Annotated in this window: 89 protein-coding genes and 1 tRNA gene (1 of these 90 cut by a window edge); 42 read left to right on the top strand and 48 right to left on the bottom strand. The window is 40.9% G+C overall.

What is annotated here, in order from left to right; all coding sequences use genetic code 11:
* The 3 genes from tolA to pal all read left to right on the top strand — a co-directional run.
* Positions 1–590 (top strand): cell envelope integrity protein TolA (gene tolA, locus ACU0NF_RS04975; protein ID WP_445660329.1); only part of this gene is annotated, 590 nt, incomplete at its 5' end.
* A 207-nt stretch (positions 591–797) separates the two neighbouring features.
* Complete coding sequence (gene tolB, locus ACU0NF_RS04970) at positions 798–2,081, top strand: Tol-Pal system beta propeller repeat protein TolB (protein ID WP_445660333.1); 1,284 nt, start codon at positions 798–800, stop codon at positions 2,079–2,081.
* Between the two features lie 38 nt (positions 2,082–2,119).
* Positions 2,120–2,689 carry a peptidoglycan-associated lipoprotein Pal gene (gene pal, locus ACU0NF_RS04965; RefSeq protein WP_171535367.1) on the top strand — a complete coding sequence of 190 codons (570 nt, stop codon included), beginning with the start codon at positions 2,120–2,122 and terminating at the stop codon, positions 2,687–2,689.
* A 51-nt stretch (positions 2,690–2,740) separates the two neighbouring features.
* Here the strand turns inward: pal and ACU0NF_RS04960 are convergent, their stop codons facing one another.
* On the bottom strand, positions 2,741–2,935 hold the full coding sequence (locus tag ACU0NF_RS04960) for an NF038105 family protein (RefSeq protein ID WP_445660328.1): 195 nt from the start codon (positions 2,933–2,935) through the stop codon (positions 2,741–2,743).
* 186 nt (positions 2,936–3,121) lie between these two features.
* Here ACU0NF_RS04960 and ACU0NF_RS04955 point away from each other — a divergent pair, with 186 nt between their 5' ends.
* From ACU0NF_RS04955 to ACU0NF_RS04935, 5 genes are all read left to right on the top strand, one after another.
* Positions 3,122–4,096: a class 1 fructose-bisphosphatase gene (locus tag ACU0NF_RS04955; RefSeq protein WP_445660327.1), complete on the top strand. Its 975-nt coding sequence runs from the start codon at positions 3,122–3,124 to the stop codon at positions 4,094–4,096.
* A gap of 54 nt (positions 4,097–4,150) precedes the next feature.
* A complete protein-coding gene (locus tag ACU0NF_RS04950; protein ID WP_131382931.1) occupies positions 4,151–4,927 on the top strand; it encodes a TrmH family RNA methyltransferase in 777 nt (258 codons plus the stop codon).
* A gap of 169 nt (positions 4,928–5,096) precedes the next feature.
* The gene (locus ACU0NF_RS04945) at positions 5,097–5,711 is read left to right on the top strand and encodes an RNA polymerase sigma factor (protein WP_370983540.1); all 615 of its coding nucleotides are present in this window, start codon (positions 5,097–5,099) and stop codon (positions 5,709–5,711) included.
* Positions 5,708–6,028, top strand: coding sequence for a hypothetical protein (locus ACU0NF_RS04940; RefSeq protein WP_131268036.1), 321 nt, complete (start codon positions 5,708–5,710; stop codon positions 6,026–6,028). The genes ACU0NF_RS04945 and ACU0NF_RS04940 overlap by 4 nt, the downstream gene beginning before the upstream one ends.
* The gene (locus ACU0NF_RS04935) at positions 6,018–6,425 is read left to right on the top strand and encodes a DUF3106 domain-containing protein (RefSeq protein ID WP_370983528.1); all 408 of its coding nucleotides are present in this window, start codon (positions 6,018–6,020) and stop codon (positions 6,423–6,425) included. The genes ACU0NF_RS04940 and ACU0NF_RS04935 overlap by 11 nt, the downstream gene beginning before the upstream one ends.
* A 56-nt stretch (positions 6,426–6,481) precedes the next feature.
* On the opposite strand, the gene ACU0NF_RS04930 is transcribed toward ACU0NF_RS04935, so the two are convergent.
* The 4 genes from ACU0NF_RS04930 to cxpE all read right to left on the bottom strand — a co-directional run bounded on the left by ACU0NF_RS04930 (position 6,482) and on the right by cxpE (position 12,784).
* Positions 6,482–8,914, bottom strand: coding sequence for a CSLREA domain-containing protein (locus ACU0NF_RS04930; protein WP_445660326.1), 2,433 nt, complete (start codon positions 8,912–8,914; stop codon positions 6,482–6,484).
* Between the two features lie 15 nt (positions 8,915–8,929).
* Positions 8,930–10,726, bottom strand: a complete 1,797-nt coding sequence (gene rbtA / locus ACU0NF_RS04925; RefSeq protein ID WP_445660325.1) for a rhombotarget A — start codon at positions 10,724–10,726, stop codon at positions 8,930–8,932.
* Positions 10,727–10,843: 117 nt separating this feature from the next.
* Positions 10,844–11,548: a DnaA regulatory inactivator Hda gene (hda, locus tag ACU0NF_RS04920; protein WP_131268040.1), complete on the bottom strand. Its 705-nt coding sequence runs from the start codon at positions 11,546–11,548 to the stop codon at positions 10,844–10,846.
* 15 nt (positions 11,549–11,563) lie between these two features.
* Entirely contained in the window at positions 11,564–12,784 is a 1,221-nt protein-coding gene (cxpE, locus tag ACU0NF_RS04915; RefSeq protein WP_445660324.1) for a chloramphenicol efflux transporter CxpE, read from the bottom strand.
* Between the two features lie 134 nt (positions 12,785–12,918).
* Between cxpE and purM the strand changes: the two genes are divergently transcribed.
* A complete protein-coding gene (gene purM / locus ACU0NF_RS04910; protein ID WP_445660323.1) occupies positions 12,919–13,986 on the top strand; it encodes a phosphoribosylformylglycinamidine cyclo-ligase in 1,068 nt (355 codons plus the stop codon).
* A 10-nt stretch (positions 13,987–13,996) separates the two neighbouring features.
* Positions 13,997–14,626: a phosphoribosylglycinamide formyltransferase gene (gene purN, locus ACU0NF_RS04905; protein ID WP_445660322.1), complete on the top strand. Its 630-nt coding sequence runs from the start codon at positions 13,997–13,999 to the stop codon at positions 14,624–14,626.
* 63 nt (positions 14,627–14,689) lie between these two features.
* On the opposite strand, the gene ACU0NF_RS04900 is transcribed toward purN, so the two are convergent.
* A complete protein-coding gene (locus ACU0NF_RS04900; protein WP_445660321.1) occupies positions 14,690–15,490 on the bottom strand; it encodes an alpha/beta fold hydrolase in 801 nt (266 codons plus the stop codon).
* Positions 15,487–16,512: a signal peptide peptidase SppA gene (gene sppA, locus ACU0NF_RS04895; protein WP_284067033.1), complete on the bottom strand. Its 1,026-nt coding sequence runs from the start codon at positions 16,510–16,512 to the stop codon at positions 15,487–15,489. The genes ACU0NF_RS04900 and sppA overlap by 4 nt, the downstream gene beginning before the upstream one ends.
* A gap of 130 nt (positions 16,513–16,642) precedes the next feature.
* On the opposite strand from sppA, the gene ACU0NF_RS04890 reads away from it, so the two are divergent.
* Positions 16,643–17,599: a lysophospholipid acyltransferase family protein gene (locus ACU0NF_RS04890; RefSeq protein ID WP_445660320.1), complete on the top strand. Its 957-nt coding sequence runs from the start codon at positions 16,643–16,645 to the stop codon at positions 17,597–17,599.
* Here the strand turns inward: ACU0NF_RS04890 and ACU0NF_RS04885 are convergent.
* The 3 genes from ACU0NF_RS04885 to ACU0NF_RS04875 form a co-directional block, all read right to left on the bottom strand.
* Positions 17,596–20,019 carry a DNA internalization-related competence protein ComEC/Rec2 gene (locus ACU0NF_RS04885; RefSeq protein WP_445660319.1) on the bottom strand — a complete coding sequence of 808 codons (2,424 nt, stop codon included), beginning with the start codon at positions 20,017–20,019 and terminating at the stop codon, positions 17,596–17,598. The genes ACU0NF_RS04890 and ACU0NF_RS04885 overlap by 4 nt on opposite strands.
* An 85-nt stretch (positions 20,020–20,104) precedes the next feature.
* Entirely contained in the window at positions 20,105–20,788 is a 684-nt protein-coding gene (gene lolD, locus ACU0NF_RS04880) for a lipoprotein-releasing ABC transporter ATP-binding protein LolD (protein WP_131382942.1), read from the bottom strand.
* On the bottom strand, positions 20,781–22,016 hold the full coding sequence (locus tag ACU0NF_RS04875; RefSeq protein WP_131268048.1) for a lipoprotein-releasing ABC transporter permease subunit: 1,236 nt from the start codon (positions 22,014–22,016) through the stop codon (positions 20,781–20,783). Before ACU0NF_RS04875 ends, lolD begins: the two co-directional genes overlap by 8 nt.
* Before the next feature lie 23 nt (positions 22,017–22,039).
* Here ACU0NF_RS04875 and ACU0NF_RS04870 point away from each other — a divergent pair, with 23 nt between their 5' ends.
* Positions 22,040–22,609: a PilZ domain-containing protein gene (locus ACU0NF_RS04870; protein WP_445660318.1), complete on the top strand. Its 570-nt coding sequence runs from the start codon at positions 22,040–22,042 to the stop codon at positions 22,607–22,609.
* Between the two features lie 4 nt (positions 22,610–22,613).
* Here the strand turns inward: ACU0NF_RS04870 and ACU0NF_RS04865 are convergent, their stop codons facing one another.
* Together ACU0NF_RS04865 and ACU0NF_RS04860 are read right to left on the bottom strand one after the other, a co-directional pair.
* Positions 22,614–23,525, bottom strand: a complete 912-nt coding sequence (locus ACU0NF_RS04865) for a DMT family transporter (RefSeq protein WP_131382944.1) — start codon at positions 23,523–23,525, stop codon at positions 22,614–22,616.
* Between the two features lie 12 nt (positions 23,526–23,537).
* On the bottom strand, positions 23,538–24,008 hold the full coding sequence (locus tag ACU0NF_RS04860; RefSeq protein WP_131268051.1) for a YaiI/YqxD family protein: 471 nt from the start codon (positions 24,006–24,008) through the stop codon (positions 23,538–23,540).
* A 267-nt stretch (positions 24,009–24,275) separates the two neighbouring features.
* On the opposite strand from ACU0NF_RS04860, the gene ACU0NF_RS04855 reads away from it, so the two are divergent.
* Both ACU0NF_RS04855 and ACU0NF_RS04850 read left to right on the top strand, forming a co-directional pair.
* On the top strand, positions 24,276–25,208 hold the full coding sequence (locus ACU0NF_RS04855; protein ID WP_445660317.1) for a hypothetical protein: 933 nt from the start codon (positions 24,276–24,278) through the stop codon (positions 25,206–25,208).
* Positions 25,209–25,618: 410 nt separating this feature from the next.
* Entirely contained in the window at positions 25,619–25,759 is a 141-nt protein-coding gene (locus ACU0NF_RS04850; RefSeq protein WP_165494424.1) for a hypothetical protein, read from the top strand.
* A gap of 114 nt (positions 25,760–25,873) precedes the next feature.
* On the opposite strand, the gene serC is transcribed toward ACU0NF_RS04850, so the two are convergent.
* Positions 25,874–26,953, bottom strand: coding sequence for a 3-phosphoserine/phosphohydroxythreonine transaminase (gene serC, locus ACU0NF_RS04845; RefSeq protein ID WP_131268053.1), 1,080 nt, complete (start codon positions 26,951–26,953; stop codon positions 25,874–25,876).
* A gap of 681 nt (positions 26,954–27,634) precedes the next feature.
* Here serC and ACU0NF_RS04840 point away from each other — a divergent pair.
* The 6 genes from ACU0NF_RS04840 (at position 27,635) to ACU0NF_RS04815 (ending at position 35,415) form a co-directional block, all read left to right on the top strand.
* Positions 27,635–29,053 carry a TolC family protein gene (locus ACU0NF_RS04840; protein ID WP_235943609.1) on the top strand — a complete coding sequence of 473 codons (1,419 nt, stop codon included), beginning with the start codon at positions 27,635–27,637 and terminating at the stop codon, positions 29,051–29,053.
* Between the two features lie 18 nt (positions 29,054–29,071).
* A complete protein-coding gene (locus ACU0NF_RS04835) occupies positions 29,072–30,259 on the top strand; it encodes an HlyD family secretion protein (protein ID WP_445660316.1) in 1,188 nt (395 codons plus the stop codon).
* Positions 30,259–31,389: an ABC transporter permease gene (locus ACU0NF_RS04830; RefSeq protein WP_445660315.1), complete on the top strand. Its 1,131-nt coding sequence runs from the start codon at positions 30,259–30,261 to the stop codon at positions 31,387–31,389. The genes ACU0NF_RS04835 and ACU0NF_RS04830 overlap by 1 nt, the downstream gene beginning before the upstream one ends.
* Positions 31,386–32,495: an ABC transporter permease gene (locus ACU0NF_RS04825; RefSeq protein WP_445660314.1), complete on the top strand. Its 1,110-nt coding sequence runs from the start codon at positions 31,386–31,388 to the stop codon at positions 32,493–32,495. Before ACU0NF_RS04830 ends, ACU0NF_RS04825 begins: the two co-directional genes overlap by 4 nt.
* A 270-nt stretch (positions 32,496–32,765) precedes the next feature.
* On the top strand, positions 32,766–34,061 hold the full coding sequence (gene gltP, locus ACU0NF_RS04820) for a glutamate/aspartate:proton symporter GltP (protein WP_445660313.1): 1,296 nt from the start codon (positions 32,766–32,768) through the stop codon (positions 34,059–34,061).
* A 187-nt stretch (positions 34,062–34,248) separates the two neighbouring features.
* The gene (locus ACU0NF_RS04815) at positions 34,249–35,415 is read left to right on the top strand and encodes a type I restriction endonuclease (RefSeq protein ID WP_131382951.1); all 1,167 of its coding nucleotides are present in this window, start codon (positions 34,249–34,251) and stop codon (positions 35,413–35,415) included.
* 86 nt (positions 35,416–35,501) lie between these two features.
* Here the strand turns inward: ACU0NF_RS04815 and gyrA are convergent, their stop codons facing one another.
* The 4 genes from gyrA to ACU0NF_RS04795 all read right to left on the bottom strand — a co-directional run bounded on the left by gyrA (position 35,502) and on the right by ACU0NF_RS04795 (position 41,883).
* Positions 35,502–38,510 carry a DNA gyrase subunit A gene (gene gyrA / locus ACU0NF_RS04810; RefSeq protein ID WP_445660312.1) on the bottom strand — a complete coding sequence of 1,003 codons (3,009 nt, stop codon included), beginning with the start codon at positions 38,508–38,510 and terminating at the stop codon, positions 35,502–35,504.
* A 568-nt stretch (positions 38,511–39,078) separates the two neighbouring features.
* Entirely contained in the window at positions 39,079–40,011 is a 933-nt protein-coding gene (locus tag ACU0NF_RS04805) for an FAD-binding protein (RefSeq protein WP_131382953.1), read from the bottom strand.
* Between the two features lie 17 nt (positions 40,012–40,028).
* Complete coding sequence (locus ACU0NF_RS04800; protein ID WP_445660311.1) at positions 40,029–40,778, bottom strand: electron transfer flavoprotein subunit beta/FixA family protein; 750 nt, start codon at positions 40,776–40,778, stop codon at positions 40,029–40,031.
* Between the two features lie 499 nt (positions 40,779–41,277).
* Positions 41,278–41,883: a LysE family translocator gene (locus ACU0NF_RS04795; RefSeq protein WP_370984072.1), complete on the bottom strand. Its 606-nt coding sequence runs from the start codon at positions 41,881–41,883 to the stop codon at positions 41,278–41,280.
* A 115-nt stretch (positions 41,884–41,998) separates the two neighbouring features.
* On the opposite strand from ACU0NF_RS04795, the gene ACU0NF_RS04790 reads away from it, so the two are divergent.
* A complete protein-coding gene (locus ACU0NF_RS04790) occupies positions 41,999–42,493 on the top strand; it encodes an Lrp/AsnC family transcriptional regulator (RefSeq protein ID WP_445660310.1) in 495 nt (164 codons plus the stop codon).
* 9 nt (positions 42,494–42,502) lie between these two features.
* The gene (locus ACU0NF_RS04785; protein WP_370984073.1) at positions 42,503–43,063 is read left to right on the top strand and encodes a GNAT family N-acetyltransferase; all 561 of its coding nucleotides are present in this window, start codon (positions 42,503–42,505) and stop codon (positions 43,061–43,063) included.
* Here ACU0NF_RS04785 and ACU0NF_RS04780 read toward each other — a convergent pair.
* The 6 genes from ACU0NF_RS04780 to ACU0NF_RS04755 all read right to left on the bottom strand — a co-directional run bounded on the left by ACU0NF_RS04780 (position 43,060) and on the right by ACU0NF_RS04755 (position 48,746).
* Positions 43,060–43,446: a hypothetical protein gene (locus ACU0NF_RS04780; RefSeq protein ID WP_445660309.1), complete on the bottom strand. Its 387-nt coding sequence runs from the start codon at positions 43,444–43,446 to the stop codon at positions 43,060–43,062. The genes ACU0NF_RS04785 and ACU0NF_RS04780 overlap by 4 nt on opposite strands.
* Positions 43,447–43,697: 251 nt before the next feature.
* Positions 43,698–44,594 carry a tyrosine recombinase XerC gene (locus ACU0NF_RS04775; protein ID WP_445660332.1) on the bottom strand — a complete coding sequence of 299 codons (897 nt, stop codon included), beginning with the start codon at positions 44,592–44,594 and terminating at the stop codon, positions 43,698–43,700.
* Positions 44,595–44,848: 254 nt separating this feature from the next.
* On the bottom strand, positions 44,849–45,694 hold the full coding sequence (gene dapF, locus ACU0NF_RS04770) for a diaminopimelate epimerase (RefSeq protein ID WP_445660308.1): 846 nt from the start codon (positions 45,692–45,694) through the stop codon (positions 44,849–44,851).
* 13 nt (positions 45,695–45,707) lie between these two features.
* Complete coding sequence (gene lysA, locus ACU0NF_RS04765; RefSeq protein ID WP_445660307.1) at positions 45,708–46,952, bottom strand: diaminopimelate decarboxylase; 1,245 nt, start codon at positions 46,950–46,952, stop codon at positions 45,708–45,710.
* Between the two features lie 38 nt (positions 46,953–46,990).
* A complete protein-coding gene (lptM, locus tag ACU0NF_RS04760) occupies positions 46,991–47,209 on the bottom strand; it encodes an LPS translocon maturation chaperone LptM (RefSeq protein WP_445660306.1) in 219 nt (72 codons plus the stop codon).
* A gap of 133 nt (positions 47,210–47,342) precedes the next feature.
* Positions 47,343–48,746, bottom strand: coding sequence for an amino acid permease (locus tag ACU0NF_RS04755; RefSeq protein ID WP_445660305.1), 1,404 nt, complete (start codon positions 48,744–48,746; stop codon positions 47,343–47,345).
* A 411-nt stretch (positions 48,747–49,157) separates the two neighbouring features.
* Between ACU0NF_RS04755 and ACU0NF_RS04750 the strand changes: the two genes are divergently transcribed.
* From ACU0NF_RS04750 to ACU0NF_RS04735, 4 genes are all read left to right on the top strand, one after another.
* The gene (locus ACU0NF_RS04750; RefSeq protein WP_445660304.1) at positions 49,158–50,513 is read left to right on the top strand and encodes an alanine/glycine:cation symporter family protein; all 1,356 of its coding nucleotides are present in this window, start codon (positions 49,158–49,160) and stop codon (positions 50,511–50,513) included.
* 112 nt (positions 50,514–50,625) lie between these two features.
* Positions 50,626–52,017, top strand: coding sequence for a DNA repair protein RadA (gene radA, locus ACU0NF_RS04745; protein WP_131268067.1), 1,392 nt, complete (start codon positions 50,626–50,628; stop codon positions 52,015–52,017).
* 115 nt (positions 52,018–52,132) lie between these two features.
* Positions 52,133–53,104: a Tim44 domain-containing protein gene (locus ACU0NF_RS04740; RefSeq protein WP_131382964.1), complete on the top strand. Its 972-nt coding sequence runs from the start codon at positions 52,133–52,135 to the stop codon at positions 53,102–53,104.
* 349 nt (positions 53,105–53,453) lie between these two features.
* Positions 53,454–53,966: a tetratricopeptide repeat protein gene (locus ACU0NF_RS04735; protein ID WP_445660303.1), complete on the top strand. Its 513-nt coding sequence runs from the start codon at positions 53,454–53,456 to the stop codon at positions 53,964–53,966.
* Between the two features lie 75 nt (positions 53,967–54,041).
* Here ACU0NF_RS04735 and ACU0NF_RS04730 read toward each other — a convergent pair whose 3' ends face one another.
* Complete coding sequence (locus ACU0NF_RS04730) at positions 54,042–54,566, bottom strand: cysteine peptidase family C39 domain-containing protein (protein WP_445660302.1); 525 nt, start codon at positions 54,564–54,566, stop codon at positions 54,042–54,044.
* A gap of 235 nt (positions 54,567–54,801) precedes the next feature.
* Between ACU0NF_RS04730 and ahcY the strand changes: the two genes are divergently transcribed.
* From ahcY to ACU0NF_RS04700, 6 genes are all read left to right on the top strand, one after another.
* Entirely contained in the window at positions 54,802–56,184 is a 1,383-nt protein-coding gene (gene ahcY, locus ACU0NF_RS04725) for an adenosylhomocysteinase (RefSeq protein WP_445660301.1), read from the top strand.
* Between the two features lie 184 nt (positions 56,185–56,368).
* Complete coding sequence (gene metF / locus ACU0NF_RS04720; RefSeq protein ID WP_131268072.1) at positions 56,369–57,205, top strand: methylenetetrahydrofolate reductase [NAD(P)H]; 837 nt, start codon at positions 56,369–56,371, stop codon at positions 57,203–57,205.
* A gap of 29 nt (positions 57,206–57,234) precedes the next feature.
* Entirely contained in the window at positions 57,235–57,951 is a 717-nt protein-coding gene (locus tag ACU0NF_RS04715) for a 16S rRNA (uracil(1498)-N(3))-methyltransferase (RefSeq protein WP_370984077.1), read from the top strand.
* Between the two features lie 174 nt (positions 57,952–58,125).
* A complete protein-coding gene (locus ACU0NF_RS04710; protein ID WP_445660300.1) occupies positions 58,126–60,987 on the top strand; it encodes a bifunctional diguanylate cyclase/phosphodiesterase in 2,862 nt (953 codons plus the stop codon).
* A gap of 146 nt (positions 60,988–61,133) precedes the next feature.
* Positions 61,134–63,407, top strand: a complete 2,274-nt coding sequence (locus ACU0NF_RS04705) for an NADP-dependent malic enzyme (protein WP_445660299.1) — start codon at positions 61,134–61,136, stop codon at positions 63,405–63,407.
* Between the two features lie 87 nt (positions 63,408–63,494).
* Positions 63,495–64,730, top strand: coding sequence for a multifunctional CCA addition/repair protein (locus ACU0NF_RS04700; RefSeq protein ID WP_445660298.1), 1,236 nt, complete (start codon positions 63,495–63,497; stop codon positions 64,728–64,730).
* A gap of 152 nt (positions 64,731–64,882) precedes the next feature.
* Here ACU0NF_RS04700 and epmA read toward each other — a convergent pair whose 3' ends face one another.
* The 5 genes from epmA to ACU0NF_RS04675 form a co-directional block, all read right to left on the bottom strand.
* Positions 64,883–65,869, bottom strand: a complete 987-nt coding sequence (gene epmA, locus ACU0NF_RS04695) for an EF-P lysine aminoacylase EpmA (protein ID WP_445660331.1) — start codon at positions 65,867–65,869, stop codon at positions 64,883–64,885.
* Positions 65,870–65,871: 2 nt separating this feature from the next.
* Complete coding sequence (locus tag ACU0NF_RS04690) at positions 65,872–66,939, bottom strand: 4-phosphoerythronate dehydrogenase (protein WP_445660297.1); 1,068 nt, start codon at positions 66,937–66,939, stop codon at positions 65,872–65,874.
* Positions 66,940–67,172: 233 nt separating this feature from the next.
* Positions 67,173–68,402, bottom strand: a complete 1,230-nt coding sequence (locus tag ACU0NF_RS04685; RefSeq protein WP_445660296.1) for a CaiB/BaiF CoA transferase family protein — start codon at positions 68,400–68,402, stop codon at positions 67,173–67,175.
* 44 nt (positions 68,403–68,446) lie between these two features.
* Entirely contained in the window at positions 68,447–69,853 is a 1,407-nt protein-coding gene (locus ACU0NF_RS04680) for an MFS transporter (protein ID WP_445660295.1), read from the bottom strand.
* A gap of 234 nt (positions 69,854–70,087) precedes the next feature.
* Positions 70,088–71,311 (bottom strand): acyl-CoA dehydrogenase, encoded by a 1,224-nt coding sequence (locus ACU0NF_RS04675; protein WP_445660294.1) that lies wholly within the window; start codon positions 71,309–71,311, stop codon positions 70,088–70,090.
* A 248-nt stretch (positions 71,312–71,559) separates the two neighbouring features.
* Between ACU0NF_RS04675 and ACU0NF_RS04670 the strand changes: the two genes are divergently transcribed.
* Positions 71,560–72,516 (top strand): LysR substrate-binding domain-containing protein, encoded by a 957-nt coding sequence (locus ACU0NF_RS04670; protein WP_445660293.1) that lies wholly within the window; start codon positions 71,560–71,562, stop codon positions 72,514–72,516.
* A gap of 205 nt (positions 72,517–72,721) precedes the next feature.
* A complete protein-coding gene (locus ACU0NF_RS04665) occupies positions 72,722–73,930 on the top strand; it encodes a multidrug effflux MFS transporter (protein WP_445660292.1) in 1,209 nt (402 codons plus the stop codon).
* 602 nt (positions 73,931–74,532) lie between these two features.
* Here the strand turns inward: ACU0NF_RS04665 and ACU0NF_RS04660 are convergent.
* From ACU0NF_RS04660 to ACU0NF_RS04650, 3 genes are all read right to left on the bottom strand, one after another.
* Entirely contained in the window at positions 74,533–75,900 is a 1,368-nt protein-coding gene (locus tag ACU0NF_RS04660; protein ID WP_445660291.1) for an MFS transporter, read from the bottom strand.
* 134 nt (positions 75,901–76,034) lie between these two features.
* Complete coding sequence (locus ACU0NF_RS04655; RefSeq protein WP_445660290.1) at positions 76,035–77,207, bottom strand: CaiB/BaiF CoA transferase family protein; 1,173 nt, start codon at positions 77,205–77,207, stop codon at positions 76,035–76,037.
* Positions 77,207–78,400, bottom strand: a complete 1,194-nt coding sequence (locus ACU0NF_RS04650; protein WP_445660289.1) for a mandelate racemase/muconate lactonizing enzyme family protein — start codon at positions 78,398–78,400, stop codon at positions 77,207–77,209. Before ACU0NF_RS04650 ends, ACU0NF_RS04655 begins: the two co-directional genes overlap by 1 nt.
* A gap of 434 nt (positions 78,401–78,834) precedes the next feature.
* Between ACU0NF_RS04650 and ACU0NF_RS04645 the strand changes: the two genes are divergently transcribed.
* The gene (locus ACU0NF_RS04645; protein WP_445660288.1) at positions 78,835–79,992 is read left to right on the top strand and encodes an acyl-CoA dehydrogenase family protein; all 1,158 of its coding nucleotides are present in this window, start codon (positions 78,835–78,837) and stop codon (positions 79,990–79,992) included.
* A 357-nt stretch (positions 79,993–80,349) separates the two neighbouring features.
* Here ACU0NF_RS04645 and ACU0NF_RS04640 read toward each other — a convergent pair whose 3' ends face one another.
* From ACU0NF_RS04640 to greB, 10 genes are all read right to left on the bottom strand, one after another.
* The gene (locus tag ACU0NF_RS04640) at positions 80,350–81,024 is read right to left on the bottom strand and encodes a TetR/AcrR family transcriptional regulator (protein ID WP_445660287.1); all 675 of its coding nucleotides are present in this window, start codon (positions 81,022–81,024) and stop codon (positions 80,350–80,352) included.
* A 300-nt stretch (positions 81,025–81,324) separates the two neighbouring features.
* Positions 81,325–82,554 (bottom strand): CaiB/BaiF CoA transferase family protein, encoded by a 1,230-nt coding sequence (locus tag ACU0NF_RS04635; RefSeq protein WP_445660286.1) that lies wholly within the window; start codon positions 82,552–82,554, stop codon positions 81,325–81,327.
* A 184-nt stretch (positions 82,555–82,738) separates the two neighbouring features.
* A complete protein-coding gene (locus ACU0NF_RS04630) occupies positions 82,739–84,205 on the bottom strand; it encodes an aldehyde dehydrogenase family protein (protein ID WP_445660285.1) in 1,467 nt (488 codons plus the stop codon).
* 133 nt (positions 84,206–84,338) lie between these two features.
* Positions 84,339–85,577: an OprD family outer membrane porin gene (locus ACU0NF_RS04625; RefSeq protein WP_445660284.1), complete on the bottom strand. Its 1,239-nt coding sequence runs from the start codon at positions 85,575–85,577 to the stop codon at positions 84,339–84,341.
* Positions 85,578–85,824: 247 nt separating this feature from the next.
* Entirely contained in the window at positions 85,825–86,529 is a 705-nt protein-coding gene (locus ACU0NF_RS04620; RefSeq protein ID WP_445660283.1) for a fumarylacetoacetate hydrolase family protein, read from the bottom strand.
* A 36-nt stretch (positions 86,530–86,565) separates the two neighbouring features.
* Complete coding sequence (gene maiA, locus ACU0NF_RS04615) at positions 86,566–87,204, bottom strand: maleylacetoacetate isomerase (protein ID WP_445660282.1); 639 nt, start codon at positions 87,202–87,204, stop codon at positions 86,566–86,568.
* Complete coding sequence (locus ACU0NF_RS04610; RefSeq protein WP_445660281.1) at positions 87,201–88,421, bottom strand: 3-hydroxybenzoate 6-monooxygenase; 1,221 nt, start codon at positions 88,419–88,421, stop codon at positions 87,201–87,203. The genes maiA and ACU0NF_RS04610 overlap by 4 nt, the downstream gene beginning before the upstream one ends.
* Before the next feature lie 24 nt (positions 88,422–88,445).
* Positions 88,446–89,480, bottom strand: coding sequence for a cupin domain-containing protein (locus ACU0NF_RS04605; protein ID WP_445660280.1), 1,035 nt, complete (start codon positions 89,478–89,480; stop codon positions 88,446–88,448).
* Positions 89,481–90,358: 878 nt separating this feature from the next.
* Positions 90,359–90,448, bottom strand: a tRNA-Ser gene (locus ACU0NF_RS04600).
* A 90-nt stretch (positions 90,449–90,538) separates the two neighbouring features.
* Entirely contained in the window at positions 90,539–91,033 is a 495-nt protein-coding gene (gene greB, locus ACU0NF_RS04595) for a transcription elongation factor GreB (RefSeq protein WP_445660279.1), read from the bottom strand.
* A 364-nt stretch (positions 91,034–91,397) separates the two neighbouring features.
* Between greB and ACU0NF_RS04590 the strand changes: the two genes are divergently transcribed.
* Entirely contained in the window at positions 91,398–92,507 is a 1,110-nt protein-coding gene (locus tag ACU0NF_RS04590) for a transglycosylase SLT domain-containing protein (protein WP_445660278.1), read from the top strand.
* A 72-nt stretch (positions 92,508–92,579) separates the two neighbouring features.
* On the opposite strand, the gene ACU0NF_RS04585 is transcribed toward ACU0NF_RS04590, so the two are convergent.
* Together ACU0NF_RS04585 and ttcA are read right to left on the bottom strand one after the other, a co-directional pair.
* Positions 92,580–92,963, bottom strand: coding sequence for an SCP2 sterol-binding domain-containing protein (locus ACU0NF_RS04585; RefSeq protein WP_131268084.1), 384 nt, complete (start codon positions 92,961–92,963; stop codon positions 92,580–92,582).
* 216 nt (positions 92,964–93,179) lie between these two features.
* Positions 93,180–94,100, bottom strand: a complete 921-nt coding sequence (gene ttcA, locus ACU0NF_RS04580) for a tRNA 2-thiocytidine(32) synthetase TtcA (RefSeq protein ID WP_370984086.1) — start codon at positions 94,098–94,100, stop codon at positions 93,180–93,182.
* 499 nt (positions 94,101–94,599) lie between these two features.
* On the opposite strand from ttcA, the gene ACU0NF_RS04575 reads away from it, so the two are divergent.
* On the top strand, positions 94,600–95,463 hold the full coding sequence (locus ACU0NF_RS04575; RefSeq protein ID WP_445660277.1) for a lytic transglycosylase domain-containing protein: 864 nt from the start codon (positions 94,600–94,602) through the stop codon (positions 95,461–95,463).
* A gap of 143 nt (positions 95,464–95,606) precedes the next feature.
* The gene (gene htpX, locus ACU0NF_RS04570) at positions 95,607–96,512 is read left to right on the top strand and encodes a protease HtpX (protein WP_131315812.1); all 906 of its coding nucleotides are present in this window, start codon (positions 95,607–95,609) and stop codon (positions 96,510–96,512) included.
* Between the two features lie 561 nt (positions 96,513–97,073).
* On the opposite strand, the gene ACU0NF_RS04565 is transcribed toward htpX, so the two are convergent.
* The 3 genes from ACU0NF_RS04565 to ACU0NF_RS04555 form a co-directional block, all read right to left on the bottom strand.
* Complete coding sequence (locus tag ACU0NF_RS04565) at positions 97,074–97,667, bottom strand: DUF4112 domain-containing protein (RefSeq protein ID WP_445660276.1); 594 nt, start codon at positions 97,665–97,667, stop codon at positions 97,074–97,076.
* A gap of 143 nt (positions 97,668–97,810) precedes the next feature.
* Positions 97,811–99,148 carry a magnesium transporter gene (gene mgtE, locus ACU0NF_RS04560; protein ID WP_067763366.1) on the bottom strand — a complete coding sequence of 446 codons (1,338 nt, stop codon included), beginning with the start codon at positions 99,146–99,148 and terminating at the stop codon, positions 97,811–97,813.
* Between the two features lie 230 nt (positions 99,149–99,378).
* Positions 99,379–102,489 (bottom strand): multidrug efflux RND transporter permease subunit, encoded by a 3,111-nt coding sequence (locus ACU0NF_RS04555; RefSeq protein ID WP_445660275.1) that lies wholly within the window; start codon positions 102,487–102,489, stop codon positions 99,379–99,381.
* A gap of 509 nt (positions 102,490–102,998) precedes the next feature.
* Here ACU0NF_RS04555 and ACU0NF_RS04550 point away from each other — a divergent pair.
* A complete protein-coding gene (locus ACU0NF_RS04550) occupies positions 102,999–103,373 on the top strand; it encodes a diacylglycerol kinase (RefSeq protein ID WP_445660274.1) in 375 nt (124 codons plus the stop codon).
* Positions 103,374–103,508: 135 nt separating this feature from the next.
* Here ACU0NF_RS04550 and ACU0NF_RS04545 read toward each other — a convergent pair whose 3' ends face one another.
* Positions 103,509–105,110 carry an isocitrate lyase gene (locus ACU0NF_RS04545; protein WP_131382983.1) on the bottom strand — a complete coding sequence of 534 codons (1,602 nt, stop codon included), beginning with the start codon at positions 105,108–105,110 and terminating at the stop codon, positions 103,509–103,511.
* Between the two features lie 805 nt (positions 105,111–105,915).
* On the opposite strand from ACU0NF_RS04545, the gene ACU0NF_RS04540 reads away from it, so the two are divergent.
* The 3 genes from ACU0NF_RS04540 to ACU0NF_RS04530 form a co-directional block, all read left to right on the top strand.
* Positions 105,916–106,905, top strand: a complete 990-nt coding sequence (locus ACU0NF_RS04540; protein ID WP_067724250.1) for a LysR family transcriptional regulator — start codon at positions 105,916–105,918, stop codon at positions 106,903–106,905.
* A 128-nt stretch (positions 106,906–107,033) separates the two neighbouring features.
* Entirely contained in the window at positions 107,034–108,365 is a 1,332-nt protein-coding gene (locus ACU0NF_RS04535) for a hemolysin family protein (RefSeq protein WP_131382984.1), read from the top strand.
* A 453-nt stretch (positions 108,366–108,818) separates the two neighbouring features.
* Positions 108,819–109,017, top strand: the 5' end (the start) of a protein-coding gene (locus ACU0NF_RS04530) for a CitMHS family transporter (RefSeq protein ID WP_445660273.1). It continues 1,142 nt past the right edge of the window; the window shows 199 of its 1,341 coding nt (coding positions 1–199); it begins with the start codon at positions 108,819–108,821; its stop codon lies off the right edge, out of view.

The raw sequence follows: 109,017 nt of genomic DNA, 5'->3' as shown, positions 1-109,017 counted from the left end.
CCAAAGCCGACGCTGCCAATAAAGCCAAAGCCGACGCTGCCAATAAAGCCAAAGCCGACGCTGCCAATAAAGCCAAAGCCGACGCTGCCAATAAAGCCAAAGCCGACGCTGCCAATAAAGCCAAAGCTGATGCAGCAAATAAAGCTAAAGCCGATGCCGATGCAAAAGCCAAGGCAGATACAGCGAATAAAGCCAAAGCTGACGCAGCTGCAAAAGCCAAGGCAGATGCAGAAGCCCGTGAACGTGCGGCTGAAGAAGCCAAAGCGTCCGCTGCAAAACAAGCCGCTGAGGAAGCTGCGACCAAAAAAGCGGAAGCAAAGAAAATTGCCTCCACTGCAAAACGTGATTTTGAAAATAAAGTTAAACGTGCGTGGGATATTCCGAGCGGTTCATCCGGTCAGAAAGCCACTGCCCGTGTGACCTTAAGTGACAGTGGTGCAGTGCAATCGGTTATCGTCAGTTCAAGTGATCCGGACATGAAAGCAAGTGTAGAAGCTGCGGTACGTGCAGCAGCGCCTTATCCTATGCCTTCCGATCCAGATGCACGACGTGAAGCAAGAACATTTACTTCAAGCTTTACTGCGAAATAAAATAAAAAGCCACATCAAATTTAATTGATGTGGCTTTTTTGACGAATAAACTCAAATTTTGCTAAAAACAGATAATATTTTATTCACTTTTCACAGTCTTATAACAGTTTAGTCATCATGATCTACTTCCAATAAAGCAAAATCATGCCATTATGTGACACAACCGAATTCACAATAATTTACATTTTTTAGAGTACCTAGCGGATGATGGAAATGACGCGTAAACATTTACTTTGCCTAGCCGTTTTGACAGCTTTAAGTCCCGTTTTAGCGACACAGTCTTATGCACAACTGCATTTAGAAATTGCCAAAGCACCCGAAGAAGCACCGAAGATTGCCATTATTCCGTTTAATAATGACCAAAATATTTATCCGATTGTCGAAAATGACTTAAACCGTTCAGGCAAATTTTCAAGTGCTTCAAAAAACCTGCCTGCAACAGCAAGTATGAATATGCCTAATGCAGAGGCATGGAAATCTGCAGGTGTTCCCTACGTAGTCACAGGTACGGTAAAAACGACTGAAAATGGCGCATATGAAGTTCATTATCAACTCTATGATGTCGAAAAACAGCAATATTTATTAAATGAATTACTGACAGTTCCTGCTTCACGTATTCGCCAAGCGGGTCACACTATCAGTGATGCAATTTATCAGGCATTGACCGGTATTGCAGGTGACTTTAGCGGACGCATTGCTTATGTACTGCGCAACCCGGCTACGCCTGAACAGCGTTATACCTTACAAATTGCCGACACCGATGGCGAACAGCCAAAAACCATTCTGACCTCTCGTGATCCAATTTTGTCTCCTGCCTGGACACCGGACGCGAAAAAAATTGCCTATGTTTCATTTGAAACCAAACGTCCTGCAATTTATGTACAAGACTTGGCCACAGGTCAGCGTGAAAAACTGGCGAGCTTCCGCGGTCTAAACGGTGCACCAAGCTTCTCGCCAGATGGTAAAAGCATGCTGTTTACTGCATCTCTGCATGGCAACCCTGAAATTTATCAAATGAATCTGGAAACACGTCAGTTGCAACGTATGACCAATGAGAGTGCCATTGATACAGAAGCACGTTATGCCCCAGACGGTAAATCATTTATTTTCACCTCTGACCGAGGCGGTTCACCGCAAATTTATACCTATAACTTTGCAAATAGTACAAGTAAACGCCTGACGTTCCGTGGTGCATTTAATGCACGTGGCACATTAAGTGCTGATGGTAAAAAAGTGGCTTTAGTCCATCGCCCAAGTGGCAGTAATTACAAAGTGGCTATTCAGGACATCAATACCGGTATTACCAATATTCTGACCCCAACCAGTCTGGATGAATCACCAAGTTTCTCGCCAAATGGGCAAATGGTGGTCTATGCAACACGTGAAGGGAACCGTGGTTTATTGTCCATCATGTCATTGGATGGCCGTTTCCGCATGAATTTACCAAGTGAACAAGGCGAGGTTCGTGAACCTGCTTGGGCACCAAAATAACAATTTAATTTAAAGCAATGATAATCATGGAGATAAAGATGAAAGCAGTTAAATTATTGGTCCTTCCTGTTCTTGCAACAGCCTTAGTGATGACGGGTTGTGCCAGCCGTAAACCTGCAGCTGAAATTCAGGCAGGTCAAAATCCATCTGAAGCAGCTACAGTAAGTACTGAAGGTTTAAGTGAGGATGCAGCTCTAAATGCGCAAAACCTGGCAGGTGCTTCTTCTAAAGGTGTGACTGCGGCAAATAAAGCCTTCTTGGCAAAACGCGTTGTTCACTTTGACTATGACAGCAGCGATCTTTCTAACGAAGACTATCAAACCCTTCAAGCACATGCACAATTCCTTGTGGCCAATGCAAATTCGAAAGTGGCTTTAACCGGTCATACCGATGAACGCGGCACACGTGAATACAACATGGCTTTGGGTGAACGTCGTGCTAAAGCGGTAGAAAGCTTCCTGATTACCAATGGCGTTGCTGCAACACAATTAGAAGCAGTAAGTTATGGTAAAGAAATGCCGATTAATGCAGGTCATGATGAAAATGCATGGAAAGAAAACCGCCGCGTAGAACTTAACTACGAAGCTGTTCCACCATTATTAAAATAATGGCTTGAATAAAAAAGCGCTCAACTTAGTGGTTGGGCGCTTTTTTATGTTTTAAGCTTTTTCAGATTCATTCGCTTCATCTTTCGAGCTTTGCATGGATTCGATCAGATCATGCTTGTTGAATTTTTTATATTCCGGTTTTGCTTCGTAAGCTTTCCAAGCTTCCTTCACTTTTTCCTCGGAAATATCATTTAAATTCATAGCTTCATTTGGCGTTGGAGTCGCATCAAACTTTTGCGTTGTCATAACTGTGCTCCTATCACTATTTTAATATCTTCTGTGTTTCAACATAGCATTTTCCAAGAAACTTACAAGAGTAAAATCACGACAAATAGTCGAGTTTAATTGTTCTTTTGCTGCGTTCTCATCTAAAATGATCCCCCATATTCTTTTGATAATTTTTTATCATTTTCTAATTGGAGTTTTCCTGTCATGTCATACCTCACCCTTTCCCAATTTCTAGAACAAAAAACAGGGAACCTAACGCCTGAACTTGCTCAAGTAATTGAAACAATTGGTAATACATGTAAAGCCATTGATCAGTTATTACAAAAAGGAGCCTTGGCGGGTGTATTGGGTAGTGCGCAACACGAAAACGTACAAGGCGAAGAACAAAAGAAACTTGATGTTATTTCCAATGATTATCTGATTGATGCTTTAAAAGTTCATCCACATGTCGGTGGTTTGGCTTCCGAAGAACTCGATGAATTTACCCCTGCACAAGAAAATGGTGAATTCCTTGTATTGTTCGATCCACTGGATGGTTCAAGCAATATCGACATCAATATGTGTGTCGGCACAATTTTCTCTATTTTGCCTGCTCAAAATGCAGTGACCAAAGCTGAAGACTTTATGCAACCCGGTACCAATCAGGCTGCTGCGGGTTATGTATTGTATGGTCCATCGACCATGATGGCACTTACCGTCGGTGCGGGCGTTGTATTCTTCACTTTCGACCCTGAAACTCAAGAATTCCTTTTAACGTCGGAAAATATTCAGGTTGCTGCGGATACCAAAGAATATGCGATTAATGCTTCAAATCAGCGTCACTGGGAAGAACCGGTAAAACGCTATATTGGTGAGTTGCAAGACGGTAAAACTTCAGTACGTGGCAAAGACTTCAACATGCGTTGGGTCGCATGTATGGTGGGTGATATTCACCGTATTCTTTGCCGCAGCGGTATTTTCTTATATCCATACGACACCAAAGATCCAAAAAAAGCCGGTCGTCTTCGTTTAATGTATGAAGCAAATCCAATGAGTATGTTGATGGAACAAGCTGGTGGTGCATCTACGACTGGTCGTGTACGTATTCTTGAGATTCAACCAACTGAACTGCATCAACGTGTTCCTGTTGTCATTGGTTCTAAAAACGAAGTTGACTTAGTTACTCACTACCATAATTAATTTTTTATAGCGGAAGTAAGTGCTTACTGCTTACTTCCGTGGATTTAATCTCCCATGCCTACTATTTTTCTTGAATCAAAAGATAATCCTAAAATTAAGCACTTACGTGGCTTAATTGATCAAAACTCGTATCGTAAAAAGCAAGGTCAAACTGTACTTGAAGGCACGCATTTATGTCTTTCATGGCTGGCAGAAGATCGAAAAATTAAATCTATTTTCACTACTGAACATGCTTTAACGCATCCTGATTTCGATCTGATTGCTGAACAATATCAAGGTGCGGTATTTGTCATTAGTGAATCTTTATATAAAGATTTAAGCACATTAGGTACAACCCTTGCTTGTCTTGCAATTGTTGATTTACCAAGTTCAAGCCATGCCTTAGACTTCACGGCAGATACCTTGATTTTGGAAAATATCCAGGATCCAGGCAATGTCGGCACTTTAATCCGCTCTGCAGCTGCAGCCGGGATTCAACAAATTGTGTGCACCAAAGGTTCAGCTTCACTTTGGTCACCACGCGTATTACGCGCAGGTATGGGTGCACATTTTTCATTGCATACCTATGAAAATATTGCCCTTGAAGATCTTTTAGATAAATTTAAGATTCCGGTATATGTCACCAGTTCACATGAATCAGAAAGTTTATATTCAAAAGACTTAAAGAAAGCCTGTGTATGGATTTTAGGTAACGAAGGTCAAGGCGTTTCTGATTATGCACTTGCACATGCAGAAGCAGTTTCTATTCCTCAGCCAGGTGGACAAGAATCCTTAAATGTTGCAATTGCCGGTTCTGTCTGCTTCTTTGAGATGGTGCGTCAGCGTTTATAATCCTTTCTCTTTCGTTACTTTATTTTAAACATCAGCTGCTGATGCTTAAAAATAGACTACACTAGAAAAATAATAAGTTTTTTGTCAACCAAACCATTATTTCCAGCGTTATATAATGTATGAAAATGGGAATAATGGTGGGTGTCCAATGACAGGATTTTCCATCTCTATGGATTCAGCACCGAAACAGTCTCAAGCGGAAAATTTGAGTATTCTGAAGAGTACGGCTGAACAGCGCCTGAAAATTTTCATGCAGGATGTAACGGGGCGAGCCTTAGTGATGATGGAGAGTGCGACTCAAGGTCAACAAGGCATTGCGATGGATTTAGTGCAAGAAGCATTTATTTCCTTGCATAAAACATATGCTGAAAAGCCGACTGATGAATGGTACCCCCTGTTTTACACCATTTTGAACCATAAACTACAGGACTGGCGCAGAAAAGAAGTCCGTCGGGCACAACCTTTTTCATTTTTTAAAAAGGTTAACCTAGATGACGATGATATTGAACTCAATGATATTGTCGATGAAAACACCCCCAGTCCATTCGATTTTCTTGATCAAGCCGTGACTGCCGAAGAAATACAGGAAGCCATTTCTCAGCTCCCCGTTCGACAGCAACAAGCTTTTATGCTGCGTGCTTGGGAAGGTTTTGATACACACACGACTGCACAAATCATGGAATGCAGTGAAGGTAGTGTAAAAACGCATTATCACCGTGCCATTCAAGGTCTTCGGAACTCGTTGGCACATTTGAATCCATATTCTGGAGGGTCATCCGAATGAAACAAGATGATTTCTTAAAACAAGTTACTTCCAAACTCGATGGACTCGCACAACATCATAAAGACAAACCTGTTGTGATGAATCATGTCATTGAAGAAATTCAGGACCGAGAAACTGCCCGTTATGGACTTTGGAAAATGTCAGGATTTGCACTTGCTGCTGCAATTGCAGGTTTTGTGGTCTTCCCAAATTCTATTGAAATGGCTGCAAAGCCTCAGAATCAAGTTGTGGTTACTCCAAAATTATCACCCCAAATGGTTGAAGATTTGGAGATGTTAATGGTTTTAGGTGAGGACAAAGTTCCACATGGCAGCTAAAAAATTAGCATTTGCTTTTTGTGCACTCGGATTTCTACAAACCAGTTTCGCTGGTTTTGAACGTTTCTGGATTTTTTCTAAGGATGCGGACACTCAATTGGCAGAAACATGGGAAACTCTGTCAGATGCTGAACAGCGTGCACTTATTCAGCGTTATCAATCGCTAAAAGAATTGCCTGAAGCACAAGGTACCGCTTTGCATCAGCGTATGGATTGGTTTACCCAACTTCCCGAGCAAGAAAAGCAAAAAATGCGAGAAACCTGGCAAAAAATGAGTAGTCAAGAGCGTAAAGATTTAGGCACACGCATGCAAAAGGCAACACCTGAAGAAAGACCCGCTATCCGTGATGAATACATCAGTAAATATTTGCAGCAGCCTAATATTATCAATCACTAATATTTAAAATATTGAATAACAGTAATAAAAAAGCCTCTTTCGAGGCTTTTTTATGCTTATTTCATTCTATAACGTCGATATAGCCCCAATCCAGCAAGTGCCAATAGACCATAAATACCGAATGATCCACCACCGCCACTGCTTGAGTTAGTGTCTTTTGCTGTATTTTTCAAGGATAATGTTGCCTCATTAGAAATTCCACCATCTGCATCAAAAATTGCATATTGAATTGGATAATCAAACTGGCTAAAACTATTTTTCACCGTAAATTGAATCTTGCCACCGTAGCATTTATCACGGATATAAGCCTCTGGACACGAACCTTCGTGTTCAGCTTTCATGATTAAACCTGCTGGCAATGCAGCAAATCGAATCGGAATATCTTGACCTGCATCATTCTTATGATAAATCGCCTTCGGTTTCGTAATCGTCGATATCGGACCATCACCATCATCGCTGTCATTTTCTAACGGATTTACATTCACGCTTAGATTCTGACTCGCATCCAAAATATAATGATCATCTGTTGCAATAGGCGCAATATTGGTAAAGCTAGTTTGTAAAATGCCTGATGATTGTTGAGATTTTCCGCCTTTTTCTTTAATGGTATATTTACAATATGCACTATTGCCATTTTCTAACAGTGCACCGCTGGTGCGATAAATCATGATGCGTTTGAGATCTGCTTTCCATTCACACTTTAAGTCATCCATTGAACCATTCAGTACCGGCTGACCATCTTTAATGTTGAGTACTCCAATACCAATAACTTTTGTTTCAACATCATAATTTTGCACATTAAATGCTTTAATACGATATTCTTCTTGATTACTGTCCGGCACACGCTCTTCACCTGCTACTGCAAGTTCGAATGGATCAAGATAAATTGCACGATACTTTTGATATTGTTTGGTGTACTTAAGTAGATTTTCAAAATTGGCTAACTCGTCTTTGAAGTCTTCAATATTGTCTTGATCGGTTGTTTCGTCAGCAATAATTTCTTTCAGTTGATCAATATTGGTTTGGTAATAATCCAATTGCGTCACTAAAGATGAATTTTTAAGGTCTGCAATATCCACAGCTGCCAAATTCATTTGTTCAACTGAGCCAATTTCACAAGTATTTTCGAACTCAGGGTTCAATTGCAGTGACAGTTCTTTATTGCGGTTCAGTAGGCGTTGATCGTAATCACTACAACCACTGCTGTTGACATCGACCAAATCTGTTGCAGTTTGATTATTACGCGGATAATACAACGGTAAAAAGTTATTATACGGCGAAGCTGCTGCCAGATTCGACAAGAGTGTCAAAAAACTGCTGGTCGATACATCAATATTTTTCGAGTCATTCGCCGTTGCGTCGAGGCTGCTTTTTGGCAAGCTACACTGATCTGCACCATTACCTAAATTCAGTGCATTTCGACCTAAAACAAACATAATGTTTTCTTTTGGTACACCAGTGTCTGAGAAGTAGCGACATGAGTTTCCGCCTCGGTTAAATGCCAAGACGTTAAACGACATGTATTTGCTACCGCTATCGTCGTATAACAATGTGCTATGTGCTTGGTTTTCAACAATGGTATTACTGGTCAGCTGTATACTGGCATAGGGGCTCAAGCGATCTAGACCATCACTGACCATACGCAAAATGCTGCCACTGTTGGTATTGGCGGTATTCCGCGCGATGGTATTGGTTAAAATTTCAGCTTTTACAGCACCACAAAAATCAAAGGTACTGTTGCTATTTGTAGAACCATTATTGATCACACTGTTGCCATCGAATAATACATATGGCTTGGTATCATCCAAATTTCCGTAGCAGTCCATCGCAATCACACTACCTTTTGGTGCGGTGTTACCCTGAATTAAACTGCCATTAAGCGATATTTTCTTTTCAGTATTCAATGCAACATTGTAAATCGCCCCCCCTGCAACCTCGGCTTTAGAATTGACAATCGCACCATTATTGAAGATTAAATCTCCACCAATTAGTACCGCACCACCCCGACCATTTTGCCCAGCTTGAGTTCCAGCATAACCATTCTCAAGCTGAATATCCTGGAGGGTGAAGCTAATTTCCGTTTTACTTGTGTTAAAGATTCGTGTACGCCCCTCACCACTAATCATGGTTTTAATCCCCTCCAATGCTGGATAGGTCTGGGTTAATTTATTCTTCTCTTTATAGTTTTTACGCGATGCGCCGCTAATTATTACGTTCGATTCAGGCACTAACTCCGAATCTAATTTATATGTACCGGCTTTAAGTTGAATATAGTCTTTTTGACCAAACACCGTATTACCCGGGGTACAGCCACCATAAGCTGCATTTTTTTTCGCCGTGATAATCGCTTCACGAAGTGAACATCCATTGGCATTTTCACCATCTTCGTCTAAGAATGTGGTGACATAAATGGTTCTATCTTCTGCTGCCATCAGTGACATAGCAGACAAAACCATGGCACAGAGCAATCCTTTTTTATAAGTGTGCATCACTTTTCCTTTTTCTTATTTTTTAAAGCGGCGTATACCCACCAGTCCCAATACTGCAAATAAGCCGAACAATCCCAATGCCCCACCCGAGGTTTTTACAGATTTATCTTCAAATTCATTGTTTGGTTCTTGCACCATGTAGGCTTCTAGCACTATATATTTTTTATTTTCATTGAAATGCGTCGATGACGTGACAATCTGCAGGTTAAAAATATCCGCACCATGCCAATTACCATTTGGGGTATAGACCAAGTTACCCTCAATATCCAAAGTCACTATTCCTTTCGACTTTGTCAGCGTTTGATCGATATAAGCACAGCCGTCTTGCCAATCACCACCTGCTGGGTTTTTCATTTTAAGCAAGCTTTCGCATTTTTCTTTTGGATATAAATCACTGTCACCCAAGTATTCTAAAATATTTAGCTTAGCAACTTCGCCCACCTTTAAATCTTGTCCAATACGAGATTTAGAGCTCGGTACAACAATCTCAATCGCGCCGCGGTCACACCAGCTGTTATCAAGCGTACGGTTTAGACCACGCTGATCCATGGATTCACAAAATACTTGGCTGCTATCGATAGCAGTATCTAAACGCCCTTTGTTTAAAATTAAAGTATCAAACATATTTTTTGCACTAAGCAAGATACGTGGACGAATATAACCCAAGAACTGATTTTTAGGCGTGCTGTAAGGACACAGCAATGCATCCGGATCTTCGGTTAAAGATTTACACGTCCCTTCACTGCTGTTGCCTGCAAAGAGCTTATTACCCGACCAAAATTCGTTTGGATATTTGGCATCGCCACTCTTGCATTCTGTGCCAACCAAATTGTTTTGTACTAAGGTTTTATCACCTACGTTAAATTGGCAATTCGTACCGCTACCATTTCCCACCACAATACTGTTGGCAAGATAACCGTAACCTTCTTTTGAATCGAATTGTATCCCTGCCTTATTGCCTACAATCGTCACATTATTTACAGCAATACCATCACGGATATTAATGATATAGCCACTATTATTTAAAAATGTACTATTACTGAGTTTATTTATATTCTTATCGTTTAACAGAGTGACATCAGCAATGGCTTTTTCACTAAAAATATTAGCAGCACCTGAAGTTGTATTGTTGTTTTTAAATACTACACTACTCAATGTAAATGCCGGTCGTTGACTATATAAAACTGCACCTGTAACAGCTGTATTGTTTTCTACAATACTATCAGTGATAGACACTTCGCTAATATAGTTTTGTGTCGCACTACTCTCACCGACATTATAAATTGCACCACCTAAACGTGCATTACCACCCGACAATTTGACATATTGCAAGACTAAACGTTCATTGTTATAAAAAATTCCGCCTTTATCAGCACAAACACTCTTGTTACAGCCTTCAAAACTCACTTCCTTGATGTTAATCAGAGCTAGGTCTTTCGGATCATGGTCAATATTAAAAATTTGATCTTTGCCCGTCATTTTGATGATGGCATTATTCAAACCCGGAACTGCATCTTCAGTCACGGTAGTGTCATAATATGTTTTTAAGGCCAGACTGGCTTTTACATCAACTTTAGCATTGAGAGTATAGGTTTTTTGTTTGTCTAATAGAATCGTTGACAAAGCGTTCTTGCCGCCACAGCCCATATAGCCTGCTTCAGGCATGCCTTTATTGACGTATTCAATGGCTTCTCGCAATGAACATTCACTATCATCTTTGGTGATATCATCTGTAATGGTGACGGTGATTTCTGCACTATAAGCATGTCCTGCTAGACACAGCATCCCTATGCCTATGCTCCGTTTGAGCATACCTTTCTCCTTATATTCTTTTATCTTTTTATTCTGAAATTGCATGTTCCCTGCAATTGCGAATTATTTTGCTGTACTTTGTCACAGCTAGAGTAATTACTCAAGATTTTTTATTGTTTACCGATATTCATCAATTAATGCATAAATTTGTCTTAAATTTGCATGGCTGATTTTTGTTTTTTCACCTTTTAACAGCTGGATTAATTGTTCTAAAGTTTGTAATAAAATAGAGGTTTGATGAGGCCCATGAAGCAACAAATAATCGATAATTTGTTGATCGATGTGAATTCCTCGACGTGTTAATACGGATGTGACTAGTGCATAACGATCTGCATATAAACTCCCTGTCGGCACTTTAACGCTCACCGCTTGAGTCAAACGTGACTGTAAATCCGGAAGTTCAAGCTTCAATTCAATGGGGGCAACACGAGAAGAGAAAACTAACTGCCCTCCACCTTCATTATTATAATTAATTAAATGAAATACTGCTTTTTGCCAATGTGGAACACCACTAATAGCTTCGATATCATCCAATGCCACAAGGTCATATTGATCTAATGAGGTAATGGCTTCAGTTGGCGCATCAAGCAATTCCAGCAAAGAGACTTGAATTGCAGACTTGCCGACCTCTAAATAAGAATCGCAAATAGCAGAAAGCAAGTGGCTCTTACCAGAACCTGCACCACCATACACATAAAAACGGTTTATTAGACCGGCATGAAGCTGTCGGACTGCATCAATTACATGGCCCCAACTTGGACCCGAAAAATCACTAATTCGGGCATCCAGTTGAGGTTCTATATCTAATTGCAGTTGACGCATATATGTGTTTTGACCTTAGGGTTCTTTATTGTCTATCAATTCAATCTTACTCGATTTTTCAGCATCTTGCAGACTTTTTGATTCTTGATTTCTCAACTCAATATCAACATCTACTTGATCCGCCTTAAACGAAATTGATCCTGCTCCCGCCTCTTGTATGACTACAGGAGATTGCCCATATATACGGCTCTTTTCATAACAGTCACGTGCGTGGCGTAACAGCACGACAATAATCGCGGCAACTGGTAAAGCAATCAACATCCCTAAGAAACCAGCAAGTTGTGCACCTGCCAATACCGCAAAGACCACGGCCACTGGAGACAAACCAATTTTATCACCGAGTAAGAAAGGTTGCAGAACATAGCCTTCAACTGCCTGGCCAACCATAAACACCACACCTACCAAAACCAGTTGCATCCAATCAATACCAAACTGGAATAGTGTTGCAATTACAGCGGCTATCATCCCAACAGCAAATCCCAAATAGGGAATAATACTGGCCAATCCCGCAACCATCCCAATAATTAGTCCTACTTCAAGACCAATGATTTGTAAGCCAACTGCATACACCGTACCGAGCAAGAACATCACCAAAAACTGACCTTTCACGAAGGCGCCTAATACGCTGTGACATTCACCTACAATATGTAAAGTACTTTTTTCATAAGGACGAGGAATTAAACGACGCATATTGTCGAGCATACGATCCCAATCTAACAGGAAATAGAATGCAATAATGGGGATCAGAACAACCGTTCCGCCAATCTGGATAAAATTCAGCCCCGATTGCGCAACTTTTAACAGCATTGCCTGAATACTATCTGCGCTATAATTGGTCTGAATATATTCCATGACCACAGTCGACATTTGCTGCGTATCGATTTCCATCGGCTCGACACTAAAAGTTTGCGAGACCCAAGGCAAGAAGGTGTAATTCAACCAGTGAATTCCTGCTGGAATACTGTCTCGCGCATACATCAGCTGTTGCCAAACCAGTGGCACCAGATACCACATGGCCAAGGTCAGAACCACGCCAATACCAACAAAGACAATACTAATGGACAACCAACGTGGCAAACCGATCTTATGAAGTTTATCCACTAACGGGCTAAATAAATAAGCCACCAAAAATGCAGCGACAAAAGGCAATACCACGGGTTTAAGCAAATACAAAACCCAAAGAATTAATGCAATTCCTGAGAGTATAAAAATGCGACGTAAGGTACGATCCACCATGCAAATTCGCCTTTTTTTGGTTTATTCGTTATAGAAAGTAAAATATTTGAATAAAGATAGCATTTTAGCGCATAAATAACATAAGAGTTTCGTATATTCGGGTATAATCGCCGCGCGAATGCGGAGACTTCATTATGAGCAACTCAACTTCCCCAAACACTGGTTTAAGCTATAAAGATGCGGGTGTCGACATTGAAGCGGGCGACGCACTTGTCGATCGAATCAAATCTGTCGCTAAGCGTACCTCACGTCCTGAAGTTATGGGCGGATTAGGCGGCTTCGGCGCTCTTTGTAAAATCCCTAAAGGTTATGAAGAACCTGTTCTCGTATCTGGCACAGACGGTGTTGGTACAAAATTACGTTTAGCCCTCAATTTGAACCGTCATGACACAATTGGTCAAGACTTGGTTGCAATGTGTGTAAACGATCTTCTTGTATGTGGTGCTGAACCATTATTCTTCCTCGACTACTATGCAACTGGTCACTTAAATGTAGATGTTGCTGCAAATGTCGTGACAGGTATTGGTGCAGGTTGTGAGCTTGCAGGCTGTGCATTGGTTGGCGGTGAAACTGCTGAAATGCCGGGCATGTATGAAGGTGAAGATTACGACCTTGCAGGTTTCTGCGTGGGTGTAGTTGAGCAAAGCAAAATTATTGATGGAACCAAAGTTAAAGCTGGTGACGTATTGATTGGTGTGGCGTCTTCAGGTGCACATTCAAACGGCTACTCTTTACTTCGTAAAATTCTAGACGTGAAAAACGTTGATTTAACACAAATCGTGGATGGTCGCCCACTTGCCGATGTTGCAATGGAACCTACACGCATTTATGTAAAACCATTGCTCCAGCTTTGCAAGGAAGTTGATGTCCACGCTATGGCGCACATCACGGGTGGCGGTTTACCGGGGAACTTGCCTCGCGTACTTCCAAACGGTGCTCAGGCTGTCGTGAATGAAGCATCTTGGGAATGGCCAGAGTTGTTCAAACTTCTTCAACGTGAAGGTGGTGTTGAACAACATGAAATGTACCGTACATTTAACTGTGGCGTAGGCATGGTAATTGTTGTTGATGCGCAAGATGCTGACAAAACTGTTGAATTGTTAACAAGCCTTGGCGAAAAAGCATGGACAATGGGTCATATCCAGGACAATGCTGAATCTGTTGCCGGCGCTGATGAAAAGATTCGCGTAATTTTTGCATAAAGAACTGCACATGATCAAAATTGCTGTCCTTGTTTCAGGCAGTGGAAGTAACTTGCAAGCCCTGATTGATGCCAATCTGTCAGGTCAAATTGTTGGGGTCATTTCCAATAAGCCTGAAGCTTATGCGTTAGAACGTGCGAATAAAGCAGGTATTCAAACTGCTGTTATTGAACACAAGCAATATCCAAACCGTGAAGCTTTTGACGATGTGATGCATCAGCAATTGCTGGACTGGAATGTGGATTTGGTGGTTCTTGCAGGCTTTATGCGCATTTTAAGTGCCAAGTTTGTCAAAGCATGGGAAGGGAAAATGCTCAACATCCACCCTTCTCTGTTGCCAAATTACAAAGGCATGCATACCCATCAACGTGTACTTAACACAGGTGACGTTTTGCATGGCTGTACAGTTCACTATGTGACTGCTGAGCTGGATGCCGGTCAGGCGCTTGCTCAAGGGGTGCTAAAAGTAAATATGCATGATGATGTAAATACTTTAGCCAATCGCGTGCATGTACTTGAACATGTCATCTACCCACAAGTGGTGGAATGGATTTGTTCAGAAACTATTCAACATACTGAACAAGGTGTGTTGTACCGTGGTCAAGCAATGCAGGAACCAGTTCAATTTTGTAAGTTTTAAAACCGAATTTCACAAATAAAAAACGCATCCCAGGATGCGTTTTTTATTTGTGAAATATAGTGATTAATCTGGTGCTTGAATCAGCTGTTTAACCAAGTTAACCACTTCAACCGGATGCTCCAGCGGGAACATATGCCCCCCTTTAAATACCTCAAAAGGAATATCAAATTTCTTCTGAACTTGCTGTGGAAACTTGCGTTCCAGAAAAGGTCCCTTCTCAGCTACCACCAAATGTACAGGTACCTGTGGCTTAACTTGAGGCAACCACCAGAGCGATGGATTGGTTCTAAAGATATCAACTTCATCCATTTTAGCAATGGTCAGCTCTACGCCACCACGCAATGAATCATCCTTCAAGGCATGATCGATATAGGCCTGAAAACAGTCTGCTTCAAAGTGTTGATAAAAACCTTTTGGTCTTAATAGTTCTGCAGCCTGTTCACGAGATTGCCAATGATCGCGACGGCGCTTGGACAAACCTGCTGGAGACATTTTGTCCAATGCTTTGAGCTTAAACAGCTTCGCCACATGTAAGGCAAAAGCCTCCTTACCCATGATCATTGGTGGGTCAAGCATGATCACCTGACTAAACAGCTCAGGGCGTTTTAAGGCCGCCTGAAAGGTCAGCACAGAACCCAGTGAATGCCCAAGTCCGATCACCGGCCGACCGTGGGCTTGACGTACAATACTATCAATGACTTGATTGGTCAGGCTGTGCCAATGGTTATCTATGGGATAGCGCTTATCCGGCCCAAGCAGTGGCACATAAATAACGTCGTATTCATCTTTCAGTAAATCAAATAGCTTTTGATAGACTTTTGAAGGCACGCCATTGGCGTGCGCAAAATGGATCAGTGGCTTCATTGTAATTTGGTCGTTTGTTCAGATTGGACTTGTTGTGAAAGTGAAGTTGCAAAACCTTGACCAATCGCACTTCCCATACGACCAAGTACAGAATCAAAAGGACTATATTCAATGGTGTAATTAACTGCTTTTTCCAGTTTTAGTTCGCGCTTCAGCGTATTTAAGCTACCGGTACGATCTGCAATACCCAATTTCACTGCCTGATCGCCGGTCCAGAATAAACCAGAGAATATTGCCGGATCTTGAGATTTCAGCTTCTTGCCACGACCCTGTTTTACCGCATTGATAAAATGGTCATGTACATTATCAAGCACGCCTTGCACATGTGCTTTTTGTCCAGCATCAACCGGTTGAGTCATGGAAAGTAGGGCTTTGTTTTCACCTGAAGTCATGGTGCGATCTTCTACACCAAGCTTTTGCATTAAGCCATTCACACCGTAGTTCGGCATAATCACACCAATAGACCCAACCAGGCTTGATGGATTAACAATAATTTCATCGGCAGCAGAAGCGATGTAATACGCACCTGAGGCACCCGTATCACCAATCACTGCATAGAGTTTTTTACCGGTATGTTCTTTTTTCAAATATTGAATTTCTTGCCAGATTTCATCGGACTGAACCGGTGAGCCCCCTGGTGAGTTAATATTTAAAACGACAGCTTTACTTTGTTTGTTTTCAAAGGCTTTCTTTAATGCCTTGACTGTAGCAGTGCTATTGACACTTTGCTTGTCTGCGGCAATGGTGCCAATAATATCTACCACAGCAATATGCGAGCTGGTCGTTGCCGTTGCATCTGTGGATGAGGTACTGCAACTTTTCCCCAATACCACTAAAATAAACAGGATATAAGCAAAAGTTAGAAATTTAAAAAAGATTCCCCAACGACGTGCCCGGCGCTGCTCTTCTACAGAAGCTAAAACGGCTTTTTCTAAAATATGCCATTCTTTGCCCGTGATGTTTTGTGAGTTATGTGGTGTATTCTGAACTTCATTTTCTGGTTTTGGCGGCCAATCGGACATGCAAAATAATCCAAGGATGAGTTAAATTGGACTCATTATATACACTGAATCATAGAAATCTGCCTAAACAATCTATTTTCGCCTATAATATTTGCACTTTTTGACTCTTTATATACATTGACGATAGGCAATGACTGACAATACTCCAACGGATAGTACATACCGCTTATTGAAATTCATAAGCCGGCAACCGATTCAAATTTCTAGATTCGTCGCTCGAATGTTAGCTGGGCTGGTCAATTTTCTAAAAATGTCAAAAACCTCAAATACGATTCGTCTTAATCTTCAGATTGCTTTGCCAGAATTAAGCGCTGAACAACATGAGAAGATTATTCCAAAGGCAATTCATAACGAGCTAACCTCATATTTCGAATTTTTTAGTATCTGGGGTGCAGATAATACTAAAAATATTGCACGGATCCATTCAATTAGCGGTGAACAGCTACTTCATGAGGCACTCAAGGCACCTGAAGGCCTGGTACTGATTGTCCCGCATTTTGGCACATGGGAAATTATGAATGCCTATTTGGCCCAATTCACCCAAATGACCATTCTGTATAAACCGGTCAAAAATGAATCTGCCGATCAATTTGTACGGGCAGCCCGCAGTCGTGAACAGGCCCATTTGGTTCCGACCGATGAATCCGGGGTAAGACAAATTTTTAAGGCCTTAAAACAAGGCGGTACCACCGTAATTTTGCCAGACCATACCCCGAATATGGGTGGAGAAATGATTCCTTATTTCGGGATTCCGCTGGCCAGCAGTAATTTAAGCGCCAAACTGATTCAGAAAACCAAGGCCAAAACTTTATTTTTATATGCACTGCGGAATGACAATCAGGGTTTTGATATGCACATTGAGGCAATCGATGAGCGTATTTATCAAGGCAATGCCAATCAGGGTACCGGTGTCATTTTAGCAGCCATCGAAAATTTAATCCGTCGTTATCCAGAGCATTATCACTGGAGTTATAAGCGCTTTAAAGCCAACCCTGAACTAGATCGGGTTTATCATTTAAATACAGAAGAAGCGCTAAAACGGGTTGCCGAAGTTCGCGCGAAAGCAATTCAGCCCGAGATCGCTTAAGGCTTTAACCATTGCCGTGAATCACGTTCAAATTCAATCGCCATGATGTTTTTGTGTTTGGAAAATCGAATACTGCCCTGTTTTAGCGTGGTAAGTAACGGAATGTTTAATTCTTTTAATCGTGATTCAACCACGACGCTTGGATGTCCATACCGATTGTTAAAGCCTGCTGATGCCACGGCCAGTTTGGGATTTAACTGCTTTAGAAAATGATAGGCAGAACTATGTCGACTGCCATGATGTCCCAACACCAACACATCGACTTTTAAGTCTGGATAATCCTGTAAAATCTGATATTCGGTTGGCCAGCCAGCATCTCCCATCAATAAAAAATTTTGATAAGGCTGCGCATTTTTGACCTGCAAATAAACCACACAGGACATTTCATTTTTTTCATCTTTGGCATTTGCCAGCTGCTCAGCTTTGGGTGATAAGACTGTAAAATCGACTCGATCGCTCCATTGCCACTTTTGACCTTGATGACAATAATCAAACTGGCTGGAACCAGCGACCTCAACCTGTTCATTTGAATATATCTTTTTAATGGGTAAATCATGTTTGACCGACTCATAAGCGCCTTTATGATCCTGATCCAGATGGGTCAAAATCAGTTGATTCAATTCACTGACACCCTTCACCGATAAAAATGGCAAGATGATTTGCTTGCCCACGCTAAATTTAGCTTCATCATAATTTCCACCGGTATCAATCATCAATGTCTGTTCTTGATCACGGACAAAAATGGCTTGACCTTGTCCCACATCCAGTACCGTTAACTCAAATTCATTTTTAGTGGAATCGATCATTATTAAAGGAACAAAGCATAATACCGACCAGGTTTTTGGTAGCACGCCACGCGGTAAAAATAGAATGATTAACCCCAAACATAAACTGAGCAACATCCAGAAGTTCATGGCAACCGGTTGTAGTGCAGGTGAAAAAAGCTGATCTAAAAGCTGCATAAAAATAAGCAAGACTGAAAGGCACCCATCATTGATTTGAAAAATCAGACTTCCCAAAGGCTCAAAAATGAAATAACACAACGCTGCAATCACATCCAAGGGAACAATCACCATACCAATCCAGGGAATGGCAAATAAATTGCTCAAAGGCGTAATCCATGCCACCTGTTTAAAGAAAATCAGCATGAGTGGAAACAGCGCCAAAAATATTTTCCATTGCGATTCGATTAAAATTTTAACTTGAATCTTGATTGCTTGAGTCCTGGTCTTGATTTCTTCAGCATGGCTTTGCTGCACAGTTTGATATATGCGTAACAGCACAAAGCACGCGCCATAAGACAGCCAGAATGCAGCTGATAAAATACTAAACGGATCGAATATCAGTAAAATAGACGCACTTAACAGCAAAATATTTAAGGCTTGAACCTTTTGTTTTAACAGTACCAATGCACTGATCAACAGGCATGTAAGCAAAGTTCTAAGCGCGGGAATTTCAAAGCCCACAAAAGCACAATACAACATTACACAAATACAAAAAGGCACAATCAGCAGATACTGTTTTGGCCACTTTAAATACGCTTGCGGACAATAGCGGCAAATCAGTTGATGTAAGCTCCAGCATAGCAATAATGCAAAAATCAGCACATGCGGTCCTGATATTGCCAGCAAATGGCTCATGCCAAAGCGTTGAAAGAACTGTTCTGTTTCAGGTTTGAGTAAGCTTTTATCCCCCGTTAATAAAGCCAAAAGTAAGCCTTTATGCTTGACGGGCTGCTGATCAATAAAATTGCGTAGCGCTAAGCGTTGCTGTTCCATCCACAGCTGGATCCGATTAGAAAATGAATGCTGCTGTCTGACATACCGGCCATAACCCAAAGCAGAAATGTCCTGTTCAGGCAGTTTGTGTAACGATGTTACTTTAAAACCCGACATGATATTTTGCTGGAGATACCATTGCTCTTGATCAAAGACACCTTGCGTTGCATAGCTATGCGCCGGTAGAAGCTTCCCCTGCAAGCGGTAATATTGACCCAGTTCAAGTACAGGCTGATGATGAGCATCTATTTCATGTTTTAAAAATGCCTGCCATTGCACAACTTGAGCATGTCGATTTAGCACCTGTATTTTTTGTTGTATGGATGACTCACCCAATTCATTGAGGTTTTTAACATAGGCAACCACTTCAACGTGCTCAGCCTGCTTTTCCCGAAACTGTAAACGGTCATTCAGTTGATGCTCAGCATAGTTATAGCCAAGGCTAATACCCAGACTGAACCCAATACAGAACTGTAAAAATTTGAACCACAAAGAATGAACGGGTTTTAAAACAGTCAGCTTTAAAAGCCAAGACAGGATGAAAAGAGCAATACAAGGCAGCATTAAGGACTGCAAGATCAGGAAAGTTTTTCCCATACAGGCAATGCCGATGACCCAGCCTAAACACATTAATTGAATCATAATTTTTATAATATTTTTTATTTTGCGCAATATTAAAGCCCACCGCAGTGAGCTTCAATCAATTTTTCAATTTAGCGATCAGTGTCTAAGCATCAATCCAGACCCCATCTTGCATATGCAAAATGGAATCGCCGGCTTGAGCCAATTGTTCATCATGCGTCACAATCAGCATCGCCATATTAAACTCACTGCGTAATTCGCTCAGCAGTTCAAAAATTTTCACTGCAGTTTTGCGGTCCAGATTACCCGTCGGTTCATCCGCCAGCATCAGTTCAGGTTTCGCCACCAAAGCCCGGGCCAAAGCCACACGCTGACGTTCACCACCAGACAGCTCGCCCGGTTTATGGGTCATACGGTGCGACAATCCAACACGATTCAGCAAGTATTCTGCCTGCTCCTTGGATTGCTTATAGGTCGTACCGGCGCGCAGCATCAGCGGCATTGCAACATTTTCCAAGGCAGTAAATTCGGGCAATAGATGATGGAACTGGTACACAAAACCCAAATGCTGATTACGCAAATAACCACGCTCAGCTTCACCCAAAGTATCAAAGCGCTTATCGTTTAAAAAGACTTGTCCTGCTGTCGGGCAATCGAGACCACCCAACACATGCAACAAGGTACTTTTACCCGAACCGCTTGAACCGACAATCGAAATAAACTCGCCTGCTTTGACTTGTAAAGACAAATCTTTAATCACTTCTACAGTGGTTTTTCCATCGGTAAAACTTTTCGAGATATTCTTCGCTTCGAGGACAATATTACTCATAACGCAAGGCCTCTGCAGGTTGAGTTTTTGCAGCACGGAAAGCTGGATAAATCGTGGCAAGGAAACTTAGAAGTAATGATAAACAAACAATCACCACTACATCTTGCCAGCGCAAATAAGACGGCAAGTAATTAATAAAGTAGGCATCAAACAGGTTCAAACCAAATGTGGTATTGAGCCAGCCAATCACACTACTAATACTTGAGGCAAAAATAATCCCGAGAATGGCACCAGAAACCGTACCAATCACCCCAATGATGGTTCCCTGTACCATAAAAATTCGGGTGATAGTTGCAGGTGAAGCACCAAGGGTTCGTAGAATCGCAATGTCAGATTTCTTGTCGGTGACCACCATGACCAGTGATGACACGATATTAAATGCAGCCACCAAAACAATCAGGAATAGCAGCAAGCTGACCATGGCTTTTTCCATCTGAATGGCACTGAACAAATTACCATGGGTAAAGGTCCAGTTCGATGCATAGAAATTGCTTGGCAAGTCTTTGACAATGTCATCCGCCACTTCAGGTGCAAGGAAGATATCATCCAGTTTTAAACGGACACCTTGGGCACCATCAGGCAAGCGCAACAAGGTCGAAGCATCATTCAAGGCAATATAGCCCATCATTGAATCAACTTCTGCACCAATACTAAAGATCCCGACAATTTTAAAACGCTTGAAGCGCGGTACTACACCGGCCGGTGAAGGCGTCGCTTCAGGCAGTACCAAGGTAATATTGTCATTTAAGCCCAAGCCCAGTGAATCAGTCATTTGTTTACCTAAAACAATGCCAAATTCACCTTTTTTCAGGCTATCAATACTACCTTCAACCATGTGGTTTTGAATGATCGAAACTTTCTTTTCGTATGAAGGTTCGATCCCTGTCACCATGATTCCGGCCACTTGTCCTTGCGCTGTAAGCATCCCCTGTAATTGGGTAAATGGTGCTACGCCTTTGACATGCTCATGTTGTTCAACTTTTTTTGCAAGTTCAGGCCAATTTGTTAAAATTTGTGTTGAAGAAACAGTCGCTTGAGGTATCATTCCTAAGACGCGGTTTTTCAGTTCTCGGTCAAAGCCATTCATCACAGATAAGACTGTAATAAGTACGGCTACACCTAATGTGAGACCGATCATAGAAACCAGAGCAATAAAAGAAATAAAGTGGTTACTACGCCGTGCGCGAGTATATCTCAACCCTATGTACAGCGAGATTGGTTTAAACATACCATTTAGTCCGAGGAATAATTATGGAAAATTCACAGCATCAAAGCGGCAACATGGAACGTCGCGTTATGTCGCGTATAGATGCTGCCTTGCGAATTAATTATCAGATTATTTCTGATGATGTCGCTTTTAATGACCCTTATGATCCTAACTTTGTGCTGCCACGCTATTTTCTACTACTCGCAGAATTAGATCAATTTGATCACGCAATAAACTACGAATTAGAACAATTATCTGAAAGAGATCAACAAATTGCTCGAATCTTATCCTTATTCAATCAAAAATTAAACCTTATTACCGGTTCTTTGTACGATGCAATTGTACAATCCATGTTACCTATCCCGGAAAATGTCAATTTCTCAGAAACCGGATTCAGTTTCTTTAATGAGCATCCAATTCAGGAAGGAACCTATGTTCATGTGACCTTAAGCCACCCTGAAAACTTCTTTCATATCGCGGCAACTGCACAAGTGGTGTATAGCCGAGCTGAAGACAATGGTAAATTCCGCACAGGTGCTTATTTCATTACCTTACATCCACAAGACCGGGTGAAATTGAGCGAATGTATTACCGTGAGCAAGACCAAGGATTAAAAATTTAAGGCTTGGATTTAATCTTGTGGGCGAGCTTACGACTCGCCTGAAGGTCACGGTAAAAATAGACAAATAAACCAAACAATAAAATAAATGCACCGACAAAAACCATTGCAGACAATGATTCGTTATTCAGTACCGCGCCAATAAATAAGGCAATCATGGGGGTCATCACCGTGGTTAATGACAAGGTCGTGGCTTGAATATTTTGCACCAGTTTGAAATAGCAGAACATCGCAATTAATGATGCCATTACTACTGCATAAAGCAGTGCGAATAATGACTTGGCATTTGGAATATGAGTAGGTGCATATTGCCAGATAAAAGGCACAATACAGATTGCAGCCACCGTGGAAACAAATATGGAACCGGTTGCCTGTGCCACCGGATCAACATCTGCATTGACCTTCTTCACCCAAAAAATCGATAAGGCATAAGTAAATACACTGAGCAACATGAGGCCTATACCGATCGGGTTGACATGCTGATTTTCACCGCCAAAACAGATAATGGCCAAGCCTGCAACTGCAATGAACATGCCCAGCCACTGTAAGCGGCTTAGGCTCTGTTTAAAGCCAAAGCGTCCAATCAAACCTGCCATAATGGGTGCCAGACCAAACATCAGCGCAATAATGCCTGAGCTTAGATAGCTTGTCGCAATATAAGTAAAAATCTGCGATCCCATTAAACTAAATGACCCGGCCAAATAGCTATGCCATGAATTTTGATCTGTGGGAAATTTGACCTTTAAAATGAGCATTAACGCGATTGCGAGTGGCAAGGCAATAAAGAACCGCAGCACCAATGCCCACATTAAATGCAGGTCAGAGACACTCCACACAATCGCCAATGGCGTGGTGGCCCAAATAAATACCAATAAGGCATAAGTTGAAACAATATTGGCTTTAGAAGGCATACGGGGCTCGGCTTAAGGTGCAGTTTTGCGTTTCTGTTTCTGGATGGTTTGATCGAGTGAACTGGAAAATTCACGTTTATCACGTTCAGAAATTGGCGGTGGCCCACCAGTGTTGACCCCTGCTCCGCGTAATGAGTCCATAAAATCACGTAAATGCAGACGGGCTTTGACATTCGCCGTGGTATACACCTCACCGCGCGGATGAATCGCAATCCCACCCTTTTCAATCACCAAAGCCGCAAGCGGAATATCTTGCGTCATCACGATATCATGCTCTTTCATGCGATCTATAATTTCTTTATCAGCCGCATCCGCCCCACTCATGACCTGAATGGAATTGATTCGAACTGAAGGCGTGATGCCTACATTTTGATTGGCGACAAAAGTGACTTCTAACTGATAACGGTCTGAAGCACGAATAATGACTTCACGTAGAATTTTAGGCAATGCATCGGCATCGACCCAAAGTTTAAATGGCAGCACACAGCATCCATAGCAAGAAAATATTAACACCTAGTTTAGCAAATTCATGTGACAAGAGGATGGATAAATCCATTGAGTCAATTTCCTGCTTTGAATTTGAATGAGATGACCCTGGTTCTTATACACAAATGAATCATTCATGTTTCGCTTAAACTGGCTATTTAGCCCATTTCTCATACTTTGATGGTTAAATTTAGCCCGATGACTTGAAATTTTGAAATAACCCTCGATTTAATAGATAAATACAACCCAACATCAATTGTGAATATGAAAAATCAAAATAGTCCAGAAATTATCACCATTGAAGATCAGAACTTTGGCAGCCATGTTGAACACTGGAACTTACTCACAGACAATCCAACGACAGACGTGCCAAAGTGGCTTGGTTTAGCGCTGAATTCACCGGTTATGCCCATGGGTCTATGTCCTCAAGAATGTGACATGGATGAAAGCACATGGCTAATTCAAGGACCCAAGAAAGCAGCGGTGCAAATCAATCAAGTGATTGCGGTTGAAAACAACAAGCCACAAGCTGTGAAAACCGCATTTCCAAGTTTCGAAGGCCCCTATAAAGTCGCGGCTAAAGTTGAGCGAATTATTAGCTGTAAATCAAATACCCAGGCTGTTTTACGCTTGAACCTCGGTGCAAATACCATTGTTTATGCCTTTGATGCCCTGTATAGCGTTAATCACGGGCACTATGAAAAAGGTCAAACCTATCTTGCCCAGTTAAATGCATGGGCTTATGAACTGGAAGCGGTTTCAGACCATGAGCAACTGGTGGTTGATGATCCTGCCTCAATCAAACATCACCGGGCTTTAAACGATATCTTGGCGGCCAATGACGGCGTTGCCCCTGCCAATTTACAAGAGCAAATTGATGCCTGGGAGCCGAAGTCGGAAGATGACAAAGAACCTGTCACTGTCGATTTCTCAAAAATGGTGGCCTATCTGTACGGCGAAAATATGGGCCAAGAAGATGAAGCCTGGTTCCAGGGCAATATTGTCGGTAAAACGTCCATGTCGTTTATGGATCAAGACTACACGCTTTATGACGTTGCCTTAATTCATGATGAAAATCAGGAAGCGACGCTGATCCGCATTGCGACCAAGAATGAAGCCAATCAAGACTTTCAGATTGGGCAATTTATTCGAGGCAATCTGTGGATTCAAGTCAATATTCATTCTAAACAACAGTAAGCTATAAACAGCAGCTGAATATGAGGATCATCAATTCTCCAATTGAGCTGCTGTTTTATTTCCATTTTTTATTATCTCGTTTCAACTTGCATTTTAAATTTATCCACAGCTCAACATTATATTTAACGTTTTTAAATTCAAAATAAAATGCACTTATCCACAATTTAAATTCAAAACTTTATATTTTTAAAATATATTCGTGATTATATTGAAGTGGTTACTTTTTAATCGTTTTATGCAGTTCAAGCCTTGATGGATAAGAAGCCTAGAATAAATGCGATATTTATTTCAATAAAATAAATATTTTAATTACATATTTTTATTTAGTACTTTATTTAATCAATTTTTTATGATAAAAATGCGAATTAGAAATAGGAATTAACGATAAATAAATCGGAATCGAGCTTTCCATGAAAATCGTGCAAGAAGAAAATATACAGCAAGTTGAACATCAACTTGGAAAACGCTTCCAGTTAGATAACATTTCATGCTTATTTTTTGTATTAGGTATGTTTATGTCTGCCTATATTTTGCATCAGTTTATTCTTTAATCTTATTTTAATAGCTTATTTTCAACAGACCGGTTTAAACAAAACTAATTTAACTCATAAAAATTTTACTCAATAAAAAGCCCATCATGTGATGGGCTTTTTTAGCTTTAAGGCTTAACCGTTGCGTTTGGCAAAGTCATCCATAAAGTTAACTAAAGCTTGTACGCCCTCTAAAGGCACGGCGTTATAAATACTTGCACGCATACCACCCACTGAACGGTGACCTGCCAAATTAACAAGATGATTTTGCTCAGCTTCTTTCAGGAATAATTTATCTAGATCTGCATTTGCCAAAGTAAACGGCACGTTCATGATTGAACGGTTTTGTTCCGCAATTGGATTTGCGTAGAAATCACTCGCATCGATATAACCATAAAGCAATTTGGCTTTTTCAAGGTTTACTTTGTGAATGGCTTCAACACCACCATTTTCAAGTAACCATTCAAATACCAAGCCAGACAGGTACCAAGCATAAGTTGATGGTGTATTCACCATTGAATCATTCTTCGCTTGCGCAGAATATTTCAAAATACTTGGAATTTCAGGTTTCGCCTGATCAAGCAAATCTTCACGGATAATCACTAAAGTCAGGCCGGCAGGACCAATATTCTTTTGCGCGCCTGCATAGATTAGACCAAACTTAGACACATCAATCGGTGCTGAAAGGATGCTTGAAGATAAATCAGAAACCAATGGCGCATTCACGTCCGGAATGCCTGCAAACTGAATACCGCCGATGGTTTCGTTATCTGCATAATGCACATAAGCCGCATCATTGGATAAGTTCCATTGGCTTTGATCAGTAATAGCTAATTTACCGTTAATGCTGGTGCCCGCTTCCACAACATTAATGTCGCCATAGCGTTGTGCTTCTTTAAGCGCTTTTTCAGACCAGATTCCGGTATGAATATAATCTGCTTTATTATTTTTGCCTAAAAGGTTTAAAGGAATTGCAGAGAATTGAAGTGAAGCACCACCCTGCAAGAACAACACTTTGTAGTTCTCTGGGATGTTCATCAATTTGCGTAAATCTGCTTCTGCTTTTTCTGCCACAGCAACATAGTCACTACTACGGTGACTCATTTCCATGATCGAAAGACCTTTGCCATGCCAATCGAGCATTTCAGCTTGGGCTTTTTCTAAAACGGCAGTCGGTAATGCAGCAGGGCCAGCACAGAAATTGTACGCGCGCATGATTTTTCCTTTCAAAGTGAAACACAATAAAATAACGGCATTTAACCACAGATAGCCTGTGCTTGCAGTAAATTATCCTGAAAATATTTCAATGCTGTCGGACGTTTAAAGTCAAAACTTCAATAAAGGTCTATCGTTATTTTCCATTTGATGAGGTCATTAAACCGGTTTATCCACGATTAAATAACTGACTGTACGAGCAATTAAATGAAAAATCGTACTAAAAATCACAATAATGGTATGAATAAAAACACCCCAAAATAGATAAAGAGTAACTCGTTCCTGCGTAGCCAAGACAAATCCATTTGGGCTTCATACTCATTTTTTGTGGTTTTAAATTGGCAATTGCAAAGTGACTCTGCGTATCCATCCAATTTCAGATTTCCGCATTCTCTAAATTAGAATTGGCTCAACCACGTCACTATGCCGAACTTTATTCGTATTCGCTCACCGTATTTTCATCGCATGATTGAGTGAGGCCATTCTCGTTTTAATTTTAAATAGCCCTTAATATACAATTGCATATTAAACAATACAGTTACTAACTATAAAGACATCTTATTTTCAAGCGATGTATAATTTGTTACAACGATGTTGAGAGCCAAATCTATGTTACTGAATTTGACATGGGCACAAGAAAATATAGACCAGACCATCAGAACGATAATCAAGATTGCCCTAATGTCTAGCGCTGCCTTTTATGCAACAACAACATTGGCTCAAAGCATCAGTTATGCACAAGCAGAACAATCGGTTTTAAAGGATTCTTACAGTACCCAGGCCAATCAGGCCTTACAGCAAGCGGCAAAACTAGAAGCAGAAGCAGCAAAAGGTTTAGGTCTGCCCCGTGTGGACTTAAATGTCCGCGCTTATGCCTTTCATAATGAGGTGGATATTCCGCTCGATTCTTTTAAAAATAATCTGGAACAAACCCTTGCTCAAGGCATCAATGATCGTGTGAATCAACAAAACCTGCCTTCTGGAATAGCTGATCCTTTAAAGGAAGGACTGAATCAGACCATTCATAGTGGTGTCGGTTTATTTCCAGATTCAGCCAATGTGATTCTGGAAGATCAAGTGATTCGTCCTACAGTTTCAGTATTGATGCCGCTTTATACTGGTGGACTGACGTCAAGTGCCAAAGAAGTTGCGATTATTAAAGCGCAGCGCAGTCAGCTCAACACCCAGCAACAAAAAGATATCCAGCGCTTTGAACTGATTCAGGCTTATTTCAATGCCCAACTGCAAAAACAATTACTCGATTCAAGCCGTTCCAATTTTAACGCCATGCAAAGCCACTATAACAATGCGCTAAAACTGGAACAACAGGGTTTTATTAGCAAAGGTCAGCGGATGCAGTTTGAAGTGGCTAAAAATAATGCGCAGCGAACTTATCAAAATGCGGAAGCCAGTCGTAGATCGAGTCTTTTTCAACTGAATAATCTTTTACAAAGCAGTCAAATTACTGACTTAAGTACCCCGTTATTTGTAAATTCCGCGCAAAGCCAGTCTTTAAATAGCTTGCTGAAAACCTATCAGGATCAATCTTCCCTGATTCGTAAAATGCAAATGGATACCCAACTGGCCACTGCCAATGTCAAAGCGCAAAGTGCTGCGAAAAAGCCTAATCTTTTTGCTTTTGGGGAATACAGTCTGGATGAAAAACAAAACTGGATTGTTGGTGTCGTGGCACGCTATAACCTGTTTTCAGGGATCGATAAAAACAAGAATATTCAAGCGGCAGAATTACAACGCTATGCTTCGGAACTGATGACCGAGCGCAGCAAACAGGAAATTGAAAATATTATTTATAAGTCATACAGCGAAGTGACCACTGCACAGCAAAGTCATCAACTATTACAGCAAAATATGAAAGCTGCTCAAGAAAACCTGCGTATTGAGACTTTATCTTTTAAGGAAGATATGGGCACAGCCAGCCAAGTGATTGATGCGCAAAACACCCTAAGCGGTTTAAAAAGTGAAATGGCTTTAAATGCTTATAAATATGTGATGTCTCTGGCGACTTTATTGCAAAGTCATGGCTCGATCAGTGAATTTCAAAGCTATGTCAATCAAGCTCAAACTTACTATATCCGTTAATTTTTGATGGGGAAAAACATGACTCAAGATCAAAACAAGCCTGATCAAGATGTAGAGCAGACCTCATCAGAAGGCAGCGCTACAGATACATCAGCCCAAAGCAGCAAAGTAGATGCTCATGCGACCGCTGAACAGCAAAGCACTACCAATAACGATACCGAATTTTTCAGTTATTCAGAACACGTTCAGACGGCTGAAACTGCCGAGTCAAATCCCCAAAATTCAGCTGTTATTAAAGTAGTCGGCATCATCGTTTTAATTTTGCTATTGGGTTTAATTGCTTTTGGCCTATGGAAAAGCTATCAACCGCAACAAGTTGAACTACAAGGTCGGGTTGAAGCTGAAACCATTCATATCAGTACCAAAGTACCGAGCCGTATTGAAGAAGTCTATGTCCATGATGGTGACAAAGTTGCAAAAGGCCAAGAGTTAGTACGATTATTCAGTCCTGAAATCGATGCTAAAAAACAGCAGGCTTTGGCTTCTTTACAATCTGCTTTAGCACTGCAATCCACTGCTGATCGCGGTTCGCAACAGGAAAATATCGAGAGTCTGTATGCCAACTGGCAAAGCTTTAAAGCCCAGGAGGCTTTAGCGAAAACCACCTATCAACGTGGTGCCAACCTGTTTAAAGAAGGTGTGATTTCCAGACAACGGCGGGATGAAATGCAAGCCGCAGCAGTTTCAGCCAGTCAAATGACCGAATCTGCCTATCAGCAATATAAACGCGCCCAGCGTGGCAGCACACCAGAACAGAAATCTTCCGCCAATGCTCAGGTGGATATTGCCAAAGCAGCCGTTAACGAGGCAAATGCCTTGGAAGCTGAAACCAGATTGCTTTCCCCGATTGATGGAACCGTGTCTAAAACCTACGGTAAAGCCTCTGAACTGGTCGCGATGGGTGTACCTGTCGTGAGCATTATTCAGGATGATGATTTATGGGTCAGCATCAATGTCCGTGAAGACATCTATGCGCAAATTTATAAAACTAAGACCATCGAAGGTTTTATTCCAGCCTTAAATCAAACCGCCACTTTTAAAATTAAAAACATTGATGCTGAAGGTGAATTTGCCACCATTAAAACCACGCGCCAAACTGGTGGTTATGACATTCGCAGCTTTAAAATCCATTTGGCTCCGCTACAACCGATCGCAGATTTAAAAGTGGGCATGAGTGTGCTATTTAAAATCGCAGAGCCGAAATAATGTGGTCTGGCATGCTGCGGGAACTGCGCTATTTACTGACTCATAAATGGGACTTGTGCCTGGTCACACTCGCGCCTTTATGTATGATCGTGTTATTCAGCAGCATGTTTTATCAGGGCAAACCTGAACATTTACCCATTGCAATCATTGACCAAGACCAAAGTGAACTGAGCCGAAATATTGAAAAATATGTCAGCCACAATGCCATGCTAGACATCGTGGCTGTTTCACAAAGCCCGGATGACGTCGAAAAGCTGCTTAATCAAACCAGAATCTGGGGCTATATTTCTATTCCTGCCGGTGCGGAACAGCGACTGGTTCAAGCCAAAGATGCCGAAATTAGTATTGCCTTTAATCAAAGCTATTTTAGCGTCGGGAATTCTATTTCCTCTGCGATGCTGCTCAGTACCGTAGAGGCTATGGCGGATTTTACTGGGCAAAATTACCTGCAAAATAAAATTCCTTATGTCGATGCTCCCACTCCAAATGTCAAAATATCGCCTTTATATAATCCGGGTTTAAGTTACGAGTTCTACCTGGAACCGTTTATGATTCCTGCGATCTTGCATTTACTGCTCTGCTGTTGTGTGGCTTTTGCAGTTGGACAAGAACTGAAATTTAACACCACGGAAAAATGGCTCAATCAACGTACTATTTTCAGCGCATTACTCGCCAAAAATTTAACTTATGTGCTGATCTTTACGGCCTGGACTTGGGCGTGGATGTTCTGGCTGATTGAAATCCGTGGCTGGTTCGTCGCAGGTCAGTTATGGATCATTCTACTTGGTCAGTTTTTATTTTATAGCGCTTATGCTTTTATGAGTAGCACGGTGGTTCTAGCGACCCGAAACTTAGCCAAATCTTTCGGCCTGATTGCCGTGTATGGTGGTTCCTCTTTAAGTTTTGCAGGCGTGACTTTACCCTTAAATAATGCTCCGCTATTTACCCAATTTTGGGCCAATATTATTCCGTATACTCCCTATGCGAAATTGCAAACTGAACAATGGGTCATTGGCAGCCCAGTCTCCATTTCCCTATTACCGCTTGCTGTCTTAGCTATTTATTGTCTGCTCTATTTTGGCACTGCCTATTTCTTCCTGAATCAATATTTAAAGGGAGTTAAAGCATGAAAAATAGCCTTAAAGACTTCCTGCATTTTTATTTCAAAACCTTTAAAGATATTGTCACAAATAGCTCCATCCTAACCACTTTGGTAATTTCGGTATTTGTATATAGCTTCTTCTACCCGACTGCTTATCAAGCCGAACATGCAGAATCTTTACCGATTGTGATTGTAGATGAGGAACAGAGCCTGATCACCTCGACCATTATTGGTGAAGTCTCGAAAAGCCCGAACGTGAAAATCACGGCGGTTACCGGTAATTTTGCTGAAGCGGAAATGATGGTCAAAACCCAGCAAGCCGATGGTATTTTGTTATTGCCTGAAAATTTATCCAGCAGTATCCGCCGGGGTGAAGTCGGTGGCGTAGGCTTATATTTAAGTGCCGCCTATTTTTTAAAGACCAAACAGATTGGTTTGGGTTTAGCCACGTCGGTTGAGCATGCCATTGCGGAACAAGCGCAGAAATTTGGCGATATTTCGCATTTTTCCCCTGCACTTTCCATTCATCAAATTCCATTATTCAATACCATGTCCGGTTATGGCAGTTATATTTTTCCCGCCATTGCCCCTTTAATTATTCATCAAACTATCGTTTTGGGTTTAAGCATGCTGATTGCAGGCTATCGGCTGCAAAACTGGCGACCCGGCAAAACTGAATTTTTTGCGATCTTTAGTGCCATTTTAACCATTGGCTGTTTGGGCTGTTTCTATTTATTTGGCTTTACTTTCTGGCTTTATGATTATCCGCACGGTGGAAATTTCTGGGGTATGCTGATTGGCGTACCGATTTTTATCAGTTGCGTGATTGGCCTGACCCTGGTGATTGCTTCATTTTTCGATATGCCTGAACGTGCAGGACATGTGATTGTCTTTACATCCATTCCGCTATTTTTACTGTCAGGCACAGCTTGGCCACATGCTGCTATGCCCGAATGGATGCAATGGCTGGGAAATGTTTTGCCTTCGACTCAAGGCATCCAAATGTTTATTCAGCTCAATCAAATGGGGGTGCCTTTGAATATCGTGATTCCAAAAATGATTTATCTGGCAACGCTAGGTGCTGCGTTACTGGTTTGGGGATATTTCCGATTAACCAAGCATGATCAAAAATAAGAGTTTTATATCCTGCCTCACAAGTTTATTAAATAAACCTTCACAATCTGATTAAGTTTCCAAATAAAACTGAATTTTTTTTATCCTATCGCATCAATTGTGAAGAAAAAAGTTAGATTGAATATCTTAATGGATGCAAAATAGCTTTTGTCCATATTCATGAATATTTTTTATATTATTCATTCCCATGCTCCCATTAACATGTCTTTATGATGTCGACAGCGTTATTACAGCATTTTTTCACTAAATATCTGATTTTAAGGGCTTAGCATGAAGAAGATTAAGATTAGTCTTGCTTGGCAAATCGTAATTGCGCTCATTTTAGGTGTGCTTGTAGGCTCTTTTCTACATTATTCTCCCGAATATCGTGAAACTCTGATTAATAATTTGCTCAGCCCTTTGGGTTCAATCTTTATTAATTTGATTAAGATGATTGTGATTCCACTTGTGGTTTCAATGCTGATTTTAGGTATTGCAAATGCAAGTCAGGGTCAAAATGTCGGTAAGCTCGGTTTTAAAACCATTGTCTATTTTGAAATTATTACCACAATTGCGATTATTGTGGGTTTAGTTGCGGCAAATGTATTTCAGCCGGGTGTCGGTATTGATATGTCGAGTTTAACCCAAACCGACATCTCTCAATATCAGCAAACCACACAGGAAGTCAGTAGCCATTCACATGGTCTGGTGAATACTGTGCTCTCTTTAATTCCTTCTAATATTTTCGGTTCACTGACGGATGGGCATATGTTGCCTATTATCTTCTTCTCGGTGATCTTCGGTATTGGTTTAGGGTCTTTAGCGAAAGAAACCAAGAAACCGCTCATTGACGTGTTGCATGCAATTTCTGAAACCATGTTCAAAGTAACGCACATGATCATGCTGTTTGCACCGTTCGGCGTATTTGGCCTGATTGCGGCAACCGTTGCGAACTTTGGATTTAGTTCTCTGCTTCCATTATTGAAGTTGGCTCTTCTGGTTTATGGCGCTATTTTCTTCTTCATCTTTGTCATTTTAGGTTTAGTTGCTAAATTCTGTGGTTTCAGCATTTGGGAAATTATTAAAATTCTAAAAGATGAACTGATTCTTTCCTATTCAACTGCAAGTTCCGAAACCGTATTACCTCGAATTATGCAAAAAATGGAAGCGTATGGCGCACCTAAGTCAATTACCAGTTTCGTCATTCCCATTGGCTATTCGTTTAACCTCGATGGTTCGACCTTATATCAAAGTATTGCAGCGATCTTTATTGCGCAACTTTACGGTATCGACTTGAGCATGACTCAGCAAATCATTCTGGTTTTAACCTTGATAATTACCTCTAAAGGGATTGCTGGTGTTCCAGGCGTGTCTTTCGTGGTGCTGTTGGCGACATTGGGCAGTGTGGGCATTCCGCTTGAAGGCTTGGCATTTATTGCCGGTATTGACCGTATTTTAGATATGGCGCGTACTGTGTTGAATGTGATTGGTAACTCGCTGGCTGTTCTTGTGATCAGTAAATGGGAAGGTCAGTTCGATGCTGAAAAGCAAAAAGATTATCAAGTTGAAATGAAACAAGCTGCATAATTTATAAAATCAAAAAAGGAAGTTTCGGCTTCCTTTTTTATGGTTTAAATTTTCTAAAATATTACTTCAATATAAAAATAAGCTTTTTTTGGGATAATTTCATCTCTGATTTTAATGATTGAAAAATAAACTAAAAAAGTGAATACTGATCAAATCATAATCAACAATAATTCATAAAAGGATATATATGGAAAATTTTATAAATAAACTTCAAAGCCATATAGACCATGTTAAACGTGTTGGGGAACACTGCTCTACTGAGGAAACAACAAAACAGGCATTAATTTTACCGCTCTTAGACATTCTGGGTTTTAGCCCTTATGACCCCACCAAAGTATTGGCAGAGTTTGCTGCTGATTTTCCAGGCGTTAAAGCCACAGAAAGAGTTGATTATGCTTTATATTGTAATGGACAGCCTGTTATGTTCATTGAAGCAAAACCCTATGTAGCAAATCTAACCAACCATGCTCCGCAATTATCTCGTTATTTCAACAGTAGTCTTGGCGTTACCATCGGAGCAATTACCAATGGTAAAGAATGGCGTTTCTTTACTGATTTAATCAACACCAATGTCATGGATGAAAAACCATTTCTTACTGTTGATTTCACCAAACATAAAGCTGAAGAATTAGTACAATTAGCTGAATTCAGACATGATAATTTTCATGTTGAAAAATTACGTTATTTTGCTGAAGAAAACCAATACATCCAGCAATTCAAAACAGTGATTAAAAGAAGCATAAATGAAGTCGATATCGATTTTGTTCGTTATGTTGCTCAACAAGCTGAAATTCAACGCCAATTAAACACCAAATTTCTAGAAACGATTCAACCCTTTGTAAAACAAGCTGTAGAGCAAGCGATTAGTGATACGGTTGTAAAGGGGTTATCATCCCCAACGATTATTACAGCTCAAACCATTGAACCAAAGCCAGAGCAAAATGCTGAACAAACCATTGATAACGGATTTAAAGATATTGTTAATTCTGACAACGACAAAATTATTACCACAAAAGATGAGCAAGAACTATTTCGTATAGTGAGTGAACTTTTCCCCGAATCAGATTTATCAACTAGAGATACGGAAAGCTACTACTCTGTCTTATACCAAAACAAAAGCAATCGCTGGTTATTTAGATACGATGTAAATCGAAAACGACCTACGGTTCAATTCAATATAAATATTGATGATCAGCGAAAACTGGAATTGTTACGTGCAGGATTAGAAGTACTGACCAATGGACAAGTTTATTTAGATAAACCGGAACACATCTATCGTGCAGTCGGAATTCTTAAAGATTGCTTAGACTATTGTTGTGATGATGAAAATTTCAAACGGGCATCGAATGTATAATCAATCAATAACAAAATGATCTTCTCAATTTGATGATCTACAATAAAAAAGGACGCTTACGCGTCCTTTTTTATTACTGCCAAAACTTATTCTTCGTCAGAATCTCTTAAATCTGATTCAGTTTCAGCTTCATCAGCAATCGTTTCATCATCAACCAAAGTTTCAGAATCAATCAAGGCTTCAGCGGCAGTTACTTCTTCGCCTTCAACTGCTTCAATAAACTCGTCTTCTTCAACTGCTTCAACAGAAACAACACCCACCAAGACTTCTTCATTACCCAAACGGATGAGACGAACACCTTGCGCATTACGACCTGTGGTTGCAACTTCTGAGGCACGGGTACGAACCAGCGTACCACCATCAGAAATCAACATCAGTTCTTTGCTTTCATCAATCGATACCGCACCGACCAATTCACCGTTACGTTCAGATGTTTTAATTGCAATCACACCTTTACCGCCACGCTTCTTGGTTGGGAAGTCGCCCACCGGGGTACGTTTACCATAACCGTTGGCACATGCACACAGTACTTCGCCAGTTTCTGGTACAACCACCAGTGACACGATACGGCTAATTAATGCCGAATCTGAAGTATCTTCATCATCTGAATCTACATCAGTTTCCGCATCTTCAAGCTGCGCTGCTGCACCAATGGTCACGCGCATACCGCGTACACCTTTGGCAGAACGGCCCATTGAACGAACGTCAGTTTCTGCGAAGCGAATTGCCTTACCTTCGTTAGAGAACAACATGATTTGCTGTTCGCCATCGGTAATTGCAACACCAATCAAGGTATCATCGCCATTCAGCTCAATCGCACGTAAACCATTTGAACGAACATTACTAAACTGTTCAAGCTCTACACGTTTAATCGTACCGTACTCGGTCGCCATAAACACATAGAAGTTTTTACGAACTGCTTCAGCTTGCTGCGCAAAGTCGGCAATAATTTCATCATCTAAATCAGTCGTAGAAAGCTCAAGACCCAATTGTTTTAATTGAATACGCAATGCATCTGACAAGTCGTCTGCACCATCTTCAAGCTCGGCTAAAGCTGCTTCAAGTTCAACGAAATGCGAATTAATGACTTCATTTTCTTGCAGTTTCGCCGCATTGGCTTTTACAAATGCCTGGAAATCGACCAGACGGTCTTTAAATTTCTTCGGTGCATCAATGACAGGCAGAATCGCTGTAATCGTTTCATTGGCATCCAGTGGCAACAAGTTCACCATCGGGCGACCTTTTGCACCACGTGACGCTTGTGGCACTTCATATACTTTCAGACGATACACTTTACCGACATTGGTAAAGCAGAGAACTGTCGCATGGTTCGATGTCACAATCAAATGCTGAATGTAATCATCAGTTTTCATTGAAGTTGCAGACTTACCACGACCACCACGACGCTGAGCGGCATAGTCAGACAATGGTTGAGTTTTCGCATAACCTGTTTTAGAAACAGTCAGTACCATTTGCTCTTCAGGAATTAAATCCTCACGAGAGAAATCAATACGTGATTCAACAATGGCTGTTTTACGACCATCACCATATTGCTGAATGATAAGCGCCAACTCTTCACGAATCACGTTCATCAACAAATTAAAGTCATTCAAAATGGCAGTGTATTCTGCAATTTGAGCTAAAATATCTGAATATTCAGCATGTAACTTGTCTTGTTCAAGACCGGTTAAACGGTGTAAACGTAATTCTAAAATTGCACCGACTTGGGTTGGTGAAAGACGGTAAATACCACCATCAAAACCATACGGTTTAGACAGGTCTTCGCCTTCAATAATTTCAGGACGTACAGAAACCGAACCTGCTTTTTCAAGCAAGGCAACCACGCCACCTGCATTCCATTCACCCGCTTGTAAACGCTCACGCGCTTCGCCTGGATTTGCAGAAGTCTTGATGGTTTCAATGATGCTATCAATATTTGCCAGAGCAACCGTCAAACCTTCCAAGATATGACCACGTTCACGCGCTTTGCGTAACTCGTACATGGTACGACGTGTCACAACTTCCTGACGGTGACGGATAAATGCCGCAATGATGTCTTTCAGATTCATCAATTTTGGCTGACCGTCATCCAGGCAGACCATGTTGATACTGAAAGAGTTTTCAAGCTGGGTATTCTGGAACAGGTTATTCACAATCACTTCAGCGTTTTCGCCACGCTTCAAGTCAATTGCAATACGCATCCCGTCTTTATCAGACTCGTCACGCAGTTCCGAGATCCCTTCAAGTTTTTTCTCTTTAACCAGTTCAGCAATACGTTCAATGGTTTTTGCTTTATTGACCTGGTAAGGAATTTCAGTAAATACGATGGTGGTACGACCGTTCTTCGGATCTTCTTCGAAGTGATATTTACCACGAATATGCAAACGGCCTTTACCGGTACGGTACGCATCCACAATACCCGATTTACCGTAAATAATACCGCCTGTAGGGAAATCTGGACCAGAAATATGCTCCATCAAACCTTCGATGCTGATATTTGGATCATTGGCATAGGCAAGGCAGGCATTCACAACTTCAGTCATGTTGTGCGGCGCCATATTGGTCGCCATACCCACTGCAATACCGGTTACACCGTTAACCAGCAAGTTTGGTACGCGGGTTGGCATGACCTGAGGAATACGCTCAGAGCCATCGTAGTTGTCTTCCCATTCGACTGTATCTTTTTCCAGGTCAGCCAAAAGTTCATGCGTGAGCTTACGCATACGTACTTCGGTATAACGCATTGCCGCAGCGCTATCGCCATCCACAGAACCAAAGTTACCCTGACCATCGACCAATTGATAACGCAAGCTAAATTCTTGTGCCATACGAACAATGGTTTCGTAAACAGCTGAGTCACCATGCGGGTGATATTTACCGATTACGTCACCCACCACACGGGCAGACTTTTTATAAGCTTTGTTGTAGTCATTGCCTAACTCGTGCATAGCGAAAAGCACACGACGATGAACAGGTTTTAAGCCATCTCGCACGTCTGGTAATGCACGAGAAACAATAACACTCATGGCATAGTCGAGATATGAGCTTTTGAGTTCATCCTCAATGGCAATCGGTCGGATTTCCGATAGGCTCATGCATACTCCTTATTACTAACAGTATTTGGAACTGCTCGTTTTATATAATCAATCTAGCAAAAAATTAACCCAAAATAAGCTGAGTTAAAGTCTAAATACAGCCGTAAATTATAGCATAAATTCTGTTGTTTTTGTCTCTTATCCTGCATCTTAATCTTGTTAATTTTCTTCAATTTATCGTTTATTTTTTAATCTGTTTTAATTGTCGGCATTTTATGTGAATTAGTTCATTTTTTCACAGGTTTTAATTCACATCTACACAGCCAATTCTTTATTGTCCCGCTACATTGGTCGGCTATTTTGCTCATTCCTCTACACAGAAAATCACTAATGAGTCATCCATTAATACCTCCACTCAAGACCTATTGAAATGGTGCAATTTGGCTCGCTATGGTATGCCATAAACCTGACTTGAAATCCAAATCAGTCATACTGTTATTTCGATGCGATTACTTTAAGCTTGGGTGTGTTAAGTGGGTTAAGTCAGGCATAATTTATGTGATAAATTTTCAACCATAAAAAAACGCCCCTGGAAACCAAGAGCGTTTTTTGAAAGCTGTAACCAGAATTAGACTTTAGAAACCAATTCAGGAATAACAGTGTTCAAGTCGCCCACTAACCAGTAGTCAGCAACTGCATTGATTGGCGCTTCTTCATCTTTATTGATCGCAACGATCACTTTAGAATCTTTCATACCCGCCAAATGCTGAATCGCACCAGAAATACCAACAGCGATGTACAGGTCAGGCGCAACGATTTTACCTGTTTGACCCACTTGCATGTCGTTAGGAACGAAGCCAGCATCTACCGCAGCACGTGAAGCACCTTGAGCAGCGCCAAGTTTGTCCGCTAATGGATCAAGGATTTTGTGATAGTTTTCACCTGAACCCACACCACGACCACCAGAAACTACAATACGAGCCGCTGTAAGTTCTGGACGTTCAGATTTAACAATCTCTTCAGAAATAAACGTAGAGATGCCAGCATCTTGAACGTCGCCTACTGCTTCAACTGCTGCAGAACCGCCTGTAGTCGCTACAGGATCAAATGCAGTACCACGAACAGTGGCAACAACAACAGATTCAGCAGACTCTACAGTTGCAATTGCGTTACCTGCATAAATTGGACGTTTGAAAGTTTTAGGGCTTTCAACAGCAATGATGTCAGTGATCATGCTTACGTCTAAAAGTGCAGCAGCGCGTGGCAATACGTTTTTACCGTTTGAGGTAGATGCAGCCAGGATATGTGAATAACCTTTGCCTAACTCAGCAACAAGTTTAGCCACGTTTTCAGCCAACTGGTTTGCATAAGCCGCGTTGTCAGCAAGTAAAACTTTGCTTACACCCGCAACTTGAGCCGCTTGGTCAGCAACTGCCTGAGCGCCAGAACCCGCAACCAATACAGTGATATCACCACCGATTTTTTGAGCTGCAGCAACAACGTTTAAAGTTGCACCGTTTAGTGCTTTATTGTCGTGCTCAGCGATAACTAAAATACTCATGATATTATCCTTCTGTATTAGATCACTTTCGCTTCGTTTTTAAGTTTTTCAACAAGCTCGTCAACAGATTTCACTTGTACGCCAGCTTTACGCTCTGCTGGTGGTTCAACCTTCACTGTTTTAAGTTTAGTTGTCGCTGAAACGCCATAGTCTGCAGGTGACTTCACATCAAGCGGTTTTTTACGCGCTTTCATGATGTTTGGAAGAGCAGCATAACGTGGCTCGTTCAAACGTAAGTCAGTGGTGATAATTGCAGGAATGTTCAATTCAACAGTTTGTAAACCGCCATCAACTTCACGAGTCACCTGAACTTTGTCGCCAGTAACATTCACTACAGAAGCAAATGTACCTTGACCTGCGTCAAGTAAAGCACCAAGCATTTGACCAACCTGGTTAGAGTCGTCATCAATTGCCTGTTTACCAAGAAGGATAAGTTCTGGTTTTTCTTGTTCTACAATGCCTTTCAAGATTTTAGCAACTTCAAGTGCACCAATCTCATCAGCAGTTTCTACTAAGATACCGCGGTCTGCACCAAGCGCCATAGCAGAACGGATTTGTTCTTGCGCTTCTTTAGGACCGATAGAAACCACAACGATTTCTGAAACTGTTCCTTTTTCTTTTAAACGAACCGCTTCTTCCACTGCGATTTCACAGAATGGGTTGATCGACATTTTAACGTTAGTAAGGTCTACCCCACTATTGTCCGGTTTAACGCGAACTTTAACGTTGGCATCAACCACACGTTTTACAGCAACAAGAGCCTTCATGTAATCCTCGGCTGTTTTAGCAAAAGTAAATGTTGAGAAAAGTTAGAATAACTCTTCACTTAAAATTTTTAGGTGCCCTATCTTGCAATGCGTATGGCATTTCGGTCAAGTCACAATTATCGAAAGAGCTGTAAAAATGCGTAAAATTACTTGAACTAGGCGTTCATATTTTTTTGAATTGTTTTTATTAAGATGAATTCCCTCAATATTTATTTATTTTTTAAGCATTGATTTTTATTATTTTTTTATTTGATTAACTTCATCAAAAGTTCTGATTTAATGCTTTGTTTTGATTAATTTTTAACTCAAACCATCTATCCTTCTTATATAACCTACAAAGTTATAAATTGTCATTTAAGACAGATAACCGCTATGCCCTCCTTGAATCTGTAGCAAAAATGATCATTTTTTAGATTAAACAGGTAATAAATTACTTTTAATGTGCAAATCCAGTTCTAATTAAAAAGCATGTCATCAGGACATGCTTTATATAGACATATTAATTAATGATTAACCAGGTGGCAGCAAGCATGAGTAAACCACCCGAACTGCCATCAATCCATTTTTGTTTACGTTCATCGATCTGGGTTTTTTGAGTAATTTTAGCAAAAATCACACTCAAACTGGAGTACACCACAAAAATCAATCCGATAAAAATAAATGACAGGATTAGGCCTTGGGTCACAGTATCTCCGCTTTTATTAATAAACTGGGGCAAGATTGCAAAATAAATCAACATGCCTTTTGGGTTCAGCAAAGCTGTAAAAAAGCCTTTTTGAATCGGTTTTGAGGTACTTTTATTTTCAATCGCCAATTTTTTATTGCTAAAAACCGACTTGATTAAACCAAAAGCCAAAAATAACAGATAAGCAATCCCGAGCCAGCGGATGGTTTCAAATAACACCGGGAAAGAAACAATAATGGCTGCAATACCTAAAGCCACCAAAACAGAATGCACCAAATATCCCAGACATACCCCTATCGTTGCCATCATGCCTGCTTTTGCATCCTTACCCATCACTTGCGACAGGATAAATAACATATCTGGTCCAGGCGTAAAAATAAGTGGGATAACCGTTAAGGCGAACAGTGCAAATACAGACATTTCCTTTTTTCCCGTCGTACATGAGAAAGCGGAAATTAGTATCGAATAAATACCACAAAATAGGATTTCAATTTATTCTATAATTATGATTATTTTTCGAATTATATTCTAATTTATGAAATTATCTTCCAAGTCTATTTCAGTAAAGCTTGATCGTACCGATAAAAATATCATTCGGGCATTGCAACATAATGGACGCATGCAAAATAACGATCTGGCCCGCGAAATCGGGCTATCACCTTCTTCTTGCTTGCGTCGGGTAAAATTGCTCGAAGAAGCCGGGGTGATTCAGAATTACACCACTGTGGTGGATCCACAAAAAATTGGCTTACAACTGATTTTGTTTTCGCGAATCTGGCTGGTGGGTCAGGATGCTGAAACCATTGACTGCTTTATTGAAGCGATGAAAGAGCTGCCTCAAGTGATGGAGTGCTATATTATTTTGGGTGAATGTGATGCCATGCTGAAAGTGGTGGTTCCCGACCTGGAAAGTTATCGCAAATTTCAGTCCACACATTTAACCAAGAAAAATGGCATTACCAGTGTTAAAACGGATTTACCCAGTCAAATTATTAAACAGAGTTTCCAGCTTCCACTGGATGATCTTTAGGACAGCATGATGGGCATACAGTTTGAGACCTCGCGTTTAATTTTAAGACCCTGGAAAGAGTCTGATCTCAAGCCGTTTTATGCACTGAATTCCAACCCGGAAGTGATGCGTTATTTTCCTAGTTGCTTAACACGGGAGCAAAGTGATGCGCTGGCGCATAAGTTTCAAAGAGTGATTGAAACTCAAGCTTGGGGCCTTTGGGCAGTCGAATTAAAACAAGGTGGAGATTTTATTGGCTTCACAGGATTAAATGCTCAACCGAGTCAATTTACTTTTTCACCCTGTACCGAAATCGCTTGGCGAATTCAGCAAAAATATTGGGGTAAAGGTTTTGCAACCGAAGCTGCAACTGCTTGTTTAGACTTTGCTTTTGATTCACTTAAGCTAAACCAAGTGGTTGCATTCACTGCAGTACAAAACACAAAATCCCAAGCTGTTATGCAACGTTTAGGCATGCAATTTAAAGATTACTTTAATCACCCGGCTTTAGATCACATGAGTCCCTTGCAAAGGCACGTGCTTTATCAAATAAGTAATGCTCAATTTAGGATGATTAAAACAACCCGTTAAACATGATAATGCTGTAAAAAATCACGGTGAATATGGCTTAAATCAATCAGGTCATATGCCTGAAGATTAAATATTTCCCAGACGTCTAAAAAGTCCTGCTTTAAATCAACATCCGTCATAGCAATCGGCCGCTCTTGCCATTGCAGGTCTGAAATCCAAATATAGCCTTGCTGCGTTTCCGTATTGACCGCCTGTACCTTACCTTCAGCATTGATGCCTTGGACATGAGCATTTTCAGGTAAAGATGGCTCAATAGTGGGTAAACTTATTTCAACAAAATGCTTGACCTGACGCAAACCATAACCTGCAAAAATCTCTTTTTGCTCAGTACTCAATCGATCATATTTTTCCTGAATATCTGAAATCATTGTTTTCCCTATCATCTTTGACTTCCAAAATTTGTATAACATCCAGTGGAACAACAAATAATTTCATTACGCTGCATTATTTATGCCACCCATTTCATATTTATACTTGCTTTTTATACCTGATAAATTGGCTTTTTATTATTCTACAATAGTTTAAAACGCCAGCGATCTTGCCTCATACTAGGCATAGATTTATTTAAGTTTCATTAATTTTTCTCAAAAAATTTAAAATCGTGTTAAGTCAAAATCTAGCCAGCTTTAGAGATTTACTGCGATTTTTTATGCTGTGCACGCGGATGTGCCTGATCATACACCTGCGCCAAATGGTCAAAATCAACATGGGTATAGATTTGCGTTGTGGTTAAATTGCTATGCCCCAACATTTCTTGAACAGCCCGTAAATCTCCGCTGTTCGACAACATATGACTGGCAAAACAATGACGCAATAAATGCGGATGCAAGTCGACATTTACCCCAGCACGCTGCGCCTGCAATTTAACCCGATTTTCAATTTGTCGGGCACCTAGCGGATTACCTTTTTGCGTGATAAATACATTCGCATCAGGGACAAAGTCACCATTCCATAACGGATAAACTTGCAGCCACAGCATGACTGCATCTTTGGCTTTAGAACCAAAAGGCACCACACGGGTTTTATTGCCTTTACCGGTGATGCGTAACAGTTGCCGATTAAAATCAATATCCTTAATACGCAAGCCTTGTACTTCTGCCAGTCGCAGACCACTTGAGTACAGCAATTCCAAAATCGCCTTATCGCGTAACCACATTTGCTGTTCGACCGGTTTTTCAGGTTTGGGTTGATCTAAAATTTGATTAATAGTTTCAATATCCACCATACCCGGCAGCGGTCGAGGCAGGCGTTTTAACTGAAAATCATCAGCGGGATTAAAAGCCAGATATTGCCCTTGCTCGGCCCATTTCATGAATTGGCGAATGGAAGATAAAAGCCGTTGCAAACTACTGGAACTCAGTTGTTGCTGTTCAACTTTTTGTGCCAAGAACTCACGTAAATCGGTCGGTTCAACATCTATTAAATTGAGTTTTTTGATTTCACAAAAATTTAAAAAATCCGAAACATCACGTTCATAGGCTTGTAAAGTATGTTTGGACTGATTTTGAATTTCTCTTTCTTTTAACCACATCAGCAATAAATCAGCAGGAGAACGTATCTGCATCTCTGGATCAATCACGTTTTTTCTCACTGTATTTATCGGTGCCATTTAACAACAATTATAGAATTTATATTTAAACCGCTTTAATTTAACAATCAAGCACATCACAGGATACGCCCTTTTTGTTCATTGTATCTATTTGATTCTAACTTGCATCATCCATGATTCCACAGATAAAAAAGCACCATCAGGGTGACAGTGCTTTTTCGGTCAAAGCATGGGTTTTATTGCTGGTAAAAACTTAAATCGATACGGCCTTCATAAACATTTGCAGTTGGACCCGTCATCCAGACCACATCGCCCTCTTTCCATTCAATTTGCAGCTTACCACCGGCAAGTTCAATTTCCACCGCATTGGCAAGCAAGCCACGGCGCATACCTGAGACCGCAGCTGCACAAGCGCCTGTGCCACATGCCAGTGTTTCGCCTACACCACGTTCAAATACACGTAAACGCGCATGATTTTCATCAATGATTTGCATAAACCCCGCATTGACGCGTTGCGGAAAACGTTCATGCGACTCAATTTGAGGCCCCATACCCGCAACATCAGCCTTAAGCACATCTGGAACAATAGTCACCGCATGCGGATTACCCATGTTCACCACATCAATGATAATACTTTCATCATTGGCCAAGGCTAAGCTATATAAGTTTTCAGGCTGATCGGCAAGGAATGGAATCTGGTTCGGCAAGAATTTTGGATAACCCATATTCACGCGTACCCAGCCATTTTGCCCCAGTTCCGGCTCAACAATGCCGGCTTTGGTTTGTACCTTAATTTTGGTTTTTATGGTCAGCTGACGTTCATGCACAAAACGTGCAAAACAGCGAACGCCATTGCCACATTGCTCTACTTCAGAGCCATCGGCATTAAAAATGCGATATTTAAAGTCAACATTGGGTAAATCTGGCGGTTCAACAATGAGTAGTTGGTCGAAACCGATGCCGAAATGGCGGTCAGCCAAACGCTGAATGGTCATGGTATCCAGATAAGCGCGCTGGCTGATCAGATCAACCACCATAAAGTCATTGCCCAGACCATGCATCTTGGTAAATTCTAAAAACATCTTGAATTACTCCTTAAGGCAATAAGCGTTCTTTATCCCACAATGATTCAATGCTTTCACGCTCACGAATCAAGTGTGCCTGATCAGCATCGACCATCACTTCAGCAGCACGGCCACGGCTGTTGTAATTTGAACTCATGACAAAGCCGTATGCACCTGCACCCAACACTGCAAGCACATCATTTTCTTGCAGTGCAAGCTTGCGCTCTTTACCCAAGAAGTCACCGGTTTCACAGATCGCACCGACCACATCCCACTCTTTTGCTTCAACGTCGCTTCGTGGAGTGACTTCCTGAATATTCATCCACGCTTCATATAAAGCAGGACGAATCAGGTCATTCATGGCTGCATCAATAATGGCAAAGTTACGGTGATTGGTCGGTTTCAACAAGTCAACTTTAGTCAGTAATACACCTGCATTGGCAGAAATACTACGCCCCGGTTCCATATAGACTTTTAAACCGAGTTTCTCTAAAGCCGGTTTCAGTGCATTGGCATATTCGACAACAGATGGCGGAGTTTCATCTTTATAAGTCACACCCAAACCACCACCAATATCGATGTGTTTCAGATGGATACCGAGCTGTTTTAATTGCTCGATCATCATGATCACGCGATCAAGCGCATCGACGAAAGGTTGAGTTTCGGTCAATTGCGAACCGATATGACAATCGATACCGACTACGTCCAGATTCGGCAAAGACGCTGCATATTGATAGGTTTCAAATACGCTGTCTGATGGAATACCGAATTTATTTTCTTTTAAACCTGTTGAAATATAAGGATGGGTTTTGGCATCGACATCCGGATTTACCCGTAATGAAATCGGTGCTTTTTTGCCGAGTTCTGCCGCGACTTTTTGAATGCGATCCAGTTCGGCATAGGATTCAACATTGAAGCAGGAAATACCGACTTCCAAGGCTTTTTTAATATCCGCTTCTGATTTACCCAAACCAGAGAACACGATTTTAGATGCATCCCCACCCGCTTTCAGCACACGTGCAAGCTCGCCGCCAGTGACAATATCAAAACCTGCACCCAATTTCGCCAGTACATTCAAAACCGCAATATTAGAGTTCGACTTTACCGCAAAACAGATTTGATGGTCGATAAAGCTAAATGCACGATCCATATCGAGATAATGCTTTTCAAAAGTTGCTTTCGAATAAACATAAAGTGGTGTGCCAAATTGCTGCGCAAGTTGTTGCAACGAACATTGCTCTGCGTGCAGAACCCCATTAATGCGGGTAAAACTCATGAATGTATCCTTTCGATGACGCGTTTAGATATTAAAAATTAATTCGTTTCAGCAGACGAAGCAGGAAGCTCTTGTTGTACCGGAGCTGTTTCTTTCTGTTCAAGCTGCTGTTTTGAATCAACATTGGGATATAACAAATATTTTGCACGCTTGTCGTAATCTGGGTCGCTCGGTAACTGCAAAGCTCCCGATTGACCACAACCGACCAAGGCAAAACCTGTTGCCAATAAACTGATGTAGCAAATGACAAGACGCATCTGACCACCTATCCTATGTTTTCGAAGAAGTATAACTCGATCACCGCCGTGACCAAAGTGCTAAACGCTAGAGATTATCGCTAGTTAAAAAAAAACGCCAGTTTCAGACTGGCGTTTTTCACAAACAAAGGGCTTATTTATGTTTCGGTTTGTAGAAACCAAAGTAACCAATAATCAAGATAATGAACCAGATTGGACTCACCATGAGTGCTCTCATGGTATCTGCTTCTAATGACAAAACGTAAATCATGCCAATAAAGAAGATGATCACCATCCAACAGGTAAACAATCCACCTGGCAGTTTAAAGGTGGATTTGGCATGCAGTTCTGGACGAGTTTTATAGTAAACAATATAACTCCAGATAATCATCAGCCATACACAAATGAACAGGATGGTTGAAAGTGTAGTTGCCAAAGTAAAGGCTTCAACGGTATTCGGTACAAAGTACTGAAGTGCAGCGCCCAGCAACAAACAGATCGCAGAGAAATATAAGGCATTCGCAGGAACCGCGCGCTTATTTAAATGTCCAAATGCTTTTGGACCCTGTTCTTCACGAGACAGACCGAACAGCATACGGCTGGTCGAGAATACACCACTGTTCATTGATGACATGACTGACGACAACACCACCAGATTCATGATAATCGCTGCGGCAGCAATACCTGCCTGGCTAAACAGGTTTACAAATGGGCTGATGCTCGGATCAATTTTATTCCACGGCGTTACCGACATAACAATCACCAATGCCAATACGTAGAAAATGATGATACGAATTGGAATCGAGTTGACCGCTTTAGGCAAGTTGCGCTCTGGGTCTTTGGTCTCAGCCGCAGTTGTACCGACCAGCTCAACACCCACAAAGGCGAAGATTGCAATCTGGAAGCCTGCCAGAAAACCTGTCATTCCGGTTGGAAATATGCCGCCATGTGACCAAAGATTGCTAAATGCAGCCACTTCACCCGCAGTAGAGGTAAATCCGGTAAAGATCATCCATAAACCGGCACCAATCAGCACCACAATGGCAATAATCTTGATTAAGGCAAACCAGAACTCCAGTTCACCAAATAGCTTAACGGTAACCAGGTTCAGACCCATAATAAAGACAATGGCCGCAATACTGATCATCACCCCTTCGCCAGGCGTAAACGGCAGCCCTCCGTTAAAGAATTGCAGGTAATAAATAATCGCGGATAAATCTGCAATACCAATCGTGATCCAGCATAGCCAATAGGTCCAGCCGACAAAGTAACCCGCCCAAGGACCAATTAAATCGGTTGCAAAATCAATAAAAGACTTGTATTGGAGGTTAGACAGTAACAATTCGCCAAGCGCACGCATGACCAAAAAAACCATAAAACCAATAATCATGTAAATGATTAGAATTGAAGGTCCGGCCAGGCTGATGGTTTTACCTGAGCCCATGAATAAACCTGTACCAATTGCCCCACCTATTGCAATCAATTGCAAATGTCGATTAGACAAACTCCGTTGTAGTTCACCACCTTCACTGGTCGAACCTGTATTTTGATTTGACATTTATTTCATTCATCTTCGACGTCTATGGCAACAAATTACCGCAAAAAATGCAGAAAACAACAAAAAACTGTGAACTATCTATATTTTCCAATTAAGTAAAAAAGTTAATTTATTTTTCTCATATACCAAACTGGTGAATAATTGATTTAAAAATAAACATTAATAATTCATTTTAAATGCTTGTAAAAGTGCTGAACTTTAGCTAAAAAATAAATAACCAAAACAATATGCTGATCAAAATTGAATTTTCAGCAAACAAAAATTAAAACACTTTTAAAGTATAAGGAATAAAAATTCAGTCGCGTTATAGCAAATCATCAGGAAGACCCAAATATGGCACATCACTTGCTTAAGCATTGATAAATCTAAATAAGCCATTTACCAAACTCAGGACGACAAGAAGAAAATATGATGCAAAATTTACAGTCAATAATGGAAACACTCAGCGGATGGGTTTGGGGTCCATATATGCTGGTACTGATCGTGGGTACCGGTGTATTTCTCACATTCCGTCTCATGTTCTGGCAATTTCGTATGCTGCCTTTGGCCTTTAAACAGGTTTTTGGTAAGCATCATCAAGCTAAATCACACCCAGGAGATATTTCACATTTTGCCTCCCTGATGACGGCGCTCTCCGCCACCATTGGTACCGGTAATATTGCGGGTGTTGCGACAGCATGCGTTCTGGGTGGCCCAGGTGCCGTGTTCTGGATGTGGATGACGGCTTTATTTGGTATGGCAAGCAAATATGGTGAAGGCGTACTGGCTGTCAAATATCGCGTTAAAAATGAAAATGGCCTGATGTCCGGTGGACCGATGTATTACATCGAAAAGGGCTTGAAGTGGAAATGGCTGGCGCTGATTTTTGCGTTTTTTGGCACAGTGGCTTCTTTTGGTATTGGCAGTTCAGTACAGTCCAATACCGTAGCACTTGCGGTGCAAAACAGTATGGGCATTGAAACCTGGATCACCGGCGTTGTGATTACCGTTTTCTCCGCATTGGTAATTTTAGGCGGTATTCGATCAATTGCCAAAGCAGCGATCCTTATTGTGCCTATTATGGCGATTGGTTATGTTACAGGTGGTCTGATCATTATCCTCACTAACCTTGATCTGGTGATGCCTGCCCTGGAATTAATCTTTAAAGATGCCTTTACCGGTGAAGCGGTTGCAGGTGGCGCCATTGGTGCGGTGATTCGTTACGGTGTCGCACGTGGTGTCTTCTCGAATGAAGCCGGCATGGGTTCTGCGCCTATTGCAGCGGCAGCGGCAAGAACCGATCATCCTGCACGTCAGGGTCTGGTTTCAATGACTGGGACATTTATTGACACCATCATCGTATGTAGCATTACCGGTATTGTCTTGGTGATGGGTTTCATTATGGCCGGCAATAGTTTTGGAAGTGAAACCGGTGCCGTGCTGACGACGCATACTTTTAATCAATTGTTGCCGGGTGTGGGCGGTTGGCTGGTTACCTTCGGCATTATTTTCTTTGCCTATTCCACTATTTTGGGTTGGTGTTATTACGGCGAAAAATGCTGTACTTATATTTTTGGAGAAAAGTACGTACTGGCGTATCGGGTGATTTATATCGCTTCAGTTTTCATTGGCTGTATCGCCACACTGGATCTGGTCTGGTTATTCGCCGATACATTCAATGGTTTGATGGCAGTTCCAAACTTGATTGCACTGTTGTTGCTTTCTAGCGTGATTGTGAAAGAGTCAAAAGATTTCATTGCCAAGCGCAAGTCAGGCGAACTGTATTAATTCAAGTTTTTTATCATGACCAACAAGCCACCTGAAGGGTGGCTTTTTTATTTGCATCTAGCGCTGTATGCTGTAGCCAGTTTTCAATTTTTGTATATTTCAAATAAAAAATATGGCCAAAGCGAAAAGTGTTTATCGATGTGAACAATGTGGTGCTGACCATCTCAAATGGGCAGGTCAATGTAGCGAATGTGGCGAATGGAACAGTCTGACCGAAGTCAGCATTGCCCCTGCCGTGACTCATCGTGCGCAACCAAAAATAGGTGGCGGCTATGCTGGTCAAGTCGCCAATATCACCACCTTAAATAAAGTTTCTGTTTCACATGAATCACGTCTAGCAACCGGCATTAGTGAATTCGACCGTGTTTTAGGCGGCGGTTTGGTGACGGGTTCTGTAGTGCTGATTGGCGGTGATCCCGGAATTGGTAAATCCACAATTCTTCTACAAACCGCCACGCATATGGCATCTGCACAAAGTTCTGCGCTTTATGTCACCGGTGAGGAATCACTTTCACAGGTTGCTTTACGTGCCCACCGTCTGGAGTTGCCAACAGAGCATCTTCAAGTCATGGCGGAAACCTGTGTGGAACGTATTTGTGAAGTCCTAGCGCAAGTACGTCCTGCGGTTGCCATTCTTGATTCCATTCAAACGCTGTATACCGAAACCTTACAATCTGCACCGGGCGGTGTCTCCCAAATTCGGGAATCTGCCGCATTACTGACCCGTTTTGCTAAAAATAGTGGCACCTCATTATTTCTGGTGGGACATGTGACCAAAGAAGGTGCTTTGGCGGGTCCGCGTGTTTTAGAACACATGGTCGATTGCGTTTTGTATTTTGAAGGTCAATCTGACTCACGATATCGCATGATTCGTGCGGTGAAAAACCGTTTTGGTGCAGTCAATGAATTGGGCGTGTTTGGCATGACCGAGAAAGGCTTGCGTGAAGTTTCCAATCCATCCGCTATTTTCCTAAGTCGTTATGATGAAGCCATTCCCGGTTCGATTGTGATGATTAGTCGTGAAGGTACCCGTCCACTGTTGGTTGAAGTGCAAGCCTTGGTAGACGATGCACACGGTCAACCACGTCGTGTGGCCTTAGGTTTGGACCAGAACCGACTGAACATGCTGCTTGCGGTGATGCACCGTCATGGCGGGGTACAGACTGCCGGGCAAGATGTCTATGTCAATGTGGTCGGTGGTTTAAAAATCACCGAAACAGGGTCTGATTTGGCAGTTTTACTTGCCTGTGCTTCAAGCTTGCGTGGCAAAGCCTTACCTCAGCAACTGGCGGTATTTGGTGAAGTGGGACTATCCGGTGAAATTCGTCCTGTGCCGAATGGTCAGGAACGTTTAAAGGAAGCGGTGAAGCATGGTTTTAAATATATTATTTTACCTCGCGGCAATGCGCCGCAAAAACCGATCCCGAATGTGCAGATCATTTCCGTGGCACGCTTACATGAAGCATTAAGCGAAGCCATGAGCTTAAGTGAAGAATTGGCTTAAGTCTTAAACATATGAAAGATTATGTAAAAAAAACACCATTTTGATATTGAAATTCAGTGCAAATGACTGCATAACTATAGGGCTATAATTTATTTTTTTATTTAGGAAAAATTCGATGGAAGTTCGACAGCGTGGTTTGATGGCAGGTCTTTTAATGGCAGCTTTGGTGGTTGCACCAATGGCTGAAGCGAAACGTGCAGGTGGTGGTAAAAGCCATGGTATGAGTCGTTCTGCTGCTCCAACCCAGTCTTACCAACAACCGCGTCAAGCTACTCCTGCTCCACAACCAACTACTGCACCTGCTCAAAAATCGGGTTCTGGCGTAGGTAAAATGGTTGCTGCTGGTGTGGCTGGTGCTGCGATTGGTGCAGTTGCCGCGAATGCTATGGCGGATGATAAACCTGCTGCAAGCGGTGCTGAAGCTACAGCACAACAGCAGGAAGAAAAAGGCGGACTTCCAGGCTGGATCTGGATTCTTCTGGCAGCAGCAGTCGCATTCTTCTTGTTCCGTAAATTCGGAGCAAAAAAAAAACTAGCCGCTAACAATCCTTATGCACCAAACAATGCTGGCAATACAGCACCGTTTGGTCAACAAAATGCAGTACCACGTACTTCAAACGACAACAGCAATATTTTTGGTCAGTCAGTAGGTGGTTCTGCAGGTGCAGCAACTCAAGCTCCATTTGGCAGTGCTTCAACCAGCAATGGCAATCAATTGCCGGATGGTACTGAACCTGCTGCATTCTTGCGTGTTGCCCGTCAGCGCTTTAACCATATTCAGTCTATGAATACAGCAAGCAACATTGCTGAAATTCAACGTTATTTAACGCCTGATCTTTATCAGTCGATGCATAACGACATTATGGCGAACCAAGACCAAGATGTTGCTGAATTCTCTAACCTCAATGCGATGGTGGTCGATTCTGCAAATGAAAATGGTCAGTATGTGGTAAGCGTACGTTTTACGGGTACTGTAAGCGAAGATTTAAACAGCTTGCCGCAACCTTTTGCAGAAGTTTGGCATTTCACCAAACCTGCTGGTTCTAACCAGGACTGGTTGGTTGCAGGTATTCAACAAGAGGCTTAAGGTCTTTTGAGTTAAAAACAGCGACTTCGGTCGCTGTTTTTTATGAATTCCATAAAAGTAAATTAGATCCAAACCTTCTATAAACAGCCTCCAAGCTGATCCGATTGACCTACTCTGCCTTTGTTTATTGCTCTGCGTTTATTGATCTGCATTTATTGGTTTGTGTTTAGGCTCTCTAAGAAGCAAAACCGACAATCACTCTTATGACTTATATATGTTGTTATCGTGGCCTTAAGTTGCGTGATTAACTTAATCTAAAAAAGCACGCTATAATTGATCAGCCAATTTTCAGATTGGTTTTCTTAGTTTAAATGTTTAGCTTCACTCAAATCTATCCTTGGATTTTTTAATGTCTGATCTCCCTATTTCTACCGAACTTTTTAACCGTGCAATGGCAGGCAACCGTGATGCACAATTTGAGCTTGCTGAAATTTATATGCAAAGTGAAAATGATGAGCATGTTGCCCTTGCTGAAGAATGGGCACTTAAAGCCGCTCAACTGGGTCATGTTGAAGCCATGTACTGGCTGGGTGAAGGGTATGCATTTTATGCAAAAGACATGTTGGAAGAAGATCCGGAGGAAGCAAAAACCTATTTTGAACATGCTTACCGCTGGTTAGAACAAGCAGCGAAACATAAACATCCTGCTGCTCTTTTAGAGTTATCGAATTTTTACCGTCGTGGCGATGTAGTTGAAAAGGATGTCACCAAGTCTGTTGAACTGGTCAAGCAAGCCGCTGAACTGGGTGAAGTTCAAGCCATGCGTGATTTAGCCTGCATTTATGAACATGGTTTGGGTGTAGATGTGGATGATGAAAAAGCCGATTACTGGTCTGATAAAGCTCAATCTGCTGAAGAATAATTGTATGAAAAAGCCCATCAAATAATGGGCTTTTGTTTTATACAGCTTTTAAATATTAACGCTCGATTTTAAATATTAACTCTCGGTATAACCATTTTCTTCAACCACAATCACTTGTCGACAAATTCCCTCTACTTGACGTTGCTGCTCAAAAACTGAAGCCGGCATCGCATCAAAACTGTCAAAGAAACAGATTTCATCCGCATTGACATCATAAACCAGTGAGTGATTCCCCACCTCTTCTAATGTGTCGTAATAAACAATCACAAATTTATTTTGCTCAAAGGCTTGCTGGATTTGCTGATAATTTAATGCAGATAGAATAGGTAAACCCAGTTGCTCTGCTTCTTGGTAACTGATTTTTTCACTCTCCTGAAGATCAGGGTCATGATCGGTATAAAAATGAACATTAAAACCAAACTTTTTTAATCCAACAGCTAGACCGATGGTTGTCGTGCCATTTTCAGCATCATATCCACATACATCCACAAGTTGCTGAATATCAGCATCGATACCTAAATGTTGCAGCAACATCCATACCGCAAAAATTCCACCATTTGCTTCCAGATTGGCTAATTCTTCAGGCATTTCTAAAGCCATAATTTTCATCCAAAATATGATTGTGCTGATAATAATCAATTTCAGATTGGAACAAAATCATTTTCCAAGTACAATAGCCGGCTAGTCGAGGGATGCTGCGACTTTTTCACAGGCACTAAATGTGAAATCGCTAGGCTCGACGATCAGGTCAAAACTTCGGTAAAATACTGGTTTTGATCAAAAACGGCATCCGCGAACATAACGATCCAATCTATTTTTATCCTAGGAGATCCTGATGAACGCGGTTAATGCTTCATTTACAGATTATAAAGTTGCCGATATTTCACTTGCTGAATACGGCCGTAAAGAAATCAAACTTGCTGAAGCAGAAATGCCGGCACTTATCGGTTTGCGTAAGCGTTATGCTGCAGCTAAACCACTTGCAGGCGCGAAAATTCTCGGCTGTATCCACATGACCATTCAAACTGCTGTTTTAATTGAAACTCTGGTTGAACTGGGCGCAGAAGTTCGCTGGACTTCATGTAACATCTTCTCTACTCAAGACCACGCTGCTGCGGCTATTGCTGCTCGCGGTATTCCTGTTTTCGCTTGGAAAGGCGAAACTGAAGAAGAATACATGTGGTGTCTTGAACAGCAAATCAATGTGAATGGCAAACCTTGGGATGCCAACATGATTCTAGACGATGGCGGTGACTTGACTGCTGTTGTTCACGAAAAATATCCTGAACTGATTGCTAAAATCCACGGTGTGACTGAAGAAACCACCACTGGCGTGCAACGTCTTTATGAAATGTTACGTGACGGTACTTTAAAAGTTCCTGCAATTAACGTAAACGATTCAGTGACTAAATCTAAAAATGACAACAAATACGGTTGCCGCCACTCTCTAAACGATGCCATCAAACGCGGTACGGACATGTTGATGTCTGGTCGTCGTGCACTTGTGATTGGTTACGGTGACGTAGGTAAAGGTTCTGCTCAGTCTCTTCGTCAAGAAGGCATGATTGTTCGTGTAACTGAAGTTGATCCAATCTGTGCGATGCAAGCATGTATGGACGGTTACGAAGTTGTATCTCCATACAAAAATGGTGTGCAAACGGGCAAGAAAGAAGACATCAATGTTGACCTTCTTCAAAATACTGACCTGATCGTAACGACTACGGGTAACTACCACGTATGTGACTCTGCAATGTTAGATACATTAAAAGCAGGTGCAGTGGTTTGTAACATCGGTCACTTCGACACTGAAATCGATACCAACTACTTACGTGGTTACAAATGGGTTGAAGTTAAACCTCAAGTACACCAAGTGTATCGTTCAGAAGATGAAAGCAACTATTTGATTCTTCTTTCTGAAGGTCGTTTAGTGAACCTGGGTAATGCAACAGGTCACCCATCACGTGTAATGGACGGTTCATTTGCTAACCAGGTATTGGCTCAAATGCACTTGTTCGCTGAAAAATTTGCCGATCTTCCTGAAGATCAAAAACAGGCGGCGATTCGTGTAGAACTCCTTCCTAAGAAACTGGACGAAGAAGTTGCTGCTGCAATGGTTGCCGGTTTCGGTGGTGTATTGACCACCTTGACTCAAGAACAGGCAGACTACCTTGGCGTGCAAGTTGAAGGTCCATTCAAATCTGAGACTTATAAATACTAAGTTTTTATAACTACCTCTCCCTAGCCCTCTCCTTAAAGGAGAGGGAACTTCCATTGTGAAAAAAAGTTGAAGAGAAAACCTCAATGACATTACTTTCACAAAGAAAGTCCCTTCTCCCTCTGGGAGAAGGTTAGGATGAGGGAAATTTTAAAAATAAAAGTATTGATAAAAAAGGATTTGAAAAATGACCAAACGTGTCCCAATTTCGTTTGAATTTTTTCCGACCAAAACTGATGTTGGCGCGGAAAAACTTCGTGTTGTTCATAAAGAATTACAACTGTTAAATCCTGAATTTTTTTCAGTGACTTACGGTGCAGGTGGTTCAACCCGTGAACGCACACTCGCTGCAATCAACGATTTCAATGGCAAAGGCACACCCGTAGCCCCTCACCTGTCTTGTATTGGTGATGACAAGGCACGTATTGCCGAGCTGCTTGATTTGTACAAATCGCAAGGCATCGACCGTATTGTTGCGCTACGTGGTGACTTGCCTTCTGGTCAAGTGGGCTTGGGCGAATTGCCTTATGCACAAGATCTGGTACGTTTCATCCGTGAACATTCAGGTGATCATTTCACCATTGAAGTCGCAGCCTATCCTGAAATGCACCCACAGGCAGACAGCTTTGATAAAGACATTCAACACTTTGTCGAAAAAGCCAATGCAGGTGCCAATGCCGCGTTAACACAGTTCTTCTTTAATCCAGATGCGTATTTTTACTTTGTAGACCGTATTCAAAAAGAAGGTGTGAACATTCCTGTTGCTCCGGGCATTATGCCGATTACCAATGCAAGCAATCTGATTCGCTTTGCTGATGGTACAGGTGCTGAAATTCCGCGTTGGATTCGCAAGCAACTGGCCACTTATGGTGATGACACTGCTTCAATCAAGGCTTTTGGTCATGAAGTTGTGGTGAAATTGTGTGAACGTCTGCTTGCAGGCGGTGCGCCAAGTTTGCATTTCTATACCATGAACACGACAGATCCAACACGTCAACTCGTGACTGATCTGGGTTTAGCTTAATTTTTTTCTGATTTGTGAGTAATACTTAAATGCCGCGTTTTTATATTGAAGCTGATTTGGCTGTTGATATGAATGTTGAATTAACCGAAACGGTTTTTCATCATTGGGTGAAAGTATTACGTGCACAAGTTGGTGAAAAAGCCACCTTGTTCAATGGACAAGGTGGTGAATATGAAGTCACGCTTGTCGAAGTTTCAAAAAAATCAGCAAGCGTTTCTGTCGATACCTTCAATCCGGATGATCGCACCCCTGCCTTTAGCGCCTTACTTGGACAAGTCATGAGTAAAGGTGATCGCATGGATTATGCCATTCAAAAAGCAGTTGAACTGGGTGTTGCAAAAATCCAGCTGCTGACTTCTGAACGCTGCGAAATGCGCCTTAAGTATGATCGTGATCAAAAGAAAATCGATCACTGGCAAGGGATCGCCATTGCTGCCTGCGAGCAATGCGGGATGAATAAGGTTCCTGAAGTGTTAGCACCGCTCTCTTTGCAAGACTGGTTAGCCAGTGAATTGCCTGCAACAAAACTGGTACTTGCTCCGAATAAAGATCAAGTCGATGTTCTAGCCAATGCCACCCCTGATATTGCACTTTTAATTGGCCCTGAAGGGGGACTCAGCGAAGATGAAATACAATTATCCAACGATGCCGGATTTATGAATTGGTGTATTGGCAATCGTGTTTTACGCACAGAGACCGCCCCAGTCGTTGCTTTATCTATTTTAAATTATAAAGTAACTGTATAGTTCATCCGATTTCAGATAAATACTGCCTGTTTCGATTGATTTTTCTCAATAACATAATTAATCTTGATTTAAAGATACAAATGTATATTCAAAATACAGTTTAATTTTTTTAAACATGATTAATATTTAGAAAGCAATTATTTATCGCAAAACAAAAATAAGGTTTCTGCTTTTATGTCAGATATTCAAGATGAATATATTAAACAGCATGTGAGTGCTGCTCAAATTACTAATACGATTCGACTTAGTCGATTCTTTCTCATCAGTATTCTGATCGTTTCTTTATATGTTTTTGGCATTTATCAAATTTATTTTACAAAACCATCTTTCTATTTCAATTTATGGTTTATTGCGACCGAACTCTTAAGTTGCCTAAGTTTACTGATCATCAGTATCTATTTTAAGCCGCATAATTTCACACTTAATCACGCCCATCGCTGGCTACAATTTCAATGTTTGGCAATAGGAAGCTGTATTGCAATTGGTATCAGTCTGATTTATTACTATTTACCGCAATACAACCCTAATTTCAGCCAGGTTAATGCATTAATTCTCTCAGCTTTATTATTGATTGTGAGCCAGGCATTTGCCCTGACTTTTTTAACCCAACGTCTAAATTATTTTTGCTTGACCTTTATTCCGGCCATTTTCCCTTATCTGGCTTCGCAGTTTATTGCGACAGAAACCTCTAATTTTTTATTCCATTTAACGATCAATTTCATTCTTATTGTCATTTTGCTGAGTGCAAACTCTACCACCCGTATTCATAAACGCATTTCAGCACTGTATTCCAAAAACAACCGCCTGGTTAAAAATGCCGAACAGCAAGTGCTCTGGACCGATGAGTTATGCCAGCAATTACAAACTGAAATCAATAAATCCAAAGATATCGAATTACAACTTCAACTAAACAATCAACTGCTTGAACAGAAGGTCAAAGACCGGACTTTTGACATTGCTAAAATGAATGCTGATTTAGAAAACCAGCAACAAAATCTGATGTTGGCGCATGACGTTGCGGGTCTTCGACCTTGGGACTGGAACATTAAAGATCGGGAAATTTTAGTCACCGATTTCAAGCATCAAAAGACCTTAAAACCATCAAAACAGCACCATCATCAGCTAGAAAATATCATTCATCCCGATGATCTTGAACACTTCAAAATCTCGATGAAGCAAAATTTACGTGGCCAAACCGAGCAGTATGAAGCCACTTATCGAATTCAAAACAGCAATGGCAAATGGAAATGGGTGCATGATATTGGTAGAGTCATTGCACGTGACCCTGTTAACCAAAGACCTCTGCGGATGGTCGGTATTCGCCGTGATATTCATCAGGAACGAACTGACCAGGAACGCTTAAAACTTGCAGCAAGCGTGCTGCAACAAGCGGCTGAGGGGATATTCATTTTAGATGAACAACTTTGCTATATCGACGTCAATCCATTCTATGAGCAATTGACGGGTTTTACACACGACCAAATGATTGGCAAACATTTATTTGATATTGCTACAAGTTATAAAGCACAGCAAAGAAATAGCCATTCCGCCATCATCAATCAACTGAATAAAATAGGTGAGTTTGATGGCGAGCTAAATGAAAAATTTCTGTCTGGCAAAGAACTTACAATCTGGATGCGAATTAATGCCATTAGCGATGAAAAAGATCGTGTCACGCACTATATTGGTATCGTGTCTGATTTAACTGAACGCAAGTTGCAAGAACAACGTCTGTCTTATTTAGAGAATTACGATCCACTGACTGACCTGCCGAATCGCTTTTATTATAACTATCAATTACATCAGTATTTAGTCACTCAAAAAGATTCGCTTAAACAACTTGCCGTAATTCGTCTGAATATCGATCGCTTTAGACCTTTGAATGAATTTCTGAGCAATAGCGGTGGCGATGAACTGTTACGCCAAGTGGCACAAAGGCTACGACTTACCAATGCTGAAGCATTACTGGTCGCTCATTTAAATGGAGATGACTTTGCCATTGTCTATGAAATCTCGCATATTCGCCCATCGGTTCAGCACCATTGTGAACGGATGAGCAAGGCATTTTCATTACCTTTCAACATTTTTGGTCAGGATCATATTATTACCCTGTCTATGGGGATTTCTTTCTATCCAGAAAATGGTCGCCAACTCGATTACCTGAATAATTGCGCTGAACAGGCTTTAACCGAGGCGAAAAGCTTGGGTGGCAATACCATCCGTTTTTATTCCAATAAAAACTCCGCCTTACTTGAGCAAGGGATTTATCTGGAACGCGATTTAAGACTGGCGATTAACAACAATGAACTGATTGTTTACTATCAGCCAAAAATTAATTTTAGCGATCAAAATATTTATGGTTTTGAAGCTTTGGTTCGCTGGAATCATCCAAGCAAAGGCATTATTCCACCGAACCTGTTCATTCCCCTCGCTGAGCAAACCAGTTTGATCTCTGATATAGGCAGAATTGTTATACAACAAACCGCTAAACAAATCAGGAACTGGAATGACTTAGGCTTTAATAATATATGTGTCTCGGTCAATGTGGTTGCACAGCAATTGCAACGTGGACAGTTACTCGAAGACCTTGATCATGCCATTCAAACCTACAACATTTCAGGTTCGAGCCTAGAGCTTGAAATTACTGAATCATCGCTGCTTGAGAACTCGGTTACCGTTAAAAACCTGCTCGATGAAATCAAGAAACGGAAGATCAATATCTCGCTGGATGATTTTGGAACAGGCTACTCCTCCCTATCCTATCTTGCTGATTTTCCTATTGATATCTTAAAAATAGACCGCAGTTTTATCTCCAGAATTGGACAAAACAAACAAGAAGCCATTGTCAGCGCCATGATTGCCATGGGCAAAGCGATGGGTATGGTGGTGGTTGCAGAAGGCATTGAAACAGAGGAACAGCTTCAGTACCTGCAAGATCAGGAATGTGACATTGCTCAAGGCTTCCTGTTTTCAAAACCGTTACCTGAAAGTGAAGCAACCATCTTCCTGGAACAACATCGACTTATACCTTCTTGATATAAGTCGGCACGCCTAAATATCAGTTTGCTGGAAAATGGCAGATTCGCGACTGTGCTAAGGTCGCAACAAATGTTATATTCAACCAAATTAAGCAAAAAACCACCAGCTCGGGCTGGGCAACTCAAGCAACAATAGAGATACAGATGGACGATCAATCATTAAAACAGCAAGCTTTGTACTACCACGAATATCCAACACCAGGGAAAATCAGTGTTACGCCAAGCAAACAGCTGGTCAACCAACATGACTTAGCGCTGGCTTACTCTCCTGGTGTGGCAGCACCATGTTTAGAGATTGAACGTGACCCATCGACTGCAGCCCTTTATACTGCGCGCGGCAACCTTGTTGCAGTGGTAAGTAATGGTACTGCGGTTTTAGGTCTGGGTAACATCGGTCCTTTAGCGTCTAAACCGGTTATGGAAGGTAAAGGCGTACTGTTTAAAAAATTCGCAGGTGTAGACGTATTTGACCTCGAAATTGCTGAAAACGATCCAGACAAAATTGTTGACATCGTTGCTGCATTAGAACCTACATTCGGCGGGATTAACCTTGAAGATATCAAGGCGCCAGAATGTTTCTACATTGAGCAAAAACTTCGTGAACGCATGAATATTCCTGTGTTCCATGATGATCAACATGGTACCTCTATCATTGTCGGTTCAGCTTTACTTAACGCTTTACAACTGACCGGCAAAAAAATTGAAGAGATTAAAATTGTCGCTTCAGGTGCTGGTGCAGCTGCATTGTCTTGCCTAGATTTGCTTTGTGCATTAGGTGCAAACAAACAGAACATTACCGTTGCCGATTCACGTGGTCTGCTTACGACCAAACGTGAAAATCTGGATGAATCAAAAAAACGTTATGTTCAAGATATTGAAGGCACTCAATTAGCAGATGTAATTGCTGGTGCGGATATGTTCTTGGGACTTTCAGCGGCAGGCATTTTAACCAAAGAAATGGTTAAGGTGATGGCTGAAAATCCAATCATCTTTGCTTTGGCAAACCCGGACCCTGAAATTCTGCCTGAACATGCGCACGAAGTTCGTGACGACGTGATTATGGCAACAGGCCGTTCGGATTATCCAAACCAAGTTAACAATGCCCTTTGTTTCCCGTATATCTTCCGTGGTGCACTAGACGTTGGTGCAACCACCATTAACGAAGAAATGAAAATCGCCTGCGTACACGCGATTGCACGTATGGCGCACGTTGAAGCGGATGCAGCATCGTATGGTGAAAAATCTGCATCATTTGGTCGTGACTACCTTATTCCACGCCCGCTTGATCAACGTCTAATTCTTGAAATTGCCCCTGCTGTCGCAAAAGCGGCAATGGATTCGGGTGTTGCAACTCGTCCAATCGAAGACTTCTCTGCATATCGTCAAAAATTGTCTGAGTTTGTATACAACTCTGCATTTATGATGAAACCGATTTTTGCCCAAGCAAAAACTGCGCCTAAGCGTATTGCTTATGCTGAAGGTGAAGATTTACGTGTACTTCGTGCAGTACAAATTGCGGTAGATGAAAGTTTGGCCTTCCCGATTCTTGTCGGTCGTACTGCGGTTATTGAAGCAAATATCAAAAAATTGGGCTTGCGTCTTGAACACGGTTTAAACATTGAGATTGTGGATCAAGAGAAAAATCCAGATTACGAATTTTTTGCCGATGATTACTATCAAATCATGCAGCGCAAGGGCGTAACGCCTGAATATGCACATCGTGAAGCACGTCGCCGCTCTACCCTGATCGCTGCAATGCTAGTGAAACACGGTCATGCAGACGGTATGCTTTGTGGTACCTATTCAAGCTATGACATTCACCTCGATTTCGTGAAAAATGTAATTGGCCTAAAAGAAGGTCGTAGCACGTTCTTTACCCTGAATGCATTGATGCTTCAAGATCGTAACTTGTTCATTGCCGATACTTATGTAAATACCAATCCAACGGCTGAACAGTTGGCGGAAATGACCATTTTGGCGGCTGAAGAAGTACGTCGTTTTGGTGTAATTCCACGTATTGCATTGTTATCGCATTCAAGCTTTGGCTCTGACCAGACTGATGCAAGTGCACAAAAAATGCGTAAAGTATTTGAAATTTTAAGTGAAATTGCACCTGAACTTGAGGTTGAAGGTGAAATGCACGGTGATGCTGCACTTGATGAAAATATTCGTCATTTCGCATTCCCGAACTCACGTTTCAAAGGTTCTGCAAACTTGCTGATCATGCCAAATCTGGATGCAGCAAACATTTCATTTAACCTGTTGAAAGCGACTTCAGGTAACAATGTAACGATTGGCCCAATTCTGTTGGGTGCTGCAAAACCTGTGCATATCCTGACACCGACCGCAACAACACGTCGTGTGGTGAATATGACTGCATTGACAGTTGCTGAAATTCAACAGTCACAAGAAGGCTAGTCTTTAACTTTAGCAAAAAGCTAAGGTTCTTTACTTGAGAAAACCTTTATTCTGTAGCATGATTGCTTGAAGAATAGAGGTTTTTTCATGCGAGTTTATTTAGTAGGCGGTGCAGTACGTGATCACTTACTCGGTCACCCCTATCACGAAAAAGATTATGTGGTTGTTGGTGCAACACCTGAACAACTCCTTGCTCAGGGCTATCAGCCGGTGGGCAAAGATTTCCCTGTTTTTTTACATCCCCAAACAAAAGAAGAATATGCTTTAGCCCGTACCGAACGAAAATCCGGTCATGGTTATCATGGCTTTGAATTTTATACAGATACCAGTGTAAGCCTGGAAGAAGATCTGATCCGCCGCGACCTGACCATTAATGCAATGGCGATGGATGAAGATGGCAAGCTATATGACCCTTATAATGGTCAGCAAGATTTGACCGATCGAATATTACGTCATGTATCCAATGCTTTTGTAGAAGATCCGCTACGCGTTTTACGTATCGCACGCTTTGCCGCACGTTATAAAGCATTGGGATTTACGGTGGCCGCTGAAACTTTAGCGTTGATGCAGCAGCTGGCTGAATCGGGCGAATTACAGGCATTGACGCCTGAACGGGTATGGAAAGAAACTTCGCGTGCCTTGATGGAAAATCATGCTGATGAGTATTTCGAAGTACTTCGTGCCTGTGGTGCTTTAAAAGTCCTGTTCCCGGAACTAGATGCGTTATACGGTATTCCACAACGTCCTGAATATCATCCGGAAATTGATTGTGGCATTCATACCATGATGTCATTGCAACAAGCCTGTAAAGCCAACTATTCACTCGACGTTCGTTTTGCCGTGCTGGTTCATGATTTAGGCAAAGCGCTCACACCAGCCGAGGAATTGCCGCGGCATATCATGCATGAAGAACGTGGGGTCAAACCGGTAACTGAAGTGTGTGAACGTCTTAAAGTTCCTACCAATACCAAGCAACTCGCCCTTGCAGTATGTAAAGAACATTTAAAATGTCATCAAGCTTTGAATCTTAAACCGGGCACTTTATGGCGTTTGTTACAACGTCTGGATGTATTACGCCGTCCTGAACGTGTTGAAGCCTATGTTCAGGCATGTGAGTGCGATTCACGTGGCCGCCTAGGTTTGGAAAATCGTGAATATCCGCAATCACGATATGTCTTGGATGCAATGGAAGTGGTCCGTGGCATTAAAGCGCAGGATTTGCCACCCGATATTAGTGGCCCGGATATTGGGGAAATGTTAATTCAACGGCGTATTCAAGCAATTGAAGAATTAAAAGCCCGTCAGATTATTGCTACTGTATAGCGCATAAAAAAGCTTCTCATTTGAGAAGCTTTTTTATTCTAATCCCTCGCCTCACATAGCACTGCTCGTCATCTTTAAAAAATGAAGAACTTTCCCCTCCCTTTTTTAAAGGGAGGTTGGGAGGGATTTATAAGATTTTTTTAGAAATACAATTAAGAAACATCCGCCGGAAAAGTAATCACTTTTTCAAGTTTCATCTGTTCAGTTGCGACCATCAATAAACGGTCAATACCTAAAGCAATGCCGGAACATTCAGTCATGTGCGGTAAAGCCGCCAGCAGATATTCATCAATCGGCATCACATGCAAGCCTAGCTTTTCCCGCTCAAGATTATCGGCTTCAAAACGTGAGCGTAAAACCTCAGCATCAATCAGTTCATCATAGGCATTGGCCAATTCCAAACCTTCAATATAAAGCTCGAAACGTGCTGCGACCTGTTCACCCCCTTCATCAACTTTGACTTTGGCGAGTGATGCCATTTCAGGGGGAAAATCGGTTAAAAATACCGGCGTATCAAAACCCAAACTCGGTTCAACCATATGTGAAAATAACAGGTCGATATAACCCAAACGGTCATTCCCCAAATCCAGATTCAGACCGACACGGTTACAGCAGTCTTTCAGTTCCTTTAAACTGGCTTGCAAAGGATTGAGATCGAGACGGTCCATAAAGGCATGTTTGTAACTTAAAATGCTCGGACGGACTTCGCCAAAACGATGTGCCAAGGTTACATTAAGCAAGTCGGTGACTTCAAACATCAGTTCTTTTAAGCTTAAATTTGGGCGGTACCATTCCAGCATGGTGAATTCACTATTGTGTTTGCGCCCATGTTCGTCATCACGAAAGACTTTACAAATTTGGTAAATTGGACCACTGCCACTGGCAAGCAAGCGCTTCATAGCAAATTCAGGTGAAGTCTGTAAATAATGAGTTTGTTTGCGACCACCTAAATGACGCTGAGCCTGAATAGATGCTAGATGCACATCGGTCACGCCCGCTTGGGACAATATTGGCGTTTCCACTTCAAGCACATCCCGTTCAGCAAAAAACTGACGGATTTGTGCATACATTTTGGCGCGGGCTTTTAGTGTTTTGATATCACAGGTTGGTTGATAATTAATGGTTTTTGTATTTACCATGCTCATGCTTTCGGGCCTCCGTGCGCTGCCCATTCACGGCGTAAGGGATAGGTTTTACGTAAATAATCAAAGGCTTTTTGATCCACTTTACCGTCTTTTAAGCAGACACGCAGATTGGCATCGTCACGTGCAATATCATAAATTTGAGCTAGATGCTGTTTCAGTACCGACTTTAAATCCTGACTCAGAAAATATTGCTCACATACTGGTAACTGGGTTTCAAATTGCTTGTCGGCTGCGAAATTAAAAGTTTTGCAGAAGGCATCGTAAATCATTTGCGTGCCACGCGCTTTGCCTTCCAGGCTATAGCCCGCAATATGCGGTGTCACCAAACGAATCAGATTTAACAGTTGTTCTGAAATTTCAGGTTCATGTTCAAATACATCTAATACTACTGGACGTTTGGTCTGTTGAATATCCGCAATCAGTGCCGCTTCCTCGACCACGGGACCACGAGCTGAATTAATCAATATCGCTTCAGGCTTCATTTCTGCCAAAGCATCCGCATTGATTAAATGAAAAGTCGGATGTACTCTGGTTTTGGTTAAGGGCACATGAATGGAAATGGCATCTGCTGTTTTCAACAATTCTGCTAATTCAACTTGGGTGATATTTTCACGATTCACAAAAGGATCATGACCAATCACATTCCATCCGAGCAATTTTGCCATATAGGCCAGACGTGAACCGACATTGCCCAGGCCAATAATACCGAGGGTGAATTGTTCATTTTTTTCGATTAAATCGGGTTGTAAATATAGCAGTGCGGCAATCACATATTCAGCTACTGCCTGGGCATTACATCCTGCCGCATTTGACCATGCGATATTGTGTTTTTCTAAAGCAGGAATATTAAGATGGTCCGTACCAATGGTGGCACTGCCGACAAATTTTAATTTTGTATCTTGAATAAGCGGTTCATTTACTTGGGTCACAGAACGAACCAGCAAGGCTTCAGCATCCCGTACCTCTGCATGGGTTAAAGTTCGCCCTGCTGCTTGCTGAATTTCGCCAAAATCTGCAAAGAAATATTCGGTAAAGGCCAGATTTTCATCTGCAACGATTTTCATAGTGCGTTCCAATGACATGAAGAGCGTTATGATAACGCTTAGCGGCAAATCTGACTATGCACCTGAGCTATAGAGCTGCTTCTTTAAGCTATATGCAAGAATATTCAAATTTTAATAGCTTTGATGCCAACTAAGCGCTAACTCAAAATACAATTTCTTCTCCCCCAAAAAAAGACCGACTTCTGTAAAAAAATCGGTCAAAACAGGAAGCAGTAAAGCTTAAATCGAATAGATTAAGCCACAGCACCATCAATAATACCCTGCGCTTTTAAAGCTCTTAATTCATCCTCAGTTTTAAATTGCGATAAAATCTGTTCGGTATGTTCACCCAACTGTGGCGCAGCGTGCCTATATTCAACTGGGGTATCAGATAGTTTAATTGGTGAACCGATCATTTTAAAATGATCATTCAATGGATGTGCGACCTCCACCACCATGTCACGAGATTGAATTTGTGGCTCATTCAATGCATCTTCGACTGAGTTAATCACTCCGACCGGCACTTTAACGGCATGAATTGCAGTGACCCACTCTTCAGCATTTTTAGCCAAGAAATATTCTGACAATAAAGGAATCAGCTCATCTCGATGTTTAACACGGTCCTGATTGCGCTGAAATTTTTGATCTTCCAACAACTCAGGCAACCCAATGGCAATGCACAAATCTTTAAACTGTTTATCATTACCACAGGCAATAATAAACTCTTTATCTTTGGCTTTGAAAGTCTGATACGGCACAATATTGGGATGATGATTCCCCATCCGCTTTGGAGATACGCCCGAAGTTAAATAATTCATGCCTTGATTGGCAAGCGCCGCCACTTGTACATCCAATAAAGATAAATCGATATATTGACCACGACCGGTATGCTGGCGTGCCAGTAAAGCCGCCTGAATAGCAACCGTTGCATACAAGCCTGTTTGTATATCGACCACAGCAACACCGACTTTTTGCGCGCCCCCACCCGGCAATTCGTCCTTTTCACCAGTAATGCTCATCAACCCTGACATGCCTTGAATGATAAAGTCATAACCCGGTTCTTCAGCACGTGGCCCTGTTTGGCCAAATCCGGTAATAGAGCAATAGACCAAGTTCGGATTAAGCTGATTTAAAGACGCATAATCTAAACCGTATTTTCCCAATGAACCGGCTTTATAGTTTTCAATCACCACATCGGCGGTTTTGGCAATTTCTCGAATCAGTTCCTGACCCTGTTCACTTGCAATATCTATTGCAACCGAATATTTATTGCGATTGGCACATTGATAGTAACCTGATTCGCGTGTTGCAGTGCCTTGATTATCCAGCATCCACGGTGGTCCCCACATGCGGGTATCATCACCCACTTTTGGACGCTCAATTTTAATCACTTCTGCACCGAGATCTGCCAGAATCTGGCCGCACCATGGACCTGCCAGTACACGGCTTAAATCTAAAACGCGAATTCCTTGTAATGCACCCATGTTCTACTCCAAAAGCCAGCAGAAAATGCTGCTGGCTCTTTTTATTATTTAGCGGTAATTGTTTTGTTGATTGTGGCCACGCTGCTCCGCGTATTCTCTTCTGTATCTGTGGCGGTGACCAATGAAGATTGCTGTGGGTCATATTGGCGTTCACGAATAAACAAGCCTGGAATCACACCCGCAATAAAGTAGGCAGCACCCATCACAATAAATGCCATGGTGAACGAACCGCCAGCCGCGATAATCCCGATGGTGGCAGGCGCAATGGCAGCACCCAGACGCCCCATGTTATATGCACCGCCAATGGCTGTTCCGCGTACATCGGTCGAGAAGGTTTCCGCCATGTAAGTTGCATTTACACCGTACGGAATTCCGTAAAGGAATCCAAAGGTAATTAACAGATAGGCAATATTGGTTGGCGTGTTAAAAAAGATAATGACGGGTAAAAATGCAGCCGTTGCAACTGTACCAAAAACAAAAGTTGCCCGACGACCCAATTTGTCTGCCGCATAGCCGGCAATAATTTTACCGAGAATCATCGCTGTATATGCACCGACCATATAGCCTGTTAATGCCTTAAAGTTCATATTCAGTTCGGTTTCTAAATAGGTTGGCATCCAGTTATTGACACCGTAGTAGCCAAACTGCAAAAAGGCAGCTGTGCTCATCCATAACAGGAACATTTTGCGGTGCTGGGTATGTCCAAAAATACGCTTATAAACACTTTCAGAAGGAACTTTAGCAGTGAGGGCTTCACTGGCAGGCTCAATTTTCAACTCTTTACGTTTAAATTGTTCTATTTTTGCTTCCTGCCAAGATGCAGGTTCAGGAACAAAACGCATGAAAATAAGTGCGAAGGCAGCCGGAACAATGGTCACATAAAACAGCATACGCCAGCCATGATCAGGAATAATAGCTCCTGCCAACAAAGTTGCCACGATATAACCAATCGTTTGACCAGTCTGCAAGGTACCCAAAACAGTAGTACGGTACTTGGTGGGAACATATTCTGCCATAAGCGTATTACACGCCATGTAGAGCGAACCCAAGCCAAAGGCACCAATAAAGCGCAGAATCATGAATTGCTCATAAGTTTGGGTAAAGCCCAAAATACAGGTCATGATTGAAAAGAAAACCACAGACCAGGCAATGGTTTTTACCCGGCCAAATTTGTCACATGCCCATCCACCGGTAATTCCGCCCAGCGCCATGCCTGCAAGAGATAAACTTCCCAGCATCCCCGCTTGAAATGAAGTTAGTCCAAACTCAGCTTTTAAACTGGTCAAGCTAAATGACAACAGCATGATGTCAACACCATCAATTACCAGTGAAATAAATGCAAAGACAAATGCAATTTTCCAAGTGTTTTTATGAATGCGATGTGCTGTACCTACATTGGAGGGTAATTTTCTGCTGAGCGTTCCTGCTCCAGCCTGTATATCATTATTCATTTCCATATCCCTCATTTTCCCAAATGAGTCATCGGCAGTCCTATTCTTTCTCTACATTTACCAGAGGTTCTTTATTATTTTTCTATCATTCCGTTTGAACTTTAAGCTTGAAAATGTACAGACTTACAAGAATTTTTCACGATGAATCCTTTACTTAAAGTTAATTATTAATTTTTTCAAGACAAAACGTCTCTAGGATGCCCACGAATGAGCATCCTGAATTGAAGAACTAAATTAGTTACCGAATGCAGCGATGCCTGTTTGTGCACGACCCAGAATCAAGGCATGCACATCATGGGTACCTTCATAGGTATTCACCACTTCCAGATTGACCAGATGACGCGCCACACCAAACTCGTCACTGATGCCATTTCCGCCGAGCATGTCACGCGCAAGTCGTGCAATGTCCAGCGCCTTGCCACAGTTGTTGCGTTTGATCAGTGATGTGCCCTCAACCGAAGCAATGCCTTCATCTTTCATGCGGCCGAAACGCAGGGCAATCTGTAAACCGAGTGCAATCTCTGTCTGCATGTCGGCCAGTTTCTTCTGGATCAACTGATTGGCAGCGAGTGGACGACCGAACTGCTTGCGGTCCATGGTGTATTGATGCGCGGTATGCCAGCAAAATTCTGCTGCACCCATTGCACCCCAAGCGATGCCGTAACGTGCACTATTCAGGCAGGTAAACGGACCTTTTAAACCGCGCACTTCCGGAAAAGCATTTTCTTCAGGCACAAAAACATTGTCCATCACGATTTCACCGGTAATCGAGGCACGTAAACCGACCTTGCCGTGAATTGCAGGAGCTGACAGTCCTTCCCAGCCTTTTTCCAGAATAAAGCCACGGATCTCACCAACATTGCCCTCAGCAGATACTTCTTTGGCCCAGACCACAAAAACATCGGCAATCGGACTGTTGGTAATCCACATTTTTGCGCCCGATAGACGATAACCACCATCGACCTTTTTGGCACGGCTAATCATGCTGCCGGGATCAGAACCATGATCCGGTTCAGTCAAACCGAAACAGCCGATGTATTCACCCGTTGCTAATTTTGGTAAATACTTTTGCTTTTGCTCTTCAGAGCCAAACTCATTGATCGGTACCATCACCAGTGAGCTTTGTACACTGGCCATGGAACGGTAGCCTGAATCGACATATTCAATTTCACGTGCCACCAGGCCATAACTGACATAGTTCAACCCTGCACCGCCGTAAGCTTCCGGAATGGTGGGGCCAAGCAAGCCGAGCTCACCCATTTCACGGAAAATGGAGGCATCGGTTTGTTCATGACGGAACTGTTCCAGTACACGCGGCAACAATTTGCCCTGACAATAGGCATGGGCAGAATCGCGAATCATGCGCTCCTCTTCAGTCAATTGCTGCTCGATTAAAAACGGGTCTTGCCAGTTAAATTGAACTTTTGCTGTATTTTTCATCTTGACCATTTGATTCATCGCTTCCTCTGCTCGATATCATGTTGTATTTATCTGACTCGATGCTATGGCTGAAAACTGATTCTTTCAAACGATAAATTTTCATGCAGATATGCTATTTATGCATATCTTATTTCAAGTAGATAGATAACAATGGATTTGGCGGTTGTATTCATTAGCCATTATTCGATTTTTAGACTAAAGTTAAATGGGTTTAGCATCTTTATATGCCATTTTAAAATATCTGGTTCAGATAAAAGGATTTATCTATGCGTCGTCATATCCCATCTTTACAAGGTTTATTGTGTTTTGAGTCTGCGGCTAAACATGCCAGTTATACGCATGCCTCCCAAGAACTGTGTATAACTCAAAGTGCAGTGTCACGGCAAATTCAGCAACTCGAAGAATTTCTTAAACTTGAACTATTTACCCGAACCCGACATGGTGTCGAACTTACTCTAGCAGGACAGCAATATTACACTCTGATCAAACCCTATTTATTGGGTCTGGAGCAAAGTACTTTAGATCTTATGGCGCATAAAGGTCTGGGAGGAACACTAAAATTAGGTGTTGTTCCTACTTTTGCAACCTGCTGGCTGCTTCCTAAATTGCACCGTTTTAATGAAATTTATCCTGAAATTACCGTACATTTAGAAACCAGCACCAAACCTTTTCTATTTAATGAAACCATATTTGATGCAGCGATATATGCAGGCACACCGCAACAAATTGCCCATTGGCCAGGCGTACAAACCCATTACTTAATGAAAGAAGATCTGATTGCAGTTTGCTCCCCTCAGCTTATTTTAAAAAATTTTCCTGATTCGGTAATGACCAGTGAATATAACTATGATTTAACCCCTGAACAGCTCGTTCAGCTTCCACTGTTACAACAAACTACCCGGCCCGGTATTTGGCAGGAATGGTTTAAAACCCATCAAATTTTTCATCCGAAATCCGATACGGGGCATCGGCATGAATTATTTTCTATGTTAGCTGTAGCAGCCAAACAATCAATGGGTATGGCACTCATTCCACAAATCCTGATCGAGTCAGAACTTCAAAAAAAAGAACTGGTCATCACATCCAGTAAAAAACTCGAAGGAAGCCGTTCTTATTATTTAGTGCATTCTAGTCAAGAGTCTTCTCCTCTGATCCACAAATTTATTGATTGGATTCAGCAGGAATTACTGCTTTTATCAACTCATAATAATGATAGAAATTAGAAAAAATAAAATTATTCATTGTAAAAAACAATACACACCTTTAAATCAAACAACTGGTTGATAGATAATTGATATCATCATAAAATGTGGCTAAGCGCTTTGTAGGCAAAGGATGTTTCCTTTGTTAAAACTGCTGAGGGAAAATTTATAAATCCATTTTATTTTAATTAAAAATGACTTAGACATTGTTAGGTAGCCGAAAAGAATGAATCAAAGTTCCACCAATAGGTCTTATACACTCGGTTGGGTGTTTTTACTCACCTTGCTTACTGCATTTAGTGCTTTATCAACTGATATGTATTTGCCTGCATTACCTATGATGGCTGAGGAATACCAAGTCAGTACACAAACAATTGCGAATACATTAGGTGCTTATTTTCTTGGATTGGCTTTTGGTCAATTGATTTACGGCCCCCTCAGCGATCGTTATGGACGCAAGTCTCCGCTTTATTTTGGTCTGGTGATTTATATTGTTGCCAGTCTTTGCTGTGCCGTAGCACCTAATGATACTATTCTACTGATCTTTCGGGTATTGCAAGCGTTCGGCGGTTGTGCAGGTGTGGTCATTGTACGGGCTGCCATACGTGATCGACTTGACATGCAAGCATCTGCGCAGGTGTTTTCCACCATGCTACTGGCGATGGGCTTAGCACCTATATTGGCTCCAGCTTTTGGTGCCTTATTGATTCAATACTTCCATTGGTCAAGCATTTTTTATCTACTGACTGCAATTGGTGTTGTGACATTGGTTCTGGTGCATTTTTATTTTGACGAGACCCTAAAGCAGACAAATCGCCAGAATATTTCAGCTAGAGAAATATCCAAAAACTACCTAAGGTTATTTAAAGATCAAAGTTTCGCCGTACCCATGTTTGCGGGCGCAATGCTATATGGAACACTGTATTGTTATATCAGTGCATCTTCAAATCTATTTATTAATTTTCTTAAAGTACCAGAACAGCAATTTGCCTATCTATTTGGACTAAATGCCTTTGGTCTGATGCTGTTTGCTTTCATCAATAAACGTTTAATTCGTCATTTTTCAGTAAGCCATTTATTTATATTAGGTGCTCTTATACAAGTATCCGGCATATTCATCATTAGTATAAATGCATGGTCGTATACGATTAATCCCTATTTGATTTGCTCAGGATTATTTTTATTGGTAGGCGGTATAGGATTTACCGGGCCAAATTCAATGGCCATTGTCATGCAAAATCAAGTTAAACAAGCAGGATTAGCAAGCGCACTCATGGGTGGCGTACAATTTTTCTGTGGGTTTATCATGACGATAGTATTGTCTGTCTTGCCTTTTAACATACTACAAAATATGAGTATTATTATGCTCATCACCGGGTTGCCGAGTGTATATTTCGCAATTTTTAATCATCAAAGCTTTGTAGAATTAAAATAACAGAATCTATTTATATAGAAAAAGACTCCGATGCGGGTCTTTTTTTGAAAAGATTTTTTGTATTATCAACTATTTATTCGTCTCATTTCTTTCAAGAATGCCAATTAAAAAAGATTAATTTTAAAAGGCCATTTTAACAAAACTTATTCTGATTTTATTGATCAATGTACCGATTTAGTTCTCACCTGTCTTTTAGGGCTTTTAATTTTTAGCTTGAGAAGCATTTTTTCCCTCGGATTCTCTTTATCATTTCCTATACATTGTCTGAGCAAATATCAACGTGATTTAAATAATAATGAGAACCTGAATCCTATTTATTTCTGCTGTTTTTAAGATCGTTAATTTGAATCTTTTGATAATTTAACTCAGTACCATGTTTTTATAACTATTAACCAATTACAACCAATGTTTGATAAATAGGACGTACAACTTATTTTTTTCTGTTTTATAAAATCCAAGCTTTCTATAACAAACTGATTTATTAGATTCACCCATAATTACTACAGCATAAAGAGCAGAATCAGCGACTAAAAAATAAAAAACCAGCGATTTTCATCACTGGTCTTTTTATAAATTTTGCTATGGAATTGATGGATCGAAGTTTAAACGTTTGCTTTGGTTAAACGCATGGCATCTGCTGTCTTATGTTTTTTCATCAAGCGAGTCAGCAAGAACATAGAGATGGCAGCTAAAAATGCAGGAATTGTCAATAAATTTACAATTTGTTCGCCGGATAAGCCAGATACCATGAGCCAACCTACCGCACCGGAACCAATAAATGACCCTAAACGACCTGCACCACCTGCCCAACTGACCCCAGTAGAACGGCAATGTGTTGGATAATAGCTTGAACAGAACACATGGATTCCAACATGTGAGCCACTAATACCAGCACCAATCCCGAATATCCCCAGTACGATAAGCATTGTACTTAAATTCGCTACACCAGCACTGAGTGCCAAGACACAGATTGCACCCAACACATAAGAGATGGTTAATGTGCGGCTGTGACCTACTTTATCCATGAAATAGGCAATAATTAATGCACCTACTGTACCGCCAATTTGGAATGCCGAAGTGATCCATGAGGCACTTTGCATATTAAAGCCTTCATTTTTCAGAATCGTTGGCATCCAACTGGAGATCATATAAATGATAATTGAACCCATCGTGAATGCACACCAGAACAGCAAGGTGCCAGCAATGTAATCTTTACTAAATAGTTCACGTACACTGACATTTTGTTTTTCGGTTACTGATGCGACCAATTCTGGAATAGGTTGACCCTTAGGCGCCATTTTTTGGATGACATCATCAATTTTTTCTTTAGAAAATTTATTCAACACCATGAAACGTAATGATTCTGGCATGAAATAATATATAAATGGCAATGCGAGTAAAGGAACAATACCGCCAATCATGAGGATACCTTGCCAACCAATTAATTGAATAAGTTGACCTGCCAATAAACCACCCATTGCTGCTCCAATGGTATAACCACAAAACATTACAGTGACGAGGGTAGAACGTCGTTTGGTTGGACAATATTCTGAGGTAATGGTCACCGCATTAGGCATCGCGCCTCCCAACCCTAAACCAGTCAAAAAACGTAATACAATCAATACAGTTAAGTTTGGAGAAAATGCAGAGATTAAAGTACCAATACTGAATATGATAACGCTCCAGATGATAATTTTTTTACGCCCAAATTTGTCAGCTAAGGGTCCAAATGCAAAAGAACCCAGCATCAGTCCAAATACGCCTGATAAAAATAGAGGGGCTAAATCGGCTGGAGTGAGTGACCATTGGGCAATTAATGCCGGCGCAATAAATCCTACTGCTGCAATATCGAAACCGTCGAATGCTGCAACGACAAAACATAATATAATAATTATCTTTTGTAGTTTAGAGACGGGTACGCTATCGATAAAATCTTGAACTTCCATTCGTCCATTTGTATGTTGAGTCATCCTGTTTCTCACTTGATTTTAGATTTTTTATGACTGAAATCACATCCTTGTTCTTCAGCTTAATTTACTTAGGCTAACTTCAAGGAAAATCATAAATATTTAATTTCCCTTAAAGCCATTCCCCGCTTTTACTTCTATACCTGCTGCACAACCGTATTAATAATTAAATGCTCTCTTTCGTCGAAGCTATACCCTAACTCATCTAATATGTCTTGAGTATTTGCTGCAACCGGATTTACCGGATTGCAATGCTGAACTGTCGTCTTGCTAAATTTAGGTGCAGGACTCGGCTGAACAATATTATTGACGACTGTATAAGTACCTCGGCTTTGATTATGTGGATGCTTTGGCGCTTCCGCCAAACTTAAAACAGGTGCAAAACACGCGTCTGTACCCTCAAAAATCTCGCACCATTGCTCACGGGTTTTCGTGAGGAAAATATCGTTCAAGCGTTGTTTCAATGCTGGCCATTTTTTTGCATTCCATTGTTGCTGGAATTCAAGATCATCTGTTAATTCTAATTTTTCCAGGAACAGGGCATAAAACTGCGGTTCCATGGGACCTATTGAAATGTATTTACCATCTGAACATCGATAACTATCATAAAAATGAGCACCACCGTCACCATTATTGGTACCAGCTTCATCATTCCATAACCCTACAGAATGCCACCCCTGAATTAAAGCGGTTAATAATGCCGAACCATCGGTGATTGCAGCATCCACCACCTGCCCTTCACCGGTTTGTTTAGCATGTAAAGCTGCCGCTAAAACGCCATATACCAGTAACATTCCACCACCACCAAAATCGCCAATTAACCCTGGCGTTGGAGTTGGCTGGCATTGAGCACGCGCAGTTGAATGCAAGGCCCCTGTCAAAGCGATATAATTAATATCGTGTCCAGCTGATTGGGCCAATGGCCCTGTTTGCCCCCATCCTGTTACCCGGCCATAAACCAATTTGGGATTACAAGCATGACAAATTTCTGGACCTAAACCTAAAAACTCCATGACACCAGGACGAAAACCTTCAATTAAAATATCAGCGCTTTCAATCAACTTTAATGCGATTTCAATAGCTTCAGGTTTTTTTAAATCCAGTGCAATTGACTCACGTCCACGGGCCAATACATCACTATCCCGTGCTGTTAAAGATGCCATGCCACCTTGTTTAGAAGGCTTGATCAGGCGATCAATACGTATAACACGGGCACCTTGATCTGCAAGTAACATTGCTGCAAAAGGTGCAGGTCCAAGACCTGCAAACTCAATTACAGTTAAATGCGACAGTGGTCCTGAACGCCTCATTAAGCAGCCACCTCACTACCCACTTCCACAGCACGACCTTCTACACCTACAGTCTTATTGCTGATGAGGAATGCTTCATTTAATTCAATACCATAACCCGGACCTTCATTCGGATAACACATGCCATTTTCAAACTTCGGAATGTTTAGTGCGATATCTGTACCGACTTTAATGTTCTTACTTTCCATCGTACCGTGAATCAATAACGGACCAATAGATTCATTCAAACCTTGAGACGCCCATTCATTTGCAACCCAAAGATGTGCAGCTGGACTATGTTCTAAGCCAGAACCAATCATACAACCACAATGAACAGGTAAACCTGCCAAACGCGCCATAGTTAACCAACGCTGAGCTTTTACCAATCCGCCTACTTTTTGAAGCTTGATGAATAAGCCATCTGCTGCACGGCGATCAATAATTTCTTTAAGGTTATGTAGTTCTTGAGCAGATTCATCGGCATAAATTGGCGTTTTGACCTGTGCTCGTAAACGCGCCATGCCTTCAATATCCCAATGCGCTAGCGGCTGCTCAATTAAATCAAGGCCTGCAGAATCAATACGACGAATCACATGAAGTGCTTTTTCATAACTCCAGAAGCCGTTTGCATCAATGGTTAATACTGCATCTTGGCCTACGGTGTCACGTACAGCATGAACCATATCAATATCGTCTTGTAATGTACCGTGACCAATTTTCATTTTGAATAATTCAAAACCGAGCGTTTTAGCTTTCTGTGCTTCAGCCGCAACATCTTCAGGTTTACCCGCAGATAATACCCAACCTTGACGTGAGCCCTCAGTGGTACGTCCACCCAGCAAGTCATATACAGGTACGCCGTATAGCTTTCCTTTCAAATCATGTAATGCGAAGTCGACCGTTGCTTTGGCCTGATTGTTATCGCGAACCAACAGATCCATTTTTGCCACAATTTTTTCGATGTTACGAGGATCTTCACCAATTAAAATACGCGGTGCAATGACACGAGTAATCATCGCAATAATTGATTCTTGTAATTCACCACGGTACCAAGAAGATGTATCACCGGAATCTGCAAAACCTACCGTACCGTCATCTGCAGTAATTTTTAAAACCACACTATCAATAGAGGTAATGCGCGTATTTGGCATGATCACTGGTTTTTTTAATGGGGTAGAAACTGGGAAACATTCTACTTTAACGATCTTTGGCATGATTAAATCCCTTTCCTTTTGAAAATTTCTGCGTTTTAAAACGCAAATTTTAGTGTCTATTCGCTTAGACCTATTTACTTATACCCAGCTTTAATAGACTGATATAAGATCTATTTTTTGAAAATAGCTCAGCTCAGAATAATGTTCTTCACTGAAGAAGAATCTTTTTAACAATTTGGTCAATTTTTATATTTCATTCATTAGAAATATAAAAATTAAAACCTCTCCTGAAGTAATGTAATTTCGATTTTTATAAAAGTCAACCAACAAGTTGGTTGAATAAATAATAAATCAACCAACCTGTTGGTTGACAAAACTGTAATATTTGTTAAAACTAGGTTTTATCAGAACAAGTGTTTGGCTCAGAGTAGGTTTTAGAGGATTGAGTCATTCATTATTTATCTAATTAATGTGAAATAAAAAAGGATTGCCCCATGATTTATGGATATCGCTCGCCATGGATGACAGAAGAACTTGATCAGTTACGTGTTACCGCACGTCGTTTCTTTGAACAAGAAGTTGCACCAAATGCTGAAAAATTTCGTAAACAACATTTTATTGATCGTGAAGTTTGGGAAAAAGCAGGAGAACTCGGTTTACTCTGTATGAGTGTTCCCGAAGAATATGGTGGCTTGGGTGCATCCTTTGCCCATGAAGTCATTATGATGGAAGAACAAGCGCGGATATGTGATACCACCTTTGGGTTTATTCCTGGTTCATTGAATAGCCCGGGTTTCTTTTTGGGCACCGCTACACACGAACAACTGTTAAAGTGGATGCCGGGTATTGCGGCAGGTAAAAAAATGATTGCTGTTGCGATTACCGAGCCTGATGCAGGAACAGACGTAAAGGCACTCAGAACGACTGCACGTCGTGATGGTGATGAATATGTTCTGAACGGTTCTAAAACATTTTGTACGCTTGGTGATCAAGCTGATTATGTCTTGGTTGCTGCACGTACCGGTGATTCGGGCTCAGGTGCGCGTGGAATTTCTCTATTCATGGTCGAAAAAGACAAATGTCCAGGCTTTAAAGTAAATAACATCATTGAGAAAATTGGGCAAAATGCCTTAAATACTGCTGAAATTTTCTTAGATGATGCACGTGTTCCAGCCGAGAATTTAATTGGTGGTGAAGAAGGAAAAGGTTTCTTCCAGTTAATGGATGTGTTCACACGTGAACGTTTATCGATTGGTATCGTGGGCATTGCGTGTGCAGAACGTGCCATTGAGATGACAGTTGAACATGCCAAAAACCGTAAAATGTTAGGAAAAACCCTATGGGATTTCCAAAACACTAAATTTGAATTGGCTGAATGCCTAACCGAAGCACGTGTGGGCCGTGTATTCATTGATACGATTATTAATGATTTGGTTGAAGGTAAAGAACTACAACCGAATGATGCCATGATGGCAAAATGGTGGGGCTCACAGAAGCAGTGTGAAATTATCGACCGTTGCTTACAGCTGTTTGGTGGGTATGGTTACTGTACAGAATATCCAATTGCGCAATTGTATATGGATGCACGAGTTGCAAAAATTTACGGTGGCTCTAATGAGACATTAAAAGATGTGATTGCGCGTTCAATGTAAAAAATAGCAGATATAAAAAAGAGACATCTATTGCCTCTTTTTTATTTAACAATTTAATTGATTTAATCCGTATTAAAATATTAGTTTTTCATATCAAAAGGTCTTAAGCTCATTTTCAGCAATGCCCCACCTACGTGAAATAATTTTCTCACCGATCTGTATCGTTGATCATTATCACTAATATTGAAGGCAATAGAATAGAAAATAAAACCTAAGATTTATAATTTAGTACTTAAATCCATGATTATAATGATAAAAAATTAATAATTAACTTTAAAGTATACAAAACACAGAAGCTTAAAATCTCTGATTTCAAGCTTCTGTTAAAATAAATATCGGTTTATGGTCTGGTGTATATTAGGCTCTAAGACCATTAATCATGGTATCCATGAAAGTATCTGTAATTTCAGAAATCGTGATTTTTGAGTCCTCTTTATACCATCTTGGTACCCAGTTTAATGCCCCGAATAACATTGAAGAAATAATGCGGGGCGAACACGGCTTAATTTTACCATCGACAATGCCTTCTTCAATCAATGCACGAACCGTTAAATCTAAACGTCGTTGGAATTTTCTAATTTCATCACTCGAATAAACATCTAATGGACGCGCACCCACAAGCAACATACAGCGACCAAATACATTATTTTGTGCCATCGCCAGACTTGAAGCAAATTTTATTAGACGATCAAACACACACACCTCTTTGTTGTGCATTTCTTCAATCAGTAAATCTAAATCTTTAAAAGACAGCTGCAAGCATTCAAATAAAATGCTCTCTTTATTCGAAATATAATGGTAAAGCGTCGCTTTATGAATACCGACATGCTCGGCAATTAAATCCAATGAGGTTGCCTCATATCCTAAGGTTGAGAACAGCTCAGCAGCAGTCATTAAAATTAATAAGCGTTTGTCTTCATGACGTGCATCTGTACTTGGACGACGTTTGCGTGGTTGACGTGTTTTCACAACTAAGCCATTCGCGCTTAAATCTTTCGTCATTTCCATTTGTTCTGTTTCTAATTCAGCCATTTAGTAATCCTAAAAATAAAATCAATGATCACGCTGGTTAAACAAACTGTCTAATGGGTTCATTTAAATAAAAGTAGGCAGATGGAAGTAAACAATAAATATTTAAAATCAGCATCAGCATTTTACCACTTAAATATCAACCAACTATTTGGTAGTATTATAAATAAATTGCATTTTTTTAATAGTACTTATTTTCTATAGAATAGAACACTTAATTTTCTCATAAAAAACAATAATCCACGTAAGTGGATTATTGTTATAAATCAATACTTCATTGTAAATTATTTATTCAAAGAATATTTACGCTGCATATAAAATACCATTTTCAAGCAACTGTGTAATACGCTGGTTATCCCAACCCATTTCATTCAAAATTTCCCGCGTATGTTCACCGAGTTTAGGCGCGCGAACACGAACCTCTCCTGGAGTAAGTGACATTTTGACAGGAATACCCGGTACTGCTGTTGGGGTTGCAGTTCCAGGATGCTCCACTAAAGGCAACATATTGCGTGCAGCAAAATGCTCATCTTTGAAAATTTCTTCACCAGTATAAATCGGACTAAATGGAACACGACCACCAAAAAGTTCCTTTAATTCTAGCTTGGTTTTTAGCACGGTATATTTTTCAATTTCCGCATTGAGTTCAAGATGATTTATCCAACGCAAACCTTCATTTAAATATTTGGCTTCAGTTTTTAATTCAGGACAACCGAGTAAATCGCACAATAAATGAAATTGTGGATCGTGCGGTGCAGCAATCGCAATCACGCCATCTTTAACTTTAATGGTGCCAAAAGGTGCCAACCCCGGAATCCCGTTACCAACAGGTTTTGCAGAAACCCCTAAATATGAAAACTGACTAACCACAATTTCAGACAGCGCCAAAATACTGTCAGTCATCGCGACATCTACATATTGACCTAAGCCCGTATTTTTCGCATGCAATAGAGCGGAGACTGTGCCGAATGCTGCAAATAAACCAGATACCGTATCACCAGCGCCACCACCCACTTTGACAGGATGATCCGCATCCATACCGGTTACTCCCATCCAGCCCCCCATGGCTTGAGCGACAATATCGAATGCAGGCCAGTTTTTATATGGGCTCTCTCCGCCAACACGATCACCAAAACCGCGAATAGAAGTATAGACAAGACGAGGGTTGATTTCTTTTAGTACCTCATAACCCAAGCCCATTTTTTCAAGTACACCCGCACGATAGTTTTCAACTAGACCATCAGCATTTTTAACCAGCTCAAGTAATGCTTCACGACCTAATTCAGTTTTAAGATTTAATGAAATAGAACGCTTGTTGCGGTTACAAGACTGAAATAATCCGCCAAAAAATTTGTCTTGATCATCAGCACGGAATGGTCCCATTTTACGGAAAAAATCACCTTCTAATGGTTCGACTTTAATTACATCCGCACCATGATCTGCTAGCATTTGAGAACAAAATGGACCAGCTAAGGCATGCGTTAAATCGAGAATACGTAATCCTTTTAAAGATCCTTGATGATTACTTTCCATAAACACTCCGTTGTTATTTTTAAATCAACCAAATAGTTGGTTAATTGATTATCAGCTAATTCTGTATCACTGTAAAACTGTTTTTACAAATTTTAGACTAAAGTTAAGAAAATATTTTTATACAAATAAGCAGAATGAATAAGCAGTTTCTGCCTATTTATTCTGCATTTATAAGTGGTTATATTTAAGAAGTTTTAGGTTTGGTTTGTAGGGTTACCCAATGCGTACGGGTAAATTCTTCAATAATCCACTGCCCATTAAAGCGCCCTAAACCAGAGTTTTTCTCACCACCAAAAGGTGCATGTGACTGATCATCGACAGTAATGTCATTAATATGCGTCATCCCTGCTTCAATCCCGAGCGCAAAGTTTACCCCACGCTCATGATTGGTTGTACATACCGCACTGGATAAACCATATTCTGTGTCATTGGCCAACTCTAAAGCATGTGCTTCATCACGTGCTTTAATAACAGGTAAGATTGGACCAAAGCTTTCTTCACGTGCCAATGCCGATTGCGGATCGACATCAATAAAGACATGTGGCGGAATGACTTGACCTTGTGTCTCACCACCAATAATCATTTGAGCATTTGACGCTTTCGCTTCTGCAATAATTCGTTCAATATTTCGAACCTGGCTTTGATTAATGATTGGTCCAATTAGGGTGCCCATATCATCTGGATCACCTATCACCAATTCTTTTACTTTATGTTCAAGCAAGACCACAAAATCATCATAGATTTTTTCATCGACAATGACCCGATTGGTGCTCATGCAAATTTGACCTTGATGTAGGAAACGACCGAGTACTGTCAATTCAACCGCTTGCTCTAAATTGGCATCATCAAGCACCACCATAGGTGCGTTTCCACCCAGCTCAAGTGCAATTCGTTTAATATGTTTTCCACCCACAGCCAGTTGACCAACTCGTTTGCCAATCTCGGTTGAACCTGTAAATGAAATTAAACTTGGTGCTGCATGCTCGACAAAATAATCTCCGATCTCACTTCCAGCTCCCACAACTACATTGAGTACTCCTGCAGGAAAACCTGCTTCTTCAAAAATTTTGGCTAAAAGTGTCCCACCCGTAACTGGGGTATCACTTGCTGGCTTGAGGACAACCGTATTTCCTAGTGCCACGGCAGTAATGACAGAACGCATACTCAGGTGAAATGGAAAATTCCACGGGCTAATCACACCAATAACACCCAATGCTTTTCGATAAATCCGGCTTTCCTGATGTGGCACACTGGTCGGCAAAATTTCGCCATTCACACGTAATGGAAAAGTTTTTGCTTCAGCGGTGATACCTTGTGCCGCACCTAATTCGATTGAAGCTTTTAAGCGCGTGCTTCCTGACTCACGAATAATCCAGTCAATAATTTCTTCACCACGCGCTTTTAAAATTTCTTCTACACGTTGAATCAGCACAATTCGTTCTGCGGGTGAGGTTTTCTCCCATGCAGGTTGCACAAATTTTGCTGCGGTGTATGCAGCATCTAAATCTACTGTATTTGCTAATTGAAATTGGTGAATGAGTTCTTGGTTGTAGGGATTAATATTATCAGATTGTCGCGTCGATGAACCCTTGGTCCATTGGCCATGAATATATTGATGATTTAGTTCGGTATAAATGTTAGAAGAACCCATAAAACAAATCCTTGTATCTCTACTCTGTTTATTGTCAACGATTGCTGACAATAAACATAAGTTAAATAGAACAAAAAAGCAATCAACCATTTGGTTGGTTAATTAACCAAAAAAATATTCAAATTTTTAGCCATCAAAACTTGTAGGTATAGTTGGTATAAAACCGGTGCTCATCCAGTTTAATACCACTATTTTCAAAGTCAGTTTTAATTAACATATATTGAAAGCCTAATCCCTTGAATAGTCCTTCTTTAATTCCATAGTTGAGAACGATATTAAATTCGCTTTCTTTGACATCATCAATGGTGGGATGCTTAATATGATCCGCCATGATATAACGTGTCATAAAATACAAGCCATCTATGCCCATAGCGGCAAAATCATAGTCATAACGAAACTGAACAGAACGCTCTTTTGCCTTATAGAAACTGATACTGCCCCATTGGGTTAAAAATGGTGCGGGCGTCCAACCGCTGAGTAAAGGAAATGCCGTTTCACCCGACATATGTTGATAACCTAAACCAAATTTGTGCGAACCATGACTCAGCATACTCATAAAGTTATATGCCTGATTATCAATTTCACCCTGTAAGCTGCTCCCTGCATCCTGGGTATCAAAGACACGAAAATCAGTGACTAAGCGGGTAGTGTTATTAAATTTATACTGATGTTTTAAGCCGACATAATGTTGGTTATAAATATCTTCCAGTCCTCCATAGAAATATGAGGCATCCAAGTTTGGATTCACTTTGTAATCCACCCCAAAAACATTTAAACCGTTTGAAAATTCACCTGTTTTATTGACGTCTAAGGTCAGTTTTTCATAATCATCTTTATCACGTGCTTGAATCCGGGTAATTCGACCGGCAGTAATCTTGGTATTTTCAATATCATTCGATTCAAGCATGAGACCTTTAAAAGTTGTCGGCAAATTTCGACTGTGGTCAATATGAACCACCGGAAGTTTAGGCATCAATTGCCCGTAACGTACTTCGGTTTTAGCTATTTTGGCTTTTAAAGTTAATCCTAATTGGGTCTGCTCTTGTTCCTGTTCTCCTGTAACAGGGTCATTCGGCATGGTTCCATCACGCACCAATTCATTGTCATTTTTCATTAAACGCTCTGCATGCATAACCGTTCCATCCAGACCAAAAGCAACTGGACCGATTGGCTCTGCATAGCCCGACTTAATACTTAATGATGCACTTTGAGACCAATGCTCGAACTCTGGTACAGGTTTGGTATCAGGAATACGATGCATATAAAAGTTACGGAAATCTACCTGTACCTGTGCATCTTTGACCACATCTGCCTGTACCATCTGTGAAGAACAGATTAGACACCCCAACGATAATAGTTTTAGTTTAAACATGTTAGCAATCCTCTTTGCTTGATTTTCAACTTTCCATAGTTGCAATGGTGGATCTATCCAAATTCATCCTCAGGATGTTAGATGCACCTTTTCTGATTTTGTTTTTAGGACAATATCCATTGCATTATTCATATCCTTGAACAACAATTTCGTGATCCTACGAAATTCCTTCTTATATTCTGTTTCAATCCTATGAAAACCAAGAATATAAGAAGCTAAACAACATCCCTGTCGTAAAGCCCACCTGTTATGCGACTTTGACTGTAATGCCTGTCAGGCCATCCACATCAGCTCGCATTTCATCTCCTGATACCACTGCACCTACACCCTCAGGTGTTCCTGTAAAAATCAAATCGCCTTGTTTCAATTCAAATAAAGTTGATAAATTGGCAATCGTTTCAGCAACATTCCAAATCAAATGGGTGATATCACTACGTTGTTGGGTTCGACCATTCACGGTAAGGTGAATATCAGCGAAATTTAATTCCCCCACATCGGCTAAACGATGGATTGGGCCCACAGGTGCCGAGTAGTCAAATGCCTTACCGACTTCCCATGGACGCCCCTTTTCACGTTGCGCCATTTGTAAGTCACGACGTGTCATATCCAAACCCACTGCATAGCCATAGATATATTCAGCAGCTTGCTCAACTGAAATATTTTTCCCATCTTTACCAATGGCCACGACCAATTCTATTTCATAGTGGTAGTTTGAGGTTAAGGGTGGATATGGAATGGTGACTGTTTCGCCCGCAGGTACAGGTACAATGGACTCAGCATCATTCGGCTTACAAAAGAAAAAGGGTGGCTCACGATCTGGATCGAAGCCCATTTCACGGGCATGTGCCGCATAGTTACGACCGACACAGTAAATACGACGTACTGGAAATAATGCATCGCTATCTTTTACAGGAATACCGACCACTGGCATTGGGTTAAATACAAAACTCATCATCTACTTCCTTGATTTTATTCGTTGTTAAATTCTTTAAACAGCATCTGGTTGATTGTGGGGGGCTGCTGCCTGAAATTCAGGCAAAGCCATACATGCGTTATAAATATTTTGAATAATTGGATATTGACTTAAATTGACTTGGAATCGTTTAGAGGATTCAACTTGTGGAATCAGATACACGTCGGCCAAAGTAGGTGCATTCCCTACACAAAAATCTCCTCGTCCACTGTCTCGATCTAACAACTGTTCTAAAGCGCCAAAGCCTTCTTCAATCCAATGCTGGCACCATGTTAATACTTGCTGTTCGTCTAACTTCAACGGACCACGCAAGTATTCCAAAACACGTTTATTGTTAATGGGATGAATATCGCAACCCACCAATGCAGCTATTGCCCGTACTTTGGCACGCCCCAATTCATCTTTAGGCAATAAGGCAGGTTCCGGATATTCCACCTCTAACCATTCAATAATGGCGGGAGACTGAATCAGCAACTGATCATTAACTTCCAACACAGGAACAAAGCCTTGCGGGTTAATGTTCTGAAAGTCTATATGCTTGTGTTCATCTTTCATCAGAGACACAGGCAATAATTCATAATCAATCTTCTTAAGATTCATTACGATCCGGGTACGATGTGAAGTTCCGCTTCGGAAAAAACCATACATTTTCATGCTGCTGATCCCGTGTAATGTTTGGCTGCATCTAAACAGTTTTCAACATTCCAGCCATACAGCCATTCCATCGCATCATAAAACCGTTCATTGGGACGCCCACGCCATAAATCATTGCGAACCATGCGCTGAACACCTTTGGCATGGTAAATCTTGCCCATTTCTCGAGATGACAAAACAATACGTGCGGTACGCGCCACACGTGCACATTGGTAAATTTGAAAGGCTTGTTGAATATTATTGTTACTGATACGAAGAGCTTCACCCAAAGTTACTGCATCTTCCATCGCCATGCAGGCACCTTGTGCCATATATTGTGTGGTTGGATGTGCCGCATCTCCCAGTAAAGTTATACGTCCATAACTCCATTGGTCGATAGGCTCACGGTCTGCTGTTGCCCAACGTTTCCATGATTTTGGCAACTCAATCAATTTGCGTGCTTTCGGACAAATGCCCTGAAAATAAGAAAGTACTTCTTCTTTTGAGCCGTCTTTTACGCCCCATTCTTCCTGTTCACGGCTATGGAAGGTCACCACGACGTTATATTCTTCGCCGCCTCGTAATGGATAATGGACCAAGTGACAATTTGGGCCTACCCAGATACTGGCCGCATTCCACTGCAACTCTTCAGGAAATTCACTCTTTGGAACCACTGCACGGTAAACCACATGTCCTGTTACTAAAGCTGGGTCACCGACATATTTTTCACGAACAACCGACTTAACGCCATCGGCACCAATAAGTGCTTGCCCAGTATAACTTTTTCTATTTTGATCTGTAATGGTGACACCAGTATCATCTTGTTCCACATGAGTGATACGACAATTGGTGATGATCTCAATTTCACCGCATTCTTGCGCACCTTCCACCAAAGAGCTATGAATATCTGCACGGTGAATCACTGCATACGGATTACCAAAGCGATTTAAAAATGCATCACCTGTATCAATACGTCCGACTTGATATTCATCAATTGCATCATGCATGACCATATAATCTGTATAGACAGCACGCCCTCGAGCTCGGTCACCTATACCCAAGGCATCAAATGCATTAAAGGCATTTGGACCCAGTTGAATACCTGCACCAATTTCTCCAATTTCAGAAGCCTGTTCAAAAACTTGAACTTTAAAACCTTGTTTGGCTAATGCGAGGGCAGCTGCAAAACCACCTATACCACCGCCTGCAATCAAAATTGGACTTAGCTGATTTGCCATGTTTTTTATCCTTTAAAAACAGATTTAATTACGTTCACGAACTGAATAAAGGTCGAGTTTCTTTTGAATGGGTGCTTCATCAGCAATAAAAATGAAACATGGCTTATTTGATCTATTGATTAAATCGACCTGTGCAAAACATGGGGCACATGCGGTATCGGCTTTTTCTAAATTGAAAGTTTCAGTACCAATTCTAAGCTCTACTTGTCCCTCAATGAGGTGAAAGACTTGTGCGGCCGAACATGGACTCATTTGAATCGTTTCATTTGGTCGAACCATAAGTGCTGAGTAACCAATAATTTTCTGGCAGTCTTCACCTGTTTCCGGATTGACATATGCAACTTGAATTGGGCCTTGTGATTGGTTCTCAGCTAGATCAACAAGTAATTGCTTGGCTTCTGCCCAAGGATAACGAAGCATTGGATAATTATTTTTTGCCCGAATGTGATGTTGAGTCGGCACTAAACCTCTGCCATAACGTGATTTTTCTCCTGTATTCATTACAGGTTGGCATTCTCCGCCTTCTACATAAGAAGCTTCCATGTAGTAGACCAAAGGCAAATCAAGTACATCGAGCCAAATGACAGGCTCATCTCCATCATGACCATGTTCATGCCATAGACCAGATGGCGTAAGAATCAAATCGCCATGGGACATTGGGCATTTTTCACCTTCAACCGTGGTATAGGCTTTTTCACCTTCCACTATAAGGCGCACTGCATTCGGTGTATGTCTGTGTGCGGGTGCCCATTCTTTTGGCAATAGTAATTGCATTCCAAGATAAATCACCGATGTCGCCCGCATATTTTCTAAACCATGACCAGGATTGGCTAAAACCAGTACACGGCGTTCGGCTTTCTCTATCGGAGTTAACTCTCCAGCCTCAATCAATAATGGCTTGATGTCTTTAAATTTCCAGGAAATCGCCTGAGTATGTGGAACTGGTTTTAATGGGGGTAATACATTTCGAAGACTTGGCCACAATGGAACCAAATTGTTCTGTGTCAGGTTTGCAACATAACGTGTTGGCAGATCTTCTAACCTAGCAAGTTGTTCCATTTTAATCCCTACTATAATAATATCAACCAATCAGTTGGTTGTTTTTAAGCATTATAGTATGTTTTTTAATTAAATCTAGCGGTTCAAGATAATTTTTAGTGAATTTGGCTAAAGCTTTAATTATTTTATTTATTAATAAAAATCAGTATCTTAATTTATTAAGATGCAAAATAGAGGGTTAAGCAAGCATGAAACAAAAATTTAATTTTTTAACAAGGTTAATCTACGTATTTGTAATTTGTATTGCTGTGGCATTGATTTATCATAAATATTTTCCTTATATAAAAGGCACTTATTATATTTAGTCCTAGGGAATACCGATTGACTCCTTAAAGGAGTAAAAGATGAATAAGACTTAGGGATAAAATTTTTTATAGTTTCATAGCTGGGATAATTTAGTTAAAAGATCTCACTTTTGATAAGATTTTTTTTATTGAGTTTCAGACTATCAATTAAAATATTTTTTTAATTTCTCCACACCCATCTATCTAGGTTAAAGTTATGACCAAGACTGAGAATAGCTTTAATTATATACAAACCTAGTGTTGATCAAGCTATATTTACCAATACAGATACAAGGATTGGTATCAACTAAATATTTGGTTTCATAAAATAATTTTTAATAACGCAAGTTTGTTTCAACTTTTATATCGAGGCAAAGATTACCCCTGCCCAAATTAAGTTATAGATTAATTTAAAGACTTTCATTGAATTGATATTTGACTCGGCATTTATATTGAGGGCCGACATTGATAGGTCTTATTTGATTTTGATTAAATTTATTTAAGATTGTCTAATCCAATTTTTTGTGTGAGTTCTTTATCTGACATAAAACCGAAATTATAAAAAACCCCGATCAATGATCGGGGTTTTGAATTTGGCGGAAGCGGTGAGATTCGAACTCACGGAGGACTCGCACCCTCGTCGGTTTTCAAGACCGGTGCATTAAACCGCTCTGCCACGCTTCCAATGGCGGCTATGATATAAATAAAAACCTATCTTGGCAAACACTTTTATGCTTTTTTCTTACCGAGTGATTAAAATAAAATCAAAATAGATTAATTTGCTGAATTTTCAGGCTTTTCATAACGAATTTTATTGATATACCACTGTTTCTTGCCTAAAGGTGTCAACACCTCCACTTCATCATCCACTTGTTTTCCGAGTAAAGCACGTGCCATAGGCGAATCAATTGAAATATGCTGCGGATGATGATCATAAATTTCATCTACACCAACAACACGTAAGGTTTTTTGTTCACCTTCATCATTCTCAATATCCACCCAAGCCCCAAAATACACCTTGCCCTCTTGCTCAGGTGAAAAATCAATAATTTTAAGCTCTTCTAAACGCTTGCCCAGGTAACGAACACGACGGTCAATCTTACGTAAAATTTGTTTATTATATTGATAATCAGCATTTTCACTACGGTCGCCCAGACTCGCCGCCCAGTTTACTTTTCGGGTAATTTCTGGTCGTTCTTCATGCCACAAATGCTGTAATTCTGCGACCAGTTTGTCATGTCCAGAACGTGTAATTAAGTTAGATTTCATAGTATTTTTTGATGTTGGGCTTACACTTTACTTACAAGAATGGCCTATTTTATCCGCTATTTACACACAACTAAAGTTTATAAAATTAATTCTTCAATTAAATTAATTCTTTATGTTACATATTTCTAAAAAGTTTCGTACAAAATTTGACAAGTCTATTTTTCACCCTTATTATGCGCGCATGTTTTTAAATTGCCTATTTTTTAATCTATGTAGAAAATCTACATTATTCTCCTTTTAATCCAATGTCATTTTGAATGACGTCATGACTGCCCAACCCTTATTGAATTTATCAAACTTGAAAGAGCTTGAGGCATGTGCGCCTTTGCTTTTTAGGGCATAAATTACTTGTAGCGGAGACAACATGCACAGTAGTTCAACTTCTGGGGTGAGGCTTTGCCTTAACTCATTAAAATCTTCTCTCTCATTAAAAATTCTTGCGTTCAGTACTCTGTTAATTCCATTTCACAGTATTAATGCAAGTAAATCGTATCAATACGATTCTGTCGTTAACGGCAAGCAACTCACCGTTGTTTCAGTTGAAAATTCAACCACAGTATTTAAAGATGGTTCCCACTTACATGGTTTTGGTTATGACCTCGCGCGTAACTATGCCAACAGCTTAAATGTCAAACTGGTGTTTAAGACTGTGCCTGATAACGCTACAGCACTCAAATGGGTATCGCAAGGTAAGGCAAACTTTGCCATGACGACAGCAGATGTCCGTTCAATTGAGCAAAAACGTCTGACTTCTTTTTCCGCAACCTGCGGTGATATCGGCAGCTTGCAACAAAATGGCCTAAATACCAGCCTGAATTGGGTATTTAAGCACGCGGATGATCCTCTGACACAAACGGCAAGTGGTTTTGTCTGTCGAGGGAAACAGTCCGGTTCGATTCGCCAATTGGCTTCATTCTATAACCAGAATGCAGTTCAAGAAGAATCATGGGATAGCATTCAGCGTGATTTAAATCAACGTATGCCTATTTATAAAGCCAGCTTTAAAAATACCGCTGCAAAATATGATCTAGATTGGCATCTATTGGCAGCCATTGGTTATCAGGAATCGTATCTGAAACCCAATTCTGTATCGCCTACCGGTGTGCGTGGTTTGATGATGCTAACCAACAGTACCGCAAAAGCCATGGGTGTAAGTAACCGAACTGACCCGGCTCAAAGTATTGAAGGTGGCGCGAAATATTACGACCAGATGTTAAGTCGTTATGCTGATGTTCCTTATCCTGACCGTAACTGGTATGCACTTGTGGCTTATAATATGGGACCTGGTGCGGTAAATCAGATTCAGAAACGAATTCAGGCACAAGGTAAAAATCCAAATAATTGGGTCAATCTGTATAGTTATCTAGATCGTAACAAAGCCAGCAATGGTCGTTACCGTCAAGCGGTACAGTATGTAACGCGTATTCGCTCTTATTTAGAACATATTAAAACCACACAGTTAGTGAATATTTAATCTCTTCTAAATACAAAAAAAGCTTACCCAAGGGTAAGCTTTTTTATGCTTAAAATGAATTAAGCAAAACTCTTAAGTCGTTTGCTCAAGCACTTTCTTAAATAAATCTTTTTGTTCTTGGCTTGGCTTAGCAGTTTGTAAAGCCATCAATTGCGACATATCGCCTTGAACTTTAATTTTTCCGGTCATGAATGCTTGCATTGCAGCCGCCATATCAAATTCCAGGAACACTTTACGAAGGGTTTCACCATCCATATTCAAAGTGGTTTTGGCATTTGGAGATAGACCTTTTTTAATTGCCCCACCATCCAAAGACAATTCTGTATTGCCTTCTGATTCTGTCACTACTAAGTTAATTGCCAAATTTGCAAGTGCAGGTGGCAAGTTTAAATCACCCGCTTGAGCAGTTAAGCTATCTACAGTTGAAAACCAATCATCAGTTAAAAAGGTAGGCATGATCTTTCCTCAATTTATTCGTTCATTTGTGTCGCCTATCCAGACAACATCTTTGTGAAGCTATTTATGCTTGACGCTTGTTATAGCATGTAAAATTGTTTTCTGCTTAAGGTTTTTTGCACGATACGTTCAATTTTTATATTTTTAATACATTACTTAACTAAATCAAATATATAAAATAGACACCAATTCTAAAACCGGTGTCTAGCATCACCATTATTCAGCAGCAAAGCCTAAATTCACCATATTGATGCGTTTGCTTTGCGGTTCATCTTCTGTAGAACAGCTCGCGGTGAAATCAATTTCACGTTGCTCATCTAAAGCTTCAAAGTCAAACAGTTCACGATCGGCCAATTGTGAAGGCGATACGTTTTGCATGGCACCAAAAATACTGTGTAAACGCTTCGGATATTGCGCATCCCATTCACGCAGCATATTGTTGATCATCGCGCGCTGCAGATTTTCCTGTGAACCACACAAGTTACACGGAATAATCGGGAACTGACGCATTTCTGCATACTTGATGATGTCTTTTTCTTCCACATAAGCCAGCGGACGAATCAGGATATTTTTCTTGTCGGATGACAAAAGTTTCGGTGGCATAGCCTTTAAGCTGCCGCCATGGAACAGGTTCAAAAAGAAAGTCGCCATAATGTCATCACGGTGATGACCTAAAGCCACTTTGGTCGCGCCAATTTCTTGAGCAAAGCCATATAACGAACCACGACGTAAACGCGAGCACACTGCACAATACGTTTTACCTTCAGGGGTCAATTTTTTGGTAATGCTGTAGGTGTCTTTTTCCAGAATGTAATATGGAATGTTATTTTCTTCCAAATAACGTGGCAAGACATCTTCAGGGAAACCCGGCTGTTTCTGGTCAAGGTTCACCGCAACGACATCAAAATTTATGGGTGCAATGCGTTTAAACTGCAACATAATGTCGAGCAAGGTATAACTGTCTTTACCACCAGAAATACATACCATCACCTTGTCACCTTCTTCGAGCATTTTAAAATCACGAATGGCATGACCGACTTGGCGGCGAAGCTTTTTCAACAAACGGTAATATGCCGAACTTGTTGGCAGTTCTGGTTTGAAATTAAATCCTTGTTCGGACTCAACTGGCGAGTACATAGACGAGATTTACCCATAAATAAAAATACCGCGCAATTTTATCCGATCTGGCCTCACATCGCACCAAAAGAATGTAATTTCTGAAAATTGATTATTGTTGTCATTTTCACGTAATCAGCCCTATGTTATTTTGGACGATGCAGTTCAAATTTTGTTCACGATGCTTACCAATTGTACTTTTCCACAGTTGTCCACAAAACCTGTGGATAACTTTGTGGATTTCAAAAGGCTTGACAAGGTGTCAGACCTATTATTTAAGGCTTCTATTTAAATTGATCATTTTTTGATCAATTTTATTATTTATAAAAATCAATTACTTAATAGTGTCAAGTTATCCTGATTAAAAAAAATTAAATATTTTTTTGATTACTATCTCTACAATTAACACTTGCTTTTTACAAACTTGCAGAGAAATAAGTTACACAATGCTTTTTATTCTGTTTTTTTTTGTTAAACTCCTGTTGAACTGTTTAGATCAGATTTTTTTCTCTATAAAAAAATGAAAAATAACATTGTAAGCATGGGACTTTATTTTTTGGGGTGTGTGACAGTTGGTTCTGTTGCAGCGACCAGTCATGCCGGCCAAACCATCTATCAGCTAAAAGAATCAAATGGCACAACCCTACTCACCAATAAACAGGGCCGTTACAGTCATTTAAAAGTTGAAAAGAAAACCTATTATCCTGATAGCAATATGCATAGTTATAGCAATTGGGGCTCATCTGAAGCTTCGGTATTGCCGAGCTATAGCCGCAATAAAAATGCCTTTGACCACATTATTAAACAAGCTGCTGCACAACACGGTATTTCTGAAGGCTTGATTAAAGCGGTCATGCATACTGAATCCGGCTTTAATGTGAATGCGCGCTCGCCTGTCGGTGCACAAGGGCTGATGCAGCTGATGCCTGCCACAGCGCGCCGCTTTAATGTTTCAAATGCCTATGATCCGCAGCAAAATATTATGGCTGGGGCAAAATATTTGTCTTGGCTGATGAAACGCTTTAACGGTAATACTTCACTGGTTTTGGCCAGCTATAATGCCGGCGAAGGAAATGTTGCAAAATATGGCGGCATTCCCCCGTTTAAAGAAACCCAAGATTACGTAAGACGGGTCAGCAGCCGTTATAGCAACTTATACTCAAATAGAATTGCCAGCAGTTCAACTTCAAGCAATGCCCCGACTGAAAATGCAAGAATTATCGCGCAGTCCAGTCCTACAGAGTCATCATCAAACGCTACACCGCATTATAGTGCGCAGCGCCAAATCATTATGGCCGCTGATGGCAGTTTTACCGATGCCCCTATAGGCTCGTTTGCCACGGCACATGCCACAGCTTCTGCGAAAATTTCAATTAGTGACTAATTTCAGTCATTTTTTGAAATCTGCATCATCCAATAGAATTACTTATTTTTCTCCTTGAATTTTTAAGACTTACACCTCATATTTACTACGATGATTTTTGATTCATAAATCAGATTATTTTTTATTATAAGAGGATTCTCTCAATGATGCGGATTGGTTTGTTCTTGCTTACCAACCTCGCGGTACTGGTTGTAGCTGGCATTATTTTGTCACTCTTCGGTGTCGGTAGTTACCATGGCGCGGGTGGCTTAAATCTTGGCAACCTAATGGTCATCTGTTTTGTCTTTGGTATGGTTGGTTCTATCATTTCCCTGTTCATGTCAAAATGGATGGCGAAAAAAACCACAGGGACAGAGCTTATTGATCCCAATGCGCCTCGTAATCAAGCAGAAGCATGGTTATTACAAGAAATTGCGCAATTGTCGCAACGCGCTGGTATTAATATGCCAGAAGTGGGGATCTTCCCTTCTTATCAGTCCAATGCTTTTGCAACAGGTTGGAACAAAAACGACGCTTTAGTAGCCGTTTCAACGGGTTTACTCGAACGAATGAACAAAGATGAACTTCGTGCGGTACTTGCGCATGAAATTGGTCACGTTGCCAATGGCGACATGGTGACCCTTGCCCTGATTCAGGGTGTCGTCAATGCCTTTGTAATGTTCTTTGCACGTGTCGTCGGTGATTTTATTGACCGTAACGTATTTGGTCGTGAAGATGGCGAAGCACCGGGACTGGCTTACTTCGGTATTACCATCGTACTGGATATTGTGTTTGGTATTTTGGCATCTTCTATCGTGATGTGGTTCTCACGTCAGCGTGAATATCGTGCCGATGAAGCGGGTGCACGTTTAGCCGGTAAACAAGCTATGATTTCAGCTTTATTACGTTTACAAGCAGAATCAGAACTGCCTGATCAAATGCCTAAAGAAATGAAAGCGTTTGCAATTGCGGAAGGTAAGGAACAAGGTTTCAGCCTAGCTGCTTTGTTCCAAACTCACCCGACCATTGAACAACGTGTGGCTGCATTACACCAGTTAAACTGCCCATAAGATTTAATTAACAATATAATTTGATTAAATCGATATGAAGAAAGCCTCCACATGGAGGCTTTCTTCATGCTGTTGAATGCAACGTAATACGCACTATGCCACGAGCTTTTAAGATCGGGTTCTGGATGAGGAAAAAATTCCAGACTTAAACGCCCTCTATCTAGAATCATCTATTAGAGCTTTTTCATAAATCATTTTTTAATCACTAAAAAGAAAATCTCCTCTCCTTGTAGGAGACTTGCGGAGCATGCTCCTCAGGGAGAAGTTCCTATAGAAATCCCCTCATTCCTTTGCGAAGCAGTGCTGCTCATCCCAGAGAGAAGGGACTTTCAATATCTATTTAAATATGAATAGACCAGCGATCATTTTTTTGATTTATGAATGAGATCTATGGATTGGATTGAGAGATCGATTGAAAACCTAGCATGCGATAAAAATCATATGTCGCATCAAAATTGATCGCCGCTAAATTCGCAGCAATACAATCCATAGCTCTTATTCATAGTTCTTAGCCAGAATTTTTATCTATCAATTCTTCGCTATAAATCTCAGCGAGCGAAATCAAAAAGTATTCAGCCCTTGAAACCATTGCCATAACCAGCTCAAACCAAACCACAGCGCTATGAGCATCATCACTAAAACGATTGCGCCTAAAAGGTCAGGAATATGCAACCACAACCAGGCCACCACAGGATTGCGCCAGAAGGCTGAGTTCTGCTGTTTATGCTCCAGGCTTTCATGCAAAAATGGATGAACCACATGGGAATCACTGCGAATCTGATATTCTTCGCGAATATGTTCATGCACAATCGCTAGGGCTTTACGGCTTGGACGAATAAAAATGTCAAAAACCGTTCCCACTACAGGCACAAAACCCACCACTGCATCCACCATGGCCAGTTTCATCACCGGATTAAGCTTGCTTTGTGGTACCCCTATTTGCTTGGCTTTATAAATCGCATAACAAGTGAGGACAAATCCTGCAATATCACCTGCAACAAGAATTGTACTCAGAGCAGCATCAGCCCCGACGCCCTGCTTGGTAAATGGAATACGCACCACAGAATCCATCATATTGGCAAACTTGGCTAAATCGCGCTCTAAGCGAATCACCTCTTGCTGGCTAAGTTTTTTTGAAGATGCAGGTTCTGGCATAGAAAACGTATCGTTGGGTAAATGCAATCTACTTGAGAATAAAGCAGTTTTTTACTCAGGTCTGTTATGATTTTATAAATGCTAATCTAAGATGAATTTAAAGTGCTTAAAGGATTTATTTAAGGCAACAGAAGCCCGATAATTTAAAGTAGAAGCTGTGAAGCAATAAATAAATACACCACCACGCCTGTTGCATCACAAATGGAAGTTACTAACGGTGCAGATGCACTTGCAGGGTCTAGCTTCAAACGATTCAGGATGAAAGGTAGGCTCATTCCAATTAAACAGCCCATCAGCACAATGCCCATCATACTCAAAGCCAACACCAGTGAAACCATAAGATCGCCACGGTAATAACCTAAAATAGAGACTGCAAACGCCATGGTGCCACCTAAACATAGCGCGACTAAACTTTCACGCCCAAGCAGATACAACCAATCTTTAAACTGCACATCGCCTGTGGCCAGTGCTCGCACCATCAATGTTGCAGACTGAGAACCTGCATTTCCACCACTGCCAACCAATAAGGGCAAAAAGAAAACCAATACAATATTTGCGGCAATAATGTCTTCAAAATGTGCAATGCCAATCCCGGATAACAAACTGCCAAAAACAAGAAATACCAGCCAATACACCCGTTTTTGATAGAGTTGCAATATCGGGGCAGATTTAAGACTCAATTTAGATGATGCATCGACAGCACCAGATTTTAAAAAATCTTCTGTTGCCTCTTCTCTGGCCACATCCATTGCATCATCATGTGTCACAATACCCACCATCACACCGGCATGATCTATAATGGGTAATGCCAGTAAGTCATAACGAGCAATGGTTTTGGCTACTTCATTCTGATCGCTGTCAAAATATGCAAAAATAATATCGGTCGCCATTAAATCACTAATATTGCTTTGTTCTTCGGCAAGTATTAATTGTTTGAGCGATAAAACACCCAGCAGCTTTCTTGCTTCATCAAGTACATAGGCCAAATAAATGGTTTCCGAATCGGGTGCCTCATAACGCAACATTTTAATGGCATCTTTTACCGACATATTCGGTTTTAAGGTGGCATATTCGGAGCTCATGATGGCCCCTGCCGTACCTTCTACATAAGAAGAGAGCTGCCGAATATCTTCACGCTCGGCCTGTGCCAATGCAGGCAATAAAGTATTTTGCTGCTCGTGATCTAAACATTTAAATAAATCGACACGCTTGTCTGAAGGCATTTCGCCCATAATTTCAGCCAAGTCTGTTCGCGTTAAACCGTGTGCAAATTTTACTTGTTCTTCGGGTTTGAAATATGAAAATACATAGGCGCGTGCAGGAAGATGCAGTAGCAGCTTTTGACTATTCTCTAAAGGTAATTGTGCCAAAATATCAGCCAAATCTGCGGCTTTAAACGTTTTAACAGAGTCTAATGCCAATGCAATATCTTGCTTGCTTAATGCATCATTTAAAAGATATAAAAAGTTGTTGTAGCTCATGCTCGCCCCCTATTACCCAACCTATGTAATAGGGCCGCAACGGCTCTTATTTTATTTGCCGAATGAACCCACATAATAATGTTGGTAAATATAAATGTTTGAAATTTGGTGTATCTGACAACTGTGCCTGTCCATTTAGGGATTTAATCCTCATCAAACCGCTTATACGGCGCAGCAATACTACGAAAAACTGTTACATTTCTCAACCTTTACAACGAAACCTAAACAATTTAATCACTTATGTTTCTTTTAACGGACTTGGGCTTAAATAGAGTACGTATCAATACATACATAAATGGAATAAAAATCAGCACCAATATGGTCGCAAAAATTACACCACCCAAAACACTGACTCCGATTTCCTGACGACTGGCCGCCCCTGCACCAAAGGCAAACACCAGTGGAATCACCCCTGCGCCAAAGGCAAGTGATGTCATGAGAATCGGGCGTAAACGCAAACTTGCACCTTCCAAAGCAGCTTCAATGACACTGCGTCCTTGCGCTTGAGCCAGTGAGGCAAACTCCACAATTAAAATGGCATTTTTACAGGACAAGCCAATCGTAGTGAGCAATGCAATCTGGAAATAAATGTCATTGGGGAAACCGACAAAATAGCTAAACAGGATATTCCCGCCAATCCCTAGAGGAATGGCACTCATCACAGCGGTGGGAATAGACCAGCTTTCATAAAGTGCAGCCAGGCACAGGAAAATAAAGCCAATCGAGATCAGGTAAAGTAACATCGCCTGATTACTAGATTGTTTTTCTTCATAAGATAAACCGCTCCATGCCACATCAATACCTGACTGCTGCCCGACCAATTTGGCAACATCTTGCATGGCCAGACCCGAACTCACATCTTTTGCGGTATCGGCTTCCATCTGCAGTGCGGTATAGCCCATATAGCGGTTCACCACTTCAGGGCCACCGCTCCAGGTCACATTGGCAAAATTGCTAAATGCCACCATCTGGTTCAGATCATTGCGTACATACCAGTACTGTAAATCTTCAGGCTTGGAACGGAATTCGGCATCACCCTGCATCATCACGCGTTTAATCCGACCACGGTCAATAAAGTCATTGATATAACTGCCACCCCAGGCACTGGACAAGGTACTGTTAATGGCAGATTGCGACAGCCCATTGGCCATGGCCAGTTTCTGGTCGACATTGACTTTCAGTTCGGCTTTATCCGGATTGGAACGCTTATCCAGATTTTCAAAAGTGGAATATTGCTTTGCCTGTTCCTGCAGTTGCTTAAATTGAGTGTCCAGAAATTGACGTCCCTGACCATTCACATCGCGAATCCAGAAATCCAGTCCATCGGTTTGACCTAAACCACTGACCGAAGATGGCATGCTGACATTAATTTGTGCATTGGGATTTTTTTTGAAATGTTTTAAAGCACGCTCACGAATGGCTTGCGCTGAATTCTCTTTTCCAGAACGCTCATCCCAATGGTTTAATGCAATAAAACCTTGTCCCAGATTTTGCCCCGTTCCAGAAAAATTACGCCCGTAGCGAATCATCACCAGATTTACGTTATCTTTTTCATTTTCCAGAAAATATTGTCGAACTTGTTCACCTATTTCACGGCTTTTCGACATGGGCGCACCATCGACCAATTTAAACTGTACGCTTAAAATGCCCTGATCTTCACTGGGAATAAAACTGGTCGGTAAGGCGCGATAAAACAGAGCAAAGACACTGATCAGTGCCGCAAAAACGACCAAGCAAATGGCTTTATGCTGAATAGTCAGATTCGACAATTTAAGATAACGGTGTTTTAAGCTATCCAACTTTTGATTAAACCACAGCGCCCATTTGGCCGGTTGTGGATTGGGCTTTAAAATCAGTGCACATAAAGCAGGCGTTAAAATCAGCGCAACAGCCAGAGATAAAGCCATGGCTGAAACCAAGGTAATTGAAAATTGGCGGTAAATCACTCCGGTCGAGCCACTAAAAAATGCCATGGGAATAAATACTGCAGTCAGCACCAGTGTAATCCCGATCAGTGCACCACTAATTTCTTGCATAGACTCGATCGACGCTTGTTTTGCTGTTAATTGCTTCTCATGCATCAGGCGTTCGACGTTTTCAACCACCACAATCGCATCATCGACCAGAAGTCCAATCGCCAGTACCAAGGCAAATAAAGTTAAGGTATTGATGCTCATGCCTAGCACATAGAGCACTGCCATGGTGCCTAAAATCACCACCGGTACGGTAATGGCAGGAATAAGCGTCGCCCGCCAGTTTTGCAGGAAGATAAACATCACCACAATCACCAGCAGTACGGCTTCAAACAGGGTTTTTACCACTTCCTTAATCGATTCTTGTACAAAAGGTGTGTTATCGCGTGGATATACCAGTTTATAGCCTTCAGGCAATTGTGCCGAAAGACGGTCAACTTCCGCTTTAATTAAGGCCGAGGTCGCTAAGGCATTGGCACCGGATGCCAGGGAAATACCCATCCCCGCAGATTCAAAACCATTAATGGTATTAAATGATTGATAATTTTCAGCACCTAGCTCAATACGTGCGACATCTTTTAAATAGATAAAACTGCCATCGCGGGCAGATTTAACAATAATATTTTCAAACTCAGGCACCGTTTTTAAGCGTGAGCCAGAAGTCACTTTGGCATTTAGATATTGATCTTTGACGGTTGGCAAATCACCTACTGCTCCGGCTGCCACTTGGGTATTTTGTGCTTCAATTGCTGCCCGAATATCACTGGGCATTAAATTATATTGTTTTAATTTTGAAGGGTTCAGCCAAATTCGCATTGCGTATTGCGAACCAAAAACATCAACTTCACCGACTCCTTCAATTCGTGCCAGCTCTTCTTCCAAATGCGTTAACATATAATCTGACAGGGCAATATTGTCACTTTTACCCGATGCATCGTACAAGCCAATCACCATGTGGGTATCGCCAAGTGACTTGAATACATTCACCCCCTGACGTTGTACATCCTCAGGTAAACGATTCACTACCCCGTTAATTGCATTTTGTACTTGAACTTGTGCAGTATCCGGGTCAGTGCCATTTTCAAAACTAATGCTGATGCGGCTACGACCGGATGAATCACTACTTGAACTAAAATAAAGCAGATGATCAATGCCTTTGATTTGCTGTTCTAAAACCTGGGTAACACTTTCTTCAACGGTTTCTGCTGAAGCACCACTATAAGTTGCACTCACCGTAATACGTGGCGGTGCAATATCCGGATAACGCTCCACAGGTAAATTCAACACTGCAAAAAGCCCAAAAGCCATCACAATGATGGCCATTACACCGGCAAAAATAGGTCGTTGAATAAAAAATTTCGACAGCATATGACTTGATCGCAGTTTAAAGGAGTGATGTGGCTAGACCTTAAGCATTAATGCTAAGGCCGCTCATTAATATTGATATTCAGTGACTAAAAGTCAAAATACAATAATATTTAACAGAAAAAATATTTTTCGTCATAAATAAGGAGAAACTATGAAAATACACCATTTAATCAACCGCTATCGGATGCTTCATTTCCCATCTTTAGCATGAGGCTTTTAATAGATGATTTTACAAAGAACTTTCATTAAAAAGAAAAGCCATAACTTTGAACACGCAATTTTATTTAACTAAAGCTCATAAATACACTAATCATATCCATATGTTCTATATCGGTATTTTTTAATATCAATGTTGATTAGGTCGTATCAACAACAATAATTTCTTTACTGCTCATCCTTTTTAGGATTCAAGTTTTTATTAAATTAAAATTAACTCCAAGTTTTTAAAATTAAGACATATTTAAGCGTTGAGGCATATATTGCCTGAAATTTAGTAAAACATTTAAGCCATGAATCCATCTTCCCCATATAAAGGCAAAACCGGTTTTAAGCGTATTATCCATGCCACTCATTATTCTTTTTCGGGCTTTAAAACTGCATTTATTAATGAAGCTGCATTTCGTCAAATTGTATTTATAAATTTGATTCTCATTCCTGCTAGTTTTTTTCTTCATGTATCCCGTATAGAGCAAGCCATGATGGTTGCGGTGTGTTTACTGGCACTGATTGTTGAGTTATTTAATTCAGCGATTGAAGCAGTGGTAGACCGTATTTCTCTGGAAAGACATGAACTTTCAAAAAATGCCAAAGACATGGGTAGCGCTGCGCAATTTGTCGCACTGGCAATTATTTTTATTACTTGGATGATGATTCTATTGCCTTAAGTTTTATCCTCAATCATCAAGATATTGGCTATATAAAAAAGGAATATATCTTTCTGTTCCCTTTTTATATTCCGTTTTGATCAGCCATAAAAAAACCCTGCTTGCGCAGGGTTCTTTTTGAATCATTCGGGAGGATTAGCCACCGAATTGGTTCATTGTGTTTTTAGCGTCATCACCCGCTTTAAGCGCGTTGTCACCAGCGAAGATTTCTTTGTGATCATCACCGATGTCAGAACCAGCCATTGCTTGGTGTTTAACACATGCGATTGTACCGCGGATTTCTTTACGTTGTACGCCAGCAACATAAGCAAGCATACCTTCATCACCGAAGTAACCTTTAGCAAGCTCGTGAGTAGAAAGAGCTGCAGTGTGGTAAGTCGGAAGTGTGATCAAGTGATGGAACACACCTGCTTCACGAGAAGCATCAGCTTGGAATGTACGTACTTTTTCGTCAGCGTCAGCAGCCAATTCAGTTTCGTCATACTCAGCGCTCATTAATTTAGCACGGTCGTAAGCAGAAACGTCTTTGCCTTCAGCAACATAACGGTCATAAGTTTGTTGACGGAAGTTTAAAGTCCAGTTGAATGATGGGCTGTTGTTGTAAACAAGCTTAGCATTTGGAACTGTTTCACGTACACGGTTAACCATGTGAGCGATTTCGTCAACGTTTGGAGTCGCAGTTTCGATCCAAAGTAAGTCAGCACCGTTTTGAAGGCTAGATACACAGTCAAGTACAACACGGTCAATTTGAGTGTCAGCACGGAACTGGTAAAGACCAGAAGGTAAACGTTTAGGACGGTGTAATTTGCCGTTACGTTTGATCAGGATTTCGTCTTCTTGCGCTTCAGAAATATCAATTTCAGAAGTTTCTAAGTAGCTGATGTACTGAGAAGCGATGTCGCCTGGCTCTTTAACCACTGGGATTTTTTGAGTCAAGTCAGCGCCTTCAGAGTCAGTACGCGCAACGATGATACCGTCGTCAAGACCCATTTCCAAGAATGCATAACGAAGTGCATGGATCTTAGCGATGAAGTCTTCGTGTGGAACTGTTACTTTACCAGCTTGGTGACCACATTGTTTAGCGTCAGATACTTGGTTTTCGATTTGTAGTGCACAAGCACCCGCTTCGATCATTTTCTTAGCAAGTAAGTAAGTCGCTTCTTCGTTACCGAAACCAGCATCGATGTCCGCAATAATTGGAACGATGTGAGTTTGGAAACCGTCGATTTGAGCAGTGATTTCAGCAGCTTTAGCAGTATCACCCGCTTCGTTTGCTTTTTTAAGCGCACGGAACAAGTCGTTTAATTCTTTCGCATCAGCTTGACGTAAGAAAGTGTAGATTTCTTCGATCAAAGCAGGTACTGAAGTTTTTTCGTGCATAGATTGGTCAGGAAGTGGACCGAATTCTGAACGAAGTGCAGCAACCATCCAACCAGATAAGTAGATGTAGCGTTTGTCAGTTGTACCAAAGTATTTTTTGTTCGCAATCATTTTTTGTTGAGCGATGAAACCGTGCCAGCAACCCAAAGATTGAGTGTATTTGCTAGAATCAGCATCATATTCAGCCATATCACGACGCATAATAGCAGCAGTATATTTAGCAATGTCTAAACCAGTTTTGAATTGGTTTTGCATTTGCATACGCGCAGCATCTTCTGGGCTGATATCGCGCCAAGTGTTGCCGAATTTTGCTTTTAATTCGCGGATTGCGTCAATCGCTGTTTGGTATGTAGTCATGATATTTTCCTGTATATAATTTTAGGATTTCATCAATCAAAGGACTAAATCTGCAAAGTATTGATTTGTTCAGATTTAGAGCGCTTCGTTGCAATGGACACAGCTTAGTTTGACTGAAAAAATTAATCCAATAGTCTGCGAGAATCTTCAGTATTTATTTAAAAAATATGTAGATTAAAGTCTAATTATAATTATCACCATATTTTATAAGTTACTAATTTTAAAAATTATTTAAAAAAATTAAAAAGTCTTTTTTTGTATAACAAACAATCAACATGCTGTTTTATTCTTCATTAGACCTAAGTATAGGGCGGAATAAAAAACACTAGAATTTTCGTTTTTGTCTGATTTTTTCTTATTTCATCATCATTATTTTTAAAATACAATTGTATTTTATTTCAACAAATAAGACACCCTTAGCTTTATTCTGCATTCAAATCGTCAACTATAAAAAGACCTATCTGCTTTTTCAGCCATAAATTTGTGAAATACAAATTTTCATCTAACAGCTCATGCTATTTAAGTGTTTTTGATGCAATTGAAACCTACCTATTTTACGCAATTGCATGTACCGCAATTTAAGCTTTTAAATACCGTATTGCAGAGATAAAAGCATCCATTTCATATTGCAACTTATTTAAAACTCAATTGATAATCGCCCAGAATTCACAAGCGAGCAGAATGGCGAATAGGCTAACAAAAGTACGTTTAGGCCGGCTTTTTTTTCATCATATTTCCTACACAAGCCTTACCGCTTATGGCATAATCAACATAATTTCATGGTTTTATTATTGGTATTTTTTATATGAATCTGGAGCGGGTCGATCTCAATCTATTAATTTACCTTGATGTTCTTTTACGTGAAAAAAATGTTACCCGCGCAGCAGAACAATTGGGTGTTACCCAGCCCGCTATGAGTAATATTTTACGCCGTCTACGTAATTTATTTAATGATCCGCTTTTAATCCGTTCTTCTGAAGGCATGACACCAACAGAACGTGCTTTAGAATTACAACCTCGTATTCGTGATGCGCTTTCTGACTTGTCGATGATTTTAGAACCTCGTACAGAATTCCGCCCTTATACCTCGAATCGCGTTTTCCGCATCATGACCTCTGACTACGCCGAAGCGACTTTGGTTCCTCGCCTGGTTAAAGCATTGCGTTCAGAAGCACCGAATGTGGTTCTCGACTTTTTAACTCCAAGTGATGTGTCTTACCGTGACATGGAACAAGGTAAAGTCGATTTAGCCATTAACCGATTCAATGAAATTCCACAAAGTTTCCACCAAGTCTTGGTTTGGCGCGACAGTTTTTCATGCTTGCTCAACAACAAACACCCTGCCAGCGCAAACTTAAATCTTAAAAGCTATTTAGATGCACAACATATCTGGGTATCTAAAACCGGTATGGGCGTTGGCTTTGGTGTCAATCCAGATAAACAGGCCGGTCTGGGCTGGATTGATCAAGCTTTGGAACGTATTGGGCAAAAACGCAAGATTTCTGTTTTTACCCGCCATTATCAAATGCCTGCGCTTTTGGCATCCAATGTGGATTTGATTGCAACGCTGCCAAGCCGTATTGCCAAACTGCAATCCAACAATCCAAACCTGCTGATTAAAGACCCACCCTTTTATATTCCAGAATTTGAATTGAAAATGGCATGGTGTCCGTTGTTGCATCACCATCCTGCACACCGCTGGTTACGTCAGCTGATTCTGTATGTCGCCCGTCAAATGATTGAAGAAGAAAATCGTGAATTTCTAATGAATAACTCACAATTTTCTCATTATTAATCGTAAAAATTCTTAAATTCTTCTTTTTTAAGATTATACTGTGCTAATCAAGGTAGTAATTTCATTACTACCTCTAGTCCTTTTGTGTTAAAAATATTCCATAATAATGATGATCTACAGGTGGATTCGTGAGCCTTTTCCAGAATATCCTCATCATCGTGATACTGATTGCGGGAGCCGGTTTTCTATCTTTAACTGAGATTGCCCTTGCCGGTGCACGCAAGGTCAAACTTAAAATCCTCGCGGAATCTGGTGAGGAACGCGCCCAAAAAGTTTTAGACCTGCAAGAACAATCGGCTGATTTCTTTGCGGCTTCGCAAATTGGTTTAAACGCGGTTGCGATTCTCGGCGGTATTTTGGGTGAAGCAGCATTTCGTCCCTATATCGTAAATTTCGTGAATCGTATTTATCAAGGTCCATGGACTGAAAATATTGGCTTTATCCTCTCCTTTAGCTTAGTTACTTCGCTTTTTATTCTTTTTGCAGATTTAATGCCGAAACGCATGGCCATGATCGCACCAGAAAAAATTGCGGTTTCCGTGATTAACCCCATTCAAATTTTCATTAAAATTTGCAAGCCATTGGCCTGGGCTATTAATGCCATTGCGAATTTATTGTTCCGTTTGTTTAAAATCAATACCGTCCGTGATGACAATATTACCTTTGCCGATATTTCAGCAGTAATGGATGCAGGCGCACAAGCCGGTGTATTACAAAAACAAGAACATCATTTTATTGAAAATGTATTTGAACTTGAAGAACGTAATGTTCCTTCAAGTATGACCACCCGTGAAAACGTGGTGTTCTTTACCTTAAAAGAGTCTGAAGCCAGTATTCGCCAAAAACTGGCAGAATATCCTTATTCCAAATTTGTGGTTTGTAGTGAAAATATTGATGATGTGATTGGCTATATTGATGCCAAGGATATTTTAGTCCGTATTTTGAACAACCAGTCCTTACTGCAACTCAATGAAAATACCATTCGTAGTGTACTGACCATTCCAGATACTTTAACTTTATCTGAGTTACTCGATCGCTTCCGTTCCACCAAAGAAAAATTCGCGGTTGTTATTAACGAATACGCCTTAGTAGTTGGTGTGATTACCCTTTCTGACATTATGATTACCGTAATGGGTGATTGGGTAACAACGATTGAAGCGGATCAGCAAATCATCAAGCGTGATAATAATTCATGGCTGATTGATGGCAGCACGCCAATTGAAGACATCAAGCATGCGCTTGAAATTGATGAAATGCCGGATGATGAAAACTATGAAACCATTGCCGGTTTCATGATGTACAAATTGCGCAAGATTCCACGCCCTGCAGATGCAGTCATATTTGGTGCTTATAAATTTGAAGTGGTGGATGTCGATCATTTTAAAATTGACCAGTTACTGGTCACACGTCTGCTTGAAAAATCAACAGAACCTGAAGTCATTGAACCACCCTCCAGCTAATTGGATCTGTTCCAAACCGATCCCGTATATTAAAAATATATAACCTTAAAAAACCCATTCTTGTAATGGGTTTTTTAATCACCTTTTCTTATAAACAGACTCCTGCTTCCCTTCGCATTTCCTTGCAATTTTTATATCTATTTATAGGTTAAACCACTCTTATATGTTAAACCACTTCTACAGCAATTGATGAATGCACAGAAGTTTTACGCCCATCTTAAAAATGATTAATAAATAAACAATTAAGTAATATTTTCAAATATTTAGCATTAAGCGTACTGAGGTGCTTAGTTTAATAGCCTCTATTTAAAGAATATTTTTATGCTTGATAGTGAAACAAATCACATTTTTATTCCGATATTTTGTTTTACAGGCCTATAGCTTAAGCTTTGTTCAGACTATGTATCTAACTTCAACAATCATAGTGCTGTACTTTCAAAGGATTGATTCTCCATGCTGACCCTATTAGGTCTTGGCATGATTTTATGCTTTATGTATTTAATCATGACCCGACGTATGAGTGCGCTTGTAGCACTCACACTAATTCCCGTAATATTTGCTCTTATTGCCTATATATTAGGTTTCTTCTTTGACAGCTTAAGTCATATTGAAATTCAGAATCTTGGCGAAATGATGCTGGAGGGTGTTAAAA

This window comes from Acinetobacter sp. F16, assembly GCF_052712855.1.
The sequence above is the reverse complement of the archived record's forward strand: the minus strand, read 5'-3'. Positions and strand labels throughout refer to the sequence as shown.

Coding starts and splice junctions, on each gene's coding strand:
- ACU0NF_RS04545 (WP_131382983.1), bottom strand. CDS start 105,110: ATGACTACATACCAAACAGCGATTGACGCAATCCGCGAATTAAAAGCA.
- ACU0NF_RS04795 (WP_370984072.1), bottom strand. CDS start 41,883: ATGTCTGTATTTGCACTGTTCGCCTTAACGGTTATCCCACTTATTTTT.
- cxpE (WP_445660324.1), bottom strand. CDS start 12,784: ATGGTGGATCGTACCTTACGTCGCATTTTTATACTCTCAGGAATTGCA.
- metF (WP_131268072.1), top strand. CDS start 56,369: ATGACCAAACGTGTCCCAATTTCGTTTGAATTTTTTCCGACCAAAACT.
- dapF (WP_445660308.1), bottom strand. CDS start 45,694: ATGTTTTTAGAATTTACCAAGATGCATGGTCTGGGCAATGACTTTATG.
- ACU0NF_RS04550 (WP_445660274.1), top strand. CDS start 102,999: ATGAATCCATCTTCCCCATATAAAGGCAAAACCGGTTTTAAGCGTATT.
- mgtE (WP_067763366.1), bottom strand. CDS start 99,148: ATGAGCTACAACAACTTTTTATATCTTTTAAATGATGCATTAAGCAAG.
- epmA (WP_445660331.1), bottom strand. CDS start 65,869: ATGGTAAATACAAAAACCATTAATTATCAACCAACCTGTGATATCAAA.
- ACU0NF_RS04890 (WP_445660320.1), top strand. CDS start 16,643: ATGACTGACAATACTCCAACGGATAGTACATACCGCTTATTGAAATTC.
- ACU0NF_RS04825 (WP_445660314.1), top strand. CDS start 31,386: ATGAAAAATAGCCTTAAAGACTTCCTGCATTTTTATTTCAAAACCTTT.
- ACU0NF_RS04650 (WP_445660289.1), bottom strand. CDS start 78,400: ATGCCAAAGATCGTTAAAGTAGAATGTTTCCCAGTTTCTACCCCATTA.
- purM (WP_445660323.1), top strand. CDS start 12,919: ATGAGCAACTCAACTTCCCCAAACACTGGTTTAAGCTATAAAGATGCG.
- ACU0NF_RS04790 (WP_445660310.1), top strand. CDS start 41,999: ATGAAATTATCTTCCAAGTCTATTTCAGTAAAGCTTGATCGTACCGAT.
- lysA (WP_445660307.1), bottom strand. CDS start 46,952: ATGAGTTTTACCCGCATTAATGGGGTTCTGCACGCAGAGCAATGTTCG.
- ACU0NF_RS04620 (WP_445660283.1), bottom strand. CDS start 86,529: ATGAGTTTTGTATTTAACCCAATGCCAGTGGTCGGTATTCCTGTAAAA.
- ACU0NF_RS04960 (WP_445660328.1), bottom strand. CDS start 2,935: ATGACAACGCAAAAGTTTGATGCGACTCCAACGCCAAATGAAGCTATG.
- htpX (WP_131315812.1), top strand. CDS start 95,607: ATGATGCGGATTGGTTTGTTCTTGCTTACCAACCTCGCGGTACTGGTT.
- ACU0NF_RS04660 (WP_445660291.1), bottom strand. CDS start 75,900: ATGACTCAACATACAAATGGACGAATGGAAGTTCAAGATTTTATCGAT.
- ACU0NF_RS04955 (WP_445660327.1), top strand. CDS start 3,122: ATGTCATACCTCACCCTTTCCCAATTTCTAGAACAAAAAACAGGGAAC.
- ACU0NF_RS04870 (WP_445660318.1), top strand. CDS start 22,040: ATGGAAAATTCACAGCATCAAAGCGGCAACATGGAACGTCGCGTTATG.
- ACU0NF_RS04710 (WP_445660300.1), top strand. CDS start 58,126: ATGTCAGATATTCAAGATGAATATATTAAACAGCATGTGAGTGCTGCT.
- ACU0NF_RS04850 (WP_165494424.1), top strand. CDS start 25,619: ATGAAAATCGTGCAAGAAGAAAATATACAGCAAGTTGAACATCAACTT.
- ACU0NF_RS04670 (WP_445660293.1), top strand. CDS start 71,560: ATGCGTCGTCATATCCCATCTTTACAAGGTTTATTGTGTTTTGAGTCT.
- ACU0NF_RS04640 (WP_445660287.1), bottom strand. CDS start 81,024: ATGGCTGAATTAGAAACAGAACAAATGGAAATGACGAAAGATTTAAGC.
- ACU0NF_RS04555 (WP_445660275.1), bottom strand. CDS start 102,489: ATGCTGTCGAAATTTTTTATTCAACGACCTATTTTTGCCGGTGTAATG.
- ACU0NF_RS04675 (WP_445660294.1), bottom strand. CDS start 71,311: ATGAATCAAATGGTCAAGATGAAAAATACAGCAAAAGTTCAATTTAAC.
- ttcA (WP_370984086.1), bottom strand. CDS start 94,100: ATGTACTCGCCAGTTGAGTCCGAACAAGGATTTAATTTCAAACCAGAA.
- ACU0NF_RS04700 (WP_445660298.1), top strand. CDS start 63,495: ATGCGAGTTTATTTAGTAGGCGGTGCAGTACGTGATCACTTACTCGGT.
- ACU0NF_RS04690 (WP_445660297.1), bottom strand. CDS start 66,939: ATGAAAATCGTTGCAGATGAAAATCTGGCCTTTACCGAATATTTCTTT.
- ACU0NF_RS04930 (WP_445660326.1), bottom strand. CDS start 8,914: ATGCACACTTATAAAAAAGGATTGCTCTGTGCCATGGTTTTGTCTGCT.
- ACU0NF_RS04805 (WP_131382953.1), bottom strand. CDS start 40,011: ATGAGTATTTTAGTTATCGCTGAGCACGACAATAAAGCACTAAACGGT.
- ACU0NF_RS04610 (WP_445660281.1), bottom strand. CDS start 88,421: ATGGCAAATCAGCTAAGTCCAATTTTGATTGCAGGCGGTGGTATAGGT.
- ACU0NF_RS04780 (WP_445660309.1), bottom strand. CDS start 43,446: ATGATAGGGAAAACAATGATTTCAGATATTCAGGAAAAATATGATCGA.
- maiA (WP_445660282.1), bottom strand. CDS start 87,204: ATGAAAATGTATGGTTTTTTCCGAAGCGGAACTTCACATCGTACCCGG.
- lptM (WP_445660306.1), bottom strand. CDS start 47,209: ATGCGTCTTGTCATTTGCTACATCAGTTTATTGGCAACAGGTTTTGCC.
- pal (WP_171535367.1), top strand. CDS start 2,120: ATGAAAGCAGTTAAATTATTGGTCCTTCCTGTTCTTGCAACAGCCTTA.
- radA (WP_131268067.1), top strand. CDS start 50,626: ATGGCCAAAGCGAAAAGTGTTTATCGATGTGAACAATGTGGTGCTGAC.
- ACU0NF_RS04585 (WP_131268084.1), bottom strand. CDS start 92,963: ATGCCTACCTTTTTAACTGATGATTGGTTTTCAACTGTAGATAGCTTA.
- hda (WP_131268040.1), bottom strand. CDS start 11,548: ATGCGTCAACTGCAATTAGATATAGAACCTCAACTGGATGCCCGAATT.
- greB (WP_445660279.1), bottom strand. CDS start 91,033: ATGAAATCTAACTTAATTACACGTTCTGGACATGACAAACTGGTCGCA.
- ACU0NF_RS04705 (WP_445660299.1), top strand. CDS start 61,134: ATGGACGATCAATCATTAAAACAGCAAGCTTTGTACTACCACGAATAT.
- ACU0NF_RS04865 (WP_131382944.1), bottom strand. CDS start 23,525: ATGCCTTCTAAAGCCAATATTGTTTCAACTTATGCCTTATTGGTATTT.
- ACU0NF_RS04835 (WP_445660316.1), top strand. CDS start 29,072: ATGACTCAAGATCAAAACAAGCCTGATCAAGATGTAGAGCAGACCTCA.
- ACU0NF_RS04815 (WP_131382951.1), top strand. CDS start 34,249: ATGGAAAATTTTATAAATAAACTTCAAAGCCATATAGACCATGTTAAA.
- ACU0NF_RS04715 (WP_370984077.1), top strand. CDS start 57,235: ATGCCGCGTTTTTATATTGAAGCTGATTTGGCTGTTGATATGAATGTT.
- ACU0NF_RS04875 (WP_131268048.1), bottom strand. CDS start 22,016: ATGTTTAAACCAATCTCGCTGTACATAGGGTTGAGATATACTCGCGCA.
- ACU0NF_RS04735 (WP_445660303.1), top strand. CDS start 53,454: ATGTCTGATCTCCCTATTTCTACCGAACTTTTTAACCGTGCAATGGCA.
- purN (WP_445660322.1), top strand. CDS start 13,997: ATGATCAAAATTGCTGTCCTTGTTTCAGGCAGTGGAAGTAACTTGCAA.
- ACU0NF_RS04685 (WP_445660296.1), bottom strand. CDS start 68,402: ATGGGTGCATTACAAGGAATTCGCGTTTTAGATTTAAGCCGTGTACTG.
- tolB (WP_445660333.1), top strand. CDS start 798: ATGGAAATGACGCGTAAACATTTACTTTGCCTAGCCGTTTTGACAGCT.
- ACU0NF_RS04665 (WP_445660292.1), top strand. CDS start 72,722: ATGAATCAAAGTTCCACCAATAGGTCTTATACACTCGGTTGGGTGTTT.
- gyrA (WP_445660312.1), bottom strand. CDS start 38,510: ATGAGCCTATCGGAAATCCGACCGATTGCCATTGAGGATGAACTCAAA.
- gltP (WP_445660313.1), top strand. CDS start 32,766: ATGAAGAAGATTAAGATTAGTCTTGCTTGGCAAATCGTAATTGCGCTC.
- ACU0NF_RS04590 (WP_445660278.1), top strand. CDS start 91,398: ATGCACAGTAGTTCAACTTCTGGGGTGAGGCTTTGCCTTAACTCATTA.
- ACU0NF_RS04885 (WP_445660319.1), bottom strand. CDS start 20,019: ATGATTCAATTAATGTGTTTAGGCTGGGTCATCGGCATTGCCTGTATG.
- ACU0NF_RS04945 (WP_370983540.1), top strand. CDS start 5,097: ATGGATTCAGCACCGAAACAGTCTCAAGCGGAAAATTTGAGTATTCTG.
- ACU0NF_RS04950 (WP_131382931.1), top strand. CDS start 4,151: ATGCCTACTATTTTTCTTGAATCAAAAGATAATCCTAAAATTAAGCAC.
- ACU0NF_RS04635 (WP_445660286.1), bottom strand. CDS start 82,554: ATGGAAAGTAATCATCAAGGATCTTTAAAAGGATTACGTATTCTCGAT.
- sppA (WP_284067033.1), bottom strand. CDS start 16,512: ATGTCCGATTGGCCGCCAAAACCAGAAAATGAAGTTCAGAATACACCA.
- rbtA (WP_445660325.1), bottom strand. CDS start 10,726: ATGCTCAAACGGAGCATAGGCATAGGGATGCTGTGTCTAGCAGGACAT.
- ACU0NF_RS04755 (WP_445660305.1), bottom strand. CDS start 48,746: ATGTCAAATCAAAATACAGGTTCGACCAGTGAAGGTGGTGAACTACAA.
- ACU0NF_RS04935 (WP_370983528.1), top strand. CDS start 6,018: ATGGCAGCTAAAAAATTAGCATTTGCTTTTTGTGCACTCGGATTTCTA.
- ACU0NF_RS04655 (WP_445660290.1), bottom strand. CDS start 77,207: ATGAGGCGTTCAGGACCACTGTCGCATTTAACTGTAATTGAGTTTGCA.
- ACU0NF_RS04785 (WP_370984073.1), top strand. CDS start 42,503: ATGGGCATACAGTTTGAGACCTCGCGTTTAATTTTAAGACCCTGGAAA.
- ACU0NF_RS04855 (WP_445660317.1), top strand. CDS start 24,276: ATGAAAAATCAAAATAGTCCAGAAATTATCACCATTGAAGATCAGAAC.
- ahcY (WP_445660301.1), top strand. CDS start 54,802: ATGAACGCGGTTAATGCTTCATTTACAGATTATAAAGTTGCCGATATT.
- ACU0NF_RS04680 (WP_445660295.1), bottom strand. CDS start 69,853: ATGAATAATGATATACAGGCTGGAGCAGGAACGCTCAGCAGAAAATTA.
- ACU0NF_RS04830 (WP_445660315.1), top strand. CDS start 30,259: ATGTGGTCTGGCATGCTGCGGGAACTGCGCTATTTACTGACTCATAAA.
- ACU0NF_RS04840 (WP_235943609.1), top strand. CDS start 27,635: ATGTCTAGCGCTGCCTTTTATGCAACAACAACATTGGCTCAAAGCATC.
- ACU0NF_RS04575 (WP_445660277.1), top strand. CDS start 94,600: ATGAAAAATAACATTGTAAGCATGGGACTTTATTTTTTGGGGTGTGTG.
- ACU0NF_RS04730 (WP_445660302.1), bottom strand. CDS start 54,566: ATGGCTTTAGAAATGCCTGAAGAATTAGCCAATCTGGAAGCAAATGGT.
- ACU0NF_RS04900 (WP_445660321.1), bottom strand. CDS start 15,490: ATGAAGCCACTGATCCATTTTGCGCACGCCAATGGCGTGCCTTCAAAA.
- serC (WP_131268053.1), bottom strand. CDS start 26,953: ATGCGCGCGTACAATTTCTGTGCTGGCCCTGCTGCATTACCGACTGCC.
- ACU0NF_RS04800 (WP_445660311.1), bottom strand. CDS start 40,778: ATGAAGGCTCTTGTTGCTGTAAAACGTGTGGTTGATGCCAACGTTAAA.
- ACU0NF_RS04740 (WP_131382964.1), top strand. CDS start 52,133: ATGGAAGTTCGACAGCGTGGTTTGATGGCAGGTCTTTTAATGGCAGCT.
- ACU0NF_RS04625 (WP_445660284.1), bottom strand. CDS start 85,577: ATGTTTAAACTAAAACTATTATCGTTGGGGTGTCTAATCTGTTCTTCA.
- ACU0NF_RS04750 (WP_445660304.1), top strand. CDS start 49,158: ATGCAAAATTTACAGTCAATAATGGAAACACTCAGCGGATGGGTTTGG.
- ACU0NF_RS04540 (WP_067724250.1), top strand. CDS start 105,916: ATGAATCTGGAGCGGGTCGATCTCAATCTATTAATTTACCTTGATGTT.
- ACU0NF_RS04605 (WP_445660280.1), bottom strand. CDS start 89,480: ATGGAACAACTTGCTAGGTTAGAAGATCTGCCAACACGTTATGTTGCA.
- lolD (WP_131382942.1), bottom strand. CDS start 20,788: ATGAGTAATATTGTCCTCGAAGCGAAGAATATCTCGAAAAGTTTTACC.
- ACU0NF_RS04630 (WP_445660285.1), bottom strand. CDS start 84,205: ATGGGTTCTTCTAACATTTATACCGAACTAAATCATCAATATATTCAT.
- ACU0NF_RS04940 (WP_131268036.1), top strand. CDS start 5,708: ATGAAACAAGATGATTTCTTAAAACAAGTTACTTCCAAACTCGATGGA.
- ACU0NF_RS04775 (WP_445660332.1), bottom strand. CDS start 44,594: ATGTGGTTAAAAGAAAGAGAAATTCAAAATCAGTCCAAACATACTTTA.
- ACU0NF_RS04565 (WP_445660276.1), bottom strand. CDS start 97,667: ATGCCAGAACCTGCATCTTCAAAAAAACTTAGCCAGCAAGAGGTGATT.
- ACU0NF_RS04645 (WP_445660288.1), top strand. CDS start 78,835: ATGATTTATGGATATCGCTCGCCATGGATGACAGAAGAACTTGATCAG.